Annotated in this window: 87 protein-coding genes, 1 tRNA gene and 1 pseudogene (1 of these 89 running past the window's edge); 43 read left to right on the top strand and 46 right to left on the bottom strand. The window is 62.6% G+C overall.

The features are described from left to right. The 6 genes and pseudogenes from GEV01_RS30890 to GEV01_RS29675 form a co-directional block, all read left to right on the top strand. Nucleotides 1–306, top strand: a pseudogene (locus GEV01_RS30890) (hypothetical protein); the annotation flags it as partial. Continuing rightward, nucleotides 278–1015, top strand: a complete 738-nt coding sequence (locus tag GEV01_RS29695) for a hypothetical protein (protein WP_152809888.1) — start codon at nucleotides 278–280, stop codon at nucleotides 1013–1015. The pseudogene GEV01_RS30890 and the gene GEV01_RS29695, both read left to right, overlap by 29 nt. Before the next feature lie 4 nt (nucleotides 1016–1019). Further along, nucleotides 1020–1724 carry a type II secretion system protein gene (locus GEV01_RS29690; protein WP_152809886.1) on the top strand — a complete coding sequence of 235 codons (705 nt, stop codon included), beginning with the start codon at nucleotides 1020–1022 and terminating at the stop codon, nucleotides 1722–1724. Beyond that, entirely contained in the window at nucleotides 1721–2512 is a 792-nt protein-coding gene (locus tag GEV01_RS29685; RefSeq protein ID WP_152809884.1) for an ABC transporter permease, read from the top strand. Before GEV01_RS29690 ends, GEV01_RS29685 begins: the two co-directional genes overlap by 4 nt. Further along, nucleotides 2509–3216: a hypothetical protein gene (locus tag GEV01_RS29680; RefSeq protein WP_328595661.1), complete on the top strand. Its 708-nt coding sequence runs from the start codon at nucleotides 2509–2511 to the stop codon at nucleotides 3214–3216. Before GEV01_RS29685 ends, GEV01_RS29680 begins: the two co-directional genes overlap by 4 nt. A 97-nt stretch (nucleotides 3217–3313) precedes the next feature. Then, nucleotides 3314–3868, top strand: coding sequence for a prepilin-type N-terminal cleavage/methylation domain-containing protein (locus tag GEV01_RS29675; RefSeq protein WP_152809882.1), 555 nt, complete (start codon nucleotides 3314–3316; stop codon nucleotides 3866–3868). Nucleotides 3869–3903: 35 nt separating this feature from the next. Here GEV01_RS29675 and GEV01_RS29670 read toward each other — a convergent pair whose 3' ends face one another. The 3 genes from GEV01_RS29670 to GEV01_RS29660 form a co-directional block, all read right to left on the bottom strand. Beyond that, nucleotides 3904–4275, bottom strand: coding sequence for a hypothetical protein (locus tag GEV01_RS29670; protein ID WP_152809880.1), 372 nt, complete (start codon nucleotides 4273–4275; stop codon nucleotides 3904–3906). A 261-nt stretch (nucleotides 4276–4536) separates the two neighbouring features. Then, complete coding sequence (locus tag GEV01_RS29665) at nucleotides 4537–5466, bottom strand: thioredoxin domain-containing protein (protein WP_152809878.1); 930 nt, start codon at nucleotides 5464–5466, stop codon at nucleotides 4537–4539. A gap of 29 nt (nucleotides 5467–5495) precedes the next feature. Next, complete coding sequence (locus tag GEV01_RS29660; protein WP_217428529.1) at nucleotides 5496–6098, bottom strand: hypothetical protein; 603 nt, start codon at nucleotides 6096–6098, stop codon at nucleotides 5496–5498. A gap of 161 nt (nucleotides 6099–6259) precedes the next feature. Between GEV01_RS29660 and GEV01_RS29655 the strand changes: the two genes are divergently transcribed. The 3 genes from GEV01_RS29655 (at nucleotide 6260) to GEV01_RS29645 (ending at nucleotide 12882) form a co-directional block, all read left to right on the top strand. After that, nucleotides 6260–7327 (top strand): phosphotransferase, encoded by a 1068-nt coding sequence (locus GEV01_RS29655; RefSeq protein WP_152809875.1) that lies wholly within the window; start codon nucleotides 6260–6262, stop codon nucleotides 7325–7327. Between the two features lie 87 nt (nucleotides 7328–7414). Further along, nucleotides 7415–11959 (top strand): PAS domain-containing protein, encoded by a 4545-nt coding sequence (locus GEV01_RS29650; RefSeq protein WP_328595660.1) that lies wholly within the window; start codon nucleotides 7415–7417, stop codon nucleotides 11957–11959. Beyond that, nucleotides 11956–12882 carry a diguanylate cyclase domain-containing protein gene (locus GEV01_RS29645; RefSeq protein WP_152809873.1) on the top strand — a complete coding sequence of 309 codons (927 nt, stop codon included), beginning with the start codon at nucleotides 11956–11958 and terminating at the stop codon, nucleotides 12880–12882. The genes GEV01_RS29650 and GEV01_RS29645 overlap by 4 nt, the downstream gene beginning before the upstream one ends. Before the next feature lie 2 nt (nucleotides 12883–12884). Here GEV01_RS29645 and GEV01_RS29640 read toward each other — a convergent pair whose 3' ends face one another. The 6 genes from GEV01_RS29640 to GEV01_RS29615 all read right to left on the bottom strand — a co-directional run bounded on the left by GEV01_RS29640 (nucleotide 12885) and on the right by GEV01_RS29615 (nucleotide 22633). Then, complete coding sequence (locus tag GEV01_RS29640) at nucleotides 12885–13337, bottom strand: MaoC family dehydratase (protein ID WP_152809870.1); 453 nt, start codon at nucleotides 13335–13337, stop codon at nucleotides 12885–12887. Continuing rightward, nucleotides 13337–14476 (bottom strand): acyl-CoA dehydrogenase family protein, encoded by a 1140-nt coding sequence (locus GEV01_RS29635; protein WP_152809868.1) that lies wholly within the window; start codon nucleotides 14474–14476, stop codon nucleotides 13337–13339. The genes GEV01_RS29640 and GEV01_RS29635 overlap by 1 nt, the downstream gene beginning before the upstream one ends. A 9-nt stretch (nucleotides 14477–14485) precedes the next feature. Further along, entirely contained in the window at nucleotides 14486–15676 is a 1191-nt protein-coding gene (locus GEV01_RS29630; protein ID WP_152809866.1) for an acyl-CoA dehydrogenase family protein, read from the bottom strand. 151 nt (nucleotides 15677–15827) lie between these two features. Further along, nucleotides 15828–17630, bottom strand: a complete 1803-nt coding sequence (locus GEV01_RS29625) for a glycoside hydrolase family 16 protein (RefSeq protein ID WP_152809864.1) — start codon at nucleotides 17628–17630, stop codon at nucleotides 15828–15830. 318 nt (nucleotides 17631–17948) lie between these two features. Further along, complete coding sequence (locus tag GEV01_RS29620) at nucleotides 17949–20096, bottom strand: gluconolaconase (RefSeq protein WP_328595659.1); 2148 nt, start codon at nucleotides 20094–20096, stop codon at nucleotides 17949–17951. Between the two features lie 278 nt (nucleotides 20097–20374). Then, nucleotides 20375–22633 (bottom strand): carboxy terminal-processing peptidase, encoded by a 2259-nt coding sequence (locus GEV01_RS29615; protein WP_152809860.1) that lies wholly within the window; start codon nucleotides 22631–22633, stop codon nucleotides 20375–20377. Nucleotides 22634–23027: 394 nt separating this feature from the next. Here GEV01_RS29615 and GEV01_RS29610 point away from each other — a divergent pair, with 394 nt between their 5' ends. The 4 genes from GEV01_RS29610 (at nucleotide 23028) to GEV01_RS29595 (ending at nucleotide 26572) form a co-directional block, all read left to right on the top strand. Further along, nucleotides 23028–25037 carry a methyl-accepting chemotaxis protein gene (locus GEV01_RS29610; RefSeq protein ID WP_152809858.1) on the top strand — a complete coding sequence of 670 codons (2010 nt, stop codon included), beginning with the start codon at nucleotides 23028–23030 and terminating at the stop codon, nucleotides 25035–25037. Nucleotides 25038–25087: 50 nt separating this feature from the next. Beyond that, the gene (locus tag GEV01_RS29605) at nucleotides 25088–25450 is read left to right on the top strand and encodes a DUF2946 domain-containing protein (RefSeq protein ID WP_152809856.1); all 363 of its coding nucleotides are present in this window, start codon (nucleotides 25088–25090) and stop codon (nucleotides 25448–25450) included. An 82-nt stretch (nucleotides 25451–25532) separates the two neighbouring features. Continuing rightward, a complete protein-coding gene (locus GEV01_RS29600; RefSeq protein ID WP_152809854.1) occupies nucleotides 25533–26138 on the top strand; it encodes an SCO family protein in 606 nt (201 codons plus the stop codon). Further along, nucleotides 26135–26572: a copper chaperone PCu(A)C gene (locus GEV01_RS29595; RefSeq protein ID WP_008447807.1), complete on the top strand. Its 438-nt coding sequence runs from the start codon at nucleotides 26135–26137 to the stop codon at nucleotides 26570–26572. The genes GEV01_RS29600 and GEV01_RS29595 overlap by 4 nt, the downstream gene beginning before the upstream one ends. 6 nt (nucleotides 26573–26578) lie before the next feature. Here GEV01_RS29595 and GEV01_RS29590 read toward each other — a convergent pair whose 3' ends face one another. The 7 genes from GEV01_RS29590 to GEV01_RS29555 form a co-directional block, all read right to left on the bottom strand. Then, the gene (locus GEV01_RS29590) at nucleotides 26579–26878 is read right to left on the bottom strand and encodes a hypothetical protein (protein WP_152809852.1); all 300 of its coding nucleotides are present in this window, start codon (nucleotides 26876–26878) and stop codon (nucleotides 26579–26581) included. 15 nt (nucleotides 26879–26893) lie between these two features. Next, nucleotides 26894–28153, bottom strand: a complete 1260-nt coding sequence (locus GEV01_RS29585; protein ID WP_152809850.1) for a neprosin family prolyl endopeptidase — start codon at nucleotides 28151–28153, stop codon at nucleotides 26894–26896. A 115-nt stretch (nucleotides 28154–28268) separates the two neighbouring features. Further along, nucleotides 28269–28772 carry a hypothetical protein gene (locus tag GEV01_RS29580; protein ID WP_217428527.1) on the bottom strand — a complete coding sequence of 168 codons (504 nt, stop codon included), beginning with the start codon at nucleotides 28770–28772 and terminating at the stop codon, nucleotides 28269–28271. 271 nt (nucleotides 28773–29043) lie between these two features. Continuing rightward, nucleotides 29044–31137: a carbohydrate-binding protein gene (locus tag GEV01_RS29570; protein WP_152809844.1), complete on the bottom strand. Its 2094-nt coding sequence runs from the start codon at nucleotides 31135–31137 to the stop codon at nucleotides 29044–29046. Nucleotides 31138–31256: 119 nt separating this feature from the next. Beyond that, nucleotides 31257–32399 carry a metallopeptidase domain-containing protein gene (locus tag GEV01_RS29565; RefSeq protein ID WP_152809842.1) on the bottom strand — a complete coding sequence of 381 codons (1143 nt, stop codon included), beginning with the start codon at nucleotides 32397–32399 and terminating at the stop codon, nucleotides 31257–31259. Beyond that, nucleotides 32396–33316 (bottom strand): alpha/beta hydrolase, encoded by a 921-nt coding sequence (locus GEV01_RS29560; RefSeq protein WP_152809840.1) that lies wholly within the window; start codon nucleotides 33314–33316, stop codon nucleotides 32396–32398. Before GEV01_RS29560 ends, GEV01_RS29565 begins: the two co-directional genes overlap by 4 nt. A 27-nt stretch (nucleotides 33317–33343) precedes the next feature. Next, nucleotides 33344–33904 carry a thymidine kinase gene (locus GEV01_RS29555; protein ID WP_043480756.1) on the bottom strand — a complete coding sequence of 187 codons (561 nt, stop codon included), beginning with the start codon at nucleotides 33902–33904 and terminating at the stop codon, nucleotides 33344–33346. 217 nt (nucleotides 33905–34121) lie between these two features. On the opposite strand from GEV01_RS29555, the gene GEV01_RS29550 reads away from it, so the two are divergent. The 3 genes from GEV01_RS29550 to GEV01_RS31000 are packed head-to-tail and all read left to right on the top strand — an operon-like array spanning nucleotide 34122 to nucleotide 37249. Beyond that, nucleotides 34122–35489, top strand: coding sequence for a pyridoxal-phosphate dependent enzyme (locus GEV01_RS29550; RefSeq protein WP_152809838.1), 1368 nt, complete (start codon nucleotides 34122–34124; stop codon nucleotides 35487–35489). Further along, the gene (locus GEV01_RS29545; protein ID WP_152809836.1) at nucleotides 35486–36661 is read left to right on the top strand and encodes a trans-sulfuration enzyme family protein; all 1176 of its coding nucleotides are present in this window, start codon (nucleotides 35486–35488) and stop codon (nucleotides 36659–36661) included. The genes GEV01_RS29550 and GEV01_RS29545 overlap by 4 nt, the downstream gene beginning before the upstream one ends. Nucleotides 36662–36712: 51 nt before the next feature. Further along, nucleotides 36713–37249: an HNH endonuclease gene (locus GEV01_RS31000; RefSeq protein ID WP_217428525.1), complete on the top strand. Its 537-nt coding sequence runs from the start codon at nucleotides 36713–36715 to the stop codon at nucleotides 37247–37249. Here the strand turns inward: GEV01_RS31000 and GEV01_RS29535 are convergent. Continuing rightward, nucleotides 37234–39432, bottom strand: coding sequence for an acylase (locus GEV01_RS29535; protein ID WP_152809834.1), 2199 nt, complete (start codon nucleotides 39430–39432; stop codon nucleotides 37234–37236). The two genes, GEV01_RS31000 and GEV01_RS29535, sit on opposite strands and share 16 nt — an antisense overlap. Nucleotides 39433–39464: 32 nt before the next feature. Then, nucleotides 39465–40292: a ParB N-terminal domain-containing protein gene (locus tag GEV01_RS29530; RefSeq protein ID WP_152809832.1), complete on the bottom strand. Its 828-nt coding sequence runs from the start codon at nucleotides 40290–40292 to the stop codon at nucleotides 39465–39467. 299 nt (nucleotides 40293–40591) lie between these two features. Between GEV01_RS29530 and GEV01_RS29525 the strand changes: the two genes are divergently transcribed. Beyond that, the gene (locus tag GEV01_RS29525; RefSeq protein WP_152809830.1) at nucleotides 40592–40885 is read left to right on the top strand and encodes a hypothetical protein; all 294 of its coding nucleotides are present in this window, start codon (nucleotides 40592–40594) and stop codon (nucleotides 40883–40885) included. 2 nt (nucleotides 40886–40887) lie between these two features. Here GEV01_RS29525 and GEV01_RS29520 read toward each other — a convergent pair whose 3' ends face one another. Continuing rightward, a complete protein-coding gene (locus GEV01_RS29520) occupies nucleotides 40888–41862 on the bottom strand; it encodes a ribonuclease T2 family protein (protein WP_152809828.1) in 975 nt (324 codons plus the stop codon). Nucleotides 41863–42085: 223 nt separating this feature from the next. Between GEV01_RS29520 and GEV01_RS29515 the strand changes: the two genes are divergently transcribed. Beyond that, nucleotides 42086–43102 (top strand): DUF535 family protein, encoded by a 1017-nt coding sequence (locus tag GEV01_RS29515; RefSeq protein ID WP_175023292.1) that lies wholly within the window; start codon nucleotides 42086–42088, stop codon nucleotides 43100–43102. Here the strand turns inward: GEV01_RS29515 and GEV01_RS29510 are convergent. The 3 genes from GEV01_RS29510 to GEV01_RS29500 are packed head-to-tail and all read right to left on the bottom strand — an operon-like array spanning nucleotide 43099 to nucleotide 46650. Continuing rightward, a complete protein-coding gene (locus tag GEV01_RS29510; RefSeq protein WP_217428524.1) occupies nucleotides 43099–43710 on the bottom strand; it encodes a response regulator transcription factor in 612 nt (203 codons plus the stop codon). The genes GEV01_RS29515 and GEV01_RS29510 overlap by 4 nt on opposite strands. Next, nucleotides 43707–44822, bottom strand: a complete 1116-nt coding sequence (locus GEV01_RS29505) for a sensor histidine kinase (protein ID WP_328595658.1) — start codon at nucleotides 44820–44822, stop codon at nucleotides 43707–43709. Before GEV01_RS29505 ends, GEV01_RS29510 begins: the two co-directional genes overlap by 4 nt. A 16-nt stretch (nucleotides 44823–44838) precedes the next feature. Then, entirely contained in the window at nucleotides 44839–46650 is a 1812-nt protein-coding gene (locus GEV01_RS29500) for a CIA30 family protein (RefSeq protein ID WP_152809822.1), read from the bottom strand. Between the two features lie 170 nt (nucleotides 46651–46820). Here GEV01_RS29500 and torT point away from each other — a divergent pair, with 170 nt between their 5' ends. Then, a complete protein-coding gene (torT, locus tag GEV01_RS29495; protein ID WP_235914629.1) occupies nucleotides 46821–47975 on the top strand; it encodes a TMAO reductase system periplasmic protein TorT in 1155 nt (384 codons plus the stop codon). On the opposite strand, the gene GEV01_RS29490 is transcribed toward torT, so the two are convergent. Further along, the gene (locus GEV01_RS29490) at nucleotides 47976–51509 is read right to left on the bottom strand and encodes an indolepyruvate ferredoxin oxidoreductase family protein (RefSeq protein WP_175023290.1); all 3534 of its coding nucleotides are present in this window, start codon (nucleotides 51507–51509) and stop codon (nucleotides 47976–47978) included. A 118-nt stretch (nucleotides 51510–51627) separates the two neighbouring features. On the opposite strand from GEV01_RS29490, the gene GEV01_RS29485 reads away from it, so the two are divergent. Then, entirely contained in the window at nucleotides 51628–52095 is a 468-nt protein-coding gene (locus GEV01_RS29485) for an Lrp/AsnC family transcriptional regulator (RefSeq protein WP_008447788.1), read from the top strand. A gap of 45 nt (nucleotides 52096–52140) precedes the next feature. Here the strand turns inward: GEV01_RS29485 and GEV01_RS31255 are convergent, their stop codons facing one another. Continuing rightward, nucleotides 52141–52728, bottom strand: a complete 588-nt coding sequence (locus GEV01_RS31255) for a PEP-CTERM sorting domain-containing protein (protein ID WP_235914628.1) — start codon at nucleotides 52726–52728, stop codon at nucleotides 52141–52143. 253 nt (nucleotides 52729–52981) lie between these two features. Here GEV01_RS31255 and GEV01_RS29475 point away from each other — a divergent pair, with 253 nt between their 5' ends. Continuing rightward, nucleotides 52982–55030, top strand: a complete 2049-nt coding sequence (locus GEV01_RS29475; RefSeq protein ID WP_328595657.1) for a M13 family metallopeptidase — start codon at nucleotides 52982–52984, stop codon at nucleotides 55028–55030. 82 nt (nucleotides 55031–55112) lie between these two features. Here the strand turns inward: GEV01_RS29475 and GEV01_RS29470 are convergent, their stop codons facing one another. Beyond that, the gene (locus GEV01_RS29470) at nucleotides 55113–55550 is read right to left on the bottom strand and encodes a hypothetical protein (protein WP_152809817.1); all 438 of its coding nucleotides are present in this window, start codon (nucleotides 55548–55550) and stop codon (nucleotides 55113–55115) included. Between the two features lie 500 nt (nucleotides 55551–56050). Between GEV01_RS29470 and GEV01_RS29465 the strand changes: the two genes are divergently transcribed. Next, nucleotides 56051–56725 (top strand): substrate-binding periplasmic protein, encoded by a 675-nt coding sequence (locus tag GEV01_RS29465; protein WP_235914627.1) that lies wholly within the window; start codon nucleotides 56051–56053, stop codon nucleotides 56723–56725. 244 nt (nucleotides 56726–56969) lie between these two features. Here the strand turns inward: GEV01_RS29465 and GEV01_RS29460 are convergent, their stop codons facing one another. From GEV01_RS29460 to GEV01_RS29445, 5 genes are all read right to left on the bottom strand, one after another. Further along, entirely contained in the window at nucleotides 56970–57554 is a 585-nt protein-coding gene (locus GEV01_RS29460; protein ID WP_152809813.1) for a hypothetical protein, read from the bottom strand. A gap of 253 nt (nucleotides 57555–57807) precedes the next feature. Then, the gene (locus tag GEV01_RS29455; protein WP_152809811.1) at nucleotides 57808–58407 is read right to left on the bottom strand and encodes a hypothetical protein; all 600 of its coding nucleotides are present in this window, start codon (nucleotides 58405–58407) and stop codon (nucleotides 57808–57810) included. 290 nt (nucleotides 58408–58697) lie between these two features. Beyond that, the gene (locus GEV01_RS30990) at nucleotides 58698–58928 is read right to left on the bottom strand and encodes a hypothetical protein (RefSeq protein ID WP_217428523.1); all 231 of its coding nucleotides are present in this window, start codon (nucleotides 58926–58928) and stop codon (nucleotides 58698–58700) included. A gap of 131 nt (nucleotides 58929–59059) precedes the next feature. Continuing rightward, entirely contained in the window at nucleotides 59060–59677 is a 618-nt protein-coding gene (locus GEV01_RS29450) for a YdeI/OmpD-associated family protein (RefSeq protein WP_152809809.1), read from the bottom strand. A gap of 556 nt (nucleotides 59678–60233) precedes the next feature. Then, nucleotides 60234–60557: a helix-turn-helix domain-containing protein gene (locus GEV01_RS29445; RefSeq protein WP_152809807.1), complete on the bottom strand. Its 324-nt coding sequence runs from the start codon at nucleotides 60555–60557 to the stop codon at nucleotides 60234–60236. A gap of 112 nt (nucleotides 60558–60669) precedes the next feature. Between GEV01_RS29445 and GEV01_RS29440 the strand changes: the two genes are divergently transcribed. The 6 genes from GEV01_RS29440 (at nucleotide 60670) to GEV01_RS29415 (ending at nucleotide 65213) form a co-directional block, all read left to right on the top strand. Beyond that, nucleotides 60670–61026: a hypothetical protein gene (locus GEV01_RS29440; RefSeq protein WP_152809805.1), complete on the top strand. Its 357-nt coding sequence runs from the start codon at nucleotides 60670–60672 to the stop codon at nucleotides 61024–61026. Nucleotides 61027–61087: 61 nt separating this feature from the next. Then, the gene (locus GEV01_RS29435; protein ID WP_152809803.1) at nucleotides 61088–61855 is read left to right on the top strand and encodes a hypothetical protein; all 768 of its coding nucleotides are present in this window, start codon (nucleotides 61088–61090) and stop codon (nucleotides 61853–61855) included. 37 nt (nucleotides 61856–61892) lie between these two features. Further along, nucleotides 61893–62621 (top strand): tetratricopeptide repeat protein, encoded by a 729-nt coding sequence (locus tag GEV01_RS29430; RefSeq protein ID WP_152809800.1) that lies wholly within the window; start codon nucleotides 61893–61895, stop codon nucleotides 62619–62621. A 182-nt stretch (nucleotides 62622–62803) separates the two neighbouring features. Continuing rightward, nucleotides 62804–63397 carry a PAAR domain-containing protein gene (locus tag GEV01_RS29425; RefSeq protein ID WP_235914625.1) on the top strand — a complete coding sequence of 198 codons (594 nt, stop codon included), beginning with the start codon at nucleotides 62804–62806 and terminating at the stop codon, nucleotides 63395–63397. Further along, nucleotides 63394–64119 (top strand): VRR-NUC domain-containing protein, encoded by a 726-nt coding sequence (locus tag GEV01_RS29420; RefSeq protein WP_152809796.1) that lies wholly within the window; start codon nucleotides 63394–63396, stop codon nucleotides 64117–64119. The genes GEV01_RS29425 and GEV01_RS29420 overlap by 4 nt, the downstream gene beginning before the upstream one ends. 17 nt (nucleotides 64120–64136) lie before the next feature. Beyond that, a complete protein-coding gene (locus tag GEV01_RS29415) occupies nucleotides 64137–65213 on the top strand; it encodes a type VI immunity family protein (RefSeq protein ID WP_152809794.1) in 1077 nt (358 codons plus the stop codon). Nucleotides 65214–65308: 95 nt separating this feature from the next. Here the strand turns inward: GEV01_RS29415 and GEV01_RS29410 are convergent, their stop codons facing one another. After that, nucleotides 65309–66517 carry a S1C family serine protease gene (locus GEV01_RS29410; protein WP_152809792.1) on the bottom strand — a complete coding sequence of 403 codons (1209 nt, stop codon included), beginning with the start codon at nucleotides 66515–66517 and terminating at the stop codon, nucleotides 65309–65311. 352 nt (nucleotides 66518–66869) lie between these two features. On the opposite strand from GEV01_RS29410, the gene GEV01_RS30880 reads away from it, so the two are divergent. The 4 genes from GEV01_RS30880 (at nucleotide 66870) to GEV01_RS29395 (ending at nucleotide 70174) form a co-directional block, all read left to right on the top strand. Next, nucleotides 66870–67244, top strand: a complete 375-nt coding sequence (locus tag GEV01_RS30880; protein ID WP_175023288.1) for a hypothetical protein — start codon at nucleotides 66870–66872, stop codon at nucleotides 67242–67244. 11 nt (nucleotides 67245–67255) lie between these two features. Beyond that, entirely contained in the window at nucleotides 67256–67957 is a 702-nt protein-coding gene (locus tag GEV01_RS29405) for a S1 family peptidase (protein WP_175023286.1), read from the top strand. A gap of 597 nt (nucleotides 67958–68554) precedes the next feature. After that, nucleotides 68555–68803, top strand: a complete 249-nt coding sequence (locus tag GEV01_RS29400) for a hypothetical protein (protein WP_152809788.1) — start codon at nucleotides 68555–68557, stop codon at nucleotides 68801–68803. A gap of 126 nt (nucleotides 68804–68929) precedes the next feature. Continuing rightward, on the top strand, nucleotides 68930–70174 hold the full coding sequence (locus tag GEV01_RS29395; protein ID WP_152809786.1) for a hypothetical protein: 1245 nt from the start codon (nucleotides 68930–68932) through the stop codon (nucleotides 70172–70174). A gap of 21 nt (nucleotides 70175–70195) precedes the next feature. Here GEV01_RS29395 and GEV01_RS29390 read toward each other — a convergent pair whose 3' ends face one another. Continuing rightward, a complete protein-coding gene (locus GEV01_RS29390) occupies nucleotides 70196–70771 on the bottom strand; it encodes a recombinase family protein (RefSeq protein WP_152809785.1) in 576 nt (191 codons plus the stop codon). A gap of 217 nt (nucleotides 70772–70988) precedes the next feature. On the opposite strand from GEV01_RS29390, the gene GEV01_RS29385 reads away from it, so the two are divergent. After that, nucleotides 70989–72659, top strand: a complete 1671-nt coding sequence (locus tag GEV01_RS29385; RefSeq protein WP_152809783.1) for an AAA family ATPase — start codon at nucleotides 70989–70991, stop codon at nucleotides 72657–72659. A 76-nt stretch (nucleotides 72660–72735) separates the two neighbouring features. Here the strand turns inward: GEV01_RS29385 and GEV01_RS29380 are convergent, their stop codons facing one another. From GEV01_RS29380 to GEV01_RS29345, 8 genes are all read right to left on the bottom strand, one after another. Then, nucleotides 72736–73263 carry a hypothetical protein gene (locus GEV01_RS29380; RefSeq protein ID WP_152809781.1) on the bottom strand — a complete coding sequence of 176 codons (528 nt, stop codon included), beginning with the start codon at nucleotides 73261–73263 and terminating at the stop codon, nucleotides 72736–72738. Between the two features lie 77 nt (nucleotides 73264–73340). After that, nucleotides 73341–73724, bottom strand: coding sequence for a hypothetical protein (locus tag GEV01_RS29375; RefSeq protein WP_152809779.1), 384 nt, complete (start codon nucleotides 73722–73724; stop codon nucleotides 73341–73343). 213 nt (nucleotides 73725–73937) lie between these two features. Further along, a complete protein-coding gene (locus tag GEV01_RS29370) occupies nucleotides 73938–76619 on the bottom strand; it encodes a hypothetical protein (RefSeq protein ID WP_152809777.1) in 2682 nt (893 codons plus the stop codon). A 36-nt stretch (nucleotides 76620–76655) separates the two neighbouring features. Further along, the gene (locus GEV01_RS29365) at nucleotides 76656–77441 is read right to left on the bottom strand and encodes a hypothetical protein (protein WP_152809776.1); all 786 of its coding nucleotides are present in this window, start codon (nucleotides 77439–77441) and stop codon (nucleotides 76656–76658) included. Nucleotides 77442–77611: 170 nt separating this feature from the next. Further along, the gene (locus tag GEV01_RS29360; RefSeq protein ID WP_152809774.1) at nucleotides 77612–77812 is read right to left on the bottom strand and encodes a helix-turn-helix transcriptional regulator; all 201 of its coding nucleotides are present in this window, start codon (nucleotides 77810–77812) and stop codon (nucleotides 77612–77614) included. Nucleotides 77813–77914: 102 nt separating this feature from the next. Then, nucleotides 77915–78544, bottom strand: coding sequence for a hypothetical protein (locus GEV01_RS29355; RefSeq protein WP_152809773.1), 630 nt, complete (start codon nucleotides 78542–78544; stop codon nucleotides 77915–77917). Then, nucleotides 78541–79740: a tyrosine-type recombinase/integrase gene (locus tag GEV01_RS29350; RefSeq protein ID WP_152809771.1), complete on the bottom strand. Its 1200-nt coding sequence runs from the start codon at nucleotides 79738–79740 to the stop codon at nucleotides 78541–78543. Before GEV01_RS29350 ends, GEV01_RS29355 begins: the two co-directional genes overlap by 4 nt. 226 nt (nucleotides 79741–79966) lie before the next feature. Beyond that, nucleotides 79967–80051 (bottom strand) — tRNA-Leu (locus GEV01_RS29345). Between the two features lie 106 nt (nucleotides 80052–80157). Between GEV01_RS29345 and GEV01_RS29340 the strand changes: the two genes are divergently transcribed. After that, nucleotides 80158–81852 carry a mechanosensitive ion channel family protein gene (locus GEV01_RS29340; RefSeq protein ID WP_152809768.1) on the top strand — a complete coding sequence of 565 codons (1695 nt, stop codon included), beginning with the start codon at nucleotides 80158–80160 and terminating at the stop codon, nucleotides 81850–81852. Here GEV01_RS29340 and GEV01_RS29335 read toward each other — a convergent pair. From GEV01_RS29335 to GEV01_RS29325, 3 genes are all read right to left on the bottom strand, one after another. Next, nucleotides 81803–83062 (bottom strand): voltage-gated chloride channel family protein, encoded by a 1260-nt coding sequence (locus tag GEV01_RS29335; RefSeq protein WP_152809766.1) that lies wholly within the window; start codon nucleotides 83060–83062, stop codon nucleotides 81803–81805. The two genes, GEV01_RS29340 and GEV01_RS29335, sit on opposite strands and share 50 nt — an antisense overlap. 60 nt (nucleotides 83063–83122) lie before the next feature. After that, nucleotides 83123–83362 (bottom strand): DUF6566 family protein, encoded by a 240-nt coding sequence (locus GEV01_RS29330; protein ID WP_070272096.1) that lies wholly within the window; start codon nucleotides 83360–83362, stop codon nucleotides 83123–83125. Nucleotides 83363–83451: 89 nt separating this feature from the next. Beyond that, complete coding sequence (locus tag GEV01_RS29325) at nucleotides 83452–84894, bottom strand: M20/M25/M40 family metallo-hydrolase (protein ID WP_152809764.1); 1443 nt, start codon at nucleotides 84892–84894, stop codon at nucleotides 83452–83454. Between the two features lie 136 nt (nucleotides 84895–85030). On the opposite strand from GEV01_RS29325, the gene GEV01_RS29320 reads away from it, so the two are divergent. From GEV01_RS29320 to GEV01_RS29285, 8 genes are all read left to right on the top strand, one after another. Continuing rightward, nucleotides 85031–85561 carry a GNAT family N-acetyltransferase gene (locus GEV01_RS29320; protein WP_152809762.1) on the top strand — a complete coding sequence of 177 codons (531 nt, stop codon included), beginning with the start codon at nucleotides 85031–85033 and terminating at the stop codon, nucleotides 85559–85561. 141 nt (nucleotides 85562–85702) lie between these two features. Beyond that, a complete protein-coding gene (locus GEV01_RS29315) occupies nucleotides 85703–86143 on the top strand; it encodes a glycine zipper 2TM domain-containing protein (RefSeq protein WP_152809760.1) in 441 nt (146 codons plus the stop codon). A gap of 110 nt (nucleotides 86144–86253) precedes the next feature. Next, entirely contained in the window at nucleotides 86254–87291 is a 1038-nt protein-coding gene (locus GEV01_RS29310; RefSeq protein ID WP_152809758.1) for a serine/threonine-protein kinase, read from the top strand. Further along, nucleotides 87291–89732, top strand: a complete 2442-nt coding sequence (locus GEV01_RS29305) for an FtsW/RodA/SpoVE family cell cycle protein (protein WP_152809897.1) — start codon at nucleotides 87291–87293, stop codon at nucleotides 89730–89732. The genes GEV01_RS29310 and GEV01_RS29305 overlap by 1 nt, the downstream gene beginning before the upstream one ends. A 3-nt stretch (nucleotides 89733–89735) precedes the next feature. Further along, nucleotides 89736–91337: a hypothetical protein gene (locus GEV01_RS29300; protein ID WP_152809756.1), complete on the top strand. Its 1602-nt coding sequence runs from the start codon at nucleotides 89736–89738 to the stop codon at nucleotides 91335–91337. 17 nt (nucleotides 91338–91354) lie between these two features. Further along, the gene (locus GEV01_RS29295; RefSeq protein ID WP_152809754.1) at nucleotides 91355–91903 is read left to right on the top strand and encodes an SH3 domain-containing protein; all 549 of its coding nucleotides are present in this window, start codon (nucleotides 91355–91357) and stop codon (nucleotides 91901–91903) included. Nucleotides 91904–91992: 89 nt separating this feature from the next. Then, nucleotides 91993–93000 carry a PP2C family protein-serine/threonine phosphatase gene (locus GEV01_RS29290; protein ID WP_152809752.1) on the top strand — a complete coding sequence of 336 codons (1008 nt, stop codon included), beginning with the start codon at nucleotides 91993–91995 and terminating at the stop codon, nucleotides 92998–93000. A 186-nt stretch (nucleotides 93001–93186) separates the two neighbouring features. Next, the gene (locus GEV01_RS29285) at nucleotides 93187–94674 is read left to right on the top strand and encodes an FHA domain-containing protein (RefSeq protein ID WP_175023294.1); all 1488 of its coding nucleotides are present in this window, start codon (nucleotides 93187–93189) and stop codon (nucleotides 94672–94674) included. Nucleotides 94675–94684: 10 nt separating this feature from the next. On the opposite strand, the gene GEV01_RS29280 is transcribed toward GEV01_RS29285, so the two are convergent. The 3 genes from GEV01_RS29280 to GEV01_RS29270 form a co-directional block, all read right to left on the bottom strand. Beyond that, nucleotides 94685–95563, bottom strand: a complete 879-nt coding sequence (locus GEV01_RS29280; RefSeq protein ID WP_152809749.1) for a pirin family protein — start codon at nucleotides 95561–95563, stop codon at nucleotides 94685–94687. Between the two features lie 4 nt (nucleotides 95564–95567). Continuing rightward, nucleotides 95568–95966, bottom strand: a complete 399-nt coding sequence (locus GEV01_RS29275; protein ID WP_152809747.1) for an OsmC family protein — start codon at nucleotides 95964–95966, stop codon at nucleotides 95568–95570. A gap of 76 nt (nucleotides 95967–96042) precedes the next feature. Beyond that, complete coding sequence (locus tag GEV01_RS29270; protein ID WP_008447751.1) at nucleotides 96043–96330, bottom strand: DUF1330 domain-containing protein; 288 nt, start codon at nucleotides 96328–96330, stop codon at nucleotides 96043–96045. 101 nt (nucleotides 96331–96431) lie between these two features. Here GEV01_RS29270 and GEV01_RS29265 point away from each other — a divergent pair, with 101 nt between their 5' ends. Beyond that, nucleotides 96432–97086: the 5' portion of a LysR substrate-binding domain-containing protein gene (locus tag GEV01_RS29265; protein WP_152809745.1), read on the top strand. Its footprint extends 230 nt past the window's final position; only the first 655 of its 885 coding nucleotides appear in the window; it begins with the start codon at nucleotides 96432–96434; its stop codon lies beyond the right edge, outside the window.

Below are 97086 nucleotides of genomic sequence, written 5' to 3'. Positions count from 1 at the left end.
GGCGTGCCGCCCACCATGCAAGCCGCGCCGGCGCCGTACGCCGGCGGCGCCGCAGCGCCGGCCCTGGCCGCCTCCGCCCCCGCCGCCCAGCCCGCCCCATCGTCCTCGGTCAAGCTGAGCGGCGTGCTGCGCGGCAGCAGCGGCCGCACCACCGTCTGGCTCAACCAGGTGCCGCAGGACAGGGGCGCCCGCGCCGTGCCCGGCCAGGGCGTGGCGCTGCGGCTGTCGTCCGGGCGCCAGGTCATCCTCAAACCGGGCCAGAGCTTCGACTCTTCCAATGGCAATATCCAGGAAATCGGCCACTAGCCGCCGGCGCCAGCGCGGCGCGGCGCTGCTGCTGCTGCTGGCGATGACCAGCGTCGGCGCGGCGGCGGTGCTGATCAGCGCGCTGAGCCACGACAACGGCCAGCAGCGCCGCAGCGCGCTGACGCTGGCGCGCATGGCGCAGGCGCGCGAGGCGCTGATCGGCTTTGCCGCCGTCAACGGCCGCCTGCCGCGCCCGGCCGCGTCGGCCACCGACGGCAGCGAGGCCGAGGCGCCGTGCGCGTCGGAACACGCCTGCACCGGCTTCCTGCCCTGGGTCACGCTGGGCGTGGACGGCGCCGACGGCTGGGGCAAGCTGCTGCGCTACAGCGTCACGCCGGCCTACACGCGGGCGCCGGTGCTGCGCATCTCGGCCGTCGCCACCAAGACCGTGTCCGAACGCGGCGCCAGGGGCGAATCCGAATACCGCGTCGGCCAGGCCAGCTGCGACCTCGGCGCCCAGTGCGCGCCGCTGGTGCTGCTGTCGCACGGCCAGCGCAATTTCGGCACCTCGATGCTGGGCGTGGCGCAGGCCAACACCGCCGCCGGCAACCTGGACGAGCAGCAAAACGCCAGCGACAGCGTGCACTTCATCAGCCGCGCCTTCAGCGCCGATCCGGCCGCGCCCGGCGGCGAGTTCGACGACCTGGTGCTGAGCGTGCCGCTGTCCCTCCTTTACAAACGAATGGCGGCGGCCCACCGCCTGCCTTGAGCCCATGAAGAAACACAGACAACACGGTTTTACCCTGGTTGAAATCGCCATCGTGCTGATCATCGTCGGCCTGATGGTGGGCGGCCTGCTGGCCCCGCTGAGCATGCAGCTGGAGCAGCGCAAGACCTCGGAAACCCAGAAGGCGCTGGAAGATGCGCGCGAAGCGCTGACCGGCTACGCGCTGCGCAACGGCTACCTGCCCTGCCCGGCCATCTCGGCCAGCAACGGCCTGGAGGCGCGCGACGGCAACCATTGCGCCAACGGCCGCCGCAGCGGCTTCCTGCCGTGGGCGACGCTGGGCTTGGCCAAGCTCGACAGCTGGAACCATTTGTTCCGCTACAGCGTCACGCCGGCCTTCAGCGACAGCGGCGCGCTGTTCAACCTGAGCACGCCGCGCGACATCACCGTCGCCACCCGCGACGGCAGCGGCCAGCTGGTGGCGGCCACCGCCGTCAACGACATCCCGGCGGTGATACTCTCGCACGGCAAGAACGGCTACGGCGGCAGCAACGAGCTCGGCGGCCTGATCGCCAACGCCCCCAACAACAACGACGACGAGCAGCTCAACGCCCGCTCGGACACCCAGTTCATCAGCCGCTACGCCAGCGACAGCGCCACCGCGCCGGGCGGCCCGTACGACGACATCGTGGTCTGGCTGTCGCCCAACATCCTGTTCAACCGCATGGTCGCGGTGCAGAAAATCCAATGACGGCCGCGCCGCCCCTGCACCGGCTCCGGGCGGTGCTGCTGATCGCCCGCTACACGCTGCTGGAGGCGCTGCGCAACCGCCTGCCGTGGCTGCTGTTGCTGGCGCTGGCGGCGGCGCTGTGCGTCGGCGGCTTCCTCGGCCAGCTGGCGCTGACCGAAAGCCGGCAACTGCAGGCGGCGCTGGTGGCGGCCGTGCTGCGGCTGGCGGCGGTGTTCCTGATCGCCACCTTCGTCATCGGCAGCATGGCGCGCGAGGCGGCCGACAAGGGCGGCGAACTGCTGCTGTCGCTGGCCCTGCCGCGCGCCGTCTACCTGCTGGGCAAGCTGGCCGGCTACGGCGCGCTGGCGCTGCTGCCGGCGCTGCTGTTCGGCGCCGCCGCGCTGGCGTACGCGCCGGCCGGCCAGGCCGCGTTGTGGGCGGCCTCGCTGCTGGGCGAGCTGTGGATCGTGGCGGCCTTCAGCCTGCTGTGCGCGCTGACCCTGAACCAGACGCTGCCGGCCTTGTCGGCCGCCTGCGCCTTCTACCTGCTGGCGCGCGTGCTGACCACGCTGCAACTGCTGGGCCACGGCGGCACGGCCCAGGCCGGCCTCGGCCAGCGCTGGCTGACGCACGGCCTGGACGCGCTGGCCCTGCTGCTGCCCCACCTGGACGGCTTCGCCCGCAGCGACTGGCTGCTCTACCACAGCGGCAGCCTGGCCGACCTGGGCTCGGTGGCGCTGCAGACCGCGCTGTCGGTGGGCTTGCTGACGGCGGCCGCGCTGTTCGACCTGTACCGGAAAAACCTGTGAACACCAGGCTGCGTCCGCTGTCGTCGGTGCCGCCGGCCGTGCGCCTGCTGCTGGCGGCGGCGCTGGCCTTGCAGCTGGGCTGGCAAGCCACGCGGCCGCCGCCCCAGGTGCGGGCCGAGGCGCTGCCGCCGGCACCACCACCGGCCGCGCTGCAACTGGCGGCGCTGGGCGACCCGGCCGCGCTGTCGCGCCTGCTGATGCTGTATGTGCAGGGCTTCGACGAGCAGGCCGGCGTGCGCATCGCCTGGCGCGACCTGGATTACGGCAAGCTGCGGCTATGGCTGGAGCGCACGCTGGACCTCGATCCGCGCAGCCAGTATCCATTGCTGGCGGCCAGCGAAGTGTATGGCGCGGTCGGCGATCCGGCGCGCGTGCGGCTGATGCTCGACATGGTCTACCAGCGCTTCGGCGAAGACCCGAACCGGCGCTGGCCGTGGCTGGCGCACGCGGCGGTGGTGGCCCGCCACCGCCTGCACGACCTGCCGCTGGCGCTGCGCTACGCCCGGGCGATACGCTTGCAGGCGAGCGGCCCGCAAGTGCCGGCCTGGGCCCGCGAGCTGGAGCTGTTCGTGCTCGAAGACATGAACCAGGCCGAGGCGGCGCGGGCGCTGATCGGCGCGCTGCTGGCCAGCGGCCAGATCACCGATCCCAACGAACTGCGCTTCCTGGAACAACGCCTGCAAAGCATGGGCCCGCCGCCCTAGGCGGACCGGCCGTTTCGGACTATCATGGCGTTTATGCAGCGCAATCCCGATGCGCCCACAACACAATCACTTGCAAGACGTTACGAAAGGATGCCCCATGCGCCGAGCCCAACGCGGCTTTACCCTGGTTGAGATTGCGATTGTCCTGGTCATCATCGGCCTGCTGCTGGGCGGTGTGCTCAAGGGGCAAGGGCTGATCGACAGCGCCAAGGTGAAGAACATCATCCAGCAATCGAACGCGCTGTCGGCGGCGGTCAACTCCTATCAGGACAAGTTCCACGCACTGCCGGGCGACGATCCGCAAGCCACCACCCACGCGCCCGGCGCCACCGGCAACGGCAACGGCGACGGCCAGATCGCCGAGTACCAGCTGGCGCCGCAGCACCTGGCGCTGGCCGGCTTCATCACCGGCTCGTTCAACGGCACCACCGACTTCATGACCAGCGCCCAGGGCGGCGCGGTCTACATCTACAACGACGCGGTGGGCGGCCGCGCCGGCAACGGCATCCGCATCGACAACCTGCCGGATTCGTTTGCCGAACAGGTCGACAGCAAGCTCGACGACGGCAAATACAACACCGGCTCGGTGCGCGCCACCGCCGTCTACACCAACAACGGCACCGTCATCCAGCGCACCGCCCTGTTCTTCTGACGCCATGGCGGCACTCGCCGGCGCACGGCCGCCGGTCAATTCGCGGCTTGAGCGCCCGAAAACGGATTGATTAACCGCGTCCCTGCGCCGGTGCCGGTGCTGCACGCGGTAGCCGCGCGCCCCTCGCTCGCCAGGCGCTGTTTGAAATAGGCCAGCCGCTCGGCCTCGCCCGGATCCGCCCGGTCCGGGTGAAAATTCTGCGCAAAGTACATCGCCTTGCCGGCATCGGCCGGGCCCAGGCTACCGTCGTCATAATGCATGGCCAGGAATAAATTGGCTTCGGCCAGTCCGGCGCCGGCAGCGCTCAGTGCGTTGCGCTCTATCGACGCAAGCTGGTCGCCTTGAGCGTTGGCCCCGTCCGCCAGCCCGACCTGGTGGACCACCAGGCCATTGGCCGCGGCCAGCAACCGCGCCTCGGCCGAATGCGGCAGGACGCTATCGAGCGTGGCGAGCGGGTTGCGTCGGAGGCATCGGGCACAGGCAGGGTGCAAGGCGGATAAGTGGCGGCTTCAACAGAAACAGTTGGCCGATGCGCTGGCGCCCCGCCATCCACCGGCCTGACAGCGACAGCCGGCGGCGGCGACGGGGCGGTGACAAACCACCACGTCAAGCCGGCCGCGATCAGCACGGCGGCCGACACGCCGGAGACAATTTTTTTCATTGAGTGACTATAAATCTATCGCCGATAAACCATCCGCAAGATGCAGCTTGTCCGCATTGTCACGCCACCCCGTCATCACGTGCCTGACCTTGCCTTCTTTGACGAAATAGAAGGTGGGCGTCTGGCGCATATCCAGCATCGTCCAGCCGCGCCAATGATAAGCCAGGGATATCGGCAGGGATGGATACTGTTGATTCCATGCGATGAAGTCATCAACATCGAGGTCCATCTGGTGCGGCGCCAGCAGCTGCAAGCTCCCGTTCAAGCGCCGCATCAGCATCGGATCGTCCTTCATCGCCGTGAAAGCGTTCTGCGAAAAATGGCAGCCGGGATTGGTGATCATTAGCACCGTAGGTCGCAGCGGCAGCGGAGCAGCCGTCGCAAACAGCTCACTGCGTCCGGAGACCAGGTGCATCAGGGTGGGCGTGGCGACTCCGGCGCCGGTGGACATGCGTATCTCCGGCGCCGTCTTGAGTCGATCGGGAAAGCGCTGCGCCAGCCGCCTGGCGAGATCCAGGCGCCGGCAGTAATAGCAGGCGTTGTAGGTCTGCTGCCGCTGCAGCGGCGTCACCTGCATGCGCTGCTCCAGCAGCGCATAGACCTGGTAGAGGTGAGCGAGAACCTGCTGATCGGCCGTATAAAAGATTATCGCGTACAACGCGTCAAAGGCGGCGGCCACTTCGCGCGTCGTCATACTCTTCAACTGTCCGACCGACTTGGCCGCGCGCAGCCTTTGGGCATAGTAGGCCTGGTATAGCAGCGCGGCATCGGTTTGCGGCAAATGCAGGGACCAGACGTATTCCTCGAATACCCGCGGCGCAAGCTCAAGGGCGGCAGGCCTGGCGGCGCGCACCAGCGGCGTGGCGGCTGCCCACGCGCCCAGTCCGGCCGCCAGCCGCAAGGCGCGGCGGCGTGGCGTCGATACGGATTCGAGCATCGGCGTATCCGGTCGGCCGCACTGGAAATTCAGCATCCCTTGCGACAGATACTGAAGTTTTTGACTTCACAGGTGGCGCGCGCAACACACGCATAGCCGGCGACGTCCTTATCCGTGGTATCGCTCGGGTCCGGCGCAGGAGGTGGGGTCGGCTCAGCCGGCGTGCCGCCGCCGTCATCCCAGCCGCTTCCGCCGTCTTCACCGCATTCGCTACTGCCGCAGCGTTCCAGGCTGACGAGCAAGTGACGGTCTTTCATCGAGACCACGCGCGTCGGCTTCATCAGCGCGATCGTGTTGCGCGCACCAAACAAGGCGAGTAATTTATCAATCTGGGTGGGCGTCAGTTCGGCCTGCAGATCGCGATACGAAAAGCCGGTCAAGCCGGACTGGTTGAAGGTCAGGCTGTCGATGAATGCGCGGCGCCCCGCCGGCGTCAATGGAGAAAAAGCCGATTGATACGCAGGCGTCACCGCCAAATAACGATCCAGATCCTGCTTGGACTTGATCGGCGCCAGCAAGCGGTCCAGCCTGGAGGCGGTACGCACCGATTCCACCGCCGATACCGCAGGTGCCGAGACCACACCCAGCACGGCGCCGGTCAACAGAAGACACCGCAAGGATTTTTTAAGCATGACTAATTTTATTAATTTAAAGAATATCAATTCTATCAATGTTTTCTTCTGCAAATTCTCTGAAATTGTCACAAAGCAAGTTCATTGATATCGCAAATTAAAAGCACGTGCGTACTTTTATTCGACTAGAATAGCTGACACTTACAACAGCGGGAGACAGCATGTTCGAAGAATTCATCGGTACCAAGGAAGTGTCGGCACGCCACCAGTTCGACGTGGCGGCGCTCGACGCCTGGCTGCGCCAGCACGTCGCCGGCTATCCGGACGGCGCGCTAGTCGTGGAACAGTTCAAGGGCGGCCAGTCCAACCCCACCTACAAGCTCAACATCGCCGGCCAACACTATGTGCTGCGCACCAAGCCGGCGCCGGCCGCCAAGCTGCTGCCGTCGGCCCACGCGATCGAACGCGAGTACCGCGTGATGGATGCGCTCAACCGGCACGGCTTCCCGGCGCCGCGCCAGTATGCGCTGTGCACCGACGAGGACGTGATCGGCCGCGCCTTCTACGTGATGGAGTTCGTCGAAGGCCGCGTGCTGTGGGACCAGGCCCTGCCCGGCATGACGCCGGCCGGGCGCGGCGCCATCTACGATGAGCTCAACCGCGTGATCGCCCAGCTGCACACGGTGGACTACGCCGCCATCGGCCTGGCCGACTACGGCAAGCCCGGCAACTACTTCGCGCGCCAGATCGAGCGCTGGAGCAAGCAATACCTGGCCGCGCAGACCGAGACCATAGACGCCATGGACCAGCTGATCGCCTGGCTGCCGGCCCACATTCCGCCGGGCGAAGACACCTCCATCGTGCACGGCGACTTCCGCCTCGATAACATGCTGTTCCACCCGACCGAGCCGCGCATCCTGGCCGTGCTGGACTGGGAACTGTCGACGCTGGGCCACCCCTTCGCCGATTTTTCCTACCACTGCATGAGCTGGCACATCGAACCCGGCCAGTTCCGCGGCATCGCCGGGCTGGACCTGCAGGCGCTGGGCATCCCGTCGCAGCAGGAGTACATCGCCCGCTACGCCGAGCGCACCGGCAAGACCATCCGGCTGGAGGATTTCAACTTCTACCTGGCGTTCAATATGTTCCGCCTGGCGAGCATCATGCAAGGCATCATGAAACGCTACGTGGACGGCACCGCCGCCAGCGCCCAGGCGCTGGAATCGGGCCGCATGGCGCGGCCGATGGCCGAGCTGGCCTGGGCCTACGCCTGCGGCAAAAAGATCTGACCGGGCCGGGACAAAATCACTTTCTGAAAACCCCGGCCTCGGCTACTATCGTGCTGCCAGCCTGATACTGCACCCGGGGTTCTTCACGTGCCAGAAACGAAACGCCAACGCCTGCCCTCCATCCGCTCGCAGATCGCGCTGCTGGTGCTGGCGTGCGCGCTGCCGACGGTGATCGGCTTCGGCGCCGTGGTCAACCAGTTCTACCAGCGCGAGCGCGAGTCGCTGATGGAGGATACCCAGAAGTCGGCCCGCATGGTGGCCGCCGCCATCGACCGCGACCTGCTGCAATCGGACAGCGCCGCGCGCGCGCTGGCCACCTCGCCCAGCCTGCGCAGCGGCGACCTGGCGGCGCTGCGGCTGCAAGCCGGCGCGCTGCTGGGGCCGCAGTTCCCGGCGTCCCAGTTCATCCTCAGCGACGCCGGCGGCAAGACCCTGCTGAACGTCGGCGCCCCGCTGCCGGACACGCTCAACCCCACCAACAATCTGCGCCGGCTGGCGCCGCTGTACGCCCAGGCGCGCGCGCAGCTGTCGGTGGTGTATATCGAAGGCAGCGCCATGCTGGCGTTGGACGTGCCGGTGTTTGTCGACAGCCGCCTGAGCTACGCGCTGACCGCGCTGCTCAAGCCCGAACGGCTGACCAACATCCTGCGCGACGAAAAAATCAGCCAGCAGCAGGTGATGACGCTGTACGACCCGGAAGGCGTGGTCGTGGCCCAGGCCGGCGGCCCGCGCCTGCTGCTGGGCCAGCCGGCCGAGCCGGCGCTGCGGGCCCAGCTGCGCGAGCGCAGCGAGGCGCTGCTGAGCACCGAGACGGCCGACGGCACGCCGGTGTATTTCGGCTTCAGCCGCTCGCCGGTCAGCCGCGCCACGGTGGCCATCGCCACGCCGCAAGACCTGGCGCTGCGCGAGCTGCTGAGCGCCGTCACCGCCATTTCGCTGGCCATGGCGGCGGTGCTGCTGGCCGGCTTTTCGCTGGCCTGGTGGGTCGGCGGCCGCATCGCCCGCTCGGTGAGCGACCTGGTCGGGCCGGCCCAGGCGCTGGCCAGCGGCAGCCCGTTCACGCTGGGGGCGATGACCTTCCGCGAGGCCGACGCCGTGGGGCAGGCCTTCCGCGCGCTGGAGCGCGACCTGCGCCGCAACCAGGCCGAGCTGGAACAACTGGTGGCCGACCGCACCGCGCAGCTGGAAAAGAACCGCGCCCAGCTGGAAACCCTGTACGCCACCGCGCCGGTCGGCCTCAGCTATGTCGACCAGGAGCTGCGCTTCGTGCGCCTCAACGATTACCTGGCCGCGCTGAACCGCCAGCCGGTGATCGCCCACCTGGGCCGCCACGTGGCCGAGATGATCCCCGACCCCGAAGTGCGGCGCAGCGTGCTGGCCGACTACCGCGCCGTGCTCGACAGCGGCCGGCCGCTGACCGGCCTGCAGCGCTCCGGCCACCCGGCCGCCTCGCCGGAACAGCTGTGCCACTGGGTGGTCAGCTACTATCCGCAGTTCGGCACCGACGGCCGCATCATCGGCATCACCGGCCTGCTGATGGACGTGACCGAGCTCAAGCGGGTGGAGGCGGAGCTGCGGCAATCGCGCCAGCTGATGAGTTCGATGGTGGAAAACATGCCGGCGATGATATTCCTGAAGCGCGCCTCCGACCTGCGCTACGAAATGTTCAACCGCTACGGCGCCCAGCTGCACGGCCACACGCGCGGCGAAGAGCTGATCGGCAAGAGCGACTACGATTTCGTGTCGGCCGCCGAGGCCGACTTCTTCACCGCCGCCGACCGCCGCGTGCTGGCCGCCGAGGCCGGCGTCGTCACCGAGGTTGCCGAGGAACCGATCACCACCAACGGCGTGACGCGCTACCTGACCACCCGCAAGGTGGCGCTGCGCGACGATAGCGGCGTGGCCACCCACGTGCTGGGCATCTCGCTCGACATCACCGAGCGCAAGCAGGCCAAGGAAGCGCTGCGCGCCACCGTGGCCCAGCTGGCGCAGAGCGAGCATTTCGTCCGCACCGTGACCGACAATCTGCCCGGCATGGTGGCCTACTGGGACGCCAGCCTGCACTGCCGTTTCGCCAACCGCTACTTCCTCGAATGGCACGGCCGCGCCGCCGACCAGATGCTGGGCGCGCGCATGCCCGAGGTGCTGGGCGCGGAGCAGTATGCGTTCAGCGCGCCATACGTGCGGCGCGCGCTGGACGGCGAGCCGCAGGGCTTTGCCGACCGGCTGCGCTGGCCGTCGGGCGACGTCAGCCACACCTGGGTCAACTACATCCCCGACGTCGACGAACGCGGCCAGGTGCGCGGCTTCTTCGTGCTGGTGTCCGACGTCACCGAGCTGAAGGAAACCGAATTGCACCTGCAGGAACTGAACGACGAACTGGTGCTGGCGCGCGACCGCGCCGAGGCCGCCAACCGCGCCAAGAGCGAATTCCTGGCCAATATGAGCCACGAAATCCGCACGCCGATGAACGCCATCATCGGCCTGGCGCGGCTGCTGGAAGAGGCGCCGCTGGCCACGCGCGAGCGCGGCTACCTGGACAAGATCCAGCTGGCCACGCAGTCGCTGCTGGGCCTGGTCAACGACGTGCTGGATTTCTCGCGGGTGGAGGCCGGCCAGCTGGTGCTCGAACACGCGGCCTTCAGCCTGGAGCACATCCTCGGCAGCATCAGCGTGCTGGTCGGCGGCAGCGCCTACGACAAGGGCATCGAACTGGTCTACGACATCGACCCGCGGTTGCCGGCCGAGCTGGCGGGCGACCCGATGCGGCTGCAGCAGGTGCTGCTCAACCTGATCAGCAACGCCATCAAGTTCACCGAGCGCGGCGAAGTGGTGCTGCAACTGCGCCAGGCGGCGGGCACGGCACGGCCGGAGCAACGCGCGATCTTGCTGGAGTTCCGCGTGCGCGACACCGGCATCGGCATCCCGCCCGAGCAGCAGGCCCACATCTTCGACGCCTTCTCGCAGGCCGACAGCAGCACCAGCCGCAAGTTCGGCGGCGCCGGCCTGGGCCTGGCGATCTGCCGCCAGCTGGCCGACATGATGGGCGGCGCCATCGAGGTCCGCAGCACGCCGGGCCAGGGGTCGGAATTCCTGTTCACCTGCCCGTTCGAATGCGTGGCGCCGGCCGCCGCCGCGGCATCGCCGCCGGTCGCCGGCCTGCGGGTGCTGGTGGTCGACGACAGCGCCGCCGTGCGCGACGCCCTGCAGGCCGCCTGCGACCACCTGGGCTGGATCGCCGTCGCCGCGGCCGACGCCGTCACGGCGGTGGCGCTGCTGCAGGACAGCCAGCGCCTGGACCGCCCCTACGAGCTGCTGCTGCTGGACCGCGACATGCCGGACATGGACGGTGCCGCCATGCTGGGCTATATCCAGGCCGACCTGGCGCTGCCGCTGCCGCCGGTGCTGATGATGGTGTCCGAACACGCGGCGGCGGCCCAGGCCCTGCTGTCGGGCAGCCTGGGCGTGGCCGGCGTCCTGTCCAAGCCGGTCAGCCCGGCGCGGCTGCGGGATCGGGTCGCCGCGCTGGGCGCCGGCGCCGGCGGCGATGCCGGCACGGCGCCGCACCACCCGCATGCGCCGCTGCAAGGACGGCTGGACGGCATGCGCATCCTGCTGGTCGAGGACAATGAAATCAACCAGGAAGTGGCGCAGTACATCCTGCTGCACGCCGGCGCCACGGTCGATACGGTGGCCAACGGCCAGCTGGCGGTCGACCTGCTGCGCGCCGATCCGCTGCGCTGCGACGTGGTGCTGATGGACGTGCAGATGCCGGTGCTGAACGGCTACGACGCCACGCGGGCGATCCGCGCCCTTGGCGGCGCGCTGGCGCAGCTGCCCATCGTCGCCATGACCGCCAACGTGATGGACGACGACCGCCGCCGCGCCGACGAGGCCGGCATGGACGCGCACGTGGCCAAACCCATCGACGTCGAGGAAATGCTCAGCGTGCTGATACGGCTGGCGAGCCGCGCCGCCGCGCCGCAGGTCGCTGCGGCCGCTGCCGCCACCGCCGGAGTGCCGGACCTGGCCGCCCTGCCGCCCCTGCCCGGCATCGACCTCGACGCCGCGCTGGCCCGGCTGGGCGGCAACCGCGAGGCCCTGATGGCGCTGCTCAAGCGTTTCGAACAATCGCAGGGCGGCACCGTGACCGAGGTCAAGGCGCTGCTGGCGGCCGGCCAGCGCCAGCAGGCCGCGCAAAGCCTGCACCGGCTGCGCGGCGTGGCCGCCAACCTGGGCGCCACCGAGGTCGCCGCCCTGACCTCCGCCGCCGAAGCGGCCCTGCGCCAGGATCCCGACATGGCCACGCTGCAAGCCGCGCTGGACCCGCTGGAGCAGGCGCTGCAACGCGTGGCGGCCGGCGCCCGCCAGCTGTCGGCGCCGGCTTCGGCGCCGGCTTCGGATATTCCGGCCAGCAACAATGTGGCGCACGACTTGCCGCAAAAGCTGGCGGAGTTACAAAGTTTGCTTCAGAATAACAACTTGAAAGCCTTGGAGCACTTCCAGCAACTGCGGCCCGCGCTGGCGGCGGCGGAACCGGTCCGGGCGCTGGCGGAAGCGGTCGAAACGCTGAACTTCAAGGTGGCGCAGAAAATGGTGGAAGACATGTTGCAGCGAAAGGAAAGTGCATGAGTTGGACCGACCTGGCCAGGAATGGACGGATACTCGTGGTCGACGACGCCATGGAAAACATCCAGATCCTGCACCACGCCTTGCGCGACGAGCATGAAGTGCTGTTCGCGCTGGACGGCGAGAAGGCGCTGGAACTGGCGCTGGAGCAGCAGCCCGACCTGATCCTGCTGGACGCCGTCATGCCCGGCATGGATGGCTACGCGGTGTGCGCGGCGCTGCGGGCTTCGCCGCGGCTGCAGGACATCCCGGTGATCTTCGTCACCGCGCTGAGCCAGCCGGAAGATGAAACCCGCGCGCTGGAAGCGGGCGCGGTCGACTTCATCAGCAAGCCCTTCAACGTGGCGGTGGTGCGCGCCCGCGTGCGCAGCCAGCTGACCATCAAGCGCCAGGCCGACGCCATGCGCGAACTGAGCATGACCGACGGCCTGACCGGCGTGGCCAACCGCCGCAGCTTCAACGACACGCTGGACGCCGAATGGCGCCGCTGCGCGCGCGCCGGCCTGCCGCTGTCGGTGATCATGATCGACATCGACCACTTCAAGCTGTACAACGACCACTACGGCCACCAGGCCGGCGACCTGTGCCTGCAACAGGTGAGCGCGGCGATGGCGCGCTGCGCCTCGCGGCCGCAGGACATGCTGGCACGCTACGGCGGCGAGGAATTCATCCTGCTGCTGCCGCAGGAAGCGGCCGATGGCGCCGAGGTGGTGGCCCGCCGCATCCTCGACGAGGTGGGCCGGCTGGCGGTGCCGCACGCGGCCTCGACGACGGCGCCGCACGTGACGGTCAGCCTGGGCGTGTGCACGGTGCTGCCGCCGCTCGACGGCACCGACGCCAACGCCCTGATACGGCTGGCCGACAAGCAGCTCTATCTCGCCAAGCAGGGCGGCCGCAACCGCCACTGCACGACGCTGGCGGCCTAGCCTCAGTCGCGGCGCATCAGGAACTCGGCGACGCAGACCGGCTTGTCGCCGCCCTCGCGCTCCACCACCACCGCCCACTGGATTTGCGCGCCGCCGGCGATATCGTCGATGGCGGCGATGCTCAGCCGCGCCCGCACCCGGCTGCCGGCCGGCACCGGCGCCGGAAAGCGCACCTTGTTCAGGCCGTAGTTCAAGCCCATCGTCATGTCCACCATGTGCAGCGCGTTGACCAGCAAGGCCGGCAGCAGCGCCAGCGTCAGGAAGCCGTGCGCCACCGTCGCGCCGTACGGCGATTCGCGCACCGCCCGTTCGGGGTCGGTGTGTATCCACTGATGGTCGCTGGTGGCGTCGGCGAACAGATCGATGCGCTGCTGGGTGATCTCCACCCAGTCCGACACCGCCACTTCGTTGCCGATCTCGGCCTTCATGGCCGCCAGGTTGGCGAAGCTGCGCATCAGGAGTGCTGCTGGAAACCGCGCTGGGCGATGAAACGCTCCAGGTGGTGGTCGACATCGCCCAGCGTCAGCTCGATCATCGCCAGCCGCTTGAAGTGGTGGGCGGCCGGCAGTTCGTCGGTGACGCCCATGCCGCCGTGCAGCTGTACCGCCTGCTGGCCCAGGAACTTCGACGCCTGGCCGACCCGCACCTTGGCCGCCGACACCACGCGCCGGCGCTCCTCGGCATCGCCGCAGGACATGCGGGCCGCCGCCAGCATCGCCATCGAGCGCGCCTGTTCCAGATGGATGTACATATCGGCCATGCGGTGCTGCAGCGCCTGGAAGCCGCCGATCGGCGTGCCGAACTGCTTGCGCGTCTTCAGGTAGTCCAGCGTGGCGGCGAACAGCGCATCCATCGCGCCCACCGCTTCCGCGCACAGCAGGCTGGCGCCGTAGTCGGCCGCCTCGTCCAGCATGTCCCAGCCGCCGCCCAGCTTGCCCAGCAGCGCCGACGCCGGCACCGCCACATGACTGAACTGCACGGTGGCGGCGCGCTGGCCGTCGATGGTGCGGTAGTCGCGCACGATCACGCCCGGCGTATCGGCCGGCACCACGAACAGGCTGATGCCGTTGGTGTCGCGCTGGGCGCCGGCACTGCGGGCCGAGACGATCAGGGCGCCGGCTTGGCCGCCGTGGACCACCACGGTCTTGGTGCCGTCGATGCGGTAGCCTTCGCCGTTGATGCTGGCGATGGTCTTGATGTCCGACAGCTCATGGCGCGAGTGCTTCTCGCCCAGCGCGCAGGCCAGTTTCAGTTCGCCGCTGGCGACTTCTTCCAGCAGATGGTGCTGGTTGCCGGCCAGCTTGAGGAATTGCGCGCCCCAGACGGTGGCGAAGTAAGGCTCGACCACCAGGCCGCGGCCGATTTCCTGCATCACCACCCACAGGTCGACCGCGCTGCCGTCGAAGCCGCCCTGCTCTTCCGGCACCGGCAGCGCCGTCATGCCCAGCTCGACCAGCGTGTTCCAGGCCACGTCGGACACGCCCGATTGCGAATGCACGATGCGGTGGCGCACGTCGAAGCCGTAGTCCTTGTCGACCCAGCGGCGCAGGGCGTCGGCGAACTGCTGCTGCTCTTCTTTCAAATTAAAATCCATCGCTGCCCCTTACAGTCCCAGGATCATCTGGGTGATGATGTTTTTCTGAATCTCGTTCGAACCGCCGTAGATCGACGTCTTGCGGAAATTGAAGTAGTAGCCGGCCAGCGGCGCGGCGGCGTCGTCGCCGGTGACGGCGTGGTCGGCCTTGCCTTCGAGGTAGTCGGTGTCGAACGGCAGCGCGTCCGGGCCCAGGGCCTCGACCATCAGCTCGGTGAGCAGTTGCTGGATTTCCGAACCGCGCACCTTCAGCAGCGACGCTTCAGGTCCGGGCGCGTGCGACTCGCGGGTGATCACGCGCAGCACCGTGGTTTCCAGCGCCATCAATTCGATTTCCAGGCTGGCCACCTTGGCGGCGTAGACCGGATCCTGCAGCAGCGGCTTGCCGTGCTTGTAGTGTTCGGAGGCGATCTTCTTCAGGAACAGCAGCTCGCGCTTGGAGCGGCCGACGGCGGCGATGCCGGTGCGCTCGTGGCCCAGCAGGTATTTGGCGTAGGTCCAGCCCTTGTTTTCCTGGCCGATCAGGTTCTGCACCGGCACCTTGACGTTGTCGAAGAAGACTTCGTTCACCTCGTGGTCTTCGTCCAGCATGATGATGGGGCGGATCGTGATGCCGGGGGTCTTCATGTCGATCAGCAGGAAGGAGATGCCCTCCTGCTTGCGCACGGTGGTGTCGGTGCGGACCAGGCAGAAGATCATGTCGGCGTGCTGGGCCAGCGTAGTCCAGGTCTTCTGGCCGTTGACGATGTAGTGGTCGCCGTCGCGTTCGGCGGTGGTCTTCAGCGAGGCCAGGTCGGAGCCGGAGCCGGGTTCGGAGTAACCCTGGCACCACCAGTCTTCGCAGCTGAGGATGCGCGGCAGATAGTGGGCCTTCTGCGCCTCGTTACCGAAGGCCATGATGACCGGCGCCACCATGTTGACGCCGAACGGCAGGATGGGCGGGGTGCCGGCGCGGGCGCACTCTTCTTCCCAGATGTGGCGCTGGGTGGCGGTCCAGCCCGGACCGCCATGTTCGACCGGCCAGGCCGGCGCGGCCCAGCCCTGGCGGGCGACGATCTGGTGCCAGCGCACGTAATCCTGGCGGCTCAGGCGCAGATGGTTGCGGACCTTCTTCTGCAGATCGCTGGGCAGGTTAGCGTCGAGAAAAGCGCGCACCGTATCGCGAAACGCCAGATCCGCCGCCGAGTAGTTCAAATCCATGCTGTCTCCATATTCTTATGACCCGCTAAAAAAGCACGGTCGTTCAAATAATTGTACCCGATATCCTGCCCGGTATTGTGGCATTTTTAAAGGGCGACAGAATGGCGTTGTTTCCAAAACCCGGGGCCACATTAGGCCCCGGGTTAGCCGCTTATTTCATGGTGTAGCTTTGCTGTGCCGTATCGACGGCGTAGTTATGCGCGGTGTCCCAGTAGGTGAAGCTGTAGTTCACCACGTCGCCGATCTTCAGGCCGCTCGCGGTGTAGCTGTTGACGCCGGCGTTCTGCGTCATCCGCACGTTCAGCTGGCCGCCGCCGTTGACGGTGTAGTGCACGTCCGCCCAGCTGCTCGAATTGAACGAGAACTTCAACATCGTCGCGCTGGTTTGCTGCACGGCCGGGGTCGGAGTTGGCGTCGGGGTTGGCGTGGGTGTCGGAGTCGGCGTCGGTGTGGGCGTAGGCGTCGGGGTTGGCGTCGGCACGCCGGTATCCCAGACGATGTCGTCGATCGCCATCTGGAACGCCGAGCTCGGCAGTGCCGCGCCGTCGCTGGCGATCTGGAACAGGTCCAGCATCGACTGCAAGGCGATCTTGCTGCCGGCCAGGTCGGCCACCGGTATCGTCGCCGTGCCCCAGTCGCCGTTGCGCACCAGGCCGTAGGTCGTCGCATTGGCCGGGAACTTCACCGCGTTCTGGTTGGTGTAGGTATCCTGCACGCCCACCGTGAACGCCACGTTGGCCGGGATCTTGATCTTCAGCTTCATGGTGCCGTTGCGGAAGTTGCTCATGTCCCGCGCCTGGCGCGATTCCACGCTGCCGCCGAACCACTGCCCCGGCGTGTTGAAACTCCACGCCATCACATTGCTACCCTCGTACGGCGGCAGATTGCCCGGCGTGACGGAGGCGTTGTTCCACACGAAGATGTCGGATGTGGTGCCCGCCACCAGCTTGTTGTTGACCACCGTGTTGTCGGTGAAGACGCCGAACTTGCCCACTTCCGGCGTGCTCTGGCTGCCCAGTTTGACAGTGCCCTTGCCGTCCAGCTGGTACACGCGCACATAGTCGACATACATGGTGCCCGGCAGCGGCGCCGTCACCTGCGCAGGCGTGGCCGCGTCGGTGAAGTTGCCGCCCACGGCCAGGTTGAACAGCAGGTAAAACGGCGCTTGCAACGAAGTCGAATTGACCGGCAGCGGATTGTTGTACATGTCGCGCTCGACGCCATTGTCCACCACCGTGAAGCGCATCTGCGTGTCGGTCCAGTACAGGCGGTAGATGACGAAGCGGTTCGCCAGCGACTGGGTCGGCGTGTACCAGTTCTTGGTCTGCCACGCGGTCGAGGCGGCGCAGCTCTCGTTGCCCGGCACGCAGGCGGCCTGCTGCCAGGTGATGACGTTGGAGCCGGCAAAATTATCGATCGCAGGGGTCGGACTGCCGGCCGCCGCGCGGCTGCTGGCCTTGTGGCCCATCTCAAGGATGTCGATCTCGCCGTTGCGCGGCCAGCTCTGCGGGCTGACGCCCAGCATCCACGCGGCCGGCCACAAGCCGGTGCCCAGCGGCGGCGTCGACATGCGGATCTCGACCATGCCGTACTGCACCTGCACCTTGCCGAAGGAGCCGATTTTGCCGGAGGTGAAGACGTTGCTGCCCACCGTCTGGTTCTGGGCCTTGATCGCCAGCGCCCGCGTGTTCGGCTCGAACGGCACGTTGACGATGGAGAGATTGTTGGGGCTGTAGTACTCCAGCTCCTGGTTGCCATAGCCGCACAGGTTGATCTGGCAGCCGTTGCCGTCCACCGCCGTCCACACCGCAGTGTTGAGCGTGGCGCCGTTGAATTCCTCGGACCACAGCAGCGGCCCGATGACGGGACTGGTGACGCTGGCCGACACTTGCGTGCCGTAAGCCATCAGGATGCCGGCGGCGACGGCGGACAGAACGAATTTCTGTTTTTTCACAATGTATGACTCCTCGTTTCCATGCTTCCACATTTCGAACCGGACGGCCGTCCGGCCCGCACCTTCGCCGGCAACACCGGCTATTCCGCTTGCGGACAGGGAGATGGAACGAGGCGCGGCGCAGGAAAAAATGGGCGCAGGGGCGCCATCGCTACGAGGCGTTTCTCTTGTATTTGCAGTCTCCGTGCCGGCCGGGTCGACGCCCGGGCTCTGTCGCTGATTAGAATTGGAAACGATTCCAATTCCATATCCAAAATATATTCTGATTAATATTTTTTGTCAACGCAGACGCGCAAACGTGTGCGGGTTTTACCCCGCTCAGTCGACGGTGATGAGCAGATCGCGGCCCTTGCTGGCGGCGTTGCCGGCGTAGTCTTCGGCGGTGATGCGCAGGGTGTACTGGCCGGAGCCGAGGGCGCCGACCTTCCACGCGCCCGGCGTCAGCTTGCCGTGGATCAGCGTGTTGTTGATGGCGTAGGAGAAGCGCGTCTCGGCGGCGCCATGCACGGTGATGCCGCTGCTGCCCGAGTAAGCCAGCTTGACCGCCTCACGGTTGCGCGGCAGGCGGTCGTACAGCTGGGTGATCAGCGGCTGTTCCATGCCGGGGATCACTTCGCCGTCGGCATTGAGCAACTGGTAGCCCAGCTTGTACAAGCCCAGGCGGCGGCGGGCCTGGTTGCCGTTCATCTGGTCGAAGGCGTCGACGACGATCTGCACTTCACCCAGGCCGCGCGGCACCAGCAGGCGGCCGTCGACCTTTTCCTTGAGCGGCTTGCCGCTGCTGTCGGTCAGCGTGATGGACTGGATCTGCGGCGCGATGGTGTCCTCCAGATCGACGAACGGCAGCGTCAGCGGATTGAGGGCGTCGCCGTTCGGCTTGTAGTCGAGGTGCACATGAGCCATGCGGTTGACGGTGCCCAGCGTTTCACCCACGACGAAGCGGGTGCCGCGCTTGACGCGCACGGCGGCCGGCACGCCCTTCTCGTCCTTCAGCAACTGGAAGCGCGGATCGAGCAGCTTGTCGTTGGCGCCGCGGCCGACGCGCATGTGGATGTACTGCAGGCCGTCCAGCGCCAGCCCTTCCGACAGTTCGCCATAACCCCAGCTGGCGCGCGGATCGGCGACCTTGCCGGCGGTGACGGCCAGCACCGGCGTGCCGATGGCCGCCTGCACGTCCAGCCCCGAATGGAAATGGTCGCGGCTTTCGCCGTCGAAATTGCCGCGCACCTCGCCCATCAGGCCGACCACTTCATGCGCCTTGTCCTGCGGCTTGATCGGCCACAGCATGGTGGCGCTGTGGGAAGGCGCCGGGGGCAGCGGCAATTCCGGCGCGGCCGCCTGGCCGGCCAGCGCCAGCGCCACGTGGTGCAGGCGGAAGGTGGCGGCGTCGGTCACGAACAGTGAGCCATCCTTGGCCAGCGCCACGCCGCGCGGCGCGTAGAAACGCACGCTGCCATCCGATCCGTAGCCGGGTTGCGGCGGATGGTCGGCATCGTCCAGCGTCAGCACGTCGCCGGTCGGGCTGATCTGCGCCAGCCGGCCGTGGGCATTGCTGCTCGCGTACAGATAGCCGTCCGGCGTCAGCGCCAGCCCGACCGGGGCGCGCAGCAGCGCGTTGCGGTCGTCGTCATCGGCCTGGGCGACGGTGCTGACCTTGCCGTCCTTGCCCAGCTTGCGGATCGCGTGGTTGCCGGTGTCGGCGATGTACAGATCGCCGGCGGCGCTGAGCGCCAGGCCGGTGGGCGTATCGAACAGCGCCTGCGCGGCGGCGCCGTCGGACTTGCCGGCACGGCTGCCGCCGGCGATGGTGGTGACATCGCCGTTGGGCGCGATGCGGCGGATACGATCGTTGTAGGTGTCGGAGACGTAGACCACGCCGGCCGCGTCCACCGCGATGCCGACCGGGCCGTTGAACTGCGCTGCCGCGCCACGGCCATCCTTGTCGCCCGGCAGACCGTCGCCAGCCAGCGTGCTGACCACGCCTTCGGGCGTCACCTTGCGGATGGCGTTGTTACCGGTGTCGGCCACGTACAGGTTGCCGGCGGCGTCGATCGCCAGTCCGGACGGTGTATTGAAAGCGGCCGCCTTGCCCGCCCCTTCCGCATAGCCCTCGACGCCACCGGCCAGCGTGGTGGTGGTCCCATCCAGGGCGATCTTGCGGATGCTGTTGTTGTCGCCGCCGTCGGCCACGTACAGGTTGCCGGCGCCATCGATGACGACGCCGAACGGATCGGCAAAGCGCGTGCTGCGGCCGTGGCCGTTGTTCGCGCCCGGCAAGCCGTCGCCGGCGATGGAGGTGACGCGCGCGCTCCAGTGCGGCTGCGTGCCTTTGGCCGCCGTCGGCTGCGCCACGTCGGTGCTGGCGTCGCCGCCGGAATGGGTCAGGATATAGGCCGCCCCGCCCCCGCCCAACGCGCCGCCGAACGCCAACGCTGCGGCGATTAACTTGAATTGGGTAGGAGTCACGTTGTGCAAGCCCAAAAGTTGATCTAAAGAAAATATCTTAACCGATCTTCGGCGGACAGGCAAAAATCGGGCAAAAAAAAGCCCGCTACAGGAGCGGGCTAAATCTATTTCCTTGGAGGAGATAGAGGAGACAGGTGAATGATGCTGCATCGCGGAATATATATCCAATTTATATTGGCAATACCAGAAATATCCGCGATGAATAACTCGTAAAAAACCCCGCGACCAGCGCGGGGTTTTTATGGAGCACGGCAACTTACTTGCCTCTTACTTGCCTCTTACTTGCCCGCCTCCACAGCGTACGGCAGCACGCGCGACGCCATGCGCGTGTCGGTCTTGAGCAGGCTGACCTCGTCGGCCAGGATGTGCACCGCTTCGTTCAGCAGCACGTCCTTGGCGGCCTTGGCGGCTTTTTCCGCGTCCAGCTCGGCGGTCAGCGAGCGCTCGTCGCCCTGCAGGCCGTCGTCGGTGCGCAGCGCGCCCTTGACTGCCGCCACTTTCGGCGACGGCGCCGGCTTGCCGTTGGCCGCTTTGGCCGAGATCGCCTTGTTCAGCGCATCTTTCGGATCAGGCACCAGGATGGGATCGTCCGCGCCAGGCGTGGTCGACAGCAGACGCGCTTCGCGCAGCTTGGCGCGCGCTTCCTGGCTGTCGCGTTCCTTGCGGCGCGCGGTCTCGTTCAGCGAGATCAGGTTGTCCTTGCGCTGCTTCTTGACCAGGGCGATGTCCTCGGCCAGGTACTGGAAGTCCTTGTCCTTGGCCACGCGGGCTTCGTGCTTCTTGTCCAGCAGCGGCAGGATGTCCTTCAGGTCGCCGGTCGGGATGTAAGGCGCAGGCTTGATCGAGGTCCACGGCAAGGCATTGTCGTAGCTCGATTCGCCGAAGGTGTCGGAATCGCCCATGGTCGGCAGCTTGATGTCCGGCGTGACGCCGCGCAGCTGCGTGGTGCCGCCGTTGATGCGGAAGAACTGGGCGATGGTCATCTTCAGCTCGCCGTAGTGGACCTTGTCGCTCTGGGCGAAACGGTCCAGGCCGAAGATGGTCTGCACCGTGCCTTTGCCGAAGCTCGGCTCACCGATGATGATGCCACGGCCGTAATCCTGGATGGCGGCCGCGAAGATCTCGGACGCCGAGGCCGAACCGCGATTGATCAGCACGCCCAGCGGACCGTCCCAGGCCATGCCGGCGTTGTTGTCGCTCTCGATTTCAATCTTGTTGTCGCTGTTACGCTGCTGCACCACCGGGCCCTTGTCGATGAACAGGCCGGTCAGCGCCACCGCTTCCGACAGCGAACCGCCGCCGTTGTTGCGCAGGTCGATCAGCACGTTGTCGACTTTTTCCTTCTTCAGCTCGCCCAGCAGGCGGGCCACGTCGCGGGTGGCGCTCTTGTATTCCTTGTCACCCTTGCGGCTGGCTTCGAAGTCCATGTAGAAGGTCGGCAGCGAGATCACGCCGATGCGGCGCTTGGCCGTGCCGTCCTTCACTTCCAGAATGGATTTCTTGGCCGACTGTTCTTCCATGCTGATTTTCTTGCGCACCAGCGATACCAGCGTGTGCTTGCCGTCGACGCCGGCGTCGACCGGCTGGATGTCGAGACGCACGGTGGAATCTTTCGGGCCGCGGATCAGCGCGACCACGTCGTCGATGCGCCAGCCCAGCACTTCGGTCATCGGCGAGTTGTCATCCTTGGCCACGCCGAGGATCTTGTCGCCGACCTTGATCTTGCCCGACAAGCCGGCCGGGCTGCCCGGCACCACTTCGCGCACGACCGTGTATTCGTCGCGGGTCTGCAGCACGCAGCCTATGCCTTCGAGCGACAGGCGCATGGCGATGTCGAAGTTTTCCGAAGCACGCGGACCCAGGTAGTTGGTGTGCGGCTCGATCGACATGGCGTAGGCGTTCATGAAGATCTGGAACACGTCCTCATTGGTCAGCTTGCGCGAGCGGCTGATGTAGTTCTCGTAGCGCTTGTCGAGCGTCTCGCGGATGCCCTTGTCGTCCTTGCCGGCCAGCTTCAGGCGCAGCCAGTCGTTCTTGACGCGCTTGCGCCACAGTTCCTTCAGCTCGGCGTCGCTCTTGACCCAGTCGGACTTTTCGCGGTCGTACTGGTAGCTCTCGTCGAGGCTGAAGTCGGGCTTGGTCTTGAGCAGTTCGCGGGCGTAGGCGATGCGCTCGTTGAAGCGCTGCTGGTACTGGTTGTAGATGGCGAACGGCACGCTGAGGTTTTCGCCGTTGATGGCGTCGTCCAGGCGGGTGCGCACGATGGCGTACTGGTCGAGGTCGGCCTGGGTGAAGAATAGTTTTTCAGAATCCAGCGACTTGAAATAGCGGTCGAAAATCTTTTCCGACATCGCATCGTCGAGCGGCGTGGATTTGTAATGCAGTTTAGTCAGCACCCGCGAGGCCCATACGGCCGCCTGGGCTTGGCCCGGCTGGGGTTTGAGTACGGTCTCCGCCGCCGCTTTTTCTGGCACGGCCGCGCCGGCCTGCACTGACAGCGCCGCCAATACGGCTACCAACAGCATTTGCTTCTTCATCGGCTTACTCCGAAACGTAGTGAATTCATTGATCGTCATGCGCAGCGCCTGGGCCTGCGTTTCCATTCTACAGGATAGCGCTGCTACACGGCTCTGTGAGTTTGCAGTGTCACCGGCCAAGCTTAAGGGTGGCTGAAATGAAACTACCTGAACTTTTCATGATGACCATGCAGGCAATTGTGTTGCCATGCAGCAAAAATGTGGTACTATATCGGTCTTATGTTTTGACGGCCCCGCCACGCATCACTCCGGCAGAGCCCGCACGCCTCGACTCGCGAGGCGCCTTGTATATCAAGCAGCACGCCTCACGCAGTCGCTCCCCCGGAGCATGCTCGAACCAGAGCGCCCTCAATCAGCAGTACCTTGACTAAAAAAAACAATGCAAACCTTTACTATGAATCCCCGCAATTGGGGTGTCGGCACCAAGATTACCGTGTTCACCTTCGGCCTGATCGCCATCATCCTGGCCATGCTGCTCACCCTGATCAACCTCAGCACCTCGGCCATGCTCAAGGAGCGCGCCAAGGCCAATGTGGCCAATACGCTGGGCGGCATCAGCAACACGGTGGAAGTGTTCAACACCGCCATGACCAATGAAGCGTCGAGCTTTGCGCGCCTGTTCGCGGCCGGCTTCGGCGACGGCAAGTTCACGCTGGACCCGGCCGCCACGGTCGACATCGGCGGCAAACCTACGCCCTCGCTCAAGCACGACGGCAAGACGCTGAACCTGGACTTCGCCATCCCCGACAAGTTCACCGCCGACACCGGCGTGGTCGCCACCATCTTCGCCGCCAACGGCGACGAGTTCGTGCGCGTGAGCACCTCGCTGAAGAAGGAAAACGGCGAACGCGCGGTCGGCACCCAGCTCGACCACGCCCACCCGAGCTACGCGCCGCTGCGCGCCGGCGCCAACTACATCGGCCTGGCCACGCTGTTCGGCAAGCAGTACATCACCCAGTACGACCCGATCAAGGACGCCGGCGGCCGCGTCATCGGCGTGCTGTTCATCGGCCTGGACATCTCAAAGAACATGGCCATGCTGAAGGAAAAGATCAAGGCCATCAAGATCGGCGACACCGGCTACATCTACGTGGTCAACGCCGCGCCGGGCAAGACGCTGGGCACGGCGCTGGTGCATCCGGCCAAGGAAGGCGAGAACCTGATCGACAGCAAGAGCAGCGACGACCGCCTGTTCGTCAAGGACATGCTGGAGGCCAAGGAAGGCTCGATGAGCTACGACTGGGCCGACAGCGCCAACGCCGCGCCGCGCGAAAAGATGGTCGAGTTCCACACCTTCAAGGCCTGGAACTGGCTGATCGTCGGCGGTACCTACACCGAAGAGATCACTCGCGAAGCCGGCCAGCTGCGCAACCGCTACGCCGCGCTGGGCCTGGTGTCGCTGGCGCTGTTCGCCGTCATCCTGTTCCTGCTGGTGCGCGCCAACGTCACGCGCCCGCTGGCTCGCGCCGAAGAAGCCGCGCGCCGCATCGCCAAGGGCGAGCTCGACGTGCAGCTGGACATCCACAACAAGGACGAGATCGGCCTGGTGCTGCGCGCCCTCAACGGCATCAGCAACAACCTGTCGGGCGTGGTCGGCCAGGTGCGTTTGGGCGCCGAGCAGATCGCCACCGCTTCCAATGAAATCGCCGCCGGCAACCTGGACCTGTCGTCGCGCACCGAAGAGCAGGCGTCCAGCCTGGAAGAGACCGCCGCTTCGATGGAGCAGCTGAGCAGCGCCGTGCGCCAGAACGCCGACAACGCGGCCCAGGCCAACCAGATGGCGCTGGCCGCCTCCGGCATCGCCGCCAAGGGTGGCGAGGTGGTGGCGCAGGTGGTCGACACCATGGGTTCGATCAACCAGTCGTCGCGCAAGATCGTCGACATCATTTCGGTCATCGACGGCATCGCCTTCCAGACCAACATCCTGGCGCTGAACGCTGCCGTTGAAGCGGCACGCGCCGGCGAACAGGGCCGCGGCTTCGCGGTCGTGGCGCAAGAAGTGCGCAACCTGGCGCAGCGCTCGGCCACGGCGGCCAAGGAAATCAAGGCGCTGATCGACGACTCCGTGAGCAAGGTCGACATCGGCAGCAAGCAGGTCGAACAGGCCGGCTCGACGATGCAGGAAGTGGTGGTCAGCGTGCGCCGCGTGACCGATATCATGGCCGAGATCAGCAGCGCCAGCGAAGAGCAGCGCGCCGGCATCGGCCAGGTGCACGAAGCGATCGCGCAGATGGACCAGGTCACGCAGCAGAACGCCGCGCTGGTCGAAGAAGCGGCCGCAGCCGCCCACGCCTTGCAGGACCAGGCCGCGGACCTGGAGCAAGTGGTGCGCATCTTCAAACTGGGCAACGGCCACGGCACCGCAGCCCTGCAGCCGGCGCGCAGCCGCCTGGCTCTGAAGTAAAACCAATCCGGGGCGCGACCCCGGATTTTCTTTTGCCCTATAATTGTCGGATGGGTAAATTGTTCAAGCACCGGCGCAGTCACAGCCTGATCGTATGCATTGCGATTTTGCTGAACCTGTTCGCGCCGGCAATTGGACACGCGATGTCCGCGCTGACGAGCGACCCGCTGGCGCTGGAGATTTGCTCCACCACGCCAGCCAAGCCGGCGCCCGGCGACAGCGCTCCGCATGCGCTCAAGCATTGCGTGTTCTGCGCCACCCATGCCGATACCTATGCGCCGCCGCCCGCTCCGGCCGGCCTGGTCAGCGTACTGCGCGGCCATGACGCCTACCCTGCGCCGCAATACTTCTCCCCTGCTCTTCCTTTCGTCTGGTCCGACGCGCAACCGCGCGGGCCGCCCGCCGTTTCCTGATGTTCCCGTAACCCGCATGCAGCGGCCACGCCATTCCGGCGACGGCCGGCGTGCGCCTATCGATCGTTACACAGGACTCACCATGCAACGCCGTACCCTACTAACCGCGCTGGCCGCATTGCCGCTGGCCGCCCATGCAGCACCAGCCTACACCGGCATCGACATCACCGGCAGCACCATCGGCCCGGACTTCCGGCTGTTCTACGGCGACGGCAAGCCCGCCTCGCTGCAGGACTTCAAAGGCAAATACGTGCTGCTGTTCTTCGGCTTCACGCAATGCCCGGACGTCTGCCCGACAGCACTGTCACGCGCCGTCGAAACCAGGAAACTGCTCGGCGCCGATGGCGACAAGCTGCAAGTGCTGTTCGTCACCGTCGACCCGGAGCGCGACACCGCCGCGCTGCTGGCCGAATACATGCGCGCCTTCGATCCCGGCTTCGTCGGCCTGCGCGGCGACGCCGCACAGACGGCCAAGGCGGCCAAGGACTTCAAGATCTTCTACCGCAAGGTGCCCAGCGGCAGCTCGTACACGATGGACCACACGGCCATCACCTACGTGTTCGACGCCACCGGCAAGATCCGCCTCGCCTTCAAGCACGAACAGACCGCCCAGCAGTGCGCAGCCGACCTGCGCAAACTGATGCAACCGAAAAAAGAAACCAGCTTCCTGAAAGGACTCTTCCAATGAAACGCATGATCTACCTGATGCTCCTCGCCGCCCTGCCCGCGTTCGCGCAAGTCACCGTCAGCGAGGCCTGGGTGCGCGGCACCGTGGCACAACAAAAGGCCACCGGCGCCTTCATGACGCTGACCGCCTCCCAGGACGCGCGCCTGGTCGGCGCCAGCTCACCGGCGGCCGGCGTGGTCGAAGTGCACGAAATGAAAATGGTGGACGATGTGATGCGCATGCGCCAGATCGACGGCCTGCCGCTGCCAGCCGGCCAGGCCGTGCAGCTGGCGCCCGGCGGCTACCACCTGATGCTGATGCAGCTGAAACAGCCGCTGGCCGACGGCCAGAAAATCCCGCTGACGCTGGAGTTCGAGGATGCCAGGCATCAGCGCAGCACCATCCAGCTGGAGGCGCCGGTGCGGCCGTTGAACGCGGCCGCCGCCCACCACTAGATCAAGTCAGGGCTTGCCGCGAAAGCGATTCTCATCATCGATGGCGGCGACGGCCTGGGACAACGCGGCCGCGCGCGCCTCGTTCGCCGTGGCGAATTCGCCGGCAGCGTTTGTTACCCGGCCGGACTCGTCGTCGAGGCGCGCGCTACCGGTCCAGAGTCCGTTGGCGCTTTGTGCCGCGGTCAAATAAATCGCGCGGCCTCGATAGAGCGAAATGTCCGGAATGGGTGCTGCCCCTTCCGTTCGCTCGATCGCAGGCGGCGGACCGATGGCCTGGGCTGCCTTGTTGCTCTTGGGCTGAGTCATCGGCGACTCCATTGATCAGCAGTGGGTGCCGCCTGGTCCGCCAAACCAGACTGTCTCGTTCCATGGCGCGGCGTATTTGACGACCTGTGAAGTGTAGCATGGCGCATTCGCAGATGCCGTCAGCGCGGCGTCCGTGCGGCCGCCGCCGGTCGGGAAGTACTGGATTTGCCGCTGATATGCCGCGTGCTGCCAACCCGCAGAGGCGTAGGCTCCACCGCCCATGGGCGGCCAGCTGGTCGTGCCGACGACCTCGCCGCCATAGTCGATTTCCGAGGCATGCGTAGCCATCGCTCCACCGTGATAGATTGAGGCGGGGTAATAGCCGACCGCGTTGGCAGCGGCGCCTCCGCCCAAATACAGCCACCAGTTGCCGCCCACGAGATAGAAGGCGATATCGAGTTCATATTGAGTGCCACCCGCGACGCTCCAGGGTGACAGCGCGCCGCCGAGAGCCCAGTTCTTGTTGGTCTGGACGAAGGCGCCGCAGGAGAGGTTGTAGCAACCGGTCGAGTGATAAGCGTCCGCCGTCCAGTAGATAAACAAACACGGTTTGGTATTCGCGTACATCCCAGGATAGACCTGCCAGCCGACTTCCGCAGTTTGCAGCCCGGCGCCGCTGCCACCCACATACCAATGTTGCGACAACGAGAATATTTGATTCGCTCCTATGCCCGGATCCCAGACATTGACGAAGCTGGTGCCACCGAGATTGTTGACGTTCTGAAACGCGTGCGCCCAGCGATGCGTCGCCGCCACTTGTGGCGACGGACCCGACGCGCCGGGAGGCCTGATCCCGCCGCCGTTGCCGGGACGCTTCTGCATGAAGTGCCGCAGACTCCGGAACCGGGACAGTCCCTCCAGAGTCAGCCGCCTTACCGGAATCGTACCGTCGGGCGCGAACATCTGGTTGCCGTAGATATCGACGAAGTCGGCATGCAATTGCACCAGAGGGCGCGCAGGCGCGTGCGGCGCTCCAGGGGCCAGCGTTGCCGCCCAGCCGGGAAGATCCACCGCTGTCGCGATCGCGCCCGGCTGGCCTCGACGGGACATCTGCTGTTCGATCGGAATGCAGTCGAACACGGAGCCGTTGGCATCCACGAAACTATGCAAGGCGGTTGTAGAGTCGTAATATTTAATGAGATACGTCCGAATTTCGTCGAACGAGCCTGCGTCAGCGATATTGCTATGGGGAACATTCAAAAAATGTTCGGGTCGCGCTGCGTGCAAGGATTGTACGAATTGATCGAAAGGCACGAAAGGGTGTGAAGCAGGCATGACTGTGCTCCTTTGTGTTATCGGCGTGTAGCGGCAGGGTCCGCCAAAACAGTTTCGGCGGTTAGCGCGGGGCTGTCTGTGATAACGCGCAAGCAGGATGCAATCAGGTCTTAGCCTATCGATTGAATTGAAAAATGGCCAGCCAAACTAAACAAGCGATACAGCCGTACATCAGAGCGGACAGCGCCCCCATTTTGATATCGATATGGGAGGGAAGGCAGGAGAACAATGCTACCGCCGCAACATATCCAGATACTAGCCAGCTCATGTAGTCGCCGCGCTGAAAAGCCGACTGCGTCCAATATTTGAAGATCAACCAACTCACCCAAGCCAACAGAAGTGGGGCAAAGGCCACCGGCGCAGAATTCCAGATATTCAGATTTCTAAACCCCACGGAACCCAGCATCCAATAGTTTTTTCCCCGTCTTGGAATGATGGAAAACGACGTGGGCTTCGCATAAACCACCCAGCCCACCGCCGCGTGTAAGACCTCATGGCTGATCGTCCCTATCAACGTCAGGATCGCAATTCCCCAACCGGAATACCTCACCCAGCGCAGCAAGCAGAACCAGATAAATATCAATACGATGGATGGGATGGAGCTAACCGTCAGGCCCATGTGATTTAGCGAGAACATTCTGGCCTCACGTCAGGGATGGAAAACTGCGGCCATTCCTGTCCATCCCAAAAGAAGGGGTGCCGCGCCGACAAGGCGCGGACCAGCAGCGCCAGCACGAGCGATGGCGCCAGGTACAGCAAAATGTCGCGGTCACGGCACAACCACGCCGGCGCGAGCGTACTACGTGCAAACAGGCTGCTCATGGCCGCATCGTCGCACGATGGCCACCCGGCGTCAATTTCTCGCTATCAAACGCGACATCCTCCGGGCGCTACTGCGCCGTCAACGACCACCAGTTGATGTTCCAACCACCGGCGCGGGCAAAAATGGCCAGATCCTGCTGCCCGGCCGTCAGGTAGACGGTGCCGGTGATCGTGGTCCAGTTCTGCCAGCCGCCGGTGTTGGGCACCGGCAGCGCCACCAGGTCGGTGGCGTTCTTGCTCAGCACCAGCTGGCCGCTGCTGTTCGGGCTGGCGACGCGGAATTGCAGGTTGTACCAGCCGGTCTTCGGCACATTGATCGGATAGCTCATCCAGTCATTGGTATCGATGTTGCCGACGTTGAAGCCGCCGCCGCTGTCGCTGGTGGTTTCCATGCGCATGCCGCTGTGGTTGCTGAACATTTCCGCCTCGATGCGCTGGCCCGCCTCGGCCTTCCAGTTCATCCAGTAGGCGATGCTCTCGTTGCGCACCAGCGCCTGCGTGCCAAAGCCGCGGAAGTAGTTTTCGATGGCGGCGTTGGTGGCGCTGCCCACATCCAGCCCGCCGAAACCGCCGCCGTTGCTGCTGTTGGACACCATGCCCCAGCCCCACGAGCTGGTGTCGCCGCTGGAACCGCCATAGCTGACCGTCTTGTACGCCCAGTTGGTCGCAGCCCAGCCGTACATATTGTAGATGTCGTAGGTCTTGCGGGTGATCTGGCCGCCGTAGCTGCCGGTCAGCGTCCACGGCTGGAATTCGCCGATCAGGAACGGCGTGTTCAGCGCCGTCAGCTTGTTGTTCCAGTCGCAGGTCTCGCCGGTGCCGCTGGCATTGCAGTGCAGCCAGTTAGCGTGCATATTGGCTTGCGCGGTGGCGCCCTGCACTTCGTTCCATCCCCACAGGCCCGGATAGAAGTGCATCCAGAAGGCCACGTTGCTCAGGCCGCGCGTGTTCGGATTGCCGTAGGCGTCGATGCCGGAATTATGGCCCGGCAGCAGGATCACGTGATTGGCGTCCTTGGCCCGCACCACGTCGAACAGTTCGTAGGCGAAGTTGGCCAGCGTGGTGGCGTCGGTGCCCCATGGTTCGTTGAGCAGGTCGTAGGCCGCCACCGAGGTGCGGTTCTTGTAGCGGCTGGCGATCATGTCCCACAGCCACTTGGTGCGGTCGCGGTAGGTGTTGTTGCTCCACATCTGAGCCGCGCCGACGCAGCCGTCGTGCTGCTCGCTGGCCGCAGCCTGGCCGCCGACCGCGCCGTGCAGGTCGAGGATCACGTACATGCCGCGCTTCTCGGCTTCGTTGATGGCGTAGTCCAGGTATTTCCAAGCATCCGGCCGCAGCGTGTACGGATGGGCGTCGTCCTCAACCAGGCTGTACAGGAACGGCACGCGCACCACGTTCATGCCCATGCCCTTCATCAGGTCGAAGTCGCGGCCGCTGATCCAGCTGTCGCGGAACACCGACATCAGGCGCTCCTTCTCCGCCGCGCCGAAGCGGCCGGTGAGCGCCGTCTCCAGCGTGCACTGGTCGCCGATGCCGGCGCCGTTGTTGGACAGGTTGGAATTCATCATCCACATTTCCAGCGCCAGCCAGTTGCCGAGATTAACGCCGCGCAGGTTGACGCGGTTGCCCGCGCCATCGACCCAGTACTTGCCGTTCTGCCGTATCGCCGGCAGCGTCACGCCGGTGGTCTCCGGCGTGAAGTTGATCCAGTTGAGGTTGAAGCCGCCCGCGCGCGCCTGCACTGTCAGGCTCTGCGGGCCGGCGGCCAGGAACACATGCGCGTTCACCGTGGTCCAGTTCTGCCAGCCGCCGGTGTTGGGCAGCGCCGTGGTGTCGCCGATGGCCTTGCCGTTCTGCGCCAGCACCACCTGGCCGCCGCCGACCGCCGAGGCCACGCGGTACTGCACCGTGTACCAGCCGGCGCTGGCGGGATTGACCGAGTAGGTCATGCTGTCGTTGGTATCGATCCAGCCGACGTCGCTGCCGCCGCCGGTGTCGGTGGTGGCCTCGATGGCGACGCCGGTCATGCTGACGTAGCTTTCCGCCTCCAGCTTGCCCGGCAGCGCGGTTTGCGCGTAGCCCGCGCCGGCAGCCGCCAGCCCGGCAAGGGCCAGCATCCATTTGATTCGGTGATTGATGCGGTGATGCAGTGTTGTCTTCATGTAGTCTCCAATGTTTTTTTGTGATGAAGAACCGCAGTACAAAATATGGAAGCGCTTCCACAATAGGTTGGAAACGTTACCAAATTTGTATGAAAACTATACCACGATGGTTGCGGGCGTCAATCCCGATGTGTTGCCGCGCGCTCGATGCGCAAGGTGTCGCCGTGCGCGTCGCTGGCCAGTAGCGTGACGGACAGCCCGCCCGCCGTCACCGTCTGGCCGACCGCCAGCAGCGCTTGCAGGTGCTGCTCGTCGCTGTCGCCGGGCGGCTGCACGCGCACCGCGCCGTCATGCGAAGTCAGCCGCGTATCGACGGTGTAGACCAGCAGCCCGGCGCGCTGCAGCTTGCTGTCGTAGCCTTCGGCCCGCCGGCTTTCCACCGCCAGCGCCGTGTTCGGGCCGGTCGGCACCAGCGCCAGCTTGGCGCCCCCTGAGCGTTCGAGCGGCGTCAAGGTCAAGGTGGTGCTGGCGGCGCTGGTGCAGCTGACCTGCGCGTCATCGAGCCAGCCCAGCTGCCAGCGCTCCCAGCCCAGGTATTCCGGCGCCCTGCCCGTCGGGTTGCCCATGGCGCTGAATTCCCCGACATAGGTGTGCCACAACTGCCTGGGCGGACGCGGGCCGGCCAGGTCGACCAGCGACATCGCGTGGCCGATTTCGTGCACAAACCAGGCCCAGCCCAGGATCGGCAGATCGCTGCCCGAGGTGGCGCCGTTGATGAATTCCCGGCCGCCGGCCTGCACGCCCAGGCCCGGCCTGGCGGTGAAGGCCGGCCCCCAGTTGATCGCCTGCGTGGCCGGATTGGCGATCACCAGGATGGCGTCGCTGCCGGCATAATCGACCGCAGGCCCGGCCAGGTCTATCGCTTCCTGGAAGTAGGCGCGGTGGTAGTCGAACGAGGCGTCGCGGCCGAAGTGATAGTCGGACGAAGGCTTGCGCATGCGTATCCAGCGCTGGTCGGCGGCCAGCGTCACGTCCAGTTTGCCGTAGGAGACGGCCTTGAAGTACTGCTCCGCGCGCGGCGAGATAATCGACAGCACATCGCGCGGCGCGACCGTGGCCGGGGCGTCGCTAAAGTCGACGAACAGCACGCGGAAGCGCAGCTGGCCGGTGGTCTTCAGGCGATCGGGCTTGCGCGGAAAGCCGAGGCCGACGTCGGTACGCAATTGCATTTCGGGCAGGCGGCAGGCGGCCAGCTGGTCGCCTGCCAAGGCCGGCAAGGCCGCCAACAACACCAATGCGCCGACCGCGCACCGAGCCGTCATGCGCCACCGCCCGCGACCGCCGCCACGCTGCTGTCGTAGGAAAAACCATGCTGCTGCAAAATCTCCACCAGTTCCGCCGGCGGGCTGCCCAGCCTGAGGTTCTCGGCCACCCAGTCGCGCCAGGCGGGCGTGACATCGAACGGCTCCGGCGCCAGCTCGATGCCGGCGATGATGCGCGCAAGCAGGCCGTTGATGCGCTTGGTGTCGATCAGATGCTGCACCACCGCGTGGCCCGAAAACGGAAACGGATACAGCGTGCAATTGCCGGCCGCCGCCAGCCGGTGCGCGTGCATGGCGTCCAGATTGACAGACTCGATCGCATCGTCCCGGTCCGGCTTGGTGCCGAACACGATGTGCAGCTGCGTCTGCCCGCCCCGCTCGCGGCCCAGCGCCGCCAGGTCGTAGTAGCCCGACGGCGGCGGTTGCTGCGCCAGCGCCCGCATCACGGCGATCCAGCGGCGGTCGTGGTACAGCAAGGCCTGGCCCACATCGAGGAAGGACAAGGGACCGAAGGCGACCACCTGCTCCACCCCGAGCAGCAGCCCGAACATGACGGCCGCATAACCGCCCATCGACTGGCCGATGGTGACGACCTTGCTCGGCCGTATCGCCGCCACCAGCGCGCGCAGCGTCTCAACCGTGTCGTCGGGATGCTCGCCCAGTCCGGCGATGGCGCGGTGGTACCAGCTGTTGCCGGAATCGCGCACGAGAATTTTGTTGAGATGGCGCCCACTGGCTTGCTCCAGCTTTTTCAGGCGTCCGTAGAAATCGAAGTCCGGCCGCGCATCCCACGACACGAAGCCGAAGGCGATCACCAGGATTTCGCCCGGCACTACGCGGTCGATCAGCACGTCTTCGGTGCTGGTCTTGACGCGCCGGTTATCCAGCGCGGGCACATCGGTGATACTCAACGACATGGCCGGCGCTCCCGGGCTGAAAGAAGTTTAGTGGTTGTCGGTGTAAAAACAGCGGCCGCAAGCCTGGCGGTAGCTCTCGTTGCCGCCAATGCTGATCTGCTCGCCTTCCTTGATGCGCCGGCCGTTTTCGTCGACGCGGATATTCATCGTGGCCTTCTTGCCGCAAGTGCAGATGTTCTTCAACTCTTCAATATCGTCGGCCAGCGCCAGCAGGTAGGCCGAGCCGGGGAACGGCTCGCCGCGGAAATCCGTGCGCAAGCCGTAGGTGATGACCGGCACGCCGCGCACCTGCGCCAGCTGGTGCAACTGCTGCACCTGGGCCGTGCTGAGGAACTGCGCCTCGTCGATCAGCAGGCAGGCGATCTTCTGGTCAATGCAGACCAGGAAATCGGTGCCGGCATCGAATACTTCCGTCTCGCGCTGCGGCCCCAGCCGCGACGTCACATGGCCCACGCCGTAGCGGTTGTCGATGGCGGCGGTGAACAGGCGCACCTGCTGCCCCTGCTCTTCGTAATTGTGCGCCACTTGCAGCATCGCGGTGGACTTGCCTGCGTTCATAGCAGAATAACGGAAATAAAGTTTAGCCACTACTACCCCTGATTGAAGAGCGCGATTATAAACCGTCCCCCGCGAAAAAGGCGCATACTTGCCTTTCCAACAGCACGGTGAAAATGATAATTTTTTTCATATGCAAACTCGGAAACATTCCTTTCCAGCGGCGACAGAGCGGCCTACCATCCGCTCTTTTCAAAAAAGCACGAGCGGACATAATCCGCCCGCGCCGACATCCTGCAAGGAGCACTTCATGCCTACCCCCGCATTGTTCAACCTCATCGGCAATACGCCCCTGGTCCCCGTCACCCGTCTGGACACCGGCCTCTGCCAGTTGTTCCTCAAACTGGAATCGCAGAATCCCGGCGGTTCGATCAAGGACCGCATCGGCCTGTCCATCATCGAAGCGGCCGAAGCCGACGGCCGCCTGCAACCGGGCGGCACCATCATCGAAGCGACCGCCGGCAACACCGGCCTGGGCCTGGCCCTGGTCGGCCGCCTCAAGGGCTACCGCGTGCTGCTGGTGGTGCCGGACAAGATGTCCACCGAAAAAGTGCTGCACCTGAAAGCGCTGGGCGCCGAAGTGCGCACCACCCGCTCCGACGTCGGCAAGGGCCACCCCGAGTACTACCAGGACTACGCGGCGCGGCTGGCGCGCGAACTGCCGGGCGCCTTCTTCGCCGACCAGTTCAACAACCCGGCCAACCCGCTGGCGCACGAAACCACCACCGGCCCGGAGATCTGGGAACAGACCGGCCATGAACTCGACGCCATTGTGGTCGGTGTCGGCTCGTCCGGCACCTTGACCGGCCTGACCCGCTACTTCCGCCAGGCCGCGCCCAACGTGGAATTCGTGCTGGCCGATCCCAAGGGTTCCATCCTGACCGAGTACATCGACACCGGCCGCGTCTCCGACACCAGCGGCTCGTGGGCGGTGGAAGGCATAGGCGAGGACTTCATTCCCGCCATCGCCGACATGACCGGCGTGCGCAAGGCCTACACCGTCAGCGACCAGGAAAGCTTCGACAGCGCCCGCGCCCTGCTGCGCGCCGAGGGCATCCTGGGCGGTTCGTCGACCGGCACGCTGCTGGCCGCCGCGCTCAAGTACTGCCGCGAACAGACCACGCCCAAGCGCGTGGTCACCTTCGTCTGCGACACCGGCACGCGCTACCTGTCCAAGGTCTACAACGACGGCTGGATGCACGACCAGGGCCTGCTGCAACGCCCGCCGCTGCACGATCTGCGCGACCTGATCGGCCGCCGCTTCGACGCAGGCGATGTCGTCAGCGTAGCGCCGGGCGACACCCTGCTGACCGCCTTCAACCGCATGCGCAGCACCGACCTGGCGCAGTTGCCGGTGATCGAGAACGGCAAGCTGGTCGGCATCATCGATGAATCGGACCTGCTGCTCAAGGTCGACAACCACGCCGAACAGTTCTCCAGCCTGGTCGGCACCACCATGACATCGCGCCTGGAAACGCTGCACCCGAGCGCCAACGTGCAAGCGCTGCGCAGCACGCTGGACCGCGGCCTGACCGCCGTGGTCGCCGAGGGCGACACCTTCTACGGCCTAATTACCCGCTTCGACCTGCTGAACCACCTGAGAAGGACTTTATCTTGAACGACAACAAAAAAGCCCACCTGGCCACCCGCGTGATCCACGGCGGCCAGTCGCCCGACCCGACCACCGGCGCCATCATGCCGCCGATTTACGCCACCTCCACCTTCGTGCAGGACAGCCCTGGCGTGCACAAGGGCCTGGACTACGGCCGCTCGCACAACCCGACCCGCTGGGCATTGGAGCGCTGCGTGGCCGACCTGGAAGGCGGCGCCCAGGGCTTCGCCTTCGCCTCCGGCCTCGCGGCGATCTCGACGGTGCTGGAACTGGCCGACGCCGGCTCGCACATCATCGCCGGCGACGACATGTACGGCGGCAGCTACCGCCTGTTCGAGCGGGTGCGCCGCCGCAGCGCGGGCCACGACTTCACCTACGTCGACCTGACCAATCCGGAAAACCTGCTCGCCGCGATCCGCCCCGAGACCAAGATGGTGTGGGTGGAAACCCCGACCAACCCGATGCTCAAGCTGGCCGACCTGAAGGCGATCGCCAAGATCTGCCGCGAGCGCGGCATCATCGCCGTGGCCGACAACACCTTCGCCAGCCCGCTGGTGCAGCGTCCGCTGGAACACGGTTTTGATATCGTGGTGCACTCGACCACCAAGTACTTGAACGGCCACTCCGACATCATCGGCGGCATCGCCGTGGTGGGCGGAGAGCCGCACCAGCAGGCTTGGTGCGAGCAGGTCGGCTTCCTGCAAAACTCGGTGGGCGCCATCGCCGGCCCGTTCGACAGCTTCCTGGCGCTGCGCGGCGTGAAGACGCTGGCGATCCGCATGGAGCGCCACTGCCGCAGCGCGCTGGACCTGGCCCGCTGGCTGGAGCAGCAGCCGGAAGTGCGCAAGGTCTACTACCCTGGCCTGGAGTCGCACCCGCAGCACGAACTGGCCAAGCGCCAGATGGACGGCTTCGGCGGCATCATCTCGATCGACCTGAAGACCGACCTGGCTGGCGCGCGCCGCTTCCTGGAAACCTGCTCGGTGTTCGCGCTGGCCGAAAGCCTGGGCGGCGTCGAAAGCCTGATCGAGCATCCGGCGCTGATGACGCACGCCACCATCCCGCCGGAAACGCGGGCCAAGCTGGGCATCGGCGACGGCTTGATACGGCTGTCGGTGGGAATCGAGGATATAGAGGATTTAAGGGCCGATATTCGCCGTTCGCTCGACGCGATTTAGGTGCTAGTATCCGGGCATTGACTATTCAGCCGGAAAGCAGCCCGAAAGCTCATGGAATTCCTCTTCATCATCATTGGCGTACTGGCCATCGGCGCCCTCTACTCGGTCGGCGTGGCCAGCGCCAAGCCGGTGCCCGGCAGCGACTTTTACAAGGTGTCGAAGGATGGCCGCGTGCTGGCCTCCGGCGGCCCCAAAGTGACGGCGCTGCGGCCCAAGGTCACGCCGGACGGTTTGATGGTCAAGCTGCGCAACGGCAACCGCACCGGCGAGTTCCTGGTGCACGACCTGGTGGCCGAGGCGCACCTGCCCAATCCATCGGGCTTGAAGTACGTGCGCCACAAGGACGGCAACCTGCGCAACAACAAGGTCGAGAATCTGGCGTGGAGCAAGGAACCCGTCGCCGAGCCCGTCGTGGCGCCGGCGCCGCCCCCAGAACAAGCACCGCCGCAGACGCGCTATGCGTCACCTGCGGCGCGGGCCGCTGCGGCAGCCCTGGCCGCTGCAGCGGCGGAAGCGGAGGCAAGCTCCGCTCCGTCGAAAACCATCGGCGATGCACTGCCCGGCGGCGCACCTCAGTCACCTGGGTGATATTTGCGCTCCAGGTTCTTTTCCACGTCAGCCTTGTAGAACAACACTTCCTTGAACTCCCCGCGCGCGTACATCGCGGCCTGGTCGCTGAAATGCGGCGAGGCCGGGTCGCCGCTTTCCCCGCCCGCCAGGATGCTGCGCGCCTTGATGCGCGGCCCGAACTCCACCGCCGCCACGAAGCTGTTGCCGCGCTCGCCGTAGAGGCGCTTGGTCTTGCTCTTGCTGGTCATGCCGTAGGCGGCCAGCGAGCCCCAGTTGGCTGAAGCGAAGGCCACCGGCAAGCTGGGCTTGCTGTCGTCGAAGGGCTGGACGATGTCGCCGGTCAAACGTTGAAAACGATTTATATCGCCCCATGGCGTCTGCCATGTGCCGAAGTCCGCCGTCAGCTTGGCCGCGGCGCGCTCCAGCGCTTGCAGGCGTTGCTGCGGCGTGATCGCGGCCTGGATGTAGTCGAGCACCAGCACCTCGCGTGCCTTGGCCGCCGCGCCGTAGGTGGCCGTCAAATCCTGCGCCCAGAACACCGCCAGCGAAGTTGGCACCGAGTCCAGCGCGTAGCGCATGTCCCAGCCGCGCAGCGCGGCGATCTGCGGCGCCAGGCTGCCCTTGAGCGTATCGCCGGCCGGCAGCTCATCCCACGCCGCGAACAGTTGCGGCAGCAGCGGCTCGAAGGCCGGCAACTGACTGTCGTAGGCACTGGCGATCAGGCTGTCGAGCGTGAAGTTCTTCTTGTTCTCCAATACCCGCACCGCGTGGATGCCGCGCGGGTTCTCGGGGTTCATCGACATGTAGGCCGGATAGTCACGCGCCTTGGGGCTGTACGCGCCGGCCGCCGTGTACGGCCAGTTGTTGGTGTTCTGTATCCAGCCGTTCTTCGGATTGAACAGCGTGATGGTTTCCTTCACCGCGTGCAGGCCTTGCCATTCGGTGGCAGGATCGCTGCCGTCGACCGGATGCTTCCAGTCGAACTTGGGATCGCGGCGCGGAATGAAGTTACCGTGGAAGTAGGCGATATTGCCGTCGGCATCCGCGTACACGGTGTTGTTGGACGAATTGGTGCGCAACTCCATCGCCTTGTAGAAGTCCTTGTAGCTGCGGGCCTTGGTGCGGATGTAGGATTGCGTCAGCGCCTTCAGCGGTTCGTTCATCAGGCGCACGGCGATCCACTTGCCGTCTTTCGAGCGCACGATGGGGCCGTGGTGGCTGTAGTAGACCTTGACCACCTTGCTGGCCATGCCGGCCGCCGTCTTGTACGGCAGCGTGATGTCGACCGCCTTCAGCGGCCGCAGCTCCTGGCCGTACTGGTAGTAGAACTGGCCGTCCTTTTCGCTGATGGTTTCCAGGTATTCGTCGATGACGTCGCCGCCGCCGGAGGTGTGCATCCAGCCCAGACGGTCGTTGAAGCCCTGGTAGACGAAGAACTGGCCCCAGGTCACGGCGCCGTAAGCGTTCAGGCCCTGCTCGCTGTGCACCTGCACCTCGGGCCGGAAGTAGAACGAGGTGTGCGGATTGATCAGCAGCAGCGCATGGCCGCCCCTGGTCAGCGCGGGCGCGATGGCGAAGCCATTGGAGCCGCCCGGCTCTTTCTCCAGGTCGCGGCCCTGCCCACCCGCCGAGATCAGCACGGGCGGCGCCAGCGGCAGCTTGGCGCCGTTGGCGTACAACTCCTGCAACTGCTTGAGGTCCACCGATTCGATGTCGCCGCCGATGCTGCCCTCGCTGAAGCTGAGCGCCATCCACGGTTCGAAGTGCGTGATGAGCGCCGGCTTGACGTCCGGGTGCGTGGCCAGGTAGTAGTTCAAGCCGTCGGCGAAGGCCGTCATCAGCTTCTTCAGCCACGGCGGGCTTTGCCGGTACTGCGCCTGCAAGTCCGCCGGATTGATGAACAGCTTCATGCGCAGGTCGCGATACAGCTCGGCCTCGCCTTCGACCTCGGCCAGCCGGCCCATGGCGTTGATGTAATTGAGTTCGACCCGCTTGAAGTCATCCTCGGCCTGTGCGTACATCAGGCCGAACACGGCGTCGGCATCGGTCTTGCCGTAGACGTGGGGGATGCCCCATTTGTCGCGCAGGATGGTCACGCGCTGTGCCGCCGCCTTCAGCCTGGCTACCTCGGAGGGGACTGCCGGTGGCGCTGCCGCCGCATTCATCGCAATACAACACAACAAGGCAGGCAAGGCGCGCATCGGCAGACTCCGTACAGTGAGGGGTGAACAGCTTAGCTGGCGTCGACCAGCTCCGAGATGCGCAGTTGCAGCGCGGTGATTTCCGACCGCAGCGCGGCGTTCTTTTCCTTGAGCGAAGCGTTTTCCGCCCGCAGCTCGTCCACCTCGGTCATCGGACGGTAGTCGCCGCCGCCCTCCTTGGCTTCCTTGGCCGGACGCGAGGCGGCGCGCAGCTCGCGCACTTCCTTGGCGGCCTTCTGCAGCTCCTTCTTGCCGCCGGCGACCGCGGCCACCTGGTCGGCTTCCGGCAGCGAGGCCACGGTGGCGGCGGCGTTGATCGAGATCGTCCCCGAGCGTACCGCCTCCACCAGTTCCGGCGTCGCCGTCTTCTGGATCTTTTCGATCTGGCTGATGGTGGCGCTGCTCAGGCGCGCGGCGCGGGCGATGTCCTCGCGCGAGGTCAGCGGCATGGCGGCCGGCTTGGCCTTGGGCGCCTCGCCTTCGGGCGGCGCGATGGCGGCATCCTCGGCGGCGGCCTGTGCGGCCAGCTCGGCCACGCGGGCGGCGACGATTTCCTTCTTGCGCAACGCCAGCACGCCGCGCTGGAAGTCGGAAATGCTGCGGCGGCCCAGATTGTTATCGATCATCCACAGCTTGACGTCGTCCAGGTTGCGGAAACTGGTGTTCTCCGTGACCTTGAACGGCACCCCGTGCTGCTGGCAGATCTGATAGCGGTTGTGGCCGTCGACCAGCACATCTTCCCACAGCACCAGCGCGTCGCGGCAGCCTTCCACCAGGATGCTGCGCTCCAACGCCGTGTATTCGGCCTCGGTCAGCGGCTCGATGTAGCTGCGCAACACGTCGTTAATTTTAATTTGCATAGTTATCCTCGAATTACCGGCGGGCCGGCGCCTGTGCGCCCGGCCGCTTCGCCGTCCAGCATGCTACACCATCCGGGGCGCCCGGCCCAAGCCCGGCGCCGCATGGCTACTAAGGCAATCTTAAGAAACATTCATTAAGATATTTCCTAGTCAACTTGCTTTCTCCGCTAATTGACACCGAGCCCCGACAGGTTTACCACCTGCTCGGGGCTTTCTTCGTCTGTGGTGCGGGCCTGACGGATGGTTGCATTTGCATAAAGCTTGGCGCATGATTCAGCTTCCTCAATAAAGGCGTTACCATGATCAACTACATCATCTATGTATCCTTTACCGACGCTAAGCCAGACTCGATCGAGCGCCTGAGCATCGAACTGTCGAAGTACAACATCGCCGCCGGCATCAAGGCCGACGATGGCCGCGCCTACTACCTGCCGCCCGGCACCTTCACCTACAACGGCAAGGAAACCATCAACGAAGTGCGCGACGCCATCCACAGCCTGGCCGAAACCATCCAGCCCGGCGCCTCGGTGCTGGCGACCGAAGCGACGACGATCTCCTGGAGCGGTTTGAAGGAAGTGCAGAACCCCGTCTAGTTCTAGTTCTTGCCGGCCGCCTCGACGTAGACCTCGTCGTCGCAGCCAATCTCGCGCGGCGCCGCCTGCCCGGCGCTGCCCACCAGCTGCGGCAGCTCGCGCTCGGTGCTGAAGTCCAGCGGCAGCGCCACCCGGATCTCCTGCAGGTACTTGCGTTCGGAACACACCAGCGTGATGCGCGCCGCCACCTGCTCGCCGTAGCGCGTCTTGACCCGGTCGAAGAAGTCGCCGACACGGAAGCTCTTGCCCACGCTGCCCAGCACGATCTTGCCCACCTCCGAATCATTCACCACCCGCACCGCCGACACGGCCTTGATGAAATACGCGTCCGGCGGCAGCGCCTGGCATTTGCCGTGCTTGTTCCACTCGTAGGCGCCGAACGTGCGCTCGAAATAGAAGTTGGGCATCCACGGCGCGATCTGGTCTATGGTTTCCTTGCTCAGCGCGAACTGCTGGCCGTCGCAGCTGCCGTAGTGCGTGCCGCACTCCTTCTTGTTCGGCCACAGGCCGTGCAGGCTGAGCGTCTTCGCCGCCAGCGCCCCGCTGTTCATGGCGTCGCACTCCGGCTTCTTGCCCTTGTACTGCACATGCTCGCAGAAGCCCGGCTGCCAGGTGATGGCCAGCACGTAGCTGTCCTGCTGATTGGGGAGGCTGCAGCTGTCGCCGCCGCCCGACGGCCCCTTGGGCGGCTGGTCGGCCAGCGCCGGCGTGCCGCAGCTGCGCTGCACCCAGCGCAGCTTCGGTTCGGCGCCCGGCACCTCGACCCGCAGCCAGTCGTAATCGACCTTGTTAATTTCGCGCACCGTGTAGGCCGTGCCCGCGACCACCCGCGCATCGCCCGGATTGCTCTGCTTGGCGAACGAGGAGTAGGCCTCGCAACTGGCGGTGGCGGTGAACTTGCCGCTGGCCGATTCGCTCGCCTGGCCGGCTATTGCAAAGAAAGTAAGAAATATCGCTGCGGAGAGTAGGCGGGACATGGCGGCTCCAGGATTGGTCGGAAAGGTGTCCATTTTACCGGAGGCGCCTCCAATTTCATGAAACTTAATATTTCCAAATTTCACATTTAGTTGACTAAATAATATCTACCATAACTAAAAGAAAATACTATTACCAATCTGTAATGATATGAAATGCAGGGCTGGATACAATCAGATACAAAGCGATTCAGAGTGTTACAAGAAGATGACACCTGCGCTCCGAATGCATAAACGTGAAAATAAAATGGTAACAGTCCAAAATATTTCAGCTGTACGCTCGACGGTTAATCTGATGCAAAGGGCAAAACTGCTGGTCTTGCAGCGGGCGCTTCCTTTGGCGCTGCATTTCCGCAGCCATCGCAAACTCTTGGCCGCCTTGAATACCGAGAGATTCGCCTCCCTGATCCAAAAACATCCCAAAATCAAATACAAGTATTTAAGAGGGAATTATTTATCGCAATCCCTGAAGGTCAAGGATGCGCTGGAAATTCTGCAATATCATTATATTTGCTTGGAAAGAAAGATTTCGGATAATTTCTTTACCCGGCTGTTCGATGAGTTTCCCGTGATTTGGGAATCCGTGGTCGGCGAGCAGCATTACCGGATAAGAATGGCGTTTCCCCGCAATCTGCACCGCCCGTACCGCGTGGTCGACCACGAGGGCGATTTGCTGCTGCTGTTCGAAGCGGACGACCAGACCCTGTACGTGATGTGCGCCACCATCGTGCCGGGCGAATTGGCGCGCAATTGCTGGAACGCCTCCAGCTCGGACCGGGCTATATTCGTCGGCAAGATACAGGGCATGAAAGGCACCCACGAAACCATGCGGGCCGCCACCAAGGCCTTGCACGATGTGGCGCCGCCGCGCATGCTGTTATGCGCGATTGAAGCGCTGGCCCGGATATTCCATGCCGATACGATAGTCGGCGTATCGAATAAAGAGCAATTATCGAAGAATAATGCTGATTACGAATCAAGTATCTATTTTGACTACGATACTTTCTGGACCAGCATAGGCGCGCACGAAACGGATAAAAACGCTTTCTACCTCGATTCCAGCCTGCCGGAGAAAAGCATCGAGCTGGTGCAGCAGAAACACCGCTCGCGCACGCTGGCCAAGCGACGCTTCCGCAAAGGCATCGTCGACGCCATCGAAGAAAACCTGAACCGCGACCTGCTGAACGGCGGCGCGGCTGCTCCGCAAACCGAGGCCCCAATCCCGGCCGAAACCACGGCCTAAAGCCAGCCGGCGTCGCGCGCGAGGCGGAAGGCTTCGACCCGGTTGCCGGCATCGAGCTTGCTGATCGCCTCCGACAGGTAGTTGCGCACCGTGCCCTCGGACAGGTGGATCTGGCGGGCGATCTCGCCGCTGCTCCTGCCCTCCCCGGCCAGGCGCAGCACCTGGCGTTCGCGCTCGTTGAGCGGGTCTTCCCGGCCGCTCCAGCTCTCCAGCGCCAGTTCCGGCGCGATGGCGCGGCCGCCCGCGTGCACGGTGCGGATGGCCGCCGCCAGCGTCTCGGCCGGCGCATCCTTGAGCAGGTAGCCGCGCACGCCCGCGCCCAGCGCCCGCCGCAGATAGCCGCTGCGGGCGAAGGTGGTGACGATCATCACCCGCGTCGGCAGGCTTTCCCCGGCCAGCGCGGCGGCCAGCTCCAGCCCCGTCATCAGCGGCATCTCGATATCGGTCAGCAGGATGTCCGGCCGCAGCGCGCGGCACAGCGCCAGCGCCTCCTGGCCGTTCGAGGCACGCCCCACCACATCCAGATCGCCCTCCAGCCCGAGCAGCGCCGCCAGCGCGCCCAGCACCAGCGCCTGGTCTTCGGCGATCACCACACTAATCATCGTCATGCAGCCCCTCCCATGGGCAAACTCAATTCCAGCGCCACGCCGCGGTCCACCCGCAGCGCCAGGCGGCCGCCCAGCGCCGCCACGCGCTCGCGCATGCCGCGCAAGCCGTTGCCATGCTCGATGGCGCCGCCGTCCGGCAGCGCGCGGCCGTTGTCGCGCACCCGCAGCACCACCATACCCGACTCCAGCGTCATCCGCACCTCGCAGTGGCTGGCGCCGGCGTGGCGCAGGATGTTCGTCACCGCCTCGCGCAGCGCCAGCGACAGCACGCTCTCCAGTGTGGCCGGCAAGGCGCACGGCGCCACGTCCTCGGTGAGGCCGACGCTGGCCGCCGCCAGGCTGGCGCGCGCCGTCGCCAGTTCGTGCGAGAAGCCGGTCTGGCGTATGCCCGTCACCGCCGAACGCACCTCGCTCAAGGCCTGGCGCGCGGTGTGCTCGATATCGCGGATCTCGTTGCGGCAGGCTTGCGGGTCGCGCTCCAGCAGCTTGCCCGCCAGTTCGGCCTTCAGCGTAATCATCGACAGCGTATGGCCCAGCAGGTCGTGCAGGTCGCGCGAGATGCGTTCCCGCTCGGCGATGCGGGCGATGTGGGCCACCTCCTCCTGCTTGTGCATGAGCTGCACCCGCGAGCGCCGCAGGCTTTCTTCGACTATCGCGGCCACGCCGACCGGCGCACCGACGATCAGCACCGGCACCAGGAAATTGATCTTCAGGCTCACGTACGGCGTAATCAGGCAGGCGCACAGCAGGACCAGCGTGATGCCAAGATAGGCATAGCGCCGCCGCTCAATGCGCGCGCACATGCCGGCGGCAAAGATGAAGAAATTGCTGGCGCCCGGATTGTAGGGCGCCCACAGCATGCCCAGCATCAGCACGAACAGCAGCTGCGGCATGGCCTTCAGATTGCAGTACCAGAAGCTGCTGAAGTAGACCGGGAAGAACACCAGCAACGTCAGCACCAGCAAGGCCAGCTCCAACGCGCCAGGACGAACGTAGGCATACTTCCACAGCATGAACAACAGCGACAGCGTCCACATATACGGCGCCTTGCCCATCACCGGCGGCACCCACGGACCGCGCAGCGCGGCCGCCAGGCTGTGTTGAATACCCACGTTCATCCCGCCGCGCTTATTGGTTCACCAGACGCACGTCGGCGATCTGGAAGCTGTACTCGCCCAGTTCCGGCCCGGCGTTAAAGGCGATCATGGTGACGGCGCCGAAGTCGATGCCCTTGAAGCCGTCGAACGGCAGCACCACTTCCTGCCACTGCTCCGAAGCCTGGAACGACTGGTTGACCGGGATCGACACGCCGGTCGACATCACGGCGACGTTGTAGCGGCGGCCATCGCCCTTGACGCGGAAGCGCAGCACCTTGGCGCCGCGCAGGTCGGCCGGCTGCATGGGCTGCGCGCCCGGCATGAAGGCCAGCCCCGCCCATGGATAGGCAAAACCGGCCGCCACTTTCGCGCTCACCGCCAGCGGACGCTGGCCGTCCGCGCCGGCGTCCTGCACCTTCAACTCAACGCTGGACTGGCCGCCCATGAACTTGTCGACGGACGGTCCCCAACCCAGGCCGAACGGGCTGGCCAGCTTGTCGGCCGAGAATTGGCTGATGCGGCCATCGGCCGGCAGCGCCAACGGCTGCTGCGTGCGCGGCGCCAGCTCGGCCGCCACGCTCTCCTGCTGCGCCTTGCGCAGCGGGCTGACGGCGTCGCCGTCCTTCCACACTTCGACGATATTGTGCAGCGCGCCGATATCGCTGCCGGCGTCGCCCTGCACCAGCAGCAGGTTGGCCTTGTAGCCCTTGGCGATGCGGCCACGGTCGGCCAGCTTGAAGGCGCGCGCCGGCGCCGACGTGGCGGAAGCCAGCGCCTGCGGCGGCGTCAGGCCGGCCTGCACCAGCGAGTTCAGTTCGTGCAGCAGGCTGACGCCATACTGGGTGCCGGAGTTGCCGGCGTCGGTGCCGGCCAGCAGCGGCACGCGCGCCTGGTTGAGCGCCGCCACGACCTGCTTGGGCGCCGCCATCAGCGCAGCATTGGCCTGCTTGCCATAGGTGACTTTGAGCGGCGCCGTCTGTTCCTTGTTCAGCAGGCCGGCCAGGCCGGCGTCGCCCAGCACGTCCTCCTCGCGCAGGCCGGCAATGCTCTCCAACACGCTCATGGTCGGCACGATGAAGGCGCGCTTCTGCTGCGCCAGTTTGACGAAGGCAGCCAGTTCCTGGTCGCTCAAGCGGGCGCCGTTGAACAGGTGGGCCAGGCCGTCGGCGCCGGCGTCCAGCGCGGCGCTGGCGCTGGCCAGGCTGCTGATGTGAACCACCGCCAGCTTGCCGCGCGCATGGGCGGCGGCTATCACCGCTTTCACGGTCGGCAGGTCCAGCGTTTTCATCGGATGGGCGGGCGAGCCCTCTTCCATCACGATCTTGATGAAGTTGGAGCCCTCGGCGATGCGGGCATCGACGAAGTCCTTGGCGTCCTCAGGGCGCGTCAGCGTGGGAATCGCCATGCCGTATTCGGTGCCGTGGCCGCCCGGCGCGGTGATCAGGGTGCCGGAGGAGTACACGTCGGCCTCGCCATGATTGTCGTTGCTGCGCATCTTCTGGTTCAGCTGCTGCATGGTGCCGACGGAGGTGAACATATCGATCTGCGTGGTCACGCCGAACATCAGCGGCAGGTCGAGGTAGCGGTAGGCGTGGACGTGGGCGTCGATCAGGCCCGGCATCAGCGTGCGGCCGGCGCCTTCGACGACGCGCGCACCGGCCGGAGCGCGGCCACGGAAATCTGCATCGACGATCTTGTCGCCCTTGACCAGCACCGAGCGCTTTGCGTGCAGCTGCTCACCGTCGAACACGCGGGCGTCGCGTATCAGCCAGGTATCGGCCAGCGCGGGAATGGTCAGGCCCAGGCCACAAACAAACAACACTTTCGACAATACAGGTTTCATGGAACTCTCCAAGGTTGGTATGGTGTCAGTGTGCCGCCATGAGGACGATGCGGCCAGAAGCAAATGCCACAACTTTGACATGACAATTGTCAGCTTGCCCGGCGGCCTGCCGATGCGGTTAGAATTGTACTAAACAAGTCCTGTCCGCCGATATGGAAGAAAACCACTGCATGCTCACCCGCCGTTTACGAAACTTCACCTGCATCGGCGCGCTCGGCCTGAGCATCTGGCCGGCGCTTGCCACACCACCTGCGCCCGCGCCCACGGTCAAGTTCGCACCGGTGCCGGTGGACTCGATTTTTCGTCCGCTGCAAGCCAAGGGTTCGGCCGACGACGCGTTGGCCAGCGGCCGCGTGGTGCCGGGCACCTATGCGATGGCCGCCAAGGCCGGCAAACACTGGCGGATCGCCTTCCTGTTCCCGCATCTGAAAGACCCATACTGGGCCGGCTGCAGCTATGGCGTGATCAGCGAAGCGCGCCGGCTGGGCGTGGCCGCCGACATCCTGCCGGCCACCGGCTACGACGACCTGAAAGGCCAGCTGCGGCAGATGGACGCCGCCATCGCCGCCAAATATGACGCCATCGTCATCTCGCCGATCGGCATGACGGCCAATAACGCCTCCATCGCCAAGGCGCGCGCCGCCGGCATACCGGTGTTCGAACTGGCCAACGACAGCCGCAGCGACGACCTGGCCATCAAGGTGACGACCTCGCTGCGCAGCATGGGCACGGAAGCGACCCGCTGGGTGGTGCGCGACGCCCAGCAGCGCGGCCTGAAGTCGATCAACATCGCGCTGCTGCCCGGCCCCATGGGCGCGGGATGGGTCAAGGGAGAAGTGGACGGCACGCGCATCGCCGCCCAGGAAGCGCAGATCGCGGTCAACATCATCGACATCCGCTACGGCGACAGCGACCGCAAGGTGCAAACGCAACTGGCCACGCAGATGCTGGCCAAGCACGGCGCCAAGCTCGATTACCTGATCGGTTGCACCGGCTGCGCACCGGCGGCGGTGCAGCCGGTGAAGGACGCCGGCTTGAACCGCAAGCTGCGCGTAGTCGCCTACGACCTGACCGACGAGATCGCCCGCATGATACGCAGCGGCGACATCTACGCCGCCGCCGACACCAAGGGCGTGAGCCAGGCGCGGGTGGCGATCAACGCCGCCGTCAATCTGCTCGAAGGGCGCGGCAAGGAGCTGCCGCACACCATCCTGATCAAGCTCGGACTGGTCGACCAGCAGAACTTTGCCACCTACCCCTTCGACACGTCGATCGCGCCGGAAGGCTACAAAGTCGTGCTGTCCTACGACCCGGCCAAGAACTGATCAGGCCTGGCGGCGCTTCAGCTCCACCACCGGCGCGGTGCGGTGGCGTGCCGTCAGCGCGGCCCATTCCGCATCCGCCTTGTCCAGCGCCGCCAGTTTCACGTGGCCGTAGCCGCGCACCTGGTCCGGCAACTGCGCCAGCGTCAATGCAGCCTCCTTGTTGTCAGCCCACACACCGGCCGCCACTTCGCGGGCAAAGGCCAGGTAGCGGTCGCGCAGCGCGCGCTCGCGCTTGCGCTCCTGCGAGTAGCCGAAGACGTCGAGCACCGTGCCGCGCAAGCCCTTGAAGCGCGCCAGCGCGCCAAAGGCCGGCATCATCCACGCGCCGAACGTCATCTTGGCCGGCACGTCGGAGCCGGGCTTGCGGCGAGCCAGCAGCGGCGGCGCCATGTGGAAGGCCAGCTTGTAGTCGCCGTCGAACTGCGCGGCGATCTGCGCGCGGAAGGCAGGATCGGCATGCAGCCGGGCCACCTCGTACTCATCCTTGTAGGCCATGACCTTGAACAGATTGCGCGCCACCGCCTTGCTGAGCTGACGGCGCGAGCCGCTGCCTTCCAGCGCCAGCTCGCGCTGTTCGACGGCGGCCACCGCGTCGGCGTACTGGCGCGCGTAGGCGGCATTCTGGTAGCTGGTGAGCCAGTCGACGCGGAAGGCCACCATCTCGGCCAGCGACTTCGGCGCGGCGAACTGGATCACCTGCTGCGCCGGTTGCGCCAGGCGGTTCAACGCCGAGCTGTCCGCAGCCGCCAGGCGGCCCAGCATGAAGGCGCGCTTGTTCATGTCGACGGCGACGGCGTTCAGTTCTATCGCCCGCATCAGCGCTTCCAGGCCCACTGGCACCAGGCCCATTTGCCACGCATAGCCCATCAACAGGATATTGCCGCCGATAGGATCGCCGAGGAAGCGCGCAGCGGTTTCCTGCGCGTCGAGCTGCAGCACATTGGCCGCGCCGGCGGAGGCGGCCAGCTTCTCCAGCAGGCCGGCCTTGTTGATCGATGCATCGCGCTCGCGGGTGAATTCGGCGGTCGGGATCTCGCGCTCGTTGGCCACGACCTTGGTGTGACCTTCGCGCATGACGGACAGGCTGTCCGGCATCGCCGCCACCACCAGGTCGCAGGCGAACACCGCGTCGGCCTGGCGCAGGTCGATGCGCACCTGGTTCAGACGCGACGGCGACGACGCCACCCGCACATGCGACAGCACCGCGCCGCCCTTCTGCGCGAAGCCCATGAAGTCCAGCGTCGAAGCGCCCTTGCCTTCCAGGTGGGCCGCCATCGTGATCAGCGCGCCGACCGTGACGATGCCGGTGCCACCAACGCCGGCCACCAGAATCTCGAACGGCTTGGCCAGCGCGTGATGCGGCGGCGTTGGATAGGCGGCCAGCGCCCGCTCCAGATCGGCCAGCGACAACTGCACGCTGGCAGGCTTGCGCAGCGAGCCGCCCAGCACCGAGACAAAACTCGGGCAGAAGCCTTCGACGCAGGAGTAATCCTTGTTGCAGGACGATTGCTCGATCTGGCGCTTGCGCCCCAGTTCCGTCTCCAGCGGCAGGACGGACAGGCAGTTCGACTGCACGCCGCAATCGCCGCAGCCTTCGCACACGGCCGGGTTGACCACCATGCGCCGCGCCGGGTCGGGGAAGACCACCTTGTCCGGCTTGTTCTTCTTGCGGCGGCGGCGCTTCTCGGCCGCGCAGGTCTGGTCGTACACCAGCACCGTCACGCCGGCGATCTCGCGCAGCATGCGCTGCATCGCATCGAGCTCGCTGCGATGGTGCACGGTCACGCCTTCCGGCAGCGCCACGCCCTGGTAGTTTTCCGGCGCATCGGTCACCACCACCACTTTCTTCGCGCCCTCGCTGCATACCTGCTGCACAATCTGCGGCACCGACAGGCTGCCGTCCACCGGCTGGCCGCCGGTCATCGCCACCGCGTCGTTGTAGAGGATCTTGTAGGTGATGTTGGTGCGCGCCGCAATCGCCTGCCGTATCGCCAGCGATCCCGAATGGTAGAAGGTGCCGTCGCCCAGGTTCTGAAACACATGCTTCTCGCCGACGAAGCGCGAGGAACCCACCCAGCTGATACCCTCGCCGCCCATCTGCGCCAGGTAGTTGGTATCGCGCTTCATCCAGGTCGCCATGAAGTGGCAGCCGATGCCGGCCAGCGCGCGGCTGCCTTCCGGTACGCGGGTCGAAGTATTGTGCGGACAGCCGGAGCAGAAATACGGCGTGCGCTTGACGCTGTCCGCGCCGTTCGACAGCAGCTCGGCAGCGCAAAAGTCGGGCAGCATGCGCGTCAGGTCCAGCTGCGGGAACACCGGCGCCAGCCAGCGCACCAACGCCGGCGCGATGCGCGAAGGCCGCAGCTCGCCCAGCGCCGACAGCAGAGGATGGCCATCGCGGTCTTCCTTGCCGACGACGATGGGACGCTGTGCCTCCGGCAGGTTGTAGAACAGGTTCTTGACCTGCTGTTCGATGACGGCGCCCTTCTCCTCCACCACCAGGATTTCCGTCAGGCCCTCGGCGAATGCGGCCAGGCGGGTGCGCTCCAGCGGATAGGTCAGGCCCGGCTTGTACAGCCGCACGCCCAGCTGCTCCAATCTTTCAATCGGCAGCGCCATGCGCTCCAGCGCCTCGATCAGATCGAGGTAGGCCTTGCCAGCGCTGATGATGCCGATGGTGGCCTGCGGCGCCTGCACCACCATGCGGTCGATCGAATTGGCGCGGGCGAAGGCCTGCACCGCCTCCAGCTTGGCGGCCACGCGCACCTCCAGCGCCAGGCCGGGCAAGTCGGGCCAGCGGTTGTGCAAGCCGTCCGGCGGCGCCACGTAGTCGGTCGGCTCGACGTAGCGCGGCAGCGGCGGCAGCTCGACCACGGCGCCGCCCTCCACGGTTTCCGAGATGGCCTTGAAGCCGCTCCAGGCGCCGGAGTAGCGCGACATGGCCCAGCCGTACAGGCCGAACTCCAGGTACTCCTGGATGTTGGCCGGATTAATCACCGGCATGCCCCAGGCGATCAGTGCCTGCTCGCTCTGGTGCGGCATCGACGATGACACGCAACCGTGGTCGTCGCCCAGAATCACCAGCACGCCGCCATGCGGCGACGAGCCGTACACGTGGCCGTGCTTGAGCGCGTCGCCGGCGCGGTCCACGCCCGGTCCTTTGCCGTACCACATGGCGAACACGCCATCGACCTTGCGCGTGGGATCGGCTTCGACCTGCTGCGAGCCCATCACGGCGGTCGCGCCCAGTTCTTCGTTGATCGCCGGCAGGAACTCAACGTGGTGGCGTTGCAGCAGATCCTTGGCACGCCACAGTTCCTGGTCCACGGCGCCCAGCGGCGAGCCGCGATAGCCGCTGACAAAGCCGCCGGTGTTGAGCTGCCGGGCTTCGTCGCAGATCTTCTGCATGCACAGCAGGCGCACCAGCGCCTGGGTGCCGGTCAGGAAGACGCGGCCTTCGGCGCGGGTCAGGTTGTCGTCGAGCGCGTAGTGCGGATCGGCCAGGAACGGCGCCGGGATGGTCATGGTATTCATAGTCTCGTTATAGGTTTTTTGATGAGGAAGGATATGCCGCACGAGGCGAAAAATTATTTCTATCTCATCGATTTCCAGCGCTAGAATGGCGAAAATCTTTCTCAAAACGAGCAAATAAATGAAAAACATTTCTATCGACCCGGCCTCGGTCAAAATCCTTGCCGAACTGCAAAAAAACGGCAGGATTTCATCGAACGAGCTGGCGGAAAAGATCGGCATGTCGGCCAGCCCGTGCTGGCGCCGGCAGAAGGAGCTGGAAGACAGCGGCTACATCGTCCGCTACACTGCGCTGGTCGACCGCCGCAAGCTGGGGCTGGCGGTGGTCTGCCTGCTGCACATCTCGCTGCTGCGGCATGCGGAAGGCGTGGTCGAACAGTTCGAGGAAGCGATGCGGCTGCGGCCGGAAGTGGTGGAATGCTACGAAACCACGGGCAGCTCGGACTACATGGTCAAGGTCATCGTGGCCGACATGGATGCGTACCACGATTTCCTGCACAACGTGCTGGTCAAGCTGAATGGCGTATCGCAGGTCAACACCAGCGTGGCGTTGCGCGAGGTGAAGTACGAAACGGCGCTGCCGCTGTAGGCAAAAAAAAAGCCGCCCGGAGGCGGCTCTACGAAGCGCGGCGGATCAGGCGCGCTGCTTGCGGCGCGCAGCCACGCCGACCAGGGCCAGGCCGGCCAGCATCATGCCGTAGGTTTCGGGCTCAGGCACGGTGGTGATCTGCACGTCGTCGATGCCCGCCTGGCCAGAGCCACCACGCAACACGAAGGACTGCGCCACGCCGCTGAACGTTACCGAGGTAGCAGCAAAGGCATAAGGATTGCTACCCAGTTGTACCGAACCCAGCAAAGTTCCAGTGCCGTTCAGGCCGGAGTACACGTCCATATAGGAAGTCGAAAACGCGCCGGAGGTGAACGACAGGCTGGTGAAGCCCGCAGCCACGTTGGCTACGGCCATTTCCACACCGTTATAGGCCAGGTTGGGCAACGAGGTTTGGCCGTAGCTGCCATCGACCGTGAGGAAATCGTGATAGCTGACTCCGTAATTCACACCAAACGCCCCGGCGCTGTCGGTGCCGCCGTTGTAGAACTCGTCGACCGCAGCGTAGGTCGTGACGCCGTCAAAATTCATCAGAATCGTCGCCGCCTGCGCTTGCAGCGCCAAACCCAGCAGCCCGACCAATACGCTAGCCTTCAATGCAGATTTCACCGTCATGATATCCCCGTTTCTGTAATTTATTGATAATATTGAAATGTAATTGTCATTTTGAAAACACAACGAGTCAACAATAGCACGCTGTCGAAATAATAACAATCGATAGCGAACTCAACTGTGGTGCGCATGCCAAAGCGCCTTGATTTTCAATGATTTATGGTTTTTTAATCATCTTTACCAAAACTGTTCGACGGGTATAATCTGGGGTCGCATGCTCGGTCCCTGCATGCTTTTCAACATTAAAGGAATCTTCGTGAATCGTTCGCTTATCAGCGCCGCCTGCTGCGCCCTGCTCGTCCTTTCCGCGCCTGCGCTGCACGCCCAGCAGGCCGGGAACGCCGCCGCGCCAGTCTCCGGCATCGACCTGAAAACCCTGGATACCGCGGTGCGTCCGCAGGATGACTTCTACGGCTACGTCAACGGCATCTGGACCCGCAACACCGAGATTCCGGCCGACAAATCGACCTGGGGCACCTACATCGAATTGCGCGAAACCGCCCAGGTGCAGCTGCGCGCACTGATCGACGCCACGCTGAAAAATCCCGGCAAGCCAGGCAGCGACGCGCACAAGATCGCCGACCTGTACACCAGCTTCATGAACGAAAAGGCCCGCGACGCCGCCGGCTTCAAGCCGCTGCAGGCCGACCTGGCCCACGTGGCCGCCGTCAAGGACAAGAAGGACTTGCCGGCGCTGTTCGCCTACCTGCAACGCAACGGCATCCAGACGCCGTTCTCGGCCGGCGTCGCCGCCGATGCGCAGGATCCAGAGCACTACACCGTCAACGTCAGCCAGTCCGGACTGGGCCTGCCCGACCGCGACTACTACCTGAAGGATGACGACGCCAAGCTCAAGGCCGTGCGCACCAAATACCAGCAGCATATCGAGGCCATGCTGGCCATGAGCGGCGACAAGGACGCCGCCGCCCACGCCGCCCAGATCCTCGACATCGAGACCCGCCTGGCCGGTGCGCAATGGACCCGCGTGCAGATGCGCGATCCGGTCAAATCGTACAACCGCGTCGACTTCGACAAATTCGCCACGCTGGCGCCGGCCTTTGACTGGAAGGCTTACTTCGCCGCCGCCGGCCTCGCGCCTAAGGCATCGTCGGCCGTGGTGCGCCAGCCGAGCTTCCTCGGCGGCTTCTCCGAGACCGTGGCCAACATCCCGCTGGAAGCGTGGAAGAGTTACTTCACCTGGCGCATTATCGAAAGCTACGCATCCTATCTGGACAGCGCGGCCGTCAAGGAACGCTTCGCCTTCGAAGGCACGGTGGTGCGCGGCGTGCCGCAAAGCGAACCGCAGTGGCAACTGGCGCTGCGCTTCACCGACGGCGCGCTGGGCGATGCGGTCGGCAAGCTGTACGTGCAGATGTACCTGCCGCCTGAAACCAAGCCGCGCGTGATGGCCATGTTCAACAACTTCGTCGCCTCGTTCAAGGACGGCATCGAGAAGCTCGACTGGATGGGCCCGGAGACCAAGAAGGAAGCCCAGCTCAAACTGGCGGCCCTGAAACCAAACATCGCCTACCCGGAAAAATGGCGCGACTACAGCGCCATGAAAACCCAGCCGAACGACCTGATCGCCAACGTGCGGGCAGCGCGCGTGTGGAGCCGCCAGCGCAATCTGGAAAAGCTGGGCAAGACGGTGGACCGTGACGAATGGTCGATGACGCCGCAAACCGTCAACGCCAGCTACAGCCCTGCGCTCAACGCGATCACGATCCCGGCCGCGATCCTGCAGCCGCCGTTCTTCAACGTGAAGGCAGAAGACGCGGTCAACTACGGCCTGCTCGGCATCACCTTCGGCCATGAGATCAGCCACGCCTTCGACGACTCCGGCAGCCAGTACGACGCCAAGGGCCGCCTGCGCAACTGGTGGACTGCGGACGACCGCACCGCCTTCAAGGCGCGCGCCAACGGCCTGGTGAAGCAATACGGCGCCTACAGCCCGGTGCCAGGCTACTTCATCAACGGCGAGCTGACCCTGGGTGAAAACATCGGCGACAACTCCGGTTTGTCGATCACCTACCAGGCCTACCAGCGTTCGCTGGGCGGCAAGCCGTCGCCGGTGCTGGATGGCCTGACCGGCGAGCAGCGTCTGTATATCGGCTTCGCCATGAAGTGGCGCGCTAAACTGCGCCCTGAAGCGGCGATCGCCCAGATCAAGAGCGATCCACATTCGCCGGGAGAGTTCCGCGCGAAGGGTACCGTGATGAACCAGCCTGGCTTCTATCAGGCGTTCGACATCAAGCCGGGCGATCCGATGTATCTGCCGCCTGAGCAGCGCGTGATCATGTGGTAAAAGGATAGTTCAAAACAAAAAAAACCGCGCTCTCCTCGGAGATTCGCGGTTTTTTTTAAGTCCATTCCTTGCCTGTCGTCGCCTATTTTTCGTCAAAAAGGCCCGAAAATAACTGGTCACTCCATTTAAAACCAGTGAAGATCCAAACCGTGGATGGTTTGTAAAAATAAAACACCCAGGGAAGTGCCTGTTTTTCCGTCTTTTCGATATAGACGACCCGAATTAACGACTCCCCGACCTTTTTTTGCTCAATGAATTCAACGCCCACCGGGAAACCATAACGACTGCTATACAGAGTGTTCTGGTTTTTCGAATTCAATTCCGCCAATTGAAATTCGGAATCGCCCACCGCAAGATATGGCCTCACCAGCTTGAAAGCACCAGTTAAGTCATCGACGGCAACTTTTTTCATGACCGACTCGACAAATGGCTTCAATTCATCTTCAGACTTGAACGTATCAGCCAGCGCCGGTACACAGATGGAAATAAAAGAAAAAATAACAACAAAGCGCTTTATCATAAGTAGTAAGAATTACTTTCCAATATATTTTTCGGCTAGCGCAGGAAACAGCTGAGGCAACTCCGACTCGAGCCATTCAATTCCTGCGGTGACGGCATATTCCACTGCGAAGTCGCGCTCCAACTGTCCAGCGCCCTGCGAGGTATCGAAGCTGGAAAAATTGATGATGAGAGATCACACTCGTGATATTGAAAGTTATCAATTTGTGCGGAGCGCAGCATACCATTTTGCCCACAGGGAAAAGTCACAAATTCTCACCGCCACGCTGAGAGTTCGACCGCCCTCGCCTGCGGACAGCCAAATAAATGTGGCATTTGCGGGACAGCTTCCGCATATCGCTACTAGCAAACAGCGACTGACGTTGATAATGTGTGTCTCGGCACATACCTCAACAGGCGGGCAGGCTCTCAATGCGTGGATGTAAATTTCTTGTAGGCGTCTCCTGCTTGTTCTCCTTAGCAACTCTGTACACGCATGCCGCGCAGCCGGTCCGGTTTCTCATGCTGGAGAACCGCACCATGCCGTTTGGCTTGGTGGAGCGGGGACCGAACGCTCGCTTGATACTGGCCGCCGGCATCACCAAGGATTGGCAAGATGCGCTGGCTAAAGAGTTGGGGCGGACGCCTGCTTACGTGCTGTTGCCGCGCAAGCGCCAGGATATGGCGGTGGCCCAAAAATTGGTGGATTTGCGCTGCTTCATCAGCCCTGATTGGCTTACCAGCGAACAGGTCAAGCTGTATGACTGGCCGGCCCCGTTCTTCGATGTCGAGGAACGTCTGGTCGGCCCGTTGAACGGCAAGCCAGTGGAGAGGATAGATGAGCTATCCGGAGTGCGCATCGGAACCGTACTCGGCTATAGCTACCGTAGCCTGGACCAATTGTTCGCCGATGGCCGCGCCAAGCGGGACGATGCGAGCAACGAAATGTCCTCCTTGCTCAAGCAAGTGGCCGACCGGACCGATTTCATGGTCATGCGCACCTTGGACTTCGAGTATCAGCAAAAGACCGATCCTAAGCTTAAAAAGCTGCGGCTCACCCCGGTAGTGGTCAGCCGTTTTTCCATGTATTGCGCCCGCCCCAAATACAGCAGCGTGACGCTGCGAGACTTGAACAATGCGCAAACTCGCCTGCTCAACACCGGCGTGCTGGAGGGGATTTTGGCCAAGTATCGCTAGCAGCGCGATGGGGTAATGCAGAGTAGTGGTGCTCCGAGCCGGAATCGAAAATCGGCTTGGAAGCGAGATGACTCCGAGCTATGGGCCAGGTCAAGAAGGAGCTGCCCCCTCAAGTGTTCCCTCGAATAACGGCAGAAATTCTCGCTCTTGAACAGTAAGAATTTGAAATTTCACATAGTATAGTTTATCAATGCTTGATGAACTGCATAATACGCATAAATTATCCACCAGTGGTTCGATGAAATTAATTTTCAGGTACGCCCCTGAATGTCAAAGACTTCTTTGCGAAGAATATTGCCTTGGTGAGGTAGTATCCCAACTCAGTTGGCGTCGTGGATGGGGCAGTACGAGCGGACTCAATGTCAATGCTCCCGTCAGCAAGTCGACGAATGCTTTCGAGCTTTATAGGGGTGAACTGAAAAAGCACAATAGATGCACCGATAGCAGCAGCTTGCTCACGAGCGTCATTACTGACACCCATACGACTTCCCTGCTCGACATACTCGGACCGACCAAGCGATATATAGCCGTCATCCTCCAAATTTCGCACTTTTACCTCAATATCCATCCTGTAGTGAATGTAACGGGCATCAACAACATTCTCGTTCAAAGAGGCAATTGCATAACAGGAAGCCACGTAGTGCATGGCAAAAGGATTGCTGCCAAGATTATTAGTCCGCATCACTTTATTGGCAAGTGCAGGCGAATCCGTAACCTCAAGTTGGTTCTCAATGCCCCCACAACCGTTACCCGCTTTGGCGAAACTGAAATTCAATAAAAATAGCAAAACCAACAACCTCGAGCACAAAATTAGCGCACGAATCGGCATATTATTTCCTTAATTTAAATTTTTATTAGCAGCAGTTAGTGGCCGTTATCGGAATCCAATCAGGTTAATTTAATTTAGGGGCGCTTACAAGTCCAGTTTTGGCCGCTATGGGTCTTTAGTTTTGCTTCTCAATAATTCTTCATCAAACCAGACGTCGACGTAATCCGGTGCGAGTAAAACTCGCCATCCTGATATAACTTTTATCCATGGGCGCCGCAGAAGCGGATCGCAGGTTGTTAGAGATTGCCTTAATCTAAAAATTGCGCCATGTCACCATTCCAAGTGCATCAACTCGAAATACGCGAAAAGCCCACCTTGAACTAGCATCTTTATACCCAAAGACGACCGCATAGCCGTTAATGTCATAAGCAAGGGCTGTCCCTGCTCCTGCGCTAACAGACATCTTTCTCCGACCACTCCTTTGAAGCCGCGAATTACCTTCAGCGGCATCGCGCTGGGCTGAATTAGTGGCCCCTGCAACCGCGTTTCCTGCACCATAAGCAACGTGGCTTACGCCTATGTCATCGACGACAAAGCGACAGCCAGTAAATTCAGAAGTAAGAAAATAGTTGCATCCGGTTTTTTCAATAGTTTCCCAAGTGGCCTCGGTAATTTGCCCCTTTCCTGGAGATCCAGACCATGGGAGCCAATAAACCGTTTGCTGATCCCGCACACGAGTGCCTGGATCTTCTTTTTTTGAATAAATATCAACGGTGTTTCCAGCAGTAATTGCGACAAGCTCTTGAGCACCGCGATGAGCACTCTTCCTATTCTGAGGATTACCTAGTTCGCCCATAAGTCGGACATTCGTAATTGTTTGCGCATTAATGTTTTTTAGATTACTCCAGAACATAATTTCTCTCCGGTTTATAGAGGGTCATTAGAACGCAACCAAGGGGTTTTGTTGATTCATTCAGGCCAAACCCTCAATCTTGACACCAGTGCTATATATGCCTGAGCGAGTTAGGTCGACTATATAACGCAGTGACGTCCGTAACTTATCATATCTATCCGCGGTCTCAAAATCATTCGAGGTAATATTTTCAAATATTATACGACTCATCCTTAATCGGTCACTCAGATAAATAATGCATAAACGCAATTCGTCTACCAAGTGAACGTCGGCAACTGGCCGACATAAGACTATTTGAGGACCACCGCTCGAAAAATCTCATACGCAACAAGAGCAAAAAACAAGTATGCAAACCAAGGAACCAAAAAATATGGCACCACCGGAATATGAATTACCTTATCCAATATCAGATATGCCGTAGAAAAAACAAAAGCGGTGGCGAGCAACCAGTTCTTTTGTTTAATGAAGAGACCTGCGCATGTTACCGTACCTGCCAAACCAATAATCGTCGCAATCTGCATGCTAATTAATTAATAAGATATATACAACTAAGAATACCGCTGTGGCAAATGGCCGCCAACGCCTGCTTACCTCAACAATGCCTGCACTTGGTCGCTTGCGTTCGTCATCGCGATGAGTCGCCCCTTTTCGCCTATGTCGCGTCCTCGACGGCCTTGCTCCGCTTCTTCGCCATGACCGGATGAAGCGTCTCATGCCGAGCCAGCATGGCTGCATACTCCTGCGCCTTGCGTACTTTGGTCTCAGGCTTTATTGCTGTCTGCACCCGGAACAACACTGCATAGCGGTTTTGTGAATTGAGAGTGGCGAAAAATTCGGCTGCCCCTGGGTGGTCAGCGAATGCTGCATGCAGTTCGGGCGGTACGCTTGCCACGCTAGCCGATTCGTATGCGGCATCCCATCGACCATCTTTTTTCGCTCGCTCGATCTCAGCCAGGCCGCTCGGCTGCATCTTGCCCTCTTCAATATACCTCAGCACCTTCTCGCGATTGACCTTGGACCATAGACTGCGTGCGCGACGCGGTGTCCAGCGCTGTAAATAGTGATGGAGATCGAGCGACCGCTTCTGGCCGTCGATCCAGCCGAAGCAGAGCGCAACTTCCAATGCCTCTTGATAGCTTACGCTAGGGACTGGGGCCCCTTTTTTCGAGTGCTGCAGCCACACTCCGTCAGAGCTCTCGTGATGGACTGCAAGCCAATGCGCAAACGCTCCCTGGGATGGGAACAGCATCATCTCAACATCTGCTGCCATTGAGTCACTCCAATCTATTTTTAGCCAGGCTTCCGTGTCTGCTAGAACTAACCGTCCGTTCTTGGCCGGACTTGGTCTACGGGGGCAGCATAACAGCTTGCCCCTATGACAAAATCACAAATTGTCACGGCAAATCTATCTCGTGCTACCGAGAGGCGCAACGGCATAGGTTGAGCAGGAACCGCTGGGTCAAAAACGATACGACTGGGATCTGCATTGAAGGGGAGCGTTTTTAAGGAGCATTCGAAAAATGCCCCCCTCAAATGCCACCAAACCGCAGGCTGTCAACAGACCTCAACGGCTTTTTGGTGGACTCAGATTTGAGATTTCCCCTACGAGAAGGAGAAAAACCGCGACGTGCGTGGACGTCTGCGGATGAGGTAATGGTGCTCCGAGCCGGAATCGAATAATGCCTTGTAGCCACCAAGAAACCTTGCTTTCCTGCAGGGCCAGCCAAAAGCATACCGCCAAAAATACCGCCAAATCGTCGCGTGGTGCTCTTTCCATCTCAACCCTGCGCATCTGCGAAGTTTACCACGGGCTTGCGCAACGCTGTTTAGGGCACACTGGTCTTTCTATTTTCCACAACATCCTTTATTGCCTGTAGCACGTCCAAGCGTGCCTCAGCGGGTAAACGGTGAAAAACCACCAACAACCAAGCTGCTTCATCATCTTTCGCGTAGAAGTAGGATTCAGGCACATTTAGCGCCTTGGCGATGCGCTCAACCATCGAGAAGTCAGGCTCATGTTTGGCCCTCTCGTACTGATTCATCCGCGCGCTCGATGACATTTCATCAATACCAGCCAGCACGCCCAGTCGTTCCTGCGATACTCCGGCGCGAGTACGCGCCTCCTTCAACCTCTTGGAAAAGACAGACATTCACAGCCCCTAAAGGCTAAGATATTCTGAGTATTTCATTGACTCCACACTAAGGTTTCCTTAGTATCGCCACCTCGAAACAATCTCACCGCAATCAAAAGGGCAAACCTTAATGAAATACTGCTTCGCCGCTATCGTCGCCGCCGCAATGGCCGGCTGCGCCAGCAACACCGGCATCATTCCCATCGGCACCGACACCTACATGGTCAGCCGTCAGGCCGCGACTGGCTTCAGCGGCTCGGGCAATCTCAAGGCAGAGGCGTTCCAGGAGGCGAACGCCTACTGCACGGGCCGGGGCAAGTCGTTGCAAGTCGTCAGCACCCAAGAGGCGCAGCCGCCCTTCGTGTTCGGCAACTACCCCAAGGCGGAGGTGCAGTTCATGTGCTTGAATGCTGGCGACGCGGAGCTGGCGCGACCGAAGTTGAAGCCAAAGGCCGACGTATCGATTGAGGTGAAGCCTGCATCGTGATAGTCGCGCGGACGGCGATCAGGTTCGGCCTGGCCGTCCGCCACAACCCTGTGAGGTCGAGATGGATATAAAAATAAATGGACTGTTAACGGCTGACCGCCTGAGAGAGGTCTTGGCTTTGGTCGAGGCGGGGCCTGGCATCACCTGCTACTTCCACGGCCGCTTACAACTTCGCGCCGCTGCTGCTTCCCCGGCCGGTGCGCCGCGTATAGATAGCCTGCTGATCCAAGACCGTGCTGAAGAATTCCAGCCTGAGGGGGATTTGGAGATCGAGGAGGATCATTGGGATGGGCCACTGCCGACCTACATCGGCGGCGTGGTGGACAACAGCCCGGAAGAACTTGAACGACGCCGATTACTCGAAGAAGGAAGACAGAAACGGGAGCTGCGATTGACGGAAGCATCCGCGCTAAAACAGCGGCTAGACCGTGAACACATGATGAACAAGGAGCTGTTTGGCCGCCTGCGGTTGCGTTACGGTCAGCCATTCATCGGTGCTATCAATGCGGAGATTGCTGCGGTGTGGCGTGAGGTGAAGCCGGTTTTTTCCCACAACTGCAAGGACGGTAAGGCTGGTCAGCTGCGCCCCATGCCCCAGTTGGAACTGCGTGGTGACACCGTGTCCTTTCATGGTTTCAACCTTGCGGGCACAACTACGAGAATCGCCACTCCGGTCTCGATGCCGGATAACATGGAAGGCGCTAGGCCGCACTGGAAGTACAAAGAGTGGGGTGAGTACGCCGTGCCTCGGATCAGGGCAGTTATCAACGAATATGCAGAGAAGGCACAATTGGTTAAAGTTGGCGTCAAAGCTGAATCATCAAGTTAATAATCAGTCGGCGCACATTGCGCGCTACCATACCGCCATGACCCGCTTCTCGCCCCCCATCGTCCACAAATGCCCCGCTTGTACTGGCTATGTGGCGCGCCATGCATTGATCTCGATGTTCATGGATGGCTTGGATCACTGGAGCGACGGATGCTCCTCTGGCATCTGGAACTTCATGCATGGCCCTGTCGCGCGTTGCCCGCAATGCGCCGCAGTCTTCTGGTGGGAAGACACCTCAGAAATCCAGCGACTTACTTGGGCGCCACGTTCGATTGGCCCGATCATGCGTGCCCTGATTTGGCTGACTGGCGACCGCAGCGGGCGCCTGAAAGAACTACGCGAGTGGCAGTCCATCGCGGATGATTTGAAGAACGCCGAACGAGCAGACACCCCAGACTATGCGGACCTCTGCCGCGCGCTGGCGCAGCTCGACCCACCAAAGCCTGCCCGCGAAATGTACCTTCGCCACAAGATATGGTGGCTCAGTAATAATCACCTTCGCTACCGGGATCCAAAGGCCACCATGGCAACCCCGCCTGCTGTGCCAGAGGACGAGGCCGTCGCCAACATCCTTCGCCTCCTGGAGCTGTATGAGCACGACCTGAAGCATCAGGTGGAACGCGGTGAGCTGCTACGGCAACTGGGGCGGTTTGATGAGGCAGTGGCAGTGCTCAAGGCCGTGAAGCCAGACGGTTACTCCGAGGTCAAAGCGGTCAAAATTGAACGGCTGGCGCTGGCTCGAAATGCCGACCTACAAGCCATCTGAAGACCTGGACGACCTCCGAAGCCACTCTTGATCTCTCGCAACTGTTGACTGCTACACGGCAGGTAAATTGAGACCCTGCGGCTCCAACCGATGCACTCCCCAAAAGGCTGGCGGGTCATAAGTGCACTCGGCACGCCCATCGTGCGGCATGATATCTAAAATACATGCTATAAATGCAATCAATGAAGCTGAAGTTGGGAGTTCTCATGGGCATGCCTTTGATTGTTATCGGCGACAAGACGAGCCACGGCGGCACCGTAATAAGCTGTTCACCTACCTGCGACACGATGGGCAAGGGCTGGGCGCGGGTAGGCGATATGGTGGCGTGCCCGCGTTGTAAGGGCGTGTTCCCCATCAGCCAGGGTGACAACAGCTTTACGGACAACGGGAAAGCTGTGGCCTACCACGGCTGCAAGGTGGCCTGCGGCGCCATGCTGATCTCTAGCCAGATTATGACCACCACTGAGCCGTCTGGCGGAGCTGGCGGCAGCGCTACCGATGCTGGCTCCACGAATGGCATGGGCGCCATTGCTGCGACCCTCATGGCAGGGTATCAAGATGCATCCGTAGACGGCGAGCGTCAACGTTTCAAAGGCCGCTTCCAGGTGATCGATTCTACTTCAGGTGAGCCATTGGCGGGGCAGCCTGTGCGCGTGAGGTCTACGGCAGGTCAATATCTGACTGGAACCACCGACAGCCAAGGTTTTACCGAGTGGGTAGAGCGCGACGCCAGCGAAATGCTTGCGTTCGACTTGATTGAGCAAGGACAGGCATGACCGACCCAACGCAACCAACTCCCCCTTTGGCGACTGGCGGCATGTCCACCACCGGCACCACCACACAAGTCAAGATTACCCGGCCGCGCCTCGATCCCAAGGATAAGAAAGTGCTGTGCTCTGCCATCTGCAAATGCAAGGACACGCCCGGCACCGGCAAGGACGGTCGTTCGCTCAAGCAGTCATGCGTGTCTGGAAGGCTCAAAGTGCTTGACGGCGTGCTCGATCACCGCAGCCCCTACAAGCCCGAGGTCAATTACGACATGACCAAGCAACCTCCCGCCCCCATCATGGACGGCGACGTGGAGACCAAGGGGCATGATTGGCTGCCCGGATGGATCACGAAATACTGGAGCACACCTGACGAACAAGGCTCCCAGCGGCCGCCATTCCAAGCAGGCGAAGGTATGATCCGTCGTCCCGACGTGGTTATCGTCAACGATCCGGCCAAGCCGCCAACTCAAGACAACATCAAGCAGGTCGTTGAGATCAAGTTCCCGCCGGATAAAAGAGACCTGCGACAAAACGCCGCATATACGCAAATCGCTGGCGACGAAAACAAGCTCGTCCTGATGGGGCCGGAGGATTGCGATTGCGACCAGCCTGAGCCTGAATCTACCAAGGTGCCGGTCGAAGCGCTCAGCAAGGCCGCCGCCGCTGCGGGGCTGCTATACATGATCCTGACGAAGCGCCCGCCACCGGGTAGGATACCGGCATATTAAGTAAGCAAGGAAATGTAATGAGCGAACTCCCTTTTGATCCAATCGAGATGATGCGCCAACATCCAGAAAAGATGCGCATCCCCGGCGGTCTGCTGACAAAGCAGGGACCGCAAGATTACGTCGGCTGCATCCCAGCCATCACCGGCACCCTGTTCTTCACGAATGCACACCTGCCCGAGGTGCGCGAAGCCATATGTGCCTGCTTCGACGAGTACGAAGCCGTGGCCAAGGCCCACCTGACCTGGCTGTGGCGTGAAGAGCCGCCTGAGGGACCGGACAAGTTCGCTTACGCCAAAGCACCGCCGATGCGTGCCATGGTGAAGCGCATGAAAGAAAACGATCTGCTCGCATTTACTTACACCAGTGGTGAGCAGCCGCATGATGCCGGCGAATGGGAATTTGATGTCTCTGGGATGCGCGGCTGGGAGGCAAAGATGATCGTGCGGGGCACGTCCGCGTTGCGCTTTAGCCTTCCGTTGTTATTCGTTGAGGAGAACCCGACCGCGTTCCAGGCAATGTTCGTGAGTTTCGCAAAGCGGCTGAACGCCCTCCATGGCTATGGCGGTCATGGCTTGGTACTTTCTGCTGTCCGCTTGAGCGACAACCAGCCCTTTGAGGCATTCTTGGCCGACAAGCTCAATGGGCTAGACGTAGGGAATCCAGTCGCGGGCGCGACCCATGCCCATGAAGGCATCAAGACTGTCTCCTGGCTGACCGCCGTGAACTACGAGAAGGTAGAAAAAGTGGGAGGGTTAACGGTCCTCCGTTCGGAGCTACCCATGGACTGGTTCGCACTTTATGACTACGGCGCGGGCCTTGTAATCCAAGCGGGGCCAACGCCGGAGGCCGCGCCGACCGACCATCTCAGACCTGCGCGGTTGGTATTGCCGAACATGCTGCTCAAGGAAGTGCGCGCGCCGATGGTCAGTTTGCACTACGGCTCCAAGGAGGGTGAGCCGCGCCTGAATGGGTGGGCCGCTGAGCAGTGGCTCAAACGCTTCGACATCGACGACGCCGAACTGATGGCCTATAAAACTAAGCTGCTGGACGAACCGAAGCTCACCGAGACTACGACGCTGCCAGATTGCCTATGACGCCTGTACGGCGTCATAGGGGAATCACATACTTGGCAGGCTGCGTTGATCGAGGTGCCTCTACCCGCTCCTGCCGGCTTGTTTCAAGGTCAGTCTTAAAACGCCTGCCCCTTGGAGACGGAACATGGACCGTTGCCGACGGGTCTGCCCGAACTGATGGATGCTGTACCATTGACTCGGTCCAGTATGACATTCGTAATCCCGTCAGCGGTGTTGGTGTAGTTATAGCGAATTTCCGTGGGGGAAATCACTGCAGGTGTGCCGTTGACAGTTCCCGCCTGAAAGTCAATTGCATAAGTCAGCTGATGTGTTTTAACGCTCATTTTCACGTCGCACACAAGCATCAAACGGGCGGGCTGCTGAGTGCCGGTTTGGGCGCTGACTGACACTGTCCGCTGCGACAAGTAGAGATCAGCGAAATGCTGCAAATCGTTGATGAAGGAATTCAGCCCTTCTGGTGTTCGGTTCTTGCCATATTCCGATGACTTGCGCTGGTATTCGGCCAGAACGGCCTTGTTATCCGGCGTTACCGCCGAGGCCAGCCACCGCACAAAGTCATCGTCCAGGGAGCGCGCAGTTGCCTTGGTGCCCGCAAGGCGGATGATTTCAGCCGCCCGCAAGGCATCCAGCAATTGGTCTACCCATTCGATATCAATAGCGAAGTTCAGCGCCTCTCCACCTACAACTTTAAAGGTGGTCATGCCCACCAGTTCCCCATATCCGTTTAACAAGGCTCCGCCGCTACTTCCTGGGGAAATCGCCGCTGTCGTCTGAATGAGCTTCTTGCCCTCGACTACCCGTACGCCGGAAACAATTCCATCCGTGAATGTGTTAACTAAACCTTTCGGTGCCCCTAGAGCAAAAACCTTTTGCCCTGTTTTGATCGGCAACCGAAAGAACCGAGTACTGGAGAAGTCCTCAAGTTGCGTCGCCTCCAGCTTGATGAAGGCTACATCGGTTGCTTCGTCCCGGAAGGCCACCGCCCCGCTGACACTCAACTCGCCGACATCGACTTTCACTGTGTCAGCTTGGGCAACCACATGGGCATTTGTAGCGATCCAGGTGCCAACACGATCACCACTTAACATAACAACACCACTGCCCAGCGCTCGACTGGTTTGAACTACCACCACCGAGGGCTTGGCGCTACGATAAATTTCCTCTGGAGAGAATGCCGTTGATGATGCTTCTGTCACTTTGGCCAACTTGGCATTTGGCTGCTTGACGGGAGTTTTGTTGGCTTGTGCCCAGCAGGACATCGAAGTGAAAAGGAATAAAAGGAATGTTGCGAGTCGGGAACGCATAAGAAACAGTAGAAATATTTTGAGGGCGAATATTAACTCTTAGTCAATGGATTCGGCAACTCCTCCTCACGGATGTCCCTCTGCGACATTGCCAGGCATCGCCATAGCACGACGGGGAAGTCATATTATCCGTGCGCCGGATACATTCAGCGTGATACCCGCCGGGGATTTTTTTTATTTTTCCATGCGCGAAAATTTTGACGGGGCGACCGATGGTACGGCGCGAGACGGGGGGGCCCTTCGCCCCCTCCCCCCCGCCCCGCTGGCGACCGCGACATAGTCGATGCGAGAGCTTTCTACAGTAACGTTTTTCCACGTAGAATTGGTCATCGAGAACGTAACAGGAGCTACTGTGCAGGACGACAAGGAATACAAGGCCGTACTGGAAGTGTTGGACGTCACTGGCGGAACAACGCCGTTATTGAACAAGTTGGGCAAGCTGGCGATTTCCGGCAATGACCCATACATTCGCGAAAGCTCGCATTACATATCCAACTACATCCGTAGTACTCCAGCTTGGACTTCGGTTATCAAGAAATTTCGTGTCCTCAGCAGCATCAATTGGGACCACTACAAGCACCTTCCCGACTATCAGGAATACCGGCGAGTCGTCCAAGCACTGCATAAGTACTGTCAGGACTGCGTAAATGCACAGCTCCCGCAATGGCAGATCGTCGCCCGCCAGCACGGTTGGGGGCCGCTTCAACCACTTTCGCCAATACGCTAACAGGAATCATATTGATTACCGCCAATGTACTTCAACGCATTTTCTGCATATCTATCGGGCAGAAGACAGGCACCGCGTTCGTTCTGGATATCGACGAAAGGCAGTATATGATCACTGCCGCCCACCTTCTACCCGACAGCTTTTCCGGTAGCGACGTACCATTAGAAATCAAACGAGGAGCAGATTGGGAGTCTGTCCCCGCAAAGCTAGTCGGCATGACGCCCTTCGGCGCAGACATCGCTGTGTTTGCGCTGCCGACGCTCCTTGCCCATCCGTCCCTGACGCTTCCGATCATAGAAAGCACAACCTACGGACAGGACGTGTATTTCCTTGGCTTCCCATACGGCAAGTTCTTCCAACTTGGACCTATGAATAACCATTACCCTACACCTTATGTGAAGCGCGGAATAGTTTCCGGCTTTAACACAGGCGGGACGCCGTCCTTAGTTTTCATTGATGGATTAAATAATCCTGGCTTTTCCGGTGGCCCTGTTGTGGGTCGCAAGCCGAACAGCAACGAGTTTGAGCTGATCGCGGTTGTATCTTGCTACGACACGGTAGAAGGCGAGGTGTTGCGACGCGGCCTGCCCGATCAAGAATTATCGATAGACGTAAATATTGGCATTATCGAGACAGTCGCGGCACAGCATGCAAGGACCATAGCGCGCGACAACCCAATCGGGTGCCTCTTGAGCACGCCGATTTCTGATTAGCATTGCCGGCGTTATGTCTGCGCGCAGCCAGCAAGTAGCTCCAAGCCGACTGGAACAGCGCCAAGTCGCGGCTGGTGCCCCCAAGCCTCCTCAAACACGGCTGCCAGCAAGGGTAGCGGCAATGCAGCGCAATTCAGCGTTGCGATTTCTAATATAGGCATCCTCACGCCCCTATTCATCTGGGTTAGCAGCGATAGTGTGTAAATTTCTGTGTAAAACCGTCGACTAGCGGGGCGTACTGCATGAAAAAAAGCGCAGCAAGAAAATTCTCTTGATCAGAAACGCCGCGACTTGAGCGATCTTAATTGGAAAATGAGAGATTTTTGGAAGAACATGCCAGAAGAAAAATATTTTTGTGTGCGTTTCCGCACACAAGGCAAATGCTGGGTACAATATTTTTCGTGATGTTTTTCATCACAAAGTAAGGGTTCCTCGGGACACTAATGCCCCGAGGAAATAAGATCACGACCTTTGGTCATTCTCTCGCGTGGAAACCTGAGTTTGAATCCAAGTGTTTATGTTGTCAAGCTGTAAATAAATACAGTGCTTGCCTCCTCCGGTCGTGACCCTTATGAAAATCTTTTCAAAGGTATTATCATGACAGCTAATAAAAAAGTAACATCACCTCAGGTCGCATCCAAGGCATCGGATATTTTGCGTGACAAAAACTCTTCGGCAACAGCGAAAAGCCTGGCTGCGTCTGCGCTGTCTCAAGTACAGCGCAGCCATCAGACGGGAAAAGACATGGAAGCGCAGGCGTCCGCAGTACTGAAGAGCGATAAGTACAGCGCGGAGAGCAAGGCTATAGCCGCTTCCTTGGTATCGCAATCTAACAAGGCACGCTAACGCACCAGCGCCGCGAGCCTAGCTCGCGGCGTTTTCGGGACAGGACGTCGTTAGGCTGCAGGCATCTCACCAAATTCCTTCGTGTCGCCCCCCCGGTCGAGAGAACCACCCAAATGAGGGAAGCATATGTTTGGCAGCATAGATAAAAGCAAAGGACTTCTGTTCGTCACTTATGACCTTGACCAATCGCTGCGGAATACCATTCAAGGAATGCAGAAAGAGGTTGAAGAGCTGGATGAAAACCGGCTGCTTAATACGGCCCCTGATGATCTCAAACAGTACTTCGTGGAAAAGTATAAGGTCACTCCGATCACGCTACTGCACGATCAATGGTATGCGGATCACCAAGACGTACAAGTTGACGTTCGATATGACCGGATGCGTTGGATTGACGATACGAGTCGCCCCGCTTTGGTCCCTGGAGAGCGGGTTGAAGTGCGTGTCCCGTTTGAGGGCGAGTCAGATTTATTTTACACAAGGGCCAGCACCTTTTCGATGAATCCACCTCGCGCCGTGATTGAAAAAAGTGAGCTAGTACTTCGCTACGAGTCCCCAGCAGATCAGCCCAAGGATATCCGACCAGAAGTCGATCGAGCACTAGCCGACATTGAACACCATCTTGGATGGCAACGCGGGATGATTGACGCACATAACAGCAGCCTGTCACGTGTCGCAGAGCAAGCGATTCATCAGAGGCGCGAGCGGCTACTTTCGCAATCACGACGCGCTGCATCGCTTGGCATACCGATCCGGCGCCGCGATGATGCACCCAAGACCTATTCGGTTCCGACAGTCCGCAAGAAGGCGACACCTTCGCTGCCACCAGCAAGTGCTGCGAATTACGAAGCTGAACCGGCATGGGCAATGGAACAATATGAGCAGGCGTTAAAAATTGTGCAGGACATGGCGCTTGTCATGGAGCGTAGTCCCGATGCCTTCAAAACCATGAATGAGGAAGCTCTGCGCCAACATTTTTTGGTACAACTCAACGGTCAATTTGAAGGAAAGGCGACAGGGGAAACGTTCAACATGGCCGGTAAGACTGACATATTGTTGCGCGAAGGAGATCGTAACGTCTTCATAGCCGAGTGTAAGTTTTGGAAAGGACCCAAGGTATTTAGTGACGCCATCGATCAGCTTCTTAGCTACGCCACTTGGCGCGATGGTAAAGCGGCGATTTTGGTCTTCAATCGAGGCACTGAGACATCGACAGTATTGGGCGGCATTGATTCCACGGTTAAGGCGCATACCAACTTCAAGCGTGCAATGAACTGGCAGCATGAAAGTGGATTCCGGTACGTATTACACAGTAATAGTGACAAGAACCGGGAAGTCATACTTACAGTCCTGACCTTCCACGTACCCAAGTGACCTGACTTACCTACAAGCGCGTCAGATCTTCTCGGATGGTTTCACCACCGTCAACACTGTCGCCCTGGAAATCCCATAGCGCCGCGCCAGAGCACTCACACTCTCCTTGGCCCCGTATCCTTTAACCATTGCAGCGCGCTGTTCAGGCGTAGTTTTGGCCGGTCTGCCGAGGATCTTACCTTCGGCCTTCGCACGCGCCAATCCCGCCTGTGTACGCTCCACGATCAGATCGCGTTCCATTTCAGCTACAGCGGCTAACATTGCCAGCATGAGCTTGCCAGCAGGCGAAGTGAGATCCAACTTGCCGAGCTGAAGCACGACCACTTCCACCTGGAGCACGCCCAGCGATTTGATGGTCGCTAGCACATCCGGCGCATCGCGCCCCAGCCGATCCAGCTTAGACACGACCAGTACGTCTTTCGCCCGGAGCTTACCCAAGAGAATACCGAACTGCTTGCGCTGTGCCGCGTGTGCCTTGCCACTTACCGTGTCGGAATACCAGTACTCGACCTTGTAACCGGCCTGCTCGATCTCATGTCGCTGGTTCTCCGCAGTCTGTTCTGCCGTAGACACCCGTCCGTATCCAAATACCGCCATACCGCACTCCCGGCCTGTTGAAAAACGGTTGAAATATAAATTAACATGGTGATTTATGCAATGGCTAAATTTCCAACATCAAAAAATGGTACCAAACAAGGCGTTGGAAAATGGTCGTTTCCCGACAGGTAGGCCAAAGCAGCAAAGCAAATGGCGGCCTATGGGAACTACGTGGGAGCTGTGTTATTGTAACTAAAATTATATTTGGCAACTATCCATGATAAACAGCATCGTATTACGATTTGGGCGCTCACCAGGACAAGCAGGTGAGGAAATTGCGGTAACGCCATTGACCGTATTTGTCGGCCCTAACAATTCTGGCAAGAGCAAATTTTTGGCCGAATTACAGCAATATTGTAGGACAGGACAGAAAGACGCAAACTCGGTGATTCTTGCGGGAGTTGGATTTTCCGGGCTAACCTTGGAGCGGGCTGAGAGCGTAACCAACGACATGAAGTCGCCGGTAGGCCAAGGTGAGATTCTTCAACCGGATCACATGTTTGTCGGTAGTAGGTACGGAAGGCAGCAAATCCATCTACCAAGCTATATCAACGCATTGCAAATGCCAACAGGAAACTTGGCCTATTTTTGCAGCTACTATCTTGTCCATAAAACACTGTGGCTTGGTGGTGCAGATCGAATAAATTTAGTCGCTGATCAAGGAGGGGGGGACCTTCAAAACATACCTCAAACTAGTCTACAAATCCTTTTCCGTAACGACGCGATGCGAAGCGAAGTTCGACGGATTGTAGCCGAGGCATTCGGTACCTATTTTGTTATTGATCCCACCTCGTTAGGCACCCTTAGAATCCGGCTGTCATCGCGTCCACCGGCGGACAAGATGGAGGAGAGAGGTCTGCATGCTGAAGCCGTCAGCTATCATGCGCAAGCAAAGCTCATAGTGCAGGCAAGTGATGGCGTGAAGGCGTTTACCGGCATCATCACGGAGGTCATTGCTGGCGATCCAGATGTTATTCTTATCGACGAACCAGAGGCATTTTTACACCCGGCGCTAGCAGCAAAGCTTGGATTAGAAATTGCGGGCGCAGCACGGAACGCGGTCAAGCGCGTATTCGTATCCACGCACAGTCCTACTTTTCTCATGGGCTGTATTCAATCAAATGTACCCACAAACATTATTCGATTAACACATCGAGGGGGAGTATCGACTGCCCGTGTGCTGCCCAGCGATGAGATTCTTACGCTTATGCGGCATCCGCTGCTTCGCTCTACTGGAGTATTGAGTGGACTTTTTTATGAATTTGTTGTCGTCACTGAGTCCGACGCAGACAGAGCGTTCTACCAAGAAGTAAACGAGCGACTAAACCAGTATAAGCCTGAGTGGGGAATTCCCAATTGCTTGTTCCTTAATGCTCAGAACAAACAGACGATACCTACGATCGTGGGGCCATTGCGGAGGTTAGGAATTCCTGTTGCGAGCATAGTGGATGTTGACGTGCTCAAAGATGGAGGTGCAGTATGGACAACGATGAGTAAGGCAGCACATATTCCCGACCTTTTGCAAACTAACCTAGGCGCCATGCGGGCAGGAGTGAAGCGCGCCATGGAGGCCACGGGAAGGGACATGAAGCGCGATGGCGGCGTGAAAATCTTGGATAAGGATGATCAAGAGAGTGCATTGTCGTTGCTAGACCAGCTGGCAACATATGGCGTCTTCGTTATCCCTAATGGAGAACTGGAATCATGGTTGCAGCCCTTAGAAGCTAAAGGCCATGGCCCAGTCTGGTTGATTGATATCTTCGAGAAAATGGGCGGAAATCCAGGTGAGCAGGATTATGTGAAGCCCGAGAACGGTGATGTATGGCAGTTCTTAGCCAAGGTGAAAGCATGGCTTACTGACTCCGAGAGGCGTGGAATCCCAGAGTGATACGGGCAGCCAGAGTGAAAATGGATATCGAAGGCAATAGTCCAACTATCTTAGAGCCGGCACTTAGTCTGCAATTTTACGCGCGGCGCGCTATTACGTCCTTGTAGCCCGCTGTCAAACCAGCCAGTCGAAGAAGCTCCTGGATGTACGACTTGCGCCAGCGGCCAATTGGTCGTGAAGGGTTCATTGTGCTGGCCGAGTGCCCCATTTTCACCAACTGCTTGGTTCGGGAAAATTTGATGCGGGCAGCGGGAGTGGCCGCCAGATTGCTCCGATACCGAAGCGCATGACAGTGCCGGCAGGCAAGTTCTCCAGCACGGTAGTACAACGACTGGAAATTTCCCTCATGCGCGCGAGGGCACTTAAGGAGTGGGCGTACTCGGTTATTCAGGCATGGGACGGCCACAATGTCGGCCAACCACATACGACCACCCAGATGGACCGCCAGGCGAGTTTCTGACAGCGCCACGACGGTGCGCTCATCACCATCATCCAGGACCAGCACGGAGCTGCCTGTGGCCTTTGCGGCACGCAGTAGTTTCGGCAGGTTGATTTCAAAGGCGGACTCCAGGACTGGGACGCGCGGCGCTTTTGCTTTCTTCATTCGATCACCTAAAACAAAAGCGAACCGGGCACTTCCATGCGCGGTTCGCGGGTTGAGCTACAGCATACGGCGATGTATCAATGCATCAACGTCCGCTGATTCGGCCATACCTTTTTATAGCTGCGACCGACACGGAAGGTGAAGCGGCCACGCGGGCTGCCGAGTTGTGCATCCAGTCGCTTGATCAATGCGTCCTTGACTGCGGATCGGTCGCCAGCAGGTTCTGCGGTGAGGCAGTCCAGGCCAACAGCAATAGCCTCAGTCAGGTCCGTATCATCTACCTCGCCGACATCGCTGAACGACTGGTTAGCGAAGTAGCGATCAGCACGCAGGCGGTCCACGCCGATGCCTTCAAACAGATCGCGTACCAGCTTGATGCCGGCTTCAGTTGGGATGGCGCGGAAGCCATCGGCGGATACTTCGATTTTTGCGCTCTTAGGCGCAGAGGAGCAATTGCCCATTAGTGTTCTTTCAAAGATTGCGGTGATTGATATTCTGAAAGGCCACCACCAATTCGACCGACAGAGTTTTTGATGCGGGGTTTGCGGGGTTGTGCGGGGTTTATTTTTGGCCACTGGCGTGGCGCATGTATCGTATAAATACTCATTCTTGATTCTCTATGAGTAAAAACATCCCTGCACATCCCTGCAATCCCCGCAGGGGGGGCAGGCTGATTAGCTCATTCGCACCTCCCACGTCGCCGTTTTCTGACGGTTCATCGGGCCACGCTTCAGGCGCACACCATCCATAATGCGGCCCTCGCGCTTCAGAAGGTACTGGCCCAGCTTTTTACGGTTGATGTCACCACGGTCGCCTGCGATGTCCAGTAAGATCTCGCGCACACCGCTACTGGAATTCTCAGTGCGCTTGATCAGATCGGAGACAGTGAAGCTGTGAGACACGCCGAACAACGCCTTGGTGCCTTCCAGCAGAGCACCGAGCGTTGCGGCATCAGGATCGGTATCTGCATCGCGTTTCAGCGCTACCTTGGGGTCCACGAAGCCATCGATTACGCGCTGTTCAATCAGCCACACGATAGTCGAGCGCACCAGCTTGTTCCAGTCGTCCATTGATGCCAGACCATCGCATACGCGCGGGAAGCCAGCACGCACATAGCCTTGGATCAGGGTGAGCGCAGCGGCGGTCATTTCCAGGCGGTGCTTGACGCAGTAGCCCAGTGGCTCCATGTCGAATTGGCGGGCGGCCACCTTGCCAGCCTCCATGTTGGCATCCAGGCGGCACACGAAGAAGCGGCGATTCAGATCGCCAACGAATTGCAGGCCGTTGCCAGTGGCGAGGATCAGCATGCGGTGCTCTGCTTCAGCATCACGGGATTCGCCCAGCACGCGACCTTTGATGGCCGGCGCCGTCGTCACTGCGCACAACGAAGCGGATTCGATGGGGTATTCCGCGTTATCCACCAGCAGCGTGCCAGTGCCGCCGCGTGCTGCGCTGAACAGGGTTTTGCCCCATTCTTCTTCATGCGCGCAGACGGTGCTGATAGGCGGCGGCACGCCGTCGTACAGAGCGCCCACACATTGCGCCAGCAGCGTCTTGCCAGTGCCTGGGGCGGTGGCGCTGAAACCGAAGCCGGGCGAAGTCCGCAGGCAGCTACGCACCGCCGTAGTCAGGACTGCCGCCAGTGCCACCGACTTGTCTGCATCGGTGGCGTATGGGAACTGCACGAACGGTTTCCACAGGATGCTGGAGGCTTTTTGCAGATCGGCGCGGGACGGCGAGTATGGCACTCGCGGCCATGGCCCGCCTTGCTCGTTGGTCAACAGGAGGCCGCTCTTTTTGTCGTATCCAGGCGTGACGATCTGGCGACCATCGCAATCCATGGTCGGTGCATTGCGCACCGCCGTCAGCTTGTCCATGCGCAGGTTGGCGGCATCTGCCAGCAAGCCATTCACGACGGCCGATGGGCATGCAGCGGCAACCATCTCTTCCTTCTTGACGTTCCAGCCCTCAAAACGGCACAGACGTTGGATTTGGACCGCCAGCCATTGCGGCTTAGCAGGAATAATGTCGCCGGCATCATTCACGTACACCATTGCGCCAGCGTGTTCGTACATCTCGCCGGACTTCTTCAGGATGTTCGCAGACTGATCCACCATACGCGGCAGCTCTGCATTGTTAACACCGATCACCACGGGTGCGCGGTCGAGTTCGTAGCGCACGCCGTGGTGAGCGTGTGAGTAGATATATGGGCGGCCGCCGCTGTACAGATTGGCAACTGCCACACGCATATCGTGACCCGGCTCCAGCGGGTCGGCGAAGCGGGCGTTGTGGTACTTCTCTGGGTTATCCAGAATCATGCCGACGGTGACGGTTGCACCTTCGTGCGTCGTCAACGGCCAGTCACCCATCAGGACTTGTTTGTTGACTGCGCGCTTGATCATGTTGACCACCGCCACGTCGTCAGATTCGATGCCCAACTCGTGCAAGCGCTTCGGCATTTCAGTCTTTGCCTCAGCGATGTACTGCTGCTTGATCTCTGCGACTGCCAGCGCGATCTCGTCACGCTTTGCATGTTTGATCTTCTTCAGCTCGACGGCTTCCGCTGCGTTCAGATCTTTGATGGTAGTGATGTCAAAGACGCCGCCATCGATGATCACGCTGTCGTACTTGATGCGCTCCACGTCATCACCTAAGATCGGCGCTGCGGCATAGTCCAGACCTTCAGGGCGCCACACGGCCGCGTCAATCGGTGAGCGCTCCAGTGCTTGGCCCGACTTGCTAATCGCGTAGTAACCGAAACCAGCGAGCCACAGTCGGTCGAACAGAACCTTGCCGACACGCTGGATCTGGCTGGCGTCGCTGACGATTATGTAAACGCGCTGACCGCGTACCTTTGCCCCTGCGACGCCAGACGAGGAACTTGGACGCCACAGCATGCCGACGCCCTCCAGTTCTGGGCATGCTTTGTGAAGCGCCGCGATCAGCTCGTCAGCCGACATCGCTGGCTGGCCTTTTACCGGATCGTAGTCCAGCATCAGGGTGCCATTAATAGGCGTGAAGGCGAAGTGGTCGCGGTCACGGAAGATTGCGCCTTCCGGCTTGACCTTAGTGCTCTTGGCCACCACGATGCCGCTGTCCTGCTTCGGACGGCCGTAGGTGACGGCTTGGTTGTATTGCAGGTTGTTCAGCAGTGTGCCCAGCTCGCGCAAGTTGGTGATGTTCACTACCTTGAAACTGCCACGCATCAGCGTGGCGTTGACCTGCTTACGCAGTTCGCAGTTGACCATGGAGAACTCCTTGGTCATCGGGCCTTCGGCGTTGGTCAGGACGGTCACGGGCACTTTAATGGCTGGCGCCAAATCTACGGCGATGGGGATTTTTTCTTGTTCGTTCATATTGTGATCGGGGGCTTGCGCCCCCTTGGTGATGGGTTAGTTGGTGCCGTTCAGCTTGGAGACGCGGATCTTCTCCAGGTCGGACAGGCGGTACGGGCGACGCATCAGCGCGTTGCGTGGGAGTTGGGTGCTGATCTCTTTGCGGCTCATGTTGGCGAAGGCTGCTGCCACCTCTTCCTCAACCATGACAACTTCATCGAGTGCGGTATCAGCAACGGTTGCTACTGCGCGAACATCGTCAGCGACGAGGCCGGTATAGATCTGGCCACGATTCTCTGCGATCATTTGCAGCTCTTTCAGCGAGTAGCAGTGTGCACCCGCGTAGCTTTTCCCGAAGATCGACCAGCATTGCTGCCAGCCGGTCAGGTTCTTTTCGGACAGGCCCAGGAAAGCCGCAGCAATCGCTGCTGGGATGATCTGCGCGTAGCCCAGTACGTGACGCTTGTCCTTAAGAGCAGTTTCATTGAGTTGGTCGAGGACCGGGAGCGTCACCTGTTCTACAAACGACGCGACTTCGGCCGCAACTGCATGCGGTTTCTTGGATTCAGCGAGATAGCTCAGGAGGCCGATGCGAACGGTTTCGTTCTCGATAGGCTGGCCCGAGTTGATTTTTGCGATGATGCCTTGGAGGTTACGCAGGGATTCGTTGCGGAATTCTTTACCACCCATGCTGATTGCCTTCATGCCCAGCATGAAGTCCTGGCACTCCAGCCATTCTTTCAACTGCGAATTGTATTTATTGTCGAACACTGCCATAGCGTTCTTGATTACTGGGAAACCAGCCATTTCGGCTGGGACGGAAGCGATGGTGATCGCGTTCATATGTGCCTTTTCTGCCTTTTTTAGGCGTAAATGTGCCCCTCGCAGCAGGGCGATAATTTTGAAACTGCGATGTGTTGCATGGAGGGCGGGATGCCCGGTTTGCCAGTTACGGCGGTAGGGTCGGTGGGTAGGTGGTTGGGTGGGTCATGGAGGTGCTGATCCGCGAGGGGTTATGCGGATGCAGCCGAGCTGGCCGCGATGAACTGCTCAATGTCGGCCGCGTGCCATGCGGTGACGCCTGCGCTCAATTTGAACGGCTGGGGGAACTTGCCGTCGCGGACCCAACGCCACACGGTGGCTGGGCTGACCGGCAGGATGCCGGTCTTGTTTGGGGTGGATGCGATGTCTTTAATGCGTACTACGGCTTTCATGATTACCTCACTCTCATTTGTCCGGTTGATTCCGAGCAATTGGGAGTACTGTATCGGAGGCGGCACCGACAAGATAGGTGGTTCGGCGCCGCCTTAGTGGTTTTATTGCAATTGTTTCTTTGTTAAATCAACCGCTTTGATGTATTTTTTTGACGTCTCAACACTTACCCCGAAAAGCTTATTGACTTCGATGGCGGCGGCCTGGATGCTGCGATACTCATGTCGGTGCGCGCTGCACCAATCAAACACATCTTGCTCGGTTGGCTTCCAGATCGAATTCGTCACTTTTGCACCTTCCCGGCCTTTCGCCGCCATTACGATGGCGTCATCACCACCCCAGGCAAGCATTTCGCAGCCGCCGAGTAGGTACTTGCCGTCCGCGAAGTGGTCACTCGACTCCTCTGGAGTTTTTGCCAGCAAGGCATGCACGGCATGATGAGCTGCGAGAGCAACCATGCAACGCAGCATTAGTACCACCTCGTTCCTACTCGCTTTGTAATCCGGTGAGTCTAATTTCTTTTTAAGTGTGTTAAAAATTTCCCAGCCTCTGTCCGCATCTGGTCCTTTGTCGATCAAGTCTTGTATTTGGCTACTTGGTAGTTGTAGTTGACAGTTTGTTTGGCGCGGCCTTGCAAAATCATCAAGGGCTTTAATGAGCCAAAGCGCTCGTTGGATCGAGTGGGGCGGAAGCGTGGTCTTGAATTTGAAGTTGTACATGGTGGCCGTCATCACTTAACGTCTCCACCAGTGCGCAGCGCATCAAGATAATCAGCCCAGCGCTGCATCATCAGCCGGCGTGCTGGCAAGTGGGCGGTGCGGTTGTATGCACGGCCGTTTACGTCTTTAACCGCATGCGCCAGTTGATGTTCAATCAAGTCCACCCGTTCCTCCAGTACTTCATCCAGAATGGTCCGTGCCATCGCGCGGAAGCCATGCGCCGTCATCACCTCCTTCTCAAAGCCCAAGCTGCGCAAGCAGGCACTGATCGTGTTCTCACTCATGCAGCGGTCCTCGGTGCGAATGCTCGGGAAAACATATTTACCATGACCGGTCATCGCATGCAGACTCTTCAAGATCGCGATAGCTTGACTCGCTAATGGGACGACATGGTCATTCTTCATTTTCATCTTGACGCCAGGGATACGCCATTCGCCTGCACCCAGATCGATCTCGCACCACTCTGCACTGCGCAACTCACCAGGCCGGACGAAGAACAGAGGCGATAGTTTCAACGCTGCGGTAGCGTAAGGATGCCCAGCATATCCGTGAATAGCGCGCATCAGCTTGATGACCTCACGCGGCTCTGTGATCGCAGCATAATGCTGACGTGGGATAGCGGCCAACGCCCCCCTCAGGTCTGCCGTAACGTCACGATCAGCAAGTCCAATTGCTACCGCATAACGAAACACTTGTCCGCACAACTGCTTCACCCGATGGGCCGACTCGACGGCGCCACGGGTTTCCAACCGCTGCACAGCCAAAAGTACGTCGCGCGGCTTGATTTCGGAGATCGGCATGTTGCCTAGGTGGGGGAGGACATTCCGCGTCAACCAGCCAGTCACCTTGTCTTGCGTGGTTGCGGCGCGCTGTGCTTTGGTCTTGTCCAGCCATTCGTATGCGATGGCAGAAAAAGTCTGCCGCTCTAGAAGCAGTTTTTCCTCTCTACCGATCCGCTTGGCAGCGGACGGATCGATGCCGTCGGCAAGCAACTCGCGCGCCTCTTGTCGGCGCTGCCGGGCTTTTGCGAGGCTAACCTCTGGGTAGATACCAAGTGCAGCGGTTTTGCGTTTGCCGTTAAAGCGGTAGTCGTAGCGCCAGTATTTGCCTGCGAGTTTAACAAGCAGGTACATGCCATCGCCATCTTGGTACTTCTTAGTACCGGAGGCAATAGGTTTAACTTGACGAACGAAGGTATCGGTCAATGCCATAAATCTCATCCTTGTATGTTGTCCTACGGAGCGATCCGCTATACCAGTCGAAATGACGGTACTTAATCCGTAGCTTTGACAGGTACCGCCAGAGGTACCGCCAAAGTCCTGCTATGGGATGAGATTTATTGAGACGCCAAAACATAACAAAAAACCCGCTCTGCCTAGAAGACATGCGGGTTTTGATGGTATGTAAGACGATTTGATGCATATGAAGATAGTAAGGTGGTGCTCCGAGCCGGAATCGAACCGGCACGCCTTGCGGCGGGAGATTTTAAGTCTCCAGTGTCTACCAATTTCACCATCGGAGCGACAGAGCCCGTGATTATGCCATGAACCGCCCACAACTGCCATACCGGCAACTGTCGAATCCGATAACATGGCATCATTGCTAATATCTACGCCACTAGGAAAGCCATGTCCGTTTTACGCCGCCTGCTCTTCGCGATGCTCTTGATGCTGTTCAGCGGTCTCGCCCCCGCCGCCGACAGCGCCGCCCTGCCCGCCCCACAGACCACCACGCCCGCTGCGGCCAAGCTGGTCTTCGCCAACCGCACCATCTTCGTGTTCCGCTCCGCGCTGGCCGGCTATCCGCCGGAAGACCGCGCCGACGGTGCGCACAAGCGTTTGGAAGCGGCGCTGGCCCGCAACGGCGCGCAGCAGCCGGGCGTGCATCCGATCAGCGAAGGCACGCAAGTGACACTGGACGGCGCCCTGCTGTTCCTCGTCACGCCGGCCGACATCAACCCGCTGGCCGGCGACACCACCGACAGCGTGGCCAACGAAAGCGCCGCGATGCTCGGCAAGGCTTTGCTGGAGCGCCGCGAACAGGCCAGCCCGCGCTACCTGCTGATCGCCGCAGCGCTGTGTGCGGCGGCCACCTTGGCATACGGCCTGATTCTGCACGGCCTGCGCCTGATGCACCGCTGGGTGGGCAAGCGCTCCACGCAGGCCATCAGCCGCCGCCTCGGCCAGGTCAAACTGAAAAACGTCCGCGTGCTCGACGCCGAACACTATGTGGCCTTCATGCGCCAGCTGGTCAACCTGCTGATCTGGGGCCTGCGCCTGATGGCGACCTATCTGTGGCTGGCCTTCGTGCTCGGCAAAATCCCCTACTCGCGCAGCTGGGGCGAGCGCCTGCAGGATTACCTGATCGATGTCGTCACCAGCGTTGCCCAAGGCATAATCGAAGCGCTGCCCGGCCTGGTGCTGGTGGGCGTGATCGCCGCCATCGCGCGACTGGTGATACTGACCGCAGGCTCGGTCTTCCAGCGCGTGGAAAGCGGCGAGCTGCAAATCGCGTGGCTGGACCGCGACACAGCCACGCCCACGCGCCGCATCTTCAACGTGGTGATCTGGCTGTTCGCATTGGCGATGGCCTACCCTTACCTGCCCGGCGCGCACACGGCGGCGTTCCAGGGCGTGTCCGTGCTGGTGGGCTTGATGGTGTCGATCGGGGCGTCAAGCATAGTCGGCCAGGGCGCCAGCGGTTTGATACTGATGTACGCGCGCTCGCTGCGCAAGGGCGAGTACGTGCGCATCGGCGAATCGGAAGGCACGGTGGTCGAACTGGGCATGTTCGAAACCCGCTTGCGCACAGGCCTCGGTGAAGAGATCACCATGCCCAACGCCTGGGTGCTGTCCAACACCACCAAGAATTATTCACGCGCGCACGCGGGCACCGGCTATGTGCTCGACACCACCGTCACCATCGGCTACGACACGCCATGGCGCCAGGTACATGCGATGCTGGAGCTGGCCGCCACGCGGACCGAGGACATCGCGGGCACGCCCAAGCCCTACGTGATGCAGATCGGACTGTCGGACTTCTACGTCGAATACCGGCTGGTGGCATATGCCACGGTGGAGACGCCGCGCCGCCGCGCGGAGGTGCTGAACCAGCTGCATCAGCACATCGTCGATGTGTTCAACGAGTTCGGCGTGCAGATCACGTCGCCGCACTTCACACAGGAACCGGCCGTGCCGCATGTGATCCCGAAAGAGCAATGGCATCCAGCGCCGGCCGTCGCGCCTATCGATCTGGCGCGGGACGAACATCACATCATACCGGTGGCTTCCGATCGCGCGCCACCGGCGGCAGGCGGTGCTTGAGCATGCCGACTTTCTGTGCGCGGTAGATGCCGGCATGGCCGGAGAACAGATAGGCCACCACGCAGGCCAACGCCGCGTAAGGTCCGATCTGCGGGCCGAATAATTCGATCGCCATGATGGTCGAGGCCAGCGGCGTGTTGGCCGCGCCCGCGAACACGGCGACGAAGCCCAACCCCGCCAGCATCGGGAACGGCAGATGCAGCAGCGGCGCCAGCGCGTTGCCCAGCGTCGCGCCGATGTAGAACAGCGGCGTCACCTCTCCTCCCTTGAAGCCGCTGCCTAACGAGGCCACGGTGAAGGCGAACTTGCCGAAGAAATCCCAGGGAGCCAGCGGCTGCTGGAAGGCTTCGACCATCACCGGAATACCGAGGCCAATGTAGCGCGTACCCACAATCCACACCGCCAGCGCGACCACAACGCCACCGATCAATGGACGCAGCGGCGCATACGCCACATGGCGCTTCATGAAGGCCGATGCGGCATGGGTGGCCTTGGCGAACAGCATGCCGGTCAGGCCGAACACGATGCCGGCAACCAGCACGGCGGCCAGGCTCCAGAATCCGATCGTCGCGACGCCGCTCATTGCGTAGTGCGTGTGGTGCACGCCCCACGCCATGCCCACCTGGTCGGCGACGATGGCGGCCACCATGCAGGGATAGATAGCGTCGTAGCGCAGGCGGCCGATGGCCAGCACTTCCAGGCCGAAGATGGCGCCGGCCAGCGGCGTGCCGAACACGGAGGCGAAACCGGCGCTGATGCCGGCCATGAGCAGGATGCGCCGCTCGGCGTGGCGCAGGCGGAATACGTGGGTGAGCTGGTCGGCCAGCGTCCCGCCCATCTGCACGGCGGTGCCCTCGCGGCCGACCGAGGCGCCGAACAGGTGCGAGATCACGGTACCGATCAACACCAGCGGCGCCATGCGCAGCGGGACGACGCTCTTGGGGTCGTGGATTTCGTCGATCAGCAGGTTGTTGCCCGCTTCGACACTGCTGCCCAGCTTCAGGTACACCCAGCCGACCACGAAGCCGGCCAGCGGCAGCAGCCAGATGATCCATGGGTGCGTCTGGCGCCAGTCGGTGGCGCGATCGAGGGAGAACAGGAAGAAGGTGGAAGCGGTGCCGCTCAGCAGAGCGATCAGACCCGCGATGAAGGTCCACTTGCCGATATACGGCAGCAAGGCGATTTGTTCGGGATAGCGGCGTGATTTCATCTGACGTGCATACTAGCAAATTCGCCAGATGACGGCAATCCGCCGCCCGGGACCACAACCTCAGGCCAGCCGTACCAGCGGGTTGGCGATGATGTTGTCGATCTGCCGTATCGCCTCGTCGCAGGCGGCGGCGATGGCTTCGTCTTCGGTGTCGCGCACGAACTGCATGGTCGCGCCTTCGAACACTTCCACGCCATCCGCGCCGGCGCGTTCGATGTCGCAACTGGCGGTCCAGCGACGATCCGTGGTCGGCAGCGCGGTGGGCACGATCTCCCAGCCCTTGTAATGAATCTTGTCCATGACGGTCTCCTTGTTAAGTAAGCAGACTATCACGAGGCACGGCCGCGCCGCGCACGGATGCGCGCGGCCTCGGCCTTGGCCCCGGCCGGTCAGTCTTCCTCGCCGTCCTGATGGGCGGTGCGGCCGATCGGCTGTTCCATATTCGCCAGGAACCAGCTCAGCGAAGTCATCACGGCGACGTGGCGCTTCAGCTCCAGCGTGCTGACCTTGTCCAGCGTGTCGGCCGGCGTATGGTGGTAGTTGAAGTAGGCCGAGGTATCGACCATCGGCTCGAACACCGGTACGCCAGCGCGCTCCAGCGGGCCGGTATCGGCCGCGCCGGCGATATCGCGGCGCTCGAACAGGCCAGCGCCGATCGGCGCCAGCGCATCCTTCAGCGGCGCGAAGTACTTCACCATCGGCGGCGTCACGCTGCCGATGAAGCCGAACGGACGGCCACCGCCGCTGTCCGACTCGATGGCGGCGAAGTGTTTATCCAGCTTGTCCTTGTTCGCTTCAAAGTAAGCCTTGCCGCCACGGGTGCCGTTCTCTTCGTTCATCCAGGCGATCACGCGGATGGTGCGGCGCGGATGCAGGTCCAGTTTTTTCAGCGTCTCGATCACGCCCATGGCGCCGGCCACGCCGGTGCCATCGTCGTTGGCGCCGGTGGCCAGGTCCCACGAATCCAGGTGGCCCGAAACGATGACCACTTCGTCGGCCTTGTCGGTGCCCGGCCAGTCGGCGATGACGTTGAAGCTGTCGGCGTCGGGCAGGTTCTGCGGCGTCAGCGTCAGGTGCATCTTGACCGGGCCGCGCGCCAGCAGGCGGTCCAGCAACAGCACGTCTTCGGTGGTGATGGCGGCGGCCGGGATGCGCGCGGCATCGGTCAGGCCGGTGACGCCGGTATGCGGAATGCGGTAGTTGGCGCCACCGACGGAACGCACCAGCGCCGCCGCCGCGCCCATCTCAGCCGCCACCTTCGGGCCGATGTAACGGAAGCCGGCGCCGGGACCGTAGGCCTGGCCGGCGTGGCCACGATCCGCCAGCTCCTGGTCGAACGCCACATCCACCAGCACGATGCTGCCTTTTACCTGGGCCGCCTTGGCCTTGAGTTCATCCAGGCTGCGCACCACCAGCACCGGCGCGGTCAGGCCGGCGGCAGGCGTGGCGCCCGAACCGCCCAGCGCCGTCAGCACGATCTTCTGCGTGATGCCGGCCGGACGGCCGTTATAGTCCACCAGTTCCGCCGTCTCCACGCCGCGCACCCAGTGCGGCACCTTCACCGGCTGCAGCGTCACCTTGGCGCCCAGCTTGCGCATGGCGGCGGCCACCTGCTCCACCGCCGCAGCGGCGCCCGGGGAACCCGACAGGCGAGGTCCGACCAGATCGGTCAGGTCGGCCAGGCGCTCGTAGGCCCAGTCGTCCTTCATCGCGCTGTCGCGGATCTTCGCCAGCGTGGCCGGGTCGTTGGCCGGCGCGGCGATGGCGCCGGCGCTCAACAGCGAGCCGGCAAGGACGGTCAGGGACAGCGGGAGTGCGAAGACGGATTTCATGCGTTTCCTAAGAATGAGATGGGTAAGTTGCAAGAACGATCTAAACGATAACCTATCGTGGAGATCTTGTCATCAATGTTGATTTGTCATGGCCGTTGCACTACCATGAAAGTTCAACTTCACGAAGAAGGCGCCTATGCTCAAGGGTTCACTCTGCACCGTGCGTCACCTGCTGACGGCCGACCTGAACACGTTCATCGCGCTGGTCAACGACCTGCCCTCGCGCGGCGACCATTTTTCATCCCACTTCAAGTCGCCGGAAGCGATGCGCAAGGAGTTCGCGCAAAACAGCTTCGTCACCGACGACAGCGAGCTGTTTGTCATCGAGGACAGCCTGCACCACATCGTCGGCGTCATCACCCATTTCAAGAGCCGCACCCCGACAACGCGCGAAATCGGCTACCGCCTGTTCGACGCCAAGCTGGCCGGACGCGGTTATGTGACCGAGGCCTGCCGGCTGCTGGTCGACCATCTGTTCAAGGCTTACCAGTACCACCGGCTGGAACTGCTGTCCGCGCCGGAGAACGAGGCCTCGGTCCGGATCGCGCAAAAGTGCGGCTTCCGCACCGAAGGCACGCTGCGCCAGAGCTTTTTTATCAACGGCAGGTACCAGGACGTGCAGGTTTTCAGCCTGCTGCGGCCGGAATGGGAGGCCCAGCGGGGCTGAAGGCTAATTGTTACAAGCCATTACCGGATCGGCCGGTTTGTAAGCATGTGTATAAGACGTGGCGTATTCCTACCCGCGCTATATAGTGCAGTTACTGGCTAACGAATCATTCCGATCCGGGCCACGGCAAGGGGAACTACCATGTTGAGCAAAAAATTGATGGGTGTCGCGTTACTGGCCGCAGCAGCAGTATCGTCGTCGGCCTACGCAGGCGACCGTGATTTCAACACGGTAGCCGGTGCTGTGGTCGGCGCCGCAATCGGCCACAATGCGGGTGGGCGCGATGGCGCCATCGTCGGCGGCCTGGTTGGCGCGGCGGTCGGCAACAGCATCAGCACCAATGACCGCTATTACGATCGCGGTGGCCGTGGCGGCCGTTACGTGGAGACGCGTGTGTACACGCAGCCCGCACCGGTGTACTACGAACCCGCTCCGGTCTACTACGAGCCTGCGCCACGCTACTACGCCCCGCCCCCGCGCGTGGTGTATGTTGAACCGGCCCGCCCTTACTACCGCGAGTATCGCGAGTATCGGGAAGAACGCTGGGAACGCCACCACCATCACGATCGCTGGGACCGTTAAGATCCCGGTCCGCCTAGAAGCCCCGCCCCGTGCGGGGCTTTTTTCATCCTGCGCGTTTTTTCCGCCTCCCCCGGCTAGCCCAGACCAACGGCGCGGGCCGAGGGGAAATCATGACGACAGCAGACGCAATCATCGCTTTGGAACTGGGCCACTACCGGCTGCGCGAGCAGATCGGCGGATCGGCCTACGGCATCATCTGGCGTGCCAGCGGGCCTCCGGCCACGCGCGATGTCGCCGTCAAGTTCATCAACCGCGAGCAGATGGAACGCGCCCTGCCCGCCCAGCGCGACCGCTGGATCGCCAGCGCCAACAACGAAATCGGCTTCCTGCAATCGCTGGAACCCTGGGACGAGCGCCACATCGTGCGCCTGCTCGACAGCGGCTGGCATGAAGGCTTGCCGGTCCTGGCGCTGGAATTGATGGCGACGGACCTGGGCAAGCACATGGTCGCACTGAAAGGCCGCGGCGAGGCGATTCCGCTGCCGCGCATCCTCAATTGGCTGGCCCAGATCAATCAGGCGCTGGCCAAGGTGCACCAATACGGTTGGCGTTACCTGGACCTGAAACCGGCCAACGTGCTGCTCGATTGGGACCTGGGCACCGTCAAGCTGGCCGATTTCGGCACCAACCGCCAGTTGGGCAGCCTTCAAGTTCACTCGTATGCCGGCACCGCCAATTGGCAGGCGCCGGAGCAGTTCTTCCCGGCCGAGGGCGGCGGCTACGCCACCGGTCCGCGCAGCGACTATTTTTCGCTGGGCGCGATGTTCTACTTCCTGGTGACGGGCGGCCTGCCGCTGCGCTTCTGCACCGACTGCGGCCAGGCCTATCGCGAGCACCACACGGCCGGCGCCGATCTGCTGCGCCGGCTGAACGGTGGTGCGGTTCCAACCGCGCTGCATGCGGAGGAAGCGGCGCGTTTCGCGGCAGCGATTCCGGCGCCGGTGCGCGATGCGGCGCTTGATCTGCTGCGGGCCTTGCTGCATCCCGATCCGGCGCAACGTCCTCGGCACGCGCTCCAGATCAGCCGCATGCTGCATGCGATCCAGGGAGTCAAGCCGGAACGCGGCGCGTTCGACGCCGCCGATCCGGTTCACGGCATGAACCGTCCAACCGCCGATAACGGCTGGCGTCACATCAGGAGCGCATGATGGCGATCTCTTTGCGTTTGCCCTTCATGGTGGCGCCGGCGCGTTCCACAACGCGCCGGATGCCGTTCGACAAGCGAGGCTTCGGTGAAGTCTTCGCTGCGATTATTCGCGCAGCGGCGCGCAACACGGGCCTCGCCGTAACGCTCTCGCTATTGACAGTGCTGTGCGGCCTGCAGGCGCTGGCTTTGCTGCGTGCTCCTGCCGCGTGGATGCCGGCCGCCATTACGGTCAAGCTGGCGCCGGGCGAAGCGATTGCGCTGGGCCAGCATGAACTGGCGGCGCCGCAGTCCGACCGCAACCATCTGTCGCTGCGCCGCGATGCGCAGGATGGCTGGATGCTGCGGAATCTGAGCGCCACGCGCCAGGTGATACTGCTGCGCGACGGCGGCGAGCAGCGCATGGGCAGCGTGCCGCTTCAGGCGGGCCAGCGCTTCCAGATCGACAGCGCGCTGTTCGAAGTCCGGGCTGCCGATGCCGGTAGCGTCACCTTCGCGCGCGACGGCCACGAATGGCGCTACGACGGCGCGGTGCTGTATCGCGACGGCCATCAACAAGCCAGTTGCCCGGAATCGCATGTAGCGTCCAAGCTGCTGTCGCTATGGAATCGCGCCATGCCTGGCTTGGTGACGATACCCCGTCCACTGTCCTTCGGCGGCAACCTGTATTGCGACAACCGCCTCGGCCTGGCGCAGGTGACATCCGGCGCGGCGCAGCTTGCACGCAGCAACGGTGAGCTGCAGCTCTCGGCCGGCAATCCGGATGGCGACCGCGCGGCTCTGCTGGTGCATGCCGCTGGATCGCCGACAGACTTGCGCAAACAGGAGGCGTCGCTGGCCGGCGTGAACGCGATCGTGGTCGGACATACCCGCTTCCAGTTGAACGCGGAAGGCGGCCAACTGACGCTGCACCCAAGCCGCCACGTCACCCTGTTCAGCGCACCGGACCTGAAACTGCCGGAGCACGTGACCTGGCAATGGCAGCAGCGGGCACTGTGGGATGGCGGACAATCGGCCGCCATCTGGATCGGCCTCGCCGCCAGCCTGGCCTGCATGGCCGCCGCCCTCGCGTTTGCCGCGATCCGCAACGGCGGCACCGCGATGCTGCTGGCTGCTGGCGGCGTGCTGGCCTGCGGCGTCATCGCGCTGGTATCGCAGCGCACCGGCCATGCGCCGAGCGCCGCCTGTTCGATGCTGCTGGCCGCCAGCGCGCTGCTGTTGTGGCTTGCGCTGCCCGGCCGCCTGACATTGCTGACCGCCGCCGGCGTCATTCTGCTGGCCGCCGGCCTGCTGTCACAACTGGAGCTCGGCCTGGGCGCCCCCGAATCATCCTGGCTGCGCTACTACCAGAAAAGCGCCGCCATGCTGGCGATAGGCGCCGGTTTGGGCGGCCTGCTGCGCCTGTGGGCACAACGCCAGACCGCACACCGCGCCCATCTCCAGCAACGCAGCATCGAATGGCTGCTCGCCCTGTTCGCCGCCGTGGCGCTGGCCGCGTTGGCCGCGCAGGTATTGTGGGGCGACGAAACCGGTGTCTTCGACCTGCAACCGGTGGAACTGGCCAAGCTCGCCCTCACCGCCCTCACCGCACACTGCCTGGCCCTGCGCTTCAGCTGGCACAACGGCCCGCAAAAACTGTCCGAACACGGAGCGCGCTGGCTGCAGCTGATCGCCCCAGCGCTGCTGTTCCTGGCCCTGCTCGGCCTCTCGCTGGTGCAGGTGGACGACTTCTCGCCGCTGATCCTGCTGCTGGTGTGGAGCACGGCCATGGCCTTCGCCTACGCCCTGGCCGCCCGCAACCGCAAGCTGGCCGGCGCGCTGATCGCCATCGTGCTGACCGCCATCGGCGCCATCGTCTACCTGCGCTGCGCCGGCACGGACGACCTGATACGCTGGGGCTTCTACGCCGACCGCTTCCTCGTCTGGCTCAACCCCGCCGAACACCCGCACACCGGCCAACAACTGCTGCTGGGCGCGCGCGCCATCAGCGACGGCGGCTGGCTGGGCGCCGACCACTGGCTCGGCCTGCGCTCGCTCGGCATGACGGCCGGCAGCGCGGTGCAGATCCCCGCCGTGCAGGACGACTTCGCCGCCTCCTTCTTCCTCAACCGCCATGGCCTGGCCGGAGGGCTGCTGCTGTGGGCCGCACAAGCCGCCCTCCTGGCCGGTATCACCTTCACCGCCGCCCGCGCCTATCAGGCCGGCGCCGCAGCGCGCGACTTCCGCCACGCTTGGTCCGGCCGCTTCCGCTACTTCGCCCTGTGCGGCGGCGGCGCCTTCGTGCTGGGCCACTTCCTGCTCTCGTGGGGCACCAACCTGGCGATCTTCCCCATCATGGGCCAGCCCATGAGCTTTCTCTCGGCCGGCGGCAGCCACCTGCTGTTTTTCCTCTGCCCCCTGCTAGCGTTTAGTGCCATCAGCGCGCAATCTTTAGAAGGAGAATGAATCATGCCGATCTATGTCCAACACGAAGTCCTGGGCCGCATTCCCGACGTCTTCAATGCCGAAGCGATCTGGCAGGCGCCCGGCCTGGCGTTGTTCTCGCGCCGCCCGCTGCTGCGCGACCTGCTCGAACGCAGCCCGCGCGAGCACAAGGGCCGCGCCGCCACGCGCTGCTTCTCCCACGTGACGCTGATGCTGCCGCAAGAAGAAGTCGACGACGACTACCACCTGACCCGTGGCGCCCGCGCGCGCGACCTGGCGCAAACGCTGACCGCGCTGCACCAGAAGGACTTCGGCGACCTGCTGGGCGGCGACCAGGTGCGCTACGACGTCGCCGGCACGTCATCGCTGGCGCCGGGCGAGATCGAAGTCAAATTCGGCCACGCCGTGTACCTGCCTGCGGCGGACGAGAAGATCCTCTACAACGTCAGCGTGTCGCGCGACAGCGCGATCTGGCATCCGGTCTGCCCGATCTACCCCAACCAGCGACTGGCCTTGATCGGCGGCGAAGGCGGCGAGGCGAGCTTCGTCGCCAGCGGCTGGCCGTTCGGCCCGGACGGCGCCATCCTCATCATCAACGACGGCCCGGATGCGCCGCCCGTGGTGCAGATGCGCCCCAAGGATGCCTACGAATGCCGCTTCGATCCGCGCAGCGGCTACTACACCATCAAGTCCCTGCGCGAAGCACCGGGCGGCAGCCCGCGCCTGATGCTCAAGATCGCGCGCACCTCGGCCGCCGCGCCGCGCCCTCAAGCCAGTGCAGCCGCCGACACCATCAGCATCAACCCGGTCGCCGCCGTGCGTGACGTGCAAGCCGCGCCGAGCGCCGGCGTCGCCGCCAAGCCGGCCGTCTGGCAAAGCCGCTCCGGCGGCGGCGCCGCGCCGGACATGACGGCGATCCCGGTCAGCCACAAGCCGGCCAACAACGCAGGCGAGAGCGACGCCACCTACGCGCCGGTCTCGCAACAGCGCGTCAGCCTGGTGGCACTGGCCATGCCGCGCCTGAGCCGTTACCGCGACGTTGGCGCGCAAGCGATGGAACTGCCCTTCAGCCGCGCACTGGCCTTGTGTACCGATGGCCGGCCGGCGATCAGCTTCGTCGTCGATGCTGCCGACGAACTGTATGCCTGCACCGCAGAAGGACGCCAGCGCATCACCGCGCCGGCCACTTTCACGCCGGTCGATACGCAGGCGATCCGGGTGCTGGCTGCCGCGCCGCAGATGGCGGACCGCTACCGCGCCGTGGTCTGCCTCGCGCAGCCGGTCGGCGCTTCGGTCGCCAGCGGGGCGCGCTTCACCTTCGGCCGCAACTCGCCGATGCTGGCCGCGCTGCGCCTGCTCGATTCGCCGCGCTTCCTCAAGCGCGCCGGCGACGCCAACACTGCCAGCGCCGACCGCATCGGCCTGTCGCGCAATGCATTCAGCTTCGAAGCGACGGCGCAGGGCTACAAGATCGGCCGGCTGAGCGCCTCGCAGGCCTTGTTCCATCTGGACGACAAGCTGGAGTTCGTCGCCAGCATCGGCGATGCGGGCAACGATGCGCCTTACCTGCTGCCCAACGGCCATCACCTGGTCGCGGGCCACTATGTGCTGCGCTTCGACGCCTGAGTACCGAAGGAGCTTGCATGGAAACGGCTAAACTTTACGCGGCGGGCGCCTTTGCGGCGGGGCTGGTGATCACGCTGTTCCTGGCCGCCTATCTGACGCCGCGCCAGTGGTGGCGCCGTCCGAACGCACGCGCGCTTCTCATTTCGCTGGCCGGAGCGTGGGGGTTTGGCAGCCTGATACTGTATGCGGCGCACGCCCGGCAGGACGGCCGCGACGATGTACCGGCCGTCGCCACCACCTCCGCAGCCCAAGCCGCCGTCCCCGACCGGCGCGCGGAAGCCCGCGCCATCACGGCGGCCGTGGCGCCGCGGGATGCCGCATCGGCATCGGCAGCAGCGACATCGGCAAGCCTGATCGCAGGCCACCCGTTCGCCGTTCACCGCGACCTGAACCTGCGCGCAGCCGCAGGCGTGCACGCCGCGCGCCTGATCACCGTACCTGCCGGCGCCATCGTCACGCCGACCGGCTTGCGCAGCGGCGACTGGTGGCAGATCAAAGCCAGCGTGGCCGGCCGCGAAAGCACCGGCTGGGTCAACAGCCTGTGGCTGCGCCGGAGCGGCGAATGACGTCCGCGCGCGCCGAGGCGCCGTCCCACGCCAGCATATTTTCGGCTAAGCTGTGGCCTTTCGCCTCCCGCGCTGCGGCGCCCGCACCGATGACTAGAATTACCGACTCGCTGGACTTCGGCCCCGGCCTCGACGTGGCCGCGCGCAGCAGCGCCAGCATCAGCAAACTGCAGGTGCCGGAGAACCAGGACAACCTGCTCATCATCGATGCCGGCGGCCGCGCCGCCTTCCTGCGCGACCAGACTCCTCACAGCGTCACGCTGCCCGACTGGCCGCGCGGCCACGTGCGCCTGGCCGTATTGGACGGCATGGGCGGCCACGGTCATGGCCGCGAAGCCGCCGAAGCCGTGGCCACCGGCCTGCTGCTGATCCCCGCCTGCGCCACGCTGGAAGAACTCGGCGCCCGACTCGACGCCCTGCACGCCCGCCTGCAGGAGCAGTTCCGCCGCCAGGGCGACGACGACAGCTTCCGCCGTCCCGGCACCACGCTGACACTGCTCGAAATCCCGCCCGGCGCCGCGCCGATGCTCTACCACGTGGGCGATTCGCGGCTGTACGAAATCACCACGCAAGCCGCCGACCCGCTGACGGTCGACCACGTACCCGCCACCTCCTTCGCCATGCACGGCCTGCTCGGCGAGCAGGAATGGTGGCAGCAGGTGCACGGCGAACACCGCGCGCAGATCACGCAGGCCTACATCCTCGGCAACGCCTTCATCAATCCGCAGGTGCTGGACGACGGCCTGCTGCCGCTGAGCGACGCCAACCTGCCGCCCTTCCTGCGCCGCCTGGCCGACCGCCGCCTGCTGACCGTGCGCGCCGACGCTACCTATCTGCTAGCCACCGACGGCTTCTGGTCCTGCGGCCGGCCGCTGCTATGGACCGCCCGCTGGCCGGCGCTGCTGGCCCGGCCGGACCACGCGGCGGCCGCGCTCGACGCGCTCTTCAGCGACTACGCCAACAACCCGCCGCCCGAGCTCCACATCGACAATCTCAGCGCCATCGTGCTGCGCTTCGCCGGCGCACGCGCTCCCGCGCACGGCGAAAACATTGACGAAACGGCACTGCCTCACGCATCAATACCGTCGCATTTTTGATAACACGCGAGAGCCCGGTGTTGCGTGCCCGCCCCACGATGCGGCGTGGGTCAAAAATAAGTCGATTGCCGGGACCTTAGATTGCCAAACAGAGTGAAAACCGCATAAACTGACGGGTATCCCATCGGTCGGTTAGTCATGAAAAAATGCAGTAATGCCCAGCACCCGCACTGCACCTACTGGGTCATGCCAGGAGCGCAAACTTGCGAAGGCGGCCACGCCCAAGCAGAGCCCTCCAGCTTCGACCTGCTGAGTGCCGTGCGCAGCACCCGTTCCGGCGTACCCGGCACGATGCTGGATGCCGCCCCTGCCAACGGCGCAGCCCACGCGCCCACGACCTACGCCCGCCCCCTGCAACGCGCCCAGTCCGAGCGCCCGCAACTGCACATCAGCGGCTTCGACCCGCGCGCCGCCGGCGGCCGCCAGACCCTGAAGATGGAATTGCGCGGCATGCCCGAAGCCTGCGCCCCGCAACTGACGCTGCAAGTGCAGTCCGACCTGATCCCCAACGGCGCCGCGCGCCAGCAGTTCGTGCGCGCCACCAACGGCGAATGGCGTCCCGTGTTTGTCGAGTTTTCCTCGCGCGGCAAGGAGCACGGCCAGTACCAGATCAGCATCGACCTGCTGAGCCAACACGCCGAGCTGGCGTCGCGCAAATGGGTGTGCACCTTCGTCATCCTGGTGCCGCGCCTGGACGCGACGCTGACTGAAATCCACCGCATCTTCCTCAGCACGCACAAGAACGTGCGCGTGATGGCGGACGACGCCTCCATCGCCCGCGTCAGCGCGCAAGGCGGCGACAGCCTCGATATCGATGTCACCGCGCGCAACGCCGGCATCGCCCACCTGGACCTGAACGCACCGGCCGGCAAGGTCGACCTGGGCTTCTCGACCATCGCCTGGGACGAAGACCTGATCGAAATCGACATGCCGGTGGCCGCCGCCATGCATCCGCATCCAAGCCGCGCGGCCTGCCTGGTCAACGCCGCACCGGAAGCCGGCGCCCAGCGCCAGATCCGCCTGTTCGCGATGGAAGAATGCGTGTTAGGCCGCTTCGAACTGGTCGATCCGGAATCCGACGTGCTGCTGACCCACTACGGCGCCGACGGCCAGGACACCAATGGCCTCACGCGCCGCCTGTCCGGCCGCCATGCGGTGATACGCCGCGCGGGCCAGGGTTTTGAAATTGAAGATGTGTCGCGCTACGGCGTGCTGCTGGACGGCGTCTGGCCGGGCAAGCACAAGCCGACCGCGCTGCGCCTGGGCATGCGCATAGAACTGAGCGCCAGCATCAAGGGCATTGTGGTGTTGTCGGTGTCGGCCATCATGCCGCACGGCGTGATCCTGCACCGCATCGACCAGGGCGCCAATGCAGAATGCTTCTACCTGCTGATGCCGGAAACGCATCCCGGCTATCCGCTCAAGGCGTTTGCCGCCGCGCCGCATGCGGCCGCGCTGCCGCTGCTGCTGCACCGCGACGGCGGCTTCTGGCACCTCGATCAGCTGACCGGCAAGGAAACCGCGCTGGCGCCGACGGTGCCGCTCGATAAACTGAGCCGCGTGCCGCGCCACAACCGCTTCGCCAGCGATCCGTATCCGGAACACTGGATCATCCGCACCGGCGCCACCGACCTGTATAGCACCGTGGCGGCCAATGCCATGTCGACCGCCTGAACCTGAGTGCTTAAGCCGGCCGTTTCGCCGGCAGCGGAATGAACTCGGTCTCTCCCGGCACCTTCTCGAAACGCTGCGCTTCCCAATCCTCGCTGGCCTTGACGATGCGCTCCTTGCTGGACGAGACGAAGTTCCACGACATGAAGCGATGCCCATCCAGCGGCTCGCCGCCGATCACCACGAACTGCGCATCCGCATCGGCCTTGATCAGCTGCGCGCCGGTGGTATCGAGCAGCGCCATGCTGTGCAGCGCCAGCGCCGCGCCGTCGATGTGCAACTCGCCGCTGATCGGATAGATCGCCGCTTCCGCCGGCAGGCCGCTCAGCGCCAGCTCATGGCCGGCCTTCAGCGTCACGTCCAGGTACAGCGTCTGGCTGTAGGTCTTCACCGGCGAGGTCTTGCCGAAGGCCGAACCGACCAGCACACGCACGCGCGCGCCGTCCACCTCGAACTCCGGAATATCGGACGACGGCGTGTGGCAGAAACCCGGCTCGTCCTCCTCATGCGCGACCGGCAGCGCGGCCCACAGTTGCAGGCCGTGCGTGCGGTGCGGCTTGCCGACCAAATCCTTGGGCGTACGCTCGGAGTGGACGATGCCGCGGCCGGCCGTCATCCAGTTGATCGCGCCAGGCTCGATGCGCTGCACGCTGCCGATGCTGTCGCGATGATCGATCGCGCCTTCGAACAGGTAGGTGACGGTGGACAGGCCGATATGCGGATGCGGGCGCACGTCATGGTCGGCATCCAGCGGCACGTCGACCGGACCGAAATGGTCGAAGAAGATGAACGGGCCCACCGCCTGCTTGATGGCGGACGGCAGGTAGCGGCGCACGACAAAGCCGCCGCCCAGATCTTTTTCATGGCCCTTGAGCAGATGCGAAATCGTCATGATCTTATCCCAGCACGGTGGTGACTTCGGTGGTCACGGAAGTCATCAGCTTGTGGATCGGGCATTTCTGCGCGGCGGACAGCAGCTCTGCGCGCTGGGTCTCGGTCAGGTCGCCGGTCAGGTGCAGCGTGGCGGCCAGGCGGTAGGTGCCCTGGCGCTCTTCGCTGGCGTCGCGCTCCATGCTCACGTCCACATGCTCCAGCGGGATGTTCTTGCGCTTCGCGTACCACACCACGGTGAGCGCTTTGCAGGCGCTCAGCGCCGCGTCGTACAGGTCGTGCGGCGAAGGGCCGGCGTCGTTGCCGCCCTCCTCCACCGAGCCGTCGGTTGACAGGATGTGGTTGCGCACATGGACAATGTGACGCATCGGCAGCGACTGGTCGCGCAGTACTTTGATAGTCATACGGTGTTCCTTGAAAACGGCATTATCAAAACCGTCACTCTACACCGTTTGACCGGGTTTCGCCTCTACTAAACGTCTACAGGCCGTTCACCAGCACCATCGAAAACTCGGCGCCGCCCTGGCGCAGCTTCTTCAGCGGCGCGTGGGCCGGATCGTTGTACCAGGCGTGCGCGTGCTCCATCGACGGGAACTCGATGATGATCTGCGTCTCCGGCACCGACGGCGTACCTTCGATGATCACCGGCGCCGCTTTCGCCAGCGGCTTGCCGCCGTGTTTTTGCGCCAGTGCCGGCATGTGCGCGCTGTACTCCGGCACCCAGTCTGCGTTGAGTAAGGTGAGCGAACCGATTGCGTATGCTGCCATGATGACCTCCTGCTGTTGAATGAGGCTCCATTGTCATTCAAAGCCATCAAAGCATAAATAAGCTAGAATTTAACAGACTCGTAACCAATACTTCCGAATATATGAGCGATAAACTCCGCAGCATGCAGGTATTCGTGGCCGCCGCCACCGCGCGCAGCTTCGCCGCCGCAGCGCAGGCGCTGGACATGTCCCCGGTCATGGTCGGCAAACACGTGCAGGCGCTGGAGCTGGAACTGGGCGCGCGCCTGATCGAGCGCACCACGCGCAGGCAGTCGCTGACGGAGATCGGCGCCGTCTACCTGGAACGCTGCCGCGACGTGCTGGCCGGCGTCGAGGCGGCCGACCGCGTGGCCGAACACCTGCGCGCCGAGCCGCAAGGCAGCCTGCGCGTCTCCGCGCCCTCCACCTACGGCGAACAGCGGCTGATGCCTGTTATCGGCGCCTATGCGGCCAAATACCCGCAAGTGAAACTTGATCTGGTACTGACTAATCGCGTGATCGACATGGCAGAGGAAGGCGTCGATGTCGTGATCCGTTCGGGCTCGCTGGTGGACAGTGGCTTGATCGCGCGGCCTTTGCAGCCTGGGCGCGTGCTGCTCGGCGCCAGCCCGGATTACCTGAAGCGGCACGGCACGCCGCGCCATCCGTCGGATCTGGAGAAGCACAACTGCCTGGTGTTTTCTGACTGGCGCCCGCATGCCGGATGGCGCTTCAACAAAAACGGGGAACAGGTCGAGGTGGCGGTGCGCAGCGCAT

It is taken from the genome of Rugamonas rivuli, assembly GCF_009380165.1.
In the GTDB taxonomy this organism is placed as follows: domain Bacteria; phylum Pseudomonadota; class Gammaproteobacteria; order Burkholderiales; family Burkholderiaceae_D; genus Rugamonas; species Rugamonas rivuli.
The sequence above is the reverse complement of the archived record's forward strand: the minus strand, read 5'-3'. Positions and strand labels throughout refer to the sequence as shown.

What these genes read in the sequence shown, in the direction of transcription:
- GEV01_RS29695 (WP_152809888.1), top strand. Translation starts at nt 278, where the DNA reads ATGGCAATATCCAGGAAATCGGCCACTAGCCGCCGGCGCCAGCGCGGC.
- GEV01_RS29690 (WP_152809886.1), top strand. Translation starts at nt 1,020, where the DNA reads ATGAAGAAACACAGACAACACGGTTTTACCCTGGTTGAAATCGCCATC.
- GEV01_RS29685 (WP_152809884.1), top strand. Translation starts at nt 1,721, where the DNA reads ATGACGGCCGCGCCGCCCCTGCACCGGCTCCGGGCGGTGCTGCTGATC.
- GEV01_RS29675 (WP_152809882.1), top strand. Translation starts at nt 3,314, where the DNA reads ATGCGCCGAGCCCAACGCGGCTTTACCCTGGTTGAGATTGCGATTGTC.
- GEV01_RS29665 (WP_152809878.1), bottom strand. Translation starts at nt 5,466, where the DNA reads ATGCTCGAATCCGTATCGACGCCACGCCGCCGCGCCTTGCGGCTGGCG.
- GEV01_RS29660 (WP_217428529.1), bottom strand. Translation starts at nt 6,098, where the DNA reads ATGCTTAAAAAATCCTTGCGGTGTCTTCTGTTGACCGGCGCCGTGCTG.
- GEV01_RS29655 (WP_152809875.1), top strand. Translation starts at nt 6,260, where the DNA reads ATGTTCGAAGAATTCATCGGTACCAAGGAAGTGTCGGCACGCCACCAG.
- GEV01_RS29645 (WP_152809873.1), top strand. Translation starts at nt 11,956, where the DNA reads ATGAGTTGGACCGACCTGGCCAGGAATGGACGGATACTCGTGGTCGAC.
- GEV01_RS29640 (WP_152809870.1), bottom strand. Translation starts at nt 13,337, where the DNA reads ATGCGCAGCTTCGCCAACCTGGCGGCCATGAAGGCCGAGATCGGCAAC.
- GEV01_RS29635 (WP_152809868.1), bottom strand. Translation starts at nt 14,476, where the DNA reads ATGGATTTTAATTTGAAAGAAGAGCAGCAGCAGTTCGCCGACGCCCTG.
- GEV01_RS29630 (WP_152809866.1), bottom strand. Translation starts at nt 15,676, where the DNA reads ATGGATTTGAACTACTCGGCGGCGGATCTGGCGTTTCGCGATACGGTG.
- GEV01_RS29615 (WP_152809860.1), bottom strand. Translation starts at nt 22,633, where the DNA reads ATGAAGAAGCAAATGCTGTTGGTAGCCGTATTGGCGGCGCTGTCAGTG.
- GEV01_RS29610 (WP_152809858.1), top strand. Translation starts at nt 23,028, where the DNA reads ATGAATCCCCGCAATTGGGGTGTCGGCACCAAGATTACCGTGTTCACC.
- GEV01_RS29605 (WP_152809856.1), top strand. Translation starts at nt 25,088, where the DNA reads ATGGGTAAATTGTTCAAGCACCGGCGCAGTCACAGCCTGATCGTATGC.
- GEV01_RS29600 (WP_152809854.1), top strand. Translation starts at nt 25,533, where the DNA reads ATGCAACGCCGTACCCTACTAACCGCGCTGGCCGCATTGCCGCTGGCC.
- GEV01_RS29595 (WP_008447807.1), top strand. Translation starts at nt 26,135, where the DNA reads ATGAAACGCATGATCTACCTGATGCTCCTCGCCGCCCTGCCCGCGTTC.
- GEV01_RS29590 (WP_152809852.1), bottom strand. Translation starts at nt 26,878, where the DNA reads ATGACTCAGCCCAAGAGCAACAAGGCAGCCCAGGCCATCGGTCCGCCG.
- GEV01_RS29585 (WP_152809850.1), bottom strand. Translation starts at nt 28,153, where the DNA reads ATGCCTGCTTCACACCCTTTCGTGCCTTTCGATCAATTCGTACAATCC.
- GEV01_RS29580 (WP_217428527.1), bottom strand. Translation starts at nt 28,772, where the DNA reads ATGGGCCTGACGGTTAGCTCCATCCCATCCATCGTATTGATATTTATC.
- GEV01_RS29570 (WP_152809844.1), bottom strand. Translation starts at nt 31,137, where the DNA reads ATGAAGACAACACTGCATCACCGCATCAATCACCGAATCAAATGGATG.
- GEV01_RS29565 (WP_152809842.1), bottom strand. Translation starts at nt 32,399, where the DNA reads ATGACGGCTCGGTGCGCGGTCGGCGCATTGGTGTTGTTGGCGGCCTTG.
- GEV01_RS29560 (WP_152809840.1), bottom strand. Translation starts at nt 33,316, where the DNA reads ATGTCGTTGAGTATCACCGATGTGCCCGCGCTGGATAACCGGCGCGTC.
- GEV01_RS29550 (WP_152809838.1), top strand. Translation starts at nt 34,122, where the DNA reads ATGCCTACCCCCGCATTGTTCAACCTCATCGGCAATACGCCCCTGGTC.
- GEV01_RS31000 (WP_217428525.1), top strand. Translation starts at nt 36,713, where the DNA reads ATGGAATTCCTCTTCATCATCATTGGCGTACTGGCCATCGGCGCCCTC.
- GEV01_RS29535 (WP_152809834.1), bottom strand. Translation starts at nt 39,432, where the DNA reads ATGCGCGCCTTGCCTGCCTTGTTGTGTTGTATTGCGATGAATGCGGCG.
- GEV01_RS29530 (WP_152809832.1), bottom strand. Translation starts at nt 40,292, where the DNA reads ATGCAAATTAAAATTAACGACGTGTTGCGCAGCTACATCGAGCCGCTG.
- GEV01_RS29525 (WP_152809830.1), top strand. Translation starts at nt 40,592, where the DNA reads ATGATCAACTACATCATCTATGTATCCTTTACCGACGCTAAGCCAGAC.
- GEV01_RS29520 (WP_152809828.1), bottom strand. Translation starts at nt 41,862, where the DNA reads ATGTCCCGCCTACTCTCCGCAGCGATATTTCTTACTTTCTTTGCAATA.
- GEV01_RS29515 (WP_175023292.1), top strand. Translation starts at nt 42,086, where the DNA reads ATGCATAAACGTGAAAATAAAATGGTAACAGTCCAAAATATTTCAGCT.
- GEV01_RS29510 (WP_217428524.1), bottom strand. Translation starts at nt 43,710, where the DNA reads ATGACGATGATTAGTGTGGTGATCGCCGAAGACCAGGCGCTGGTGCTG.
- GEV01_RS29500 (WP_152809822.1), bottom strand. Translation starts at nt 46,650, where the DNA reads ATGAAACCTGTATTGTCGAAAGTGTTGTTTGTTTGTGGCCTGGGCCTG.
- torT (WP_235914629.1), top strand. Translation starts at nt 46,821, where the DNA reads ATGCTCACCCGCCGTTTACGAAACTTCACCTGCATCGGCGCGCTCGGC.
- GEV01_RS29490 (WP_175023290.1), bottom strand. Translation starts at nt 51,509, where the DNA reads ATGAATACCATGACCATCCCGGCGCCGTTCCTGGCCGATCCGCACTAC.
- GEV01_RS29485 (WP_008447788.1), top strand. Translation starts at nt 51,628, where the DNA reads ATGAAAAACATTTCTATCGACCCGGCCTCGGTCAAAATCCTTGCCGAA.
- GEV01_RS31255 (WP_235914628.1), bottom strand. Translation starts at nt 52,728, where the DNA reads ATGACGGTGAAATCTGCATTGAAGGCTAGCGTATTGGTCGGGCTGCTG.
- GEV01_RS29470 (WP_152809817.1), bottom strand. Translation starts at nt 55,550, where the DNA reads ATGATAAAGCGCTTTGTTGTTATTTTTTCTTTTATTTCCATCTGTGTA.
- GEV01_RS29465 (WP_235914627.1), top strand. Translation starts at nt 56,051, where the DNA reads ATGCTGGAGAACCGCACCATGCCGTTTGGCTTGGTGGAGCGGGGACCG.
- GEV01_RS29460 (WP_152809813.1), bottom strand. Translation starts at nt 57,554, where the DNA reads ATGCCGATTCGTGCGCTAATTTTGTGCTCGAGGTTGTTGGTTTTGCTA.
- GEV01_RS29455 (WP_152809811.1), bottom strand. Translation starts at nt 58,407, where the DNA reads ATGTTCTGGAGTAATCTAAAAAACATTAATGCGCAAACAATTACGAAT.
- GEV01_RS30990 (WP_217428523.1), bottom strand. Translation starts at nt 58,928, where the DNA reads ATGCAGATTGCGACGATTATTGGTTTGGCAGGTACGGTAACATGCGCA.
- GEV01_RS29450 (WP_152809809.1), bottom strand. Translation starts at nt 59,677, where the DNA reads ATGGCAGCAGATGTTGAGATGATGCTGTTCCCATCCCAGGGAGCGTTT.
- GEV01_RS29445 (WP_152809807.1), bottom strand. Translation starts at nt 60,557, where the DNA reads ATGTCTGTCTTTTCCAAGAGGTTGAAGGAGGCGCGTACTCGCGCCGGA.
- GEV01_RS29440 (WP_152809805.1), top strand. Translation starts at nt 60,670, where the DNA reads ATGAAATACTGCTTCGCCGCTATCGTCGCCGCCGCAATGGCCGGCTGC.
- GEV01_RS29435 (WP_152809803.1), top strand. Translation starts at nt 61,088, where the DNA reads ATGGATATAAAAATAAATGGACTGTTAACGGCTGACCGCCTGAGAGAG.
- GEV01_RS29430 (WP_152809800.1), top strand. Translation starts at nt 61,893, where the DNA reads ATGACCCGCTTCTCGCCCCCCATCGTCCACAAATGCCCCGCTTGTACT.
- GEV01_RS29425 (WP_235914625.1), top strand. Translation starts at nt 62,804, where the DNA reads ATGAAGCTGAAGTTGGGAGTTCTCATGGGCATGCCTTTGATTGTTATC.
- GEV01_RS29420 (WP_152809796.1), top strand. Translation starts at nt 63,394, where the DNA reads ATGACCGACCCAACGCAACCAACTCCCCCTTTGGCGACTGGCGGCATG.
- GEV01_RS29415 (WP_152809794.1), top strand. Translation starts at nt 64,137, where the DNA reads ATGAGCGAACTCCCTTTTGATCCAATCGAGATGATGCGCCAACATCCA.
- GEV01_RS29410 (WP_152809792.1), bottom strand. Translation starts at nt 66,517, where the DNA reads ATGCGTTCCCGACTCGCAACATTCCTTTTATTCCTTTTCACTTCGATG.
- GEV01_RS29400 (WP_152809788.1), top strand. Translation starts at nt 68,555, where the DNA reads ATGACAGCTAATAAAAAAGTAACATCACCTCAGGTCGCATCCAAGGCA.
- GEV01_RS29395 (WP_152809786.1), top strand. Translation starts at nt 68,930, where the DNA reads ATGTTTGGCAGCATAGATAAAAGCAAAGGACTTCTGTTCGTCACTTAT.
- GEV01_RS29390 (WP_152809785.1), bottom strand. Translation starts at nt 70,771, where the DNA reads ATGGCGGTATTTGGATACGGACGGGTGTCTACGGCAGAACAGACTGCG.
- GEV01_RS29385 (WP_152809783.1), top strand. Translation starts at nt 70,989, where the DNA reads ATGATAAACAGCATCGTATTACGATTTGGGCGCTCACCAGGACAAGCA.
- GEV01_RS29380 (WP_152809781.1), bottom strand. Translation starts at nt 73,263, where the DNA reads ATGAAGAAAGCAAAAGCGCCGCGCGTCCCAGTCCTGGAGTCCGCCTTT.
- GEV01_RS29375 (WP_152809779.1), bottom strand. Translation starts at nt 73,724, where the DNA reads ATGGGCAATTGCTCCTCTGCGCCTAAGAGCGCAAAAATCGAAGTATCC.
- GEV01_RS29370 (WP_152809777.1), bottom strand. Translation starts at nt 76,619, where the DNA reads ATGAACGAACAAGAAAAAATCCCCATCGCCGTAGATTTGGCGCCAGCC.
- GEV01_RS29365 (WP_152809776.1), bottom strand. Translation starts at nt 77,441, where the DNA reads ATGAACGCGATCACCATCGCTTCCGTCCCAGCCGAAATGGCTGGTTTC.
- GEV01_RS29360 (WP_152809774.1), bottom strand. Translation starts at nt 77,812, where the DNA reads ATGAAAGCCGTAGTACGCATTAAAGACATCGCATCCACCCCAAACAAG.
- GEV01_RS29350 (WP_152809771.1), bottom strand. Translation starts at nt 79,740, where the DNA reads ATGGCATTGACCGATACCTTCGTTCGTCAAGTTAAACCTATTGCCTCC.
- GEV01_RS29340 (WP_152809768.1), top strand. Translation starts at nt 80,158, where the DNA reads ATGTCCGTTTTACGCCGCCTGCTCTTCGCGATGCTCTTGATGCTGTTC.
- GEV01_RS29335 (WP_152809766.1), bottom strand. Translation starts at nt 83,062, where the DNA reads ATGAAATCACGCCGCTATCCCGAACAAATCGCCTTGCTGCCGTATATC.
- GEV01_RS29330 (WP_070272096.1), bottom strand. Translation starts at nt 83,362, where the DNA reads ATGGACAAGATTCATTACAAGGGCTGGGAGATCGTGCCCACCGCGCTG.
- GEV01_RS29325 (WP_152809764.1), bottom strand. Translation starts at nt 84,894, where the DNA reads ATGAAATCCGTCTTCGCACTCCCGCTGTCCCTGACCGTCCTTGCCGGC.
- GEV01_RS29320 (WP_152809762.1), top strand. Translation starts at nt 85,031, where the DNA reads ATGCTCAAGGGTTCACTCTGCACCGTGCGTCACCTGCTGACGGCCGAC.
- GEV01_RS29315 (WP_152809760.1), top strand. Translation starts at nt 85,703, where the DNA reads ATGTTGAGCAAAAAATTGATGGGTGTCGCGTTACTGGCCGCAGCAGCA.
- GEV01_RS29310 (WP_152809758.1), top strand. Translation starts at nt 86,254, where the DNA reads ATGACGACAGCAGACGCAATCATCGCTTTGGAACTGGGCCACTACCGG.
- GEV01_RS29305 (WP_152809897.1), top strand. Translation starts at nt 87,291, where the DNA reads ATGGCGATCTCTTTGCGTTTGCCCTTCATGGTGGCGCCGGCGCGTTCC.
- GEV01_RS29300 (WP_152809756.1), top strand. Translation starts at nt 89,736, where the DNA reads ATGCCGATCTATGTCCAACACGAAGTCCTGGGCCGCATTCCCGACGTC.
- GEV01_RS29295 (WP_152809754.1), top strand. Translation starts at nt 91,355, where the DNA reads ATGGAAACGGCTAAACTTTACGCGGCGGGCGCCTTTGCGGCGGGGCTG.
- GEV01_RS29290 (WP_152809752.1), top strand. Translation starts at nt 91,993, where the DNA reads ATGACTAGAATTACCGACTCGCTGGACTTCGGCCCCGGCCTCGACGTG.
- GEV01_RS29285 (WP_175023294.1), top strand. Translation starts at nt 93,187, where the DNA reads ATGCCAGGAGCGCAAACTTGCGAAGGCGGCCACGCCCAAGCAGAGCCC.
- GEV01_RS29280 (WP_152809749.1), bottom strand. Translation starts at nt 95,563, where the DNA reads ATGACGATTTCGCATCTGCTCAAGGGCCATGAAAAAGATCTGGGCGGC.
- GEV01_RS29275 (WP_152809747.1), bottom strand. Translation starts at nt 95,966, where the DNA reads ATGACTATCAAAGTACTGCGCGACCAGTCGCTGCCGATGCGTCACATT.
- GEV01_RS29270 (WP_008447751.1), bottom strand. Translation starts at nt 96,330, where the DNA reads ATGGCAGCATACGCAATCGGTTCGCTCACCTTACTCAACGCAGACTGG.